The organism is Congregibacter sp. (assembly GCF_965662665.1).
Taxonomy (GTDB): domain Bacteria; phylum Pseudomonadota; class Gammaproteobacteria; order Pseudomonadales; family Halieaceae; genus Congregibacter.
Window position 1 is genome coordinate 1 of sequence record NZ_CBFIIF010000010.1, and the last position, 92,621, is coordinate 92,621.

Below are 92,621 nucleotides of genomic sequence, written 5' to 3' on the forward strand. Positions count from 1 at the left end.
CTGTAGGTGCTGGAGTTGTCGCTAAGATCATCGAGTAAGGCGAGGGTAGATACTTCGGCTTGCACCGCTGCACCTGTTTCTTCGCGTCGCGCTTTGCGCTCCTGATTGCTGCGAAACAGGCACACCGGCACAAGCCTTAGGCACGACCCGAGCGGGTCTCGGCGGTGTTGCGAAGCGAGCGTCAGAGCGCAAGCAGCGAGCGTAGTAATACCGGCGAGATTCGCGGAGCGTAGTAACGAAGAACCCAGCTAGTTAGCTGGGTTTTTTGTGCCTGCCGTTTAGCAGCGAGCGCAGTAGTGGTTCAGAGACTCGCGATTGATGCTAGCGTTCTGAGACTCACTCGTTGATCTCATCGATCTGCTCATTGAGCGTCCAGTAGTCGTAAAGGATCCCGAGGCCAAAGAGGCCGACGGTGAATAGATACAGAAGGCCGGTAAAGACCTTACCCATATAGAAGCGGTGGATACCAAAGGCGCCCAGGAATGTCAGCAGAATCCACGCGATGTTGTAATCGACGTCGCCTTCAAAGTAGCGTCTATCCGCATCATCATTCATGCCGGGTATCAGCAGTAGATCGATTATCCAGCCGATAAAGAAGAGGCCAAAGGTGAAAAACCAGATGGTCCCCGTGATAGGGCGCCCGTAATAGAAGCGATGGGCGCCCATGAATCCAAAGATCCAAAGCAGGTAACCCATTACCACTGAGTGAGAGCGTTCCATATAGCTAGCCTCCTTAAGAATCGGCAGCCTGATGCTGACAATCCACAATTAATCCTGCCCTGATCATGACACAGGTCATGGTGTGGGACTAAAGGTGCACGGTAAGCTGAACCCACACTGCGACGAATCCACTAGCTGATGGGGCCTGTTGTATCTTGCCGGTCCCTAATAAGGAGTTTGAAATGCCCGTAATACATCACGACTTGATTCATGAATTTCCAGAGCTCAAGGATCGTATCCATGAACTCAAGACCAGCAATACGCACTTTAGGAAGCTCTTCGATCGTTATCACGAGCTGACTCGAGAGATCGAGAACATGGAGGCCGAGGTAACGCCCGTCACGACGCGGACTGAAGAAGACGCAAAACTGAAGCGACTGCATCTGAAGGACGAGCTCTATCATATGCTGACCCAAAAGGCGCATTGATGTCAGCCGAAACATCCGCTCAAAAGGAGGATCTCGAGTCTCGGCTGCGAGAGCTGGAGGGGCGTCTGGAAAGTCTCAAGCGTGATGCCGCACAGGAGCATTCTTCTGATTCCGCGGAGCAGGCCCAAGAGCGGGAGAACGATGAGGTGGTGGACGCCATCGGCGTCGAGACGCGAGAGGCGATTGCCGCCATGAAGTCCGCTCTTCAAAGACTGGAGGAGGGGAACTACGGGATTTGCATCCAGTGCGGACAGGCTATCGCGGCCGATCGGCTCAAGGCTAGGCCAGAGGCTACACATTGCATTGATTGCGCGGTTTAGCGCCCAGTGACTCTATTCCCTTAATGGTTCCCTGGGCGTCCGGTATCTGCCTCGGCGCGCTGTTCACCATCGCTCAGTCGACTGTAAGCCCAGGGTACGCGTGGCTGTCGATATTTCACAGAATATTCCTTGACAGTTGGGGTACTCATACCTAGAATTCGCCCTCCATTTGTCGGGGTCCCCACCGCGGGGCTCTGGTTTTTTGAAAAGATTGGAGACTGATCGCGTGCAGAATCAACGCATACGTATTCGCCTGAAAGCTTTTGACCACCGCCTGATCGATACATCGACTCAGGAAATCGTTGAAACAGCTCGGCGAACCGGCGCACAGGTACGAGGACCTATTCCTCTGCCAACGCGCAAAGAACGATACACCGTGCTGGTATCACCGCACGTAAATAAGGATGCCCGTGATCAGTACGAGATTCGTACCCACAAGCGTCTACTAGACATCATTGAGCCAACAGAGAAGACCGTTGACGCATTGATGAAGCTCGACCTAGCGGCGGGCGTGGAAGTACAAATCAGTCTTGGTTAACGACAATTCGTAGCAAGACCTGCTCCGGCCACTGATTAGCGGCGCGGAGTGTGTAACGCCCAAGCCTTCATGGTGAAGGAACGGGCGGCCATAGAGGGTGAGAGCCCCGTACACTGTGAGGTTGGTAAAATGACTATTGGCTTAGTCGGCCGGAAGTCCGGCATGACGCGCGTCTTTACTGAAGATGGCGCATCTATTCCAGTAACCGTAGTGGAGGTTTCTCCAAACCGCGTTACTCAAATCAAAGAAAACGACAGCCACGGCTATCGTTCGATTCAAGTAACTGCGGGTAGCCGAAAGGCCGCCAAAGTAAGCAAGTCCGAGGCGGGTCTCTTCGCCAAGGCCGGTGTTGAAGCTGGTCGTGGTCTGTGGGAATTCCGTTTGTCTGCCGAAGAAGAAGGGTTTGAGGTTGGCTCTGAGCTGACCGTCGAGCGCTTCGAAGAAGGCCAGAAAGTGGACGTTGCTGGTAAATCCAAGGGTAAAGGCTTCCAGGGCGTTATTAAGCGTTGGAACTTCAGCATGCAGGATGCTACCCACGGTAACTCATTGTCGCACCGTGCGCCTGGCTCCATCGGCCAGTGTCAGACTCCTGGCCGCGTCTTCAAAGGAAAGAAGATGTCGGGTCAGATGGGCAACGCAAATGTAACGGTGCAGGGTCTTGAGATCGTGCGTGTAGATGCAGAGCGCAATCTGCTCCTGATTAAAGGTGCTGTACCTGGTGCACCCGGTGGGGACGTTGTTGTACGTCCGGCCGTTAAAGGCTGAGCGCGGGAGGAATTTAGGTGGAACTGAGTATATTAAAGCCCGGGAATGAGTCAGCAGGCACGGTTTCTGTGTCAGATGCTAACTTCGCGCGCGAGTACAACGAAGACCTGGTACACCAGGTTGTGACGTCTTTTCTTGCCGGTGCCCGTCAGGGTACACGGGCGCAGAAGACGCGTTCTGATGTCAGCGGCGGTGGTAAGAAGCCCTGGCGCCAGAAGGGTACGGGCCGTGCTCGTGCGGGTACGATCCGATCGCCGATCTGGCGCAGCGGTGGCGTAACCTTCGCAGCTCGTCCCCAGGATCACAGCGTAAAGGTAAATCGCAAGATGTACCGCGCTGCGCTCAAGACAATCATGTCTGAGCTGGCTCGTCAGGATCGTTTGGTGGTTGTAGAGACCCTCGATCTGGATGCGCCCAAGACTAAGCTGTTAGTCAATCAGTTAGATGGCTACGGCGTGAACAGTGCGCTTTTGATTGCCGATCAAGTGAACGAGAACTTGTATCTGGCGTCACGCAATCTGCAAAAGGTCGATGTCCGCGATGTGCAGGCTATCGATCCCGTAAGTCTGCTGGCCCACGACAAAGTCATGGTGACGGTAGACGCTGTTAAGAAGATTGAGGAGATGCTGGCATGAACCGTGAGCGCGTATTTCAGGTGCTGATGGGCCCGCATGTGTCGGAAAAGGCAGCAATTGTTGCCGATGCCAATAATCAGTACGTATTTAAAGTCGCACTTGACGCAACTAAGAGCGAGATCCGCAAGTCCGTGGAGCAGCTTTTTAAAGTGAGCGTCGAAGATGTCCAAACCCTCAAGGTCAAGGGCAAGATGAAGCGTAACCGTTACGGGTTTAGCACTAAGCCAACCTGGAAGAAAGCCTATGTTCGTATTGCCCAAGGGCAGGACATTGACTTCGCGGCAGCTGAGTAAGGGAGAGCGGACAAATGGCAATTGCAAAGAGTAAGCCGACGTCAGCGGGCCGCCGTCACCAGGTTCGCGTCGTTAATCAGGAGCTGCATAAAGGTGCACCCTATGCGCCGCTTCTTGAGAAGCAGTCGCGCAATGGCGGTCGAAACAACAACGGACGTATTACCACACGTCACGTAGGCGGTGGGCACAAGCAGCACTACCGGGTTATCGACTTTAAGCGCAATAAAGATGCGATCCCCGCGAAGGTTGAGCGTATTGAGTATGACCCGAATCGCACAGCGCACATCGCTCTGTTGTTGTTCGCCGATGGGGAGCGTCGTTACATCATCGCTCCAAAGGGCCTGAAGGCGGGTGATGCCGTGCAATCAGGTTCTGCTGCACCAATTAAGGCGGGTAACTGCCTGCCTTTGCGCAACATTCCCGTGGGCTCTGTTGTGCACGCGGTTGAGTTGAAGCCGGGCAAGGGTGCGCAGATTGCGCGATCTGCCGGTGCTTCCGTGCAGCTTGCAGCTCGCGAGGGTCGTTACGCGACGATCCGGCTGCGTTCAGGTGAGATGCGTAAGGTGTTGTCCGACTGCCGGGCAACACTGGGTGAAGTGTCTAACTCTGAGCACAGCCTGCGCAAGCTTGGTAAAGCGGGTGCTGCTCGCTGGCGTGGCGTTAGACCAACGGTACGTGGTGTTGCCATGAACCCAGTTGATCACCCACATGGTGGTGGTGAAGGTCGTACTTCTGGTGGCCGACATCCGGTTAGCCCCTGGGGCACACCGACCAAGGGTTACAAGACCCGCAAGAATAAGCGTACCGATGATCTCATCGTGCGTCGTCGGCGCAAGAAGTAACGCCGGCGCCCTTTGGGATTGGACGAACAGGATTAGAGGAACAAAACAGTGCCACGTTCATTAAAGAAAGGCCCGTTTATCGATCTGCACCTTCTGAAGAAGGTTGAGACCGCATTGGAGGCTAACGATCGTCGACCTATCAAGACCTGGTCGCGTCGCTCCATGGTATCTCCGGATATGGTCGGATTGACTATTGCCGTGCACAACGGGCGTCAACACGTGCCTGTGCTGGTTAACGAGGACATGGTAGGCCACAAGCTTGGTGAGTTCGCGGTGACGCGTACTTTCAAGGGCCACGTTGTGGACAAGAAGGCGAAGCGCTAAGCGCTGGCCGGGAATAGGAATCGGATTGATGGAAGTTTCAGCTAGATTAAAAGGTGCACGCATCTCCGCGCAGAAAGCGCGGCTGGTTGCAGACCAGGTGCGGGGAAAGCCCGTAGAAGAAGCCTTGTCTGTGCTGGAGTACAGCAATAAGAAGGCAGCACACATTGTTCGCAAGGTGCTGAACTCCGCTATTGCAAATGCTGAGAACAACGAAGGTGCTGACGTCGACGAGTTGAAGGTTTCAACCGTTTTCGTAGACGAAGGCATGACGATGAAGCGCTTGCGTCCGCGAGCAAAGGGCCGCGCAGATCGTATTTTTAAGCGCAGCTGTCATATCACTGTAAAAGTCGCCGACGGCGAAAGCTAAAGGATCAGGAGAGGACCACATGGGTCAGAAAGTACATCCCACGGGCATCCGCCTTGGCATCGTCAAGGACCACACTTCGGTTTGGTATGCGGATCGTAAAAACTATGCAAAGCAGCTGGTTACCGATCTGAGCGTTCGCGCCTTTATTGAGAAGAAGCTGGATAACGCGTCCGTAAGCCGGGTTGTCATTGAGCGCCCAGCTCAGACAGCACGCATTACGATTCACACTGCTCGTCCAGGCATTGTGATCGGTAAAAAAGGCGAAGACGTCGATAAGCTTCGCAAGATTTTGACTGAGAAGATGGGTGTGCCCGTGCACATCAATATTGAAGAGATTCGCAAGCCCGATCTGGATGCTCGCTTGGTAGCACAGAACGTGGCTCAGCAGCTCGAGCGACGAGTGATGTTTCGTCGAGCGATGAAGCGCGTGGTTCAAAATGCTATGCGCCAGGGTGCGGAAGGTATCAAGGTTCAGGTCGGCGGCCGTTTGGGTGGAGCAGAGATTGCACGCACCGAGTGGTACCGCGAGGGTCGTGTCCCTTTGCACACGCTGCGTGCTGATATTGATTACGCAACATATGAGGCAGCAACCACTTACGGAATTCTGGGCGTGAAGGTCTGGATCTTCAAGGGTGAGGTGCTAGGTGCTGATGAGGCTGATAACGGCCGTAAGGCAGCGGCCAGCTAAGCGGCCAAAAAAGCTAAGGGTTTAGAAGAATGCTGCAACCAAAACGTACAAAGTTTCGCAAGGCGATGAAGGGCCGTAACCGCGGTCTTGCGCATCGTGGTAGCAAAGTCAGCTTTGGCGAGTTCGGGCTGAAGGCTACCGGTCGTGGGCGTATTACAGCGCGTCAGATCGAAGCCGCTCGTCGCGCCATGACTCGTCACATCAAGCGTGGCGGAAAGATATGGATTCGTGTGTTCCCGGACAAGCCAATTACTGGCAAGCCGTTGGAAGTTCGACAGGGTAAAGGTAAGGGTAACGTAGAGTACTGGGTTGCTCAGGTTCAGCCTGGCAAGGTGCTTTATGAAGTACAGGGTGTGTCGGAAGAGTTGGCTCGCGAAGCTTTTGAGCTTGCCTCAGCCAAAATTCCGGTTGCTACCGCGTTTGTTAAAAGATCGGTGATGTGATGAAAGGCAGCGAATTGCGCGAGCAAAGCGCAGAACAATTAGTCGAGCAGCTGCTGGCGCTCCGCGAGGAGCAGTTCAAGCTGCGTATGCAAAAGGCGACTGGCCAACTGAGCCAGACTCACCTCCTGCAGGCCAACCAGCGCGACATCGCGCGGGTTAAAACCGTGTTGCACGAAAAGGCAGGTGAATAGCGATGTCAGCTGAGAAAAGAACCCGGACCGTAACCGGTCGAGTAGTAAGCAACAAGATGGATAAGACCATCACTGTGCTTATCGAGCGTCGCGTTCGTCACCCCATGTACGGTAAGTACATGACTCGGTCATCTAAAGTGCACGCGCATGATGCTGATAACCAGTGCGGCGTAGGCGATCTGGTGACTGTTGCTGAAACTCGTCCAATCTCTAAAAGCAAGACCTGGAACCTCGTTGAGGTTGTAGAGAAAGGGGAGAGCGTTGCGCAATGATCCAGACAGAATCTTATTTGGAAGTAGCAGATAACAGCGGTGCACGCCGCGTTATGTGCATTAAGGTACTCGGTGGCTCCAAGCGTCGTTATGCGCGCGTTGGTGACCTCATCAAGGTAACCGTAAAAGAGGCCATTCCTCGCGGAAAGGTCAAGAAGGGCCAGGTTATGACCGCTGTGGTCGTGCGCACCAAGAAAGGCGTGCGTCGTCCCGACGGGTCGTTGATCAAGTTTGACGATAACGCAGCCGTTCTTTTGAACAATCAGGAAGCTCCTATCGGTACACGTATTTTTGGACCGGTGACTCGTGAGCTTCGTGGTGAGAAATTTATGAAGATTATTTCCCTAGCACCGGAAGTAATCTAAAGGCGGGCAATCCATCGGATCGCCGTGCCGTAGATTTAAGAGTAGAGAGCAATGTTAAAGATTAAATGTGACGATGAAGTAATCGTGCTGGCTGGGAAAGACAAGGGCAAGCGCGGCAAAGTACGTAAGATCGTGGACGAAAGCCGCGTCATCGTGACTGGCGTCAACATGATTAAGAAGCACACCAAGCCTAACCCTCAGGCGGGCGTGCAGGGCGGTATCGTTGAGCGCGAAGCCGCTATTCAGGTGTCTAACATTGCAATCTTTAACCCCGAGACCAGCAAGGCAGATCGCGTGGGCTTTAGCGTGGTCGATGGTAAGAAGGTCAGAATTTACAAGTCTAGTGGCGCGGCCCTAGACGCCTAAGGGCAAGGAACAGGTACATACAGATGGCAACCTTGAAAGACAAGTACCGGGACGAACTCGCGGCAAAGCTCCAGGAAGAACTGGGCTTGGATAACGTGATGGAAGTGCCCCGAATTACCAAAATCACCCTCAATATGGGTGTGGGTGAAGCTGTAGGCGACAAAAAGGTAATGGAGAGCGCACTCTCTGACATGACCAAGATTGCAGGTCAGAAGCCGGTAGTCACTTTGGCTCGTCGTTCTATCGCCGGATTCAAGATCCGCGATGGTTGGCCCATCGGTTGCAAAGTGACCTTGCGCAGTGAGCGAATGTACGAGTTCCTCGAGCGTCTGGTGAGTATCGCCATTCCCCGTATTCGGGATTTCCGGGGCATCAGCCCGAAGTCCTTTGACGGTCGTGGCAACTTTGCCATGGGTGTCACTGAGCAGATTATCTTCCCGGAGATCAACTACGACGAAGTCGATAGTCTCCGCGGTATGGATATCACAATCACAACGACTGCACGTACGGACGACGAAGGTCGTGCCTTGCTTCGTGCATTCAATTTTCCGCTGAAAGGGTAATTCGGGTTATGGCAAAGAAGTCGATGATTGCGCGTGAAGACAAGCGTGCTCGTACTGTCGCCCGCTATGCAGCGAAGCGTGCAGAAATTAAGGCAGTCCTGGTTAGCACTACTGCCAGTGATGAAGAGAAGTGGGACGCGCAGGTAGCGCTACAAAAGTTACCTCGCGATGCGAGCCCGGTTCGTCAGCAGCGTCGCTGCCAGATCACGGGTCGGCCGCATGGCGTATACCGCAAGTTTGGCCTGTGTCGTAACAAGCTCCGTGAAGCCGCTATGCGCGGTGACGTCCCCGGTCTGGTTAAGGCCAGCTGGTAAGCGAAGCCGAGAAGGAATAGAAACATGAGTATGCAAGACCCACTAGCGGATATGTTGACCCGCATTCGCAACGCGCAGATGGCCGGCAAGACCAGCATCGATATGCCTGGTTCAAAGCTCAAGGCTGCCGTAGCTAAAGTTCTTGAAGAAGAAGGCTACATTGCCGGATTTGAAGCCCACGCGGACGGCGTTAAGCCGCGCCTGCGTCTGGAGCTTAAGTATTTTGATGGTAAGCCCGTGATTGCAGAGATTGATCGCGTAAGCCGTCCTAGCGTACGTCGCTACTCAAACAAGGACGATCTGCCGACCGTCCGTAGCGGTTTGGGTATAGCGATCGTTTCAACGTCGCGCGGAGTTATGACTGACCGTGCGGCTCGCGCTGCCGGTGTTGGTGGCGAGGTGCTCTGCACGGTCTTCTAAAGACCCGGGTGCGAGCTGAGTTAGTTAAAAGACTTGTCGGTACTTTTGGGTACGGACAGAAAACAAAGAGAAAGGGCGAAGTATGTCCAGAGTAGCAAACAATCCAGTCTCCTTACCGAAAGGTGTGGAATTGACCGTTGCTGACCGTGAAGTGCAGGTAAAGGGCGCGAAGGGCTCCCTGTCGCTGTCACTTTATGAAGGCGTAAACATTGCCCAGGAAGACGGCACCGTTACCTTTGCTTACGAGACTGATAAGTCCAAGGCGATGGCGGGTACGACGCGCGCACTTGTGAACAACATGGTCAAAGGTGTTTCCGAAGGTTGGCAGAAGAAGCTGGTGCTAAATGGCGTTGGTTATCGAGCAAAAGCCTCCGGTAAGTCAGTAAATCTGACGGTAGGACTTTCGCACCCTGTGGACTTCTTGCTTCCGGAAGGCCTCAGCGCAGAAACACCGACTCAGACTGAGATCGTGGTTAGCGGAATTGACAAGCAGGCAGTTGGCGAAGCAGCGGCGAAGATCCGCAGCGTCCGTCCACCAGAGCCATACAAGGGTAAAGGTATTCGTTACGCGGACGAGCATGTCCGACGTAAGGAAGCCAAGAAGAAGTAACAGGACATCGAGATGAGTGCAAAGAACGATTCGCGTCTCCGTCGCGCCCGCAAGGCGCGCCAGCGTATGCGCACCAAAGGTGCCCACCGTCTGAGCGTACACCGGACTCCACGTCACATTTATGCGCAAGTATTTGCGCCTATGGGTGATACGGTTCTGGCAAGTGCTTCTACGTTGGATAGCAGTCTGCGTAGCGGAGCAACAGGCAATATTGATGCAGCGTCGGCTGTTGGCAAGCTCCTAGCGGAGCGTGCGAAAGCAGCAGGTGTTGAAAAGGTCGCTTTTGATCGCGGTGGGTTTAAGTACCACGGGCGAGTAAAGGCGCTGGCTGAAGCCGCGCGCGAAGGCGGACTGGAATTCTAGGAAATATAGACGATGGCGTTTAACGATCAGAAGCAGCAAGACGGTGACCTCCAGGAAAAACTGGTTCAGGTAAACCGTGTGGCAAAAGTAGTCAAAGGTGGCCGAATCTTTGGATTCACGGCTCTCACCGTAGTGGGTGATGGCAAGGGTCGCGTCGGGTTTGGCCGAGGTAAGGCGCGTGAAGTGCCTGTCGCTATCCAGAAAGCGATGGAAGCGGCGCGTCGTAACATGATCCAGGTCGATCTTGATAACGGTACGATTCAGTACCCCATCAAGGCTCGCCACGGCGCATCCAAGGTTTACATGCAGCCTGCTTCAGAAGGTACCGGGGTTATTGCCGGTGGTGCGATGCGTGCGGTTTTGGAAATCGCTGGCGTGCACAACGTTCTGGCCAAGTGCTACGGATCCACAAATCCTGTGAACGTCGTAAGAGCAACATTTAACGGTCTGCGTGATATGGCCTCGCCCGAGTCAGTGGCGGCCAAGCGCGGTAAAAGTGTCGAAGAGATCTACGGCTAAAGCGCTGAGTATCTGCGACAGTATTTGCGAAAGCATTTTTTTGAAAAATACGGATTAGCGAGTCATGGCTAAGGCAACAATTAAGGTCACTCAGACCAAAAGCAGTAATGGTCGGTTAAAAAATCACCGTGCTTGCGTAGCGGGTCTGGGTCTCCGTCGTATCGGACACACTGTGGAAGTGGAAGACACTCCCTCGGTACGCGGCATGATTAACAAAGTCAGCTATATGCTGAGTGTGGAGGAACAGGCGTGAGCGATACTATGCGACTCAACACCCTGAGCCCGGCGCCTGGTTCGCGTAAAGCAGCGAAGCGAGTTGGCCGTGGTATCGGTAGCGGCGTAGGCAAGACTGCAGGCCGTGGACACAAAGGTCAGAAGTCTCGATCCGGCGGCAAAGTGGCGCCTGGTTTTGAGGGTGGCCAGATGCCCCTCCAGAAGCGTTTGCCCAAGTACGGCTTTACATCACGGATTGCGCGTACCACTGCGCAAGTTCGTCTGGGCGAGCTGAACAAGGTCGATGGTGACGTGATTGATCTCGCGGCACTGAAGAGTGCGGATGTAGTCCGTGACGATGTATTGCGCGCCCGTGTGTTTCTTTCGGGTGAACTCTCGAAGGCTGTAACACTCAAAGGTATTCCCGTCAGTAAGGGAGCCCGCGAGGCAATCGAGAAGGCGGGCGGCAAAATCGAAGACTAAGTCTTCGGTTTATTAGCCAAACGCAACGATTACTAGGAATTTGGGAGCGACAACGAGAACCTGATGGCCGAGTTACCCTCAGCAAACCGGGCCGGACTGGGCGAGCTTTTTGCTCGCCTTCGTTTTGTATTGGTCGCGATAATTGTGTATCGAATTGGTACGCACATTCCTGTGCCGGGCATTGATCCGAATCAGCTCGCCGCGTTGTTCAACCAGAACCAGGGCACGATTCTGGGTCTTGCGAACATGTTTTCCGGTGGCGCTCTGGAGCGAATGAGTATTCTCGCGCTGGGGATCATGCCCTACATCTCTGCGTCCATCATCATGCAGTTGATGTCTGCGGTGACTCCACAGTTGGAGCAGCTCAAGAAAGAAGGTGAGGCTGGACGACGCAAGATAAGCCAGTACACACGCTATCTGACGGTCGTATTGGCGATTGTTCAGGCGACAGGAATGACTGTCGGTATGGCTAATCAGGGCATGAGCTACAACTCAGGCCTGTTGTTTTTCGTCATTGCAATCACTTCTTTGGTGACTGGCGCCGTCTTTATGATGTGGCTGGGTGAGCAGATTACTGAGAAGGGCGTGGGTAACGGTATCTCGCTCCTGATTTTTGCGGGTATTGTGGCAGGTCTGCCCTCGGCTATCGGGCAGTCGCTGGAGCAGGCACGTCAAGGTGAGATTAATATCCTTGCGCTGTTGTTGATCCTGACCTTGGCTATAGCCGTCATTTACATGATCGTGTTTATTGAACGCGGGCAGCGCAGGATTACGGTGAATTACGCCAAGCGGCAGCAGGGGCGCAAGATGTATCAGGCGCAGAGCTCCCACTTGCCTCTTAAGGTCAACATGGCAGGTGTGATTCCGGCTATTTTCGCGAGCAGTATTTTGTTGTTCCCAGCCTCTATTGCGCAGTGGTTTGGACAGTCTGGTGGAGCCGATTGGTTGCAGGACCTGGCAGTAGCGATAGGCCCTGGTCAGCCCTTAAACATCTTGCTGTTTACGATTTTTATTGTGTTTTTCTGCTTCTTCTACACAGCGTTGATGTTCAACCCGCAGGAAGTTGCTGACAATTTGAAGAAGTCCGGGGCATTCGTGCCAGGTATTCGTCCCGGACAGCAAACGGCTAACTACATCGATGGTGTGCTGACTCGTCTCACGGTATTTGGCTCAGCGTACATTGCACTTGTATGTCTGTTGCCTCAGTTTTTGGTAGTGACGTGGAACGTGCCTTTTTACCTGGGCGGTACGTCGCTACTCATCGTGGTTGTTGTAGTCATGGATTTCATGGCCCAGGTTCAGAGTCACATGATGTCGCACCAGTACGACTCGGTGATGAAAAAGGCCAATCTCAAGAATTATGGAAGCGCAGGTCGCGTTCGTTAAGAACGGGTCTTGTTTGGGAGTAGGAAGATGAAAGTAAGAGCATCAGTAAAGAAGATCTGCAGAAACTGTAAGGTCGTTCGTCGCAAGGGTGTTGTCCGCGTGATCTGTAATACCGATCCGCGACACAAGCAGCGACAGGGTTAAGGGTTGCAGGCATTGCGTTCTGGCAACGAAATCGTTAAAATCGCGCGCCTTTTTTCAGGGTTTCGCAGTCTCGTGTCGCAGCAGCCAATGGCTGTCGCTCAAGACATGTGGACACAGTTTTTCGGAGATAAGTGAATGGCTCGTATAGCCGGGGTCAACATACCCGACAATAAGCACGCCGTAATCTCCCTCACCTATATTTTTGGTGTAGGGCGAACCAAAGCAAAGCAGATTTGCGATGCCAGCGGTGTAGAACAAAGCGCTCGTGTGGGTGATCTTTCTGAAGATCAGCTGGACGTGCTGCGTAATAAGGTCGGTGAGTTGACTGTCGAAGGTGATCTTCGTCGTGAAGTCTCTATGAACATTAAGCGACTGATGGATCTGGGTTGTAACCGTGGCCTTCGCCACCGTCGTAACCTTCCGCTTCGCGGACAGCGCACTAAGACCAATGCGCGCACCCGTAAGGGACCAAGAAAACCGATTCGCCGTTAATTCCGCGCCGGCTAAAGGCCGGAAAGGAACAGCGAATCCTTAATTAGTGTAGCTGCACCGCAGTGCAGTGTTGATATTAAGCAGGATTAGATACATGGCTAAGCCAGGTGCCAAGAGCACGCGCAAGAAAATCACGCGCACCATCGCCGATGGAATTGCGCACATTCATGCGTCATTCAATAACACCATCATTACTATCACTGACCGTCAGGGTAATACCCTGAGTTGGGCTACCTCTGGTGGTTCAGGTTTCCGTGGCTCACGTAAGAGCACGCCGTTCGCAGCACAGGTTGCGGCAGAACGCGCCGGTGAAGCTGCCAAAGAGTACGGTCTTCAGAATTTAGATGTACAGGTAAAAGGTCCCGGACCCGGTCGTGAATCGGCTGTCCGCGCACTCAATGCCTGTGGTTATAAGATCAGCAATATCACTGACGTGACGCCGATCCCACACAATGGTTGTCGTCCGCCTAAGAAGCGTCGCGTTTAAGAGGGAGCAAGATTATGGCTCGTTATATTGGTCCAAAGTGTAAGCTCGCTCGCCGCGAAGGCACTGACCTGTTTTTAAAGAGTGGCGTACGTTCACTCGAATCCAAGTGTAAGCCGGAGTCTGTTCCTGGACAGCACGGTGCGCGTCGCGGACGTCTGTCCGATTACGGTGTGCAGTTGCGTGAGAAGCAAAAGGTGCGTCGAATTTATGGCGTACTCGAGAAGCAGTTCCGCAATTACTACAAAGAAGCGGCTCGTCTTAAGGGCGCTACCGGCGAAAACCTTCTTCAGCTGCTCGAGAGCAGACTGGATAACGTTGTCTATCGCATCGGTTTTGGTTCCACACGCTCTGAGTCTCGTCAGTTGGTTGCCCACAAGGCGATTCTGGTGAACGGCAAGGTCGTGAACATCGCTTCTTACAAAGTGAAGGCCGGTGATGTTGTCTCTCTGCGCGAGAAAGCCAAAAAGCAACTGCGTGTGCAGTCTGCCATGGCGCTTGCTGCTCAGCGAGGCGAGCCCGAGTGGATAGATGTGAATGTCGAGAAGCTGGAAGCAGTCTATAAAGCTGCTCCTGATCGTCAGGAACTCTCCTCGGAAATCAACGAGAACCTGATCGTCGAACTGTACTCGAAGTAAACCTGGGCGCCTTGGGCGCTCCAAACCGAGTAATTCGAGCAGATCGATCCGAACAGCTATATACAGGTGCCACAGATGCAATCATCAGTTAAGGAACTACTGACTCCTCGCAAGATTAATGTTGCCGAGAAGAGCAAGACGCGCGCTCAGGTCACTCTTGAGCCACTGGAGCGTGGATTTGGCCATACGCTGGGCAATGCCCTGCGTCGTATCCTCTTGTCCTCCATGCCCGGCTGCGCAATCACCGAAGTTGAAATTGATGGCGTTCTTCACGAGTACTCAGCTATCGAGGGTGTTCAGGAAGACGTGATCGAAATTCTCCTTAACCTCAAGGGCGTTGCCCTGATCATGAATGGTAAGGACGAAGCTGAGCTTGTGCTGAGCAAAGAGGGCGAAGGCCCCGTAACTGCAGCTGACATTCAAACGGACCACGATATCGAGATCTGCAACCCAGATCACCTTATCTGTACTTTGAACAGCAAGTCAGCGGTTCACATGAAGCTTACGATTGCTCGCGGCCGCGGTTACTCTCCCGCTGATGCCCGTGAGAATCCAGAAGAAGAGACACGTTCTATTGGCCGCTTGCAGCTGGACGCTACCTTCTCTCCTGTACTGCGTGTTTCCTACGTTGTAGAGGCTGCTCGTGTAGAGCAGAGAACAGACCTCGACAAGCTGGTTCTGGATCTTGAGACGAACGGAACGATCGACCCGGAAGAGGCGATTCGCCGCGCGGCTACGATTCTCAATGACCAGCTACGCGTATTTGTCGATCTGCAGAGCGAGACTCAGGCGGTTACCGCCGATGCAGAAGACGAAGTTGATCCTGTCTTGCTGCGTCCTGTCGATGACCTTGAGTTGACGGTACGCTCTGCTAACTGCCTCAAGGCCGAGAACATCTACTACATCGGTGATCTGGTACAGCGCACCGAAGTAGAACTGCTGAAGACACCAAATTTGGGTAAGAAGTCACTCACCGAGATTAAGGATGTGCTGGCGTCACGCGGCCTGTCCCTGGGTATGCGACTTGAGAGCTGGCCGCCGGCTAGCCTGCGAAATGATGAGAAGGTACTCAGCGCTTAAAGGCATTATCGGGGCCACGCCGTGGCCTCCTTTGGTAATGCAAAAGCCTAGAGTACAAAAGACAACAGGGTGTTGAGAAACACCGAGTAAAGGATTGGAAAAATGCGTCATCGTCAAAGCGGACGTCAGTTAAACCGCAATAGCTCGCACCGGAAAGCCATGTTTCGCAACATGACGATCTCTTTGGTCGAGCACGAGCTGATTAGAACTACCTTGCCTAAGGCGAAGGAACTGCGTGGTTATGCAGAGCCGCTGATTACGCTGGCAAAGAACGACAGCGTCGCAAATCGACGTCTGGCGTTTGATCGCGTGCGTAACAAGGCTGCAGTAGGCAAGCTCTTCACCGAGCTGGGTCCACGCTACCAGGCGCGCCCTGGCGGTTACATTCGTATCCTTAAGTGCGGCTACCGTACTGGAGACAAGGCGCCCATGGCCTACGTCGAGCTTGTAGACCGTCCAGAGCCAGAGAGCTACGACGACGCTGGCGAGGAATAAGCCGCTAGCGTTTTAGAGTTCTACGAGAGGCCGGGTTTATACCCGGCTTTTTTGTGCCTGAGATCTACGGTGGCGTGGACTTAGGCTAAGCCGTATCGACACCGAGGCAGATCAAGCTGCTTTACTCTTGCCGGTCTTGCTCTCAAGCATTGGCTTCAGAAAGTGCCCTGTATGCGACTTCTTGTTTTTGGCGACCGTTTCAGGGGTACCGGTGGCGATGATCTGTCCGCCACCACTGCCGCCTTCGGGGCCCAAATCTACGACCCAGTCTGCGGTTTTGATGACATCCAGGTTGTGCTCGATGATGACAACGGTGTTGCCATGATCCCGGAGGCGGTGGAGAACTTGCAGAAGCTGGCGGATGTCTTCGAAGTGCAGACCCGTGGTCGGCTCGTCGAGGATGTATAGCGTTCGACCCGTGTCGCGTTTCGAGAGTTCTCGCGACAGTTTCACGCGCTGCGCCTCGCCTCCCGATAGGGTTGTGGCCGCCTGGCCCAGTCGCACGTAGCTCAATCCAACGTCCATAAGGGTTTGAAGCTTGCGTGCGATGGTGGGTACCGCCTCAAAGAACTCCAGTGCGTCTTCGATCGTCATATCGAGCACTTCGTGGATGTTCTTACCTTTATAGCGAATGTCCAGGGTTTCGCGGTTGTATCGACGCCCCTTACAAATGTCGCAAGGCACATAGATGTCAGGGAGAAAGTGCATTTCTACCTTGGTCACCCCATCGCCCTGGCAGGCTTCGCAGCGTCCACCCTTTACGTTGAAACTGAAACGTCCGGGTTTGTAACCGCGGGAGCGCGCTTCCTGTGTGCCAGAGAACAGCTCGCGTACCGGCGTGAAGATTCCAGTATAGGTAGCCGGGTTGGATCGCGGCGTGCGTCCAATAGGGCTTTGATCGATATCGATGCACTTGTCTATGTGCTCCAGTCCCTCTACGTCCTCGTGCGCCGCGGGTGTAAGCGTGGTCGCGCCATTGAGTGCTGTCGCCGCGAGAGGGTAGAGCGTGGCATTGATCAAGGTAGACTTACCTGACCCGGAAACCCCCGTCACGCAGGTGAGTAGCCCGACGGGAATCTCAAGATTCACGTTTTGCAAATTGTTGCCGGAGGCTTTGCTTAGACGCAGTACCTTGTCTTCGTCATAGGATGTGCGCTTGTCGGGGATGTCGATGCAGCGCTTACCGGACAGGTACGCTCCTGTAAGAGAGCTTTCTTCGTCCATGATTGCCTGAGCGTCACCCTGGGCGACGATGGTGCCTCCGTGAACTCCGGCACCTGGCCCGATATCGATGATGTAGTCAGCAGTGCGGATAGCGTCCTCGTCATGCTCTACCACCAACACCGTGTTGCCCAGGTCTCGAAGATGCGTGAGCGTTCGCAAAAGGCGCTCGTTGTCCCGTTGATGCAAACCGATGGACGGTTCATCCAGGATGTACATAACGCCCACTAGTCCAGCACCGATTTGAGAGGCGAGACGTATTCGCTGGGCTTCACCACCCGATAGCGTTTCGGCACTGCGATCCAGGCTGAGATAGTTGAGCCCTACATCCACCAGAAAGCGATAGCGTGCGCGAATCTCCTTAAGTATCTTTTCTGCGATCTCGGCATCTCGTCCCGCGAGATTCAGTTCGATGAAGTAATCTTCGGCCTGCCCGACGGGTAATGCGGTGATCTCCGGGAGATTCTTGCCGTCCACCAAAACATGGCGTGCGTCTTCGCAAAGACGGCTGCCCCCACATTCTGCACAGGGGGCTGTCGTGAGAAACTTGGAGAGATCTTCGCGCACAGAGTTTGATTCCGTATCGCGGTAGCGTCGCTCCATGTTCGGAATGATTCCCTCGAAGGCATGAGAGCGTTTAAAAACATCGCCGCGATCGTTCACATAGGAAAAACTGACTTCCTCCTTGCCGCTGCCTTCGAGAATAATTTTTTGGTGTTTTGCAGAGAGTTCTTCAAAGGGTGTATCGATGTCGAAACCAAAGTGGCTCGCCAAAGATGTGAGCATGTGAAAGTAGTACACATTGCGGCGATCCCAACCACGAATAGCACCTTCGGCGAGGCTTGCCTCAGGAAACAATACGACGCGACTCGGATCAAAGAATTGTCTGACGCCAAGACCGTCACAACTACCGCAGGCGCCCGCCGGATTATTAAAAGAGAATAGCCGTGGCTCCAGCTCGTTGATGCTATGGCCACATTCGGGACAGGCAAAGCGTGCGGAAAACACAAGGTCCGCAGACTCTTCGTCCATATCGACGACCAATGCCAGACCGTCGGTGAGTTCCAGCGCTGTTTCAAAGGATTCTGCGAGGCGTTGTTTAAGGTCCTCTCGGACCTTAAAGCGGTCTACGACCACTTCAATGCTGTGCTTCTTCTTTTTATCGAGATCGGGAAGGTCATCCAGGTCTCGCACACTGCCGTCCACTCTCGCGCGAACAAAGCCGGCGCTGCGCAGCTCTTCAAACACATGATGATGTTCGCCCTTTCGTTCCCTAACTACCGGCGCCAGCAGCATCAATCGAGCGCCCTCGGGCTGCGCCAATACCGTATCCACCATTTGGCTCACGGTCTGTGCTTGAAGGTGGCGCTTGTGCGTGGGGCAGTGAGGTTTTCCTACTCTGGCATAAAGCAGGCGCAGGTAGTCGTAAATCTCGGTAATGGTGCCCACGGTGGAGCGAGGGTTATGTGAGGTCGACTTTTGCTCGATAGAAATAGCAGGCGAAAGTCCCTCAACATGGTCGATGTCGGGCTTTTCCATCATGCTGAGGAACTGCCGGGCATAGGTGGAGAGGGACTCCACATAGCGTCGTTGGCCCTCGGCATAGAGCGTATCGAACGCCAAAGACGACTTACCAGACCCGGAAAGTCCCGTTATTACCACGAGCTTGTCTCGAGGAATATCAAGGTCGATATTCTTGAGATTGTGCGTGCGTGCTCCACGCAGTTGAATCGTATCCATGCTGGTTTCCGAGAATGACAGGCAAAAGCGCCACAGTATAAAGGCCGTCTGTGAGCGAACAAAAGTAAACAGAGAAACTGTGCAACTATACGCCGTTTGAGCCCTCATGGATGGTCGAGAGTAAGGCAAAAACTGTTACCATTTGCGCTCTCGCAAGGAACCCCTGAATTGTTAACCACCAATCCCATGACAGCGCTGGAGCGCAGAGTCGTAGCGGCCTTAGCGCTGCTTTATAGCTTTCGTATGCTTGGCTTGTTTATGGCCTTGCCGCTCCTGGCGCTCTACGCGGCGGACATGCTCGGCGCGTCTCCTCTAATGATCGGATTGGCGTTGGGGGCCTACGGTGCTACCCAGGCTCTGTTGCAGATACCTCTGGGTTGGCTGTCGGACAAAATCGGCCGTAAACCTGTGATTTTGGGAGGTTTGGGGCTGTTCGTTCTGGGCAGTGTTGTTGCGGCTCTCGCAGACAGCGTGCAATTGATCGCTGTGGGGCGTGCGCTGCAAGGCGCGGGTGCAATTTCTGGTTCGGTTATGGCCCTGGCTGCGGATCTCACCTCCGAAGAGCAACGCACCAAGGCGATGGCGGTGATTGGTATCAGCATTGGCCTGTCCTTTGCGTTGGCATTGATCTTTGGACCGCTACTGGCAGCCTGGGGCGGACTTTCGGCCGTGTTTTGGATGACGGCGGGATTGGCGGTCTTGGGGATGGCGATTGTTCTTTTTGGCATACCGACTGCGGCTACGCGCTCTCATGAGAGTGTCGGCGCCGATCGTAATATGTTCCGACCGGTACTCAGTAATCCGTTACTTCAGCGTCTCAATGGCTCCGTGTTTCTTCTGCACTTTATGCTCACGGCGTCGTTTTTGGTTGTGCCGGCCGTGATCGAAGGGAGTATGGGCGTTCCCCGGGAGTCCCACTGGGAGGTTTATCTGCCGGTTCTGGTCCTGTCGCTGCTGGGGATGTATCCGCTATTGCGCCTATCGGAGCGGGGAGGTCGTCCGGGTCTGGCGCTTAAGATCACTGTACTGATGATGCCAGCATCACTTGCCGTGCTGTTTTTGGGTGAGAATGTTTTACTGCTCTATGCAGCGCTTTGCGGGTTCTTTACGGCCGTCAACTATCTCGAAGCTGCGCTACCGTCGCTGGTGAGCAAAGCCGTATTTGCGCATGGCAAAGGAACAGCCTTGGGTGTGTACGCGACCTGCCAGTTTTTGGGAGCTTTTGTGGGCGGTACCGCGGGGGGGCTCGTGTATGGGGCTTCAGGGCTATCGGGCCTTCTATGGCTGGTCTTTGTCGCGGCTGCTCTATGGCTGCTGTTGATCTGGCAGATGGGCCCCAATGCCGATTCGGGTGCTGCTGCCCCAGCTGTTTGAGCGCATATGCTGTCGCAATTAGAGAGTTGGATTGCTATATTGATGGGCCTTCATTTACAGATTCGGAAATAGCAGTATGGCTTCGCGCGGCGTCAACAAAGTGATTCTCGTAGGTAATTTGGGCGCTGATCCAGAAACGCGCTTCATGCCTTCCGGCGGCTCAGTAACAAATGTTCGACTGGCTACTTCCGAGACCTGGAAAGACAAGCAAACAGGACAGCCCCAAGAGCGTACCGAATGGCACCGGGTGGTGTTTTTCAATCGACTGGCCGAGGTTGCCGCTGAATATCTTCGCAAGGGTTCCAAGCTGTATGTCGAAGGCGCTATCCGAACCCGCAAGTGGCAAGACCAGTCTGGCCAGGATCGCTACACCACAGAGATCGTGGGCAGCGAAATGCAGATGCTCGACAGCCGAGGCGCCGGGGGTGGAGCGGGCGGTAGCGGCGACGGGGGATATGATCAGAGTTATCCCGAAGCTGGTGGCGGGTCCGCGGGTGGACAAAGTTTTAGTCCCTCTCCCCAAGGTGGTTCCGCGCCGGCATCGCAGCCTGCGGCGATGGGCGATATCGACGACGATATACCGTTCTAGACAGCGAGTGTGCAATTCCATGCATCTGTGCATTCACCGCCAGGCACTGCACTAGCCTGTGGATGTTCTTATTATTGGTTCGGACAACCCCTTGGGCATGGCACTTCAAGCCATTTTTGCGCAATGGGGTCGCCACCACTCGCTGACCCTGAACACCGCCGCCGCCCGGTGGCGCAGCGAGCGTCAGGCAAAGAAGGCAGCGCGAAAAGATAAGCCCCAGGCTGTGGTGGATCTGCGGCTTGCATGGCTGGTGGCCATGGGGGAAGTCCCCCAAGCTCTGGACATCGAGCGCGCACACTGGCTCGCTAAAGCCTGCGAGCACAGTGCAATACCGTATCTTCTTCTTTCCAGCGACCTGGTTTTTGCTGGCCAGGGAGCGCGCAGTTTGCGTGAGTTTGATGCGCCCGATGCTTTCAATGAGCCAGGCTTCCAGATTATGGAGATCGAGAGCCGTGTGGCGCAGGCCGCGCCCTCGGCTATGGTGCTCCGCACCGGGCCCTTGTTTGATAGCTCCGGTAATAATTTTCTAACCAGAATGCTGGCCAGGATGACCACCGAACGTCATGCCAGCTTTGATGATCGAGACGTGTTCTGCCCTGTGGCCTGTGTGGATGTCGCGCGAGTGTTGGCCGCCATGCTTGATCAGTTGAGTGTGGGTGCACAGGCAAGTGGTTTTCTTCACTACAGTTCGGGCGACCGCACCACGGAATACGGTTTTGCCGAGGCGGCACTGGCGGCGATGAGTCAGTATCGCGACTCCGGAGACATTGTGATCAGTCCCCGGCAAGACAACTCCGACGAAAGCACCGAGACCCGCGTTTTTGATTGCAGCCGCTTGCGCGATAGTTTCGCGATCAAGCAGGTCCCTTGGCGGGGGTTTATGAATCCCATGGTTAAACAGTATTTTGAGAGTCTCGCGACGCAGGAGCAAAACGAATAATCATGTCCTCAGAGAGCGAATTTGTGGGTCTCGGAATTGCGGTCCTCACCGTGTCTGATACTCGCGGACCCGAGAACGACACCTCAGGAGATTTTCTTGCTGAGGCTGCAAGAGATGAGGGGCATGAGATCGCGCACCGGGCATTGGTGCCCGATGACATCTATCAGATTCGTGCAGTGCTCTCTCAATGGATAGCTGATTCTGGTGTGCACGCGATACTGGTCACCGGTGGTACGGGCTTTTCCGGCAGAGACTCAACCCCGGAGGCGGTACTGCCTCTTTTCGACAAGACGATCGAGGGTTTTGGCGAAGTGTTTCGAGCGCTGTCTCTTGCAGAAATCGGTTCTTCGACGGTGCAGTCTCGAGCGATTGGAGGCTTGGCAAATCGTACCGCGATATTTTGCATGCCCGGCTCAACGGGCGCCTGCCGTACCGCCTGGAACGGCATCCTCAAGGATCAGTTGAATAGTCGTCATCGGCCCTGCAACTTCGTTGCCGTGCTAACGAGCAAGTGAGCGATCCCGTTGAGGCCGCTGCTACCCTTAAAAGATGCCCTGCAACAATTGCTTTCGGGTGCTGCGCCCTGTCTTGATGTTGAACATGTGCCCCTAGGGGGTGCACTGGGGAGAGTGTTAGCCAGCGATCAACACGCAGTGGTTGATGTTCCTCCGGCCGATAACAGCGCCATGGATGGTTATGCCCTGCGATCCAGTGACCAGGGACGTCAGCTCCCCGTGAGCGCGCGCATAGCCGCAGGTGATGTCGTTCATGAATTGGCTCTCGATAGCGTGGCCAGAATTTTCACCGGCGCTGAAATCCCCCAAGGTGCTGATGCAGTAGTGATGCAGGAGGATGTACACCTAACTGGCGACAACGTGGAACTGCCAGAGAGCGTTAGCGCAGGCCAGCATATCCGCGGCAAAGGCCAGGACACACGTGCCGGTGACTTGCTTCTGCATCGGGGGAGGCGCATCAGGCCCCAGGATATGGGCTTACTCGCCTCACAGGGGATTGCGCAAGTTCCCGTATTTAACAGGCTCAAAGTCGCCCTTCTTTCAACCGGGAACGAATTGCGAGAACCGGGATCGGGGCCTCTGTCCCCCGGTGCTATTTACAACAGCAATCGACCTATGTTGTTGGGTCTGCTCACTGCCCTGGGTTGTGATGTTTTGGATCTGGGGATCGTGCGAGATACGCCGGACGCAACTCGTGAGGCGCTCCATCAGGCTTCACAGAATGCGGATCTCATTCTCAGCAGCGGCGGGGTGTCCGTGGGCGAGGCTGACCATGTAAGAGACGCGGTGAGCGCGCTGGGTGAGATTGCCTTATGGCGTATCGCGATCAAGCCAGGTAAGCCCTTCGCTTTTGGCCGGGTTGCCTCCACGCCTTTTCTGGGTGTGCCGGGAAACCCCTCCTCAGCATTCGTCACTTTTTTGTTGCTCGCCAGACCCTATATCTATTCGCTGCAGGGTCGAGACCATGTTCTGCCGGCAGCGCTCACTGCACGCGCCGATTTTTCGGTCTCCCGTCCAGGTAGTCGGCAGGAGTTTCTCCGCGTTACCACGAGTCAAAAGGACGGTGAAATTTGGGCGAGTCCTTATGCGAACCAAAGTTCCGGTGTGCTGAGCTCAGTATCTGCCAGCGATGCTCTGGCTATTGTTCCTATCGATGAATTGATCGAGCGCGGGCAAAGCATACAAGTGCTGCGGCTGGACGACCTTCTCTACTAGATTGCTCCACAGAATTGCGGTACCGCGTCGCGCTACTGATTCTCTTTACTGAAACTCTGGGTGCTTAGACGTTCCCAGTTTGAGAGCGAGCATTAGTCGCTTCGTATATCGTTCAGTCGTTAAACTTCTGAAACACCAAAGACGCATTGGTGCCGCCAAAGCCGAAGCTGTTCGACATGACTCGCTGAAGGTCGACGCCGTTGTGGCGTTCCAATGCGATGGGCATTCCTTCAGCTTCGGGGTCCAGAGTCTCGATGTTGGCGGAAGCGGCGATGAAGCTCTCCTGCTGCATAAGAAGACTGTAAATGGCTTCCTGCACTCCCGCCGCGCCCAAAGAGTGGCCTGAAAGCGACTTTGTCGAACCCACGATTGGCATGCTGCCTCTTTCTGCAAAGGCTTCCTTGACCGCCTTGAGCTCCTGAATATCGCCAGCGGGCGTGCTTGTCCCGTGGGCGTTAATGTAGTCGATGGGGCCCTCGACCGTGGACAGTGCCTGATGCATGCAACGGACGGCGCCCTCACCAGACGGCGCGACCATGTCGTAACCGTCCGAGGTCGCACCATAGCCCACGAGTTCAGCGTAGATTTTCGCTCCCCGTGCCTGCGCCACCTCCAGGGCCTCCAGCACGACCATGCCGCCACCACCGGCAATCACGAATCCGTCTCGGTCAGCATCATAGGCGCGGGACGCACGCTCTGGTGTGTCGTTGTACTTGGTGGACAACGCGCCCATGGCGTCGAAGAGGCTACTCATGGTCCAGTGAAGCTCTTCTCCACCGCCGGCAAACACGCGATCCTGCTTGCCCAGTTGAATTTGCTCCATAGCGTTGCCAATACAGTGTGCGCTGGTGGAGCAGGCAGAAGAAATAGAGTAGTTCACACCGCGGATACGAAATGGCGTGGCGAGGCAGGCGGAGACAGTACTGCCCATGGTTTGGGTAACGCGATAGGGGCCGACTCTGCGCAAGCCGCGCTCGCGGAGAATATCGGCTGCCTCGGTTTGGCTCGCAGAGGATGCACCGCCGGAGCCTGCGATAATGCCCGTACGATCGTTGGATACTTCTGTCTCATTCAGCCCTGCGTCGGCGATGCAGCGTTGCATAGCAATGTAGGCATAGGCCGCTGCGTCGCCCATAAAGCGCAGCTGCTTTCGGTCGATAAGCTCTTTAAAGTCAATCTCGGGTGACCCCGATACGTGGGAGCGCATGCCAGCGTCTATTTGTGACTGGCTCACGCTGATGCCCGATCGTCCATCGCGAAGTGCCTGGGTCACGGTATCGGCGTCGTTGCCGAGGCAGGACACGATACCCAAGCCCGTTACTACTACTCGTCGCTGCATGATTTAAAAACTCTCGGTGGATTGAAAAAGACCGACGCGCAAATCTGAAGCGTGGTAGATCTCTCTGCCATCAACACTGACCGTACCGTCTGCAATACCCATGACCAGCTTACGCTCTATGACACGTTTGATATCAATGGTGTAGCTGACCCTTGATGCCGAGGGCAGGATCTGTCCGGTGAACTTCACTTCTCCACAACCGAGCGCCCGTCCACGGCCGGGATTACCGCGCCAACCCAAAAAGAATCCGACAAGCTGCCACATAGCATCCAATCCCAGACAACCGGGCATCACCGGATCACCAGGGAAGTGACAATCAAAAAACCAGAGCTCAGGGTGGATGTCCAATTCGGCGACGATTTGCCCCTTATCGTTTGCGCCACCTTCAGAGCTGATATGCGTGATTCGGTCTAGCATCAACATATTGGCAACCGGCAGCTGGGCATTCCCGGGGCCAAACATCTCTCCCATACCGCAGGCAATCAGTTCGTCTTTCGCGTAGCTCGATTGAGGATTCATGGTCGTTTGTTTTGTCCGGATTGATTGACTGGGTTGAGTAAACATCCGCGCTGGTGCGGAATAAAATGTGTCGTTGGTACCGAGCTCTTCCAATGTTGTTTAACAGCAGCGACATACTTGCTTGGCGCAAACTTTGATAACACTTTGATAACAAAAGCCGTCTGAATCAACTGCCATCTGAAACCACGGTACTTTGAGGCCAAAAGTAGTCACTGCGTTGTGATGCGGTTGGCGTTTATTGCAGAGTAATCCGCGTTTTGAGGCCTCTGCACTTGCCTGTCAGTGTCGTTCGGATAGTCTGCGCAGTGTTAGCTGGCAGTCGCTATACGGTAGTTTAATGCATGCTCCCGACAAGTGCACCCGTCGCCGCAAAAACAATGCAGGATCAATGCGTTATGTCGTTGAGATCGCCGTGCTTTCCAGTTAATTATGACGTAGAGTTAACGGTGCTACATACACCAAAACGCAGGGAATTTTGATCGATGTTGATACCGGTTTTGTTATCCGGAGGCGTGGGGAGTCGCTTGTGGCCCGTTTCCCGGGAAGCGTACCCAAAGCAGTTTTTGGCGTTGGCCAGCGAGTTGTCCATGCTCCAGGACACTATGGCCCGCACTTCAGACCTACAGAGCGCGGCTCCGCTGGTCATCTGTAATGACGAGCATCGGTTTATGGTTGCTGAGCAGCTTCGTCAACTCTCTGTCGACCCGGCGGCGATTATTCTTGAACCCGAGGGTCGTAATACTGCACCCGCTGTGGCCCTGGCCGCTTTTCAGGCGATAGCGACATCTCCCGATGCACTGCTGTTGGTGCTTCCTGCGGACCACGTGATACGAAACCCTGATGCCTTCACAGAGGCCGTAAAGCTAGGTCTTGCCAAAGCGCAAGATGGTGCGCTCATGACCTTCGGTGTGGTTCCGGATGCCGCGGAGACAGGCTACGGATATTTGCGCCTCGGTGCAGAGCAGGGCGACGGGCTTTATGCTTTAGATAGTTTCGTTGAAAAGCCGGATGCCGAAACTGCTAAAGAATATTTTGAGAGTGGTCAGTATCACTGGAACAGCGGTATGTTTCTGTTGTCTGCTGCAGCCTACCTCGAAGAGCTGAAAGCGCATGCAGCGGAGATTTATGAGGCTTGCGAGCGAGCTATGGAGACTGCCAGCGCTGATCTGGATTTTCTGCGTCCGGGCAAAGAGGCTTTCCTCGCTTGCCCATCGGATAGTATCGATTACGCGGTTATGGAGCATACCCAGCGCGGTGGCGTCATACCGCTGGACTGTGGCTGGAGTGATGTGGGTGCCTGGTCAACTTTATGGCAGGTCTCAGAACGCGATAACGATGGCAACGTCCTGCTTGGCGACGTGATGATCGAAGGCTGCTCAGACAGCTACCTGCGCAGCGAGTCACGCCTGATCGCTGCCACGGGTATCAAAAACCTGATTGTTGTGGAAACCCCCGACGCGATTCTGGTCGCTGATCGGGATGAGGTCCAAAATGTTAAGCAGATTGTTAATCGTCTGAAAGCAGAAGGACGCACCGAGGCATCGTTGCACCAGCGGGTCTATCGTCCCTGGGGTAGCTATGAGTCCCTGATAGAGGGCGATAGATTTCAAGTGAAGCGTATTGTCGTAAATCCGGGTCAAACATTGTCCCTGCAAATGCATCACCACCGCGCCGAGCACTGGATCGTGGTTCACGGCACAGCCGAGGTGACTTGCGAAGACAAGGTCTTTACGCTGGTTGAAGACCAGTCGACTTATATCCCCTTGGGCCATAAGCATCGTCTTGCCAATCCGGGAAAGATTCCCGTAGAGCTCATAGAGGTTCAGTCGGGTAGTTATTTGGGTGAAGACGATATTGTGCGTTTCGAGGATGTGTATGGACGTAGTTCCTAGTCTGGAACTGAAGTAAATCCCTGTCGTCCGCTGTCTTGATAGTTAACACAAGTAAATGATGAATTGCTCTAGGAGTTTCTCGTGATCAAAAAATGCATGTTCCCCGTTGCGGGATACGGCACACGTTTTCTGCCGGCCACTAAAAGTATGCCCAAGGAAATGCTTCCCATCGTCAACAAGCCGCTCGTGCAATACGGCGTTGAGGAGGCTATCGAAGCGGGCATGACTACCTGCGCGATGGTAACCGGCCGTGGAAAACGTGCGATCACAGATCACTTTGATATCAGCTATGAGCTCGAGCATCAGATCAGTGGAACCTCTAAAGAGATGTATCTGGATAGCATTCGGAATGTTCTGGATCAGGGCATCTTTACCATGGTGCGCCAGCGGGAAATGAAGGGCCTGGGACATGCCATTCTCACCGGAGAGACGCTCATTGGCAGTGAGCCCTTTGGTGTCGTGCTGTCCGATGACCTGTGTATCAACGACGGGCCTGGAGTGCTCGCGCAGATGGCCGAGCTCTACAATCAGTTTCGCTGCTCTATTGTGGCGATTATGGAAGTGCCGACTGAAGAAGTGCACAAGTACGGGGTGATTGCTGGAGAGTCCCTCAAGGATGGGATTTATCGCGTTGATAAAATGGTCGAAAAGCCCAGTGCCGAAGATGCTCCCTCCAATCTCGCGATTATTGGTCGTTACATTTTGACCCCGGACATTTTCGACATTATCCGTGAGACGCCTCCCGGCGCTAACGGTGAGGTGCAGATCACGGACGCCTTGCAGATTCAGGCGGACCGAGGTTGTGTCATGGCTTATAAGTTTCAGGGAAGACGTTTTGATTGCGGTAGCGTTCCCGGTTTTGTTGAGGCCACCAATCACATGTATGAAAACCATTACCTCAAAGAGAGCTGAGTAGCGTTATGGACGAAATTACCTGTTTTAAGGCCTATGACGTTCGTGGTCAGGTCCCGAACCAGCTTAATGAAGACATAGCGCTGCGCATTGGCCGTGCCTACGCAGAAGTCATCAAGCCTAAAAAAGTTGTTGTGGGCCACGACATTCGTCTCAGTAGCCCGGCTATCAAGGCGGCACTCACCGAAGGCCTTCTGTCCCAGGGTGTGGATGTTTACGACATTGGTCTTTGTGGCACCGAAGAAATTTACTTCGCCACGCATCACGCGGATATGGACGGTGGCATTGCTGTGACCGCGAGCCACAATCCCAAAGACTACAACGGCATGAAGTTTGTCCGAGAGGGGTCAAAACCTATTTCGGGAGACACGGGGCTGTTTGATATCAAAGCACTGGCCGAACAGAACCAGTTCCAGCCCGCTGATGTTCGGGGAGAGCTCAGGCCCCTGAATACCGAGGAAGCCTATGTAGCTCATCTTTTGAGCTACGTGGACCTGCAAAACTTGAAGCCCTTAAAAATTGTCGTGGAAGCGGGTAACGGCGGAGCAGGTAAGGTAGTAGATCTCCTCGAGCCCCATCTGCCTTTTGAGTTCATTAAGCTGCACCACGCTCCGGACGGTAATTTTCCTAACGGCGTGCCGAATCCCATGCTCGAAGAGAATCGTGAGCCAGTCATTGCGGCTGTGCGTGAGCATGGCGCGGACCTGGGTATCGCCTGGGATGGTGACTTTGATCGTTGCTTCTTTTTTGATGCCAGTGGTCGCTTTGTCGAGGGCTACTATTTGGTGGGTCTCCTCGCGGAGGCGTTCCTCAAGCGTAATCCTGGCGAGCCTGTGGTACATGACCCCCGACTGACCTGGAACACCGAGGCCGTGGTAGAGGAGTTTGGCGGTAAGGCGATTCAAAGCAAGACCGGGCACGCGTTCATCAAGGAGCGAATGCGACTCGAAAACGCGATCTATGGTGGCGAGATGAGCGCCCATCACTATTTCCGTGATTTCGCTTACTGTGACAGTGGGATGATTCCCTGGCTGCTTGTTGCTGATCTCATCTGCGCCCGCAATCAATCGCTGGCGGATATGGTCGAAGAGCGCATGGCGGCATTTCCTTGTAGCGGTGAAATTAATCGCTCCATCGAGGATGCGGCCGAGGTGCTGTCTCGCGTAGAAGCTAAGTATGGGTCGTCTGCTCTGTCCTTCGAGACTGTCGACGGACTGAGCTTTGCTTTCGAGGACTGGCGCTTTAATCTCAGGCGCTCAAACACCGAGCCGCTTGTGCGACTGAATGTCGAGTCACGCGGTGATTTCGAACTCATGCAGTCAAAGACTACTGAGTTGCTTGCACTTATCGACGCTTAGCTAGCGTTGGAATCGCCGCGGCTGCTACTAGTGCGAGCGCTCTATTGATAGCTTAGCGAGCCGTGCCAGGGCAGCTTTCGCCGGCGAGTCTGGTAAACCGTCCAAGGCCGAGAGTGCTTTGTCTCTGCAGTCCAGTGCCGCCTGTCGGGTGTACTCCAGGCTTCCGCAATCGCGGACGGCTTGAATGATTGCCGGCAACTTCTCGCGATCCTTTGCGCTGATGGCATCTCGCACCAATTTCGCCTGAACATCGCTGCCTTCGCGCATAACGTGGATCAGGGGGAGGGTCGGTTTGCCTTCGGCGAGGTCGTCACCGACATTCTTGCCGGTTACTTCCGGGTCTCCCTCGTAATCCAGGAGATCATCGATTAATTGAAAGGCGATACCGATATTGCGACCGCAAATACGCAGCTGTTCTACGCGGGATGCGTCGGCACCTGCAAGGAGGGCGGCTCCCTCACATCCTGCAGCAAATAAGGCTGCTGTTTTGCGATCAATAACGTCGTAATACTGGGCTTCGCTGGTGGCGGCATCGCCGGCCCGGATCAGCTGCAACACCTCTCCAGCGGCGATGGTGTTCGTGGTATCCGCCATCATTTTGAGGACGTCGTGATTACCCAGAGCGACCATGAGCTGAAAGGCGCGGGTGTAGAGAAAGTCTCCCACCAGCACACTGGGCGCGTTGCCAAAAGCACTGTTGGCGGTGGGCCGACCACGACGTAATTCCGACACATCTACGACATCATCATGGAGCAGCGTTGCGGTATGGATAAACTCTACCACCGCTGCGAAGCGGATTTGCTCATCAGTGATGACGCCCAGAGCAGCTGAGGACAAAAGGACCAATACTGGCCGCAGACGTTTGCCGCCGGCGTCAACAATGTACTGACCAACATTTTCGACCATATCTACGTCGGAGCGCAGCTGTTCGATAATGACTGCATTGACCGCGTCCAGCTCTGCGCTGACAACGGCGCGGACTTGTTGCATGCTAGGTGAGACCTTGTCCCATAGAATAGGTCGCGGATGCTAGGTGTACCCTGCGGGAGTGTCAAGGATTCGGCTTCATCTGGGCTGGTCAAAACCGCACAAGCCGCCGGTTTTCGGGGTATATCTTCCTTGAGCTTGGCGGTGCTTTTCAGTACAATCGCGCGCCCGCCACCCGGTTACCGATTTTCGCTCGTGGTTGACCACTCGGTTGGGACAGGGTTTTTGCGCTTAGGCGATTGGAAACCCTTTTAAATACAGATACTTGTGCCCGTCCCTGCCCACTGTGAGAGCAGTGCAGCCGATTGTCCTTGTCGCTGGAAGTGCTAGCGATGTAAATGACGACGGCTTCTTATAGATTTGCGGGAGGGCGAACAATGGAGAAGAAAGATGTACGCAGTTATAGAGAGCGGTGGTAAGCAGCACCGTGTGACAGAGGGCGAATCCCTCAAGCTTGAGAAGATCGAAGCGGCAACCGGCGACACCATTGAGTTCGACCGTGTACTGATGGTGGGTGGCGATAACATGCAGGTGGGAACACCGCTCGTCGACGGCGCCAAGGTTACAGCCGAGGTTATTACTCAAGGCCGTCACGCGAAGGTCAAGATCGTCAAATTTAACCGACGTAAGCACTATCGCAGAGAAACCGGACATCGTCAGTGGTTCACTGAAGTACGTATCACCGGCATTAGCGCGTAAGGAGACTGACAAATGGCACACAAGAAAGCAGGCGGTAGTACTCGGAACGGTCGCGATTCAAACGCCAAGCGGCTGGGCGTAAAGCGTTTTGGCGGTGAGCAGGTCAAAGCCGGCAACATCATCGTTCGTCAGCGCGGAACACGTTTCCACGCCGGAGAGAATGTGCGTTTGGGTAAGGATCACACTTTGTTTGCGACGATCGAAGGCAAGGTAGAGTTTATTACTCGCGGCAACAAAAACCGTAAGTTTGTACGTATCGTTGGCGCCTAAGGCGACACCGATAGCGTAGTGAGAAGCCCTGGTTTCAACCGGGGCTTTTTTTTGCCCGTTGTTTTATCGGTCATTAGTTTTTAAACATTGGTATCCAAGCCTGCCGTTTTTGCTTGAATAGGGTGTTTTAGATATTTTTTGTTGCTGCCGACCCTGCAGCCTAACGCAAGATAGAATGTAGTCATGAAATTCGTAGATGAAGCCAGTATTCGCGTCTTCGCCGGTAACGGCGGTAACGGCTGCCTGAGTTTCAGGCGCGAAAAGTATGTCGAGCGTGGCGGTCCCGATGGCGGAGATGGTGGAGACGGTGGCAGTGTGTTTCTGGTCGCTGATCAGGCCCTCAACACCATGGTTGACTACCGGTTTCAGCGGGTCTACCGCGCTGAAAATGGTCAAAAGGGTCGCAGTCGAAACTGCACCGGCGCGGGTGGCGATGATCTGGAACTGCCTGTACCTGTAGGCACCACCGTCCTTGACGAAGATAGCGGCGAAACTTTGGGGGATCTGGTGGCAGCGGGTGACCGTTTGCTGGTTGCCCAGGGCGGGTTCCACGGTTTGGGGAACACACGCTTTAAGTCTTCAGTTAACCGGGCGCCACAGCAGACCAGTCCCGGCAGCGAAGGGGAGCAGCGGGCCCTGAAGCTTGAGCTCAATGTGCTCGCTGATGTGGGCTTGTTGGGCTTGCCTAATGCCGGTAAATCAACGTTCATTCGCTCCGTATCCGCGGCTCGCCCGAGAGTTGCTGACTATCCCTTCACTACGCTTGTGCCACAGCTTGGCGTCGTAAAGGTCGATGCATTACGCAGCTTTGTTGTCGCAGATATCCCTGGGCTTATAGAGGGTGCTTCAGACGGCGCGGGATTAGGGATCCGCTTTCTTAAACATCTAACGCGCAATCGAATATTGCTCCATCTGGTAGATGTGGCGCCTATGGATGGGACCGATCCTGCCGAGAGCGCGGCGGCTATAGTGCGAGAGCTTGAGCGATTCAGTCCCACATTGGCGGCTCGAGAGCGTTGGCTGGTACTTAACAAGACAGACCTTATTGATGAGCAGTCCCTCTCTGAGATTCGCTCCCGTGTGCTTGAGGAGCTGGATTGGTCGGCGCCGATCTATACCATCTCCGCACTAGCCCACTACGGAACCGATCGCCTTTGTCAGGACATGATGGATTATCTTGAGCGTTGCGCTGAGAACGAAGCCGCGGATCCAGACCTTGTTATTGCGGAGCGACATGCACAGCAGGCTATGCAGGAAGAGGCCCGAGAGCGGGTTGAGTTGCTGCGAGCCCGTCGTCGCAGCGAAGCAGAATCCGATGTCGATGAAGACGACGATGACGATGACCATGACGTGGAGATTGAGTACGCGCCGTGAGCCCTGCATCCCGAGACTGGACAAAGTCTGCGAAGCGCTGGGTGGTTAAAGTAGGCAGCGCGCTTATCACCGATGATGGCCGCAGTATTGATGAAAGTGTCATTGGTGCCCTGGTTTCAGAGCTGACTTTGCTGCGTGAGACCGGCTGTGAGGTTCTGCTGGTGAGTAGTGGTGCCGTGGCAGCGGGGCTGTTGCGCCTGGGGGCAACGGAGCGGCCCAGCGAACTTCACGAGTTGCAGGCTGCAGCCGCAGTCGGACAGTCAGCACTCCTTCGTCGCTATGAGGAGGCTTTTGCGGCAAATGGACTGATGGTCGCGCAGGTTCTCCTGGGACATGATGATGTCCTAGCCAGAGATCGTTATCTCAATGCCCGGGCAGCGCTCAAGACGCTGCTGTCTCACGGCGTAGTGCCCGTGATCAATGAAAACGACACCGTGGTGACGGATGAGATTCGCTTTGGTGACAATGACACTCTCGCTGCGCTGGTGGCGAACCTCGTCGATGCTGATGTATTGGTTTTGCTGACGGATCAGGCGGGTCTCTTCGATGCAGATCCTCGAACTAATGCCGACGCTAAATTGATCGAGCACGCTCAGGCGCAAGACGAATCACTGGATGCCGTTGCCGGCGCCGGCGGTGTTTTAGGTCGTGGGGGTATGGTCACAAAACTCCGTGCAGCTCGCCTTGCCGCGCGCTCAGGTACCGAGACGGTGATAGTCGCGGGGCGAGAGCCTCAGGTCCTCACACGTATTGCCAAGGGCGAAGGGCTGGGCAGCTGGCTCGAAAGTGGCAGTGCTCCCGAGAATGCCCGCAGGCAATGGCTGGCGAGTCTGGTGACTTTTCGTGGAGTAGTGGAGATTGATGACGGTGCTGTCGAAGTACTTAAGGGGTCCGGGCGCAGCCTGCTTCCAGTCGGTGTTAAATCTGTGAGCGGTGACTTTGCACGCGGCGATGTACTGCTTTGTCGTGATGCACAAGGTCGAGAAGTGGCCCGCGGACTGAGTAATTACAATGCGTGTGAAGTCGCTCAAATCATGGGCTTGAGCTCTCGTAGCATCGCTGAAATTCTTGGTTATGGTGGTGAGCCCGAGCTGATTCATCGCGACAATCTGGTGCTGCTCTGATGTCGCCCATGCTATTACTCGTAGGCTATAGCGCGGCCTTGATCCTGTCCTCGATTGCCGGTGGTGCTTTGACGCAGCGCGTGGCCATGACCCATACCCGGACTCAGCTCGCGATGAGTTTGGTGTCAGGTCTGATGCTCGGCATTGCATTTTTTCATTTGCTGCCCCATGCCGTTCTGACCTTGGGAGTGGAGCATGGCCTCAGCACGGTAATGTCCTGGCTGATGCTGGGGCTCATAGTCATGTTGCTTCTGTTACGCACGCTGCACTTTCATCAGCCGGACTTTCCTGCCGAGGGGGTAGGGGCCTGTGACCATGACCATGATCAGGGCGCGGCGGTCACGCAACATAGCCACCAGAAGGTGACGCCCTTAGTTTTGCCCGGTGTCAGCTGGAAGGGCGTTTTGATGGGCCTGACATTTCATACTTTCATCGATGGCGTGGCTCTGGGTGCGGCACTGCTGTCTGCGGCCCATGGTCATCAGCAGCAGCTTCTCGGTTTCGGCGTGTTTCTGGCGATTCTGTTGCACAAACCTCTGGACGCTATGTCCATCACCGCCTTGATGAAAGCCTCGGGGACTACCTCAGGGGCGCAGATGTGGGCCAATCTGGTCTTTGCGCTGGTCTGTCCGCTGGGGGCTGTGGTTTTCTACTTCTACGCGACTCAGCTGGGAATTAACGCGGAGGTATTTGTTGCGGCGGCCTTGGCGTTCTCTGCCGGGGCTTTTGTGTGTATTGCGTTAAGCGATCTACTTCCTGAAGTTCAGTTTCACAGCCACGATCGCGTCAAACTCACCGCAGTGTTTCTCTTGGGTATTGCGACTGCTTATCTCATGGCGCATTCGGACGTAGGCCACAGCCATGCCGTGGCGGTCGCAGCGGTTGTTTCAGGCGGCTGAGCGGGTCTTGAGTGCTTCGGCCATGCTGGCCGTAGCTTCAGAGTGATTGGATGAGGACTTGAGCCAGGGGCTTAGTCTTTCGTTAATCAAGCTTGTCAGGAAATCGATGTGTCCCTCGCTTGAGTTCAAGCAGGGTATGTACTCGTAGCGCTCACCTCCGGCCTCCATGAAGTATTCGCGATTTTCTTCGCCGATTTCCTCAATGGTTTCCAGACAGTCCGCAGAGAAACCGGGGCAGATCACTTGCACAGATCGCACCCCGCTGCCGGCCATCTCCTTGAGCGTGTGGTCTGTATAGGGCTTGAGCCATTCGTCGCGACCAAAGCGTGACTGAAAAGCGCAGAGGTATTCGTCCTCCGAGATGCCCAGTTCCTCGGCAATCAGTCGCGTGGTCTTGTGACACTGGCAGTGGTAGGGATCCCCTTCGTCAAGATAGCTGCGGGGTTCACCATGGTAGGAGAAGAGCAATTTATCAGCACGGCCATGCGTAGCCCAATGTTCTTTGATGCTCTCAGCGACAGCACTGATGTAGCCGGGCTGATCGTGATAGCTGGCTACAAACTGGAAGTCTGGTATCCAGCGTCGCTTTTTAAAATCTTCCGCGATGGCATCAAAGGTAGAGCCGCCGGTGGGCCCACTGTATTGCGGGTAGAGCGGCAGCACGAGTAATTGTCGGGCACCGCGGTCGATCAGGGACTGAAGAGCCTGACTCACAGACGGCTGACCATAACGCATAGCAAAGTCGACGATCACTTCACCCTCATGTTGAGCGTTAAGGCGGTCCTGAATCTCAGCTGCCTGATTTCGGGTGTGGATCAACAGAGGGGAACCCTCGTCGGTCCACACCGTGCGGTAAGCATCTGCCGACTTGGCTGGCCGCACATTCAAAATGATACCGTTGAGAATGAACCACCAAAGTAGCCTTGGGACCTCGACAACACGGGGGTCCGACAGAAACTGCTTTAGGTAGGGGCGCAGTGCGCGCTTATCCGCTGCTTCGGGTGTGCCCAGATTGGTGACGAGCACACCAATACGCCCCTGCTGGGCGTGATCAAAGTCTGGACTGCCTCGATACTTCATTGTGTTACTCGTATTCCTTGTTAATTGGCATACTCGTCAGCCTATCTGTGCCACCAATGGCTGTCAGAGCTTTTAGCGGTGTTTGTACAACCGATATTGTACCGCTAATGCACTGCGCATCTTACTGCTTTCACGAGTGATCTATCTCTCTCGAAACATACGCAGACGTTTGGCCGCTGGATTCCATCGGCTTATCGATGCTTCGCCACACTTTAACGAATCACTGTATCGAGTCCTTGTGAGTTCCCCTAACTTGAAGGCGTGGGGTGGTGATCAAGGGCACAGACCGCAAACGAATCCGGCCTTCGGCCACTTTTGAACTACACGGAGAATGAGCATGAAAGCAACTCGAAACCTAACAATCGCAACAGCAATGTCGGGCGTTCTGGCAGTCTTTGCACTCCAGGCTAATGCCGATAGCACAACTGAAGTCGTCGCTGACTCGGTGGCAAGTCCTAGTCAGGTAGCCGTTGATGTGTCCGATCTGGACATGAGCTCCGCTACAGGCCAGCAAGCACTGCATTACCGCCTGGCTAACGCCGCTGAGCAGGTTTGTGGTCACAGCGATCTACGAAGAGCAGGTAGTGTTGCCCAGGCAGCACGTAATGCTGAGTGCTACGAGCAATCGTTGTCTCGCGCGCTGTCGAAAGTGACGGCCTCGGCGGTCGCTTCAACAAACTAACCAACCGCGTTCCCGCTACCCCTGGCGGAACTCCCGGAGAGTCGCTCCCCGCGGCTTTCCGGAATTTTATGACTTCTTTAAAAGCTGCCTTGACGCTGACTAAGACGTTTAGAGTCGAGTAGTAGTTTCGCCGCAGAGATGCCTGGATGATCGCCGCATACTGCCGGCCAATGGTTACCGGCGCGAAGCTGAGTCACAAATAGTCGTTGGTGATTGAAACGATGGTGAGCGAGCCTGAGAGACTCCTCGCCGCGCTAGCGATGCGAATACGATAGCGAAGTGAAAATTCAGAAGTACAGAAGTGCAGAAGTAACTGCGGCGCTAGCTTGAAGACTAGCTGGAGAATTAACTAGAGCTGGAGTAAAGGCGATAGCCGCTGAGCGGCTACCGCCAGAGACTTACTTCTTTTTGGCTTTAGCTTTGGCCTTCTTAGCAGGCGCCTTCTTTTTAGGTGCCGCTTTGGCCTTCTTAGCAGGCGCCTTCTTTTTAGGTGCCGCTTTGGCCTTCTTCGCAGGCGCCTTCTTCTTAGGTGCCGCTTTGGCCTTCTTCGCAGGCGCCTTCTTCTTAGGTGCCGCTTTGGCTTTCTTAGCTGGAGCCTTTTTCTTCGCTGCAGCTTTCTTAGGTGCGGCCTTCGCTTTCTTAGCGGGGGCCTTTTTCTTTGGCGCGGCTTTGGCTTTCTTCGCAGCGGCCTTCTTCTTAGGCGCTGCTTTAGCCTTGGGAGCCTCTACAGTCAGGTCAACTGTATCCGCGCTGGGGGCATTCGCGCCCACGGCCTTGATGCCTTTTTCCATGCTTACAGCATTGGAATACATCTGGCTCTTGCCAATCACCTGACCGTTGGTCGCCTTCATTACAAAGTAAGGCTGTTTCTTGGTCGACATTTTACGCTCGTAGGGTGCATCTTTGTCCGCATTTTTCTTAACGGATGAAATGCCCGCAGTCGCTGATCGCTTGTTGTCGTAAGTCTGGCTGGTAAATACGACTTGTCCGTTTCCTGATTTAAGATTGAAGGAAAACTTTCCAGTTTTTCCTTTCTTAAGTTCAAACTTTCCTGCCATGATCACACCCCTTGTAATGATCCCTATGCCCAGTCACGTTATGTATGCGCGAAATACTAGCCCCGCCTTTGACAGCATAAGGCTTTCACAAGCTATCGCAAGGGCTAAATCCTCATTTACAGACACTAAAATCTGCGGTGATTCCGGGCTTTTGAGGGTAAAAAATTGCGAATTCTCTTATGAATAAGGACTTGGCTACCACGGTGGAGCAGAATTTTACGGTTCTCATTTTAGCGGCAGGTAAGGCGAGTCGTTTCGGTGGTGATAAACGGCGGGCGCTCTTTGAGTCACGAAAAACACTGCTAGAGAAGACTATTTCGCAATTTCAGCCCTTGGGGCTAAAGTTGGTAGTTTGCTTATCTGCGGACGATAAAGACGATTCCCTCGAGGCAATGCTGCACGGGAATGCCATCGAGTGTGTGCGCTGTGCGCGCGCAAAAGAGGGGATGGGCAGCACGCTAGCCGAGAGTGTGAATGCTGTAGGCGATGTTGCAGGGGTTGTCGTTGCACTCGCAGATATGCCGGGATTGCGTTCGCAAACAGTTTCTTTGCTCCTGACCCATGCTGACAGTGAGCATATTGTCTGTCCGGTTTTTGATGGTCAGCGGGGGCATCCCGTTGTATTTGGTAAGCGATACCTCCCTTTGTTGAAATTGCTGTCCGGAGACAGGGGGGCTAACCAGCTGCTTAGGGAGTACGCCCAGAATTGCATATCCGTACCGGTAAAAGATCCTGGTGTGTTGTTAGATGTTGACACTCCCGCTGATTTAGATCGTGTTCGGCGGATGATTCAGGAGCGTTCTTCCTGAGGCGTATCTGATTGTCTCGATGGATGTGCTTTTGCAAAAGCGGGCAGTGTTTGGCAACGCTTATCCATCGCCACGATGTTGGGAAAGAGTGATAGGTCGACGTTGAAACGATAGGCGTTGAACACCTGGGGAATTAGGAACGCCTCGATCATCCCCGGGTTTTGTCCAAGAGAGTATGCGTCGTCAAAGCCTCCGATCGTTTTTTCTATGGCGGTGAATCCGCGTTGAATCCAATGCGCGTACCAGGCGTCTACCTGCGTTTTCTCAAGCTTCAGTGTGTCACCGAGATATCGCAGCACGCGCAGGTTGTTCAGTGGATGTATATCGCAGGCAATGTGCTGGCAAAGGGCTCGATGCTTCGCCTTCTCGAGAAGTTCCTGAGGATAAAGTGATGGATAGGGATGAGCCTCTTCAAGCCACTCCAGAATAGCGGTCGATTGCCCAAGAGTTTCTCCACTATCCAGAGCAAGTGCTGGCACCAGACCCTGAGGATTGCGGCTCAGGTAATCCTCCGAGCGCTGCTCCCCGCTGACAAGATTTACGGGCACGATGTCATGCTCGAGATCTTTCAGACCCAGTGCGATTCTTACTCGATAAGCCGCCGTCGATCGAAAGTAGCTGAAGAGTTCCATGCGCTATACCGCGCTGGGCTCGTAGCGCACGATGATCTGATCAATCGCACCGAATATGGAGGAGTCCTGAGCGTCGAGCATTTCAATGCGAATGCGGTCCCCAAAACTCATGAACGGTGTGCTGGGTTTGCCATCTTTGATAGTTTCCAGGCAACGTATCTCGGCCAGGCAACAGGATCCGTCCTTTGAGCCCACGTTAGATACTGTTCCCGATCCAATCACCGCGCCGCTCATGAGAGAGCGCGACTTGGCGCAGTGGGCGATGAGTGTGGGGAAATCAAAGGTCATATCCTGCCCCGCATTTGGCGCGCCCACCAGATCGCCGTTGTAGGTAGTGCGTAACGGTAGATGCAAACGCGCGCCGTCCCAGGCGTCACCGAGCTCGTCGGGAGTGACCAGCACCGGCGTGAAAGCGGTCCAGGGCTTGGACTGATAAAAACCAAATTGTTTTGCCAGTTCTGCGGGGATCAGGTTGCGTAGGGATACGTCATTTACGAGGCCTAGCAGTTTGATGTGTCCCGCAGCCTGGGCTGGAGTCACACCCGCAGGTACGTCATCGGTAACCACGACAACTTCTGCTTCGAAGTCGATGCCCCACTCTTCGCTTTCTACTTCTACAGGATCTTCAGGGCCGATAAATGCATCTGATGCACCCATATATACAAGGGGGTCTTCCCAGAACGATGCGGGGAGCTCAGCCCCGCGTGCTTTGCGTACCAACTCTACATGCGTGACGTAGGCACTGCCGTCCGCCCAGTGATAGCTGCGTGGAAGAGGCGCCGCGCATTGGCTGGTGTCAAAGGGGGCTGCATCGCTGTGACTTCCCTCGCACAGCAGTTGGTACTGCTCCTCTAAGCTAGGCGCGATGTTTTTCCAGTCATCCAGCGCAGCTTGTAACGTCGGGGCAATGCCAGTTGCATCGCAGCAGGTTTTTAGATCCTTAGCCACGATCATAAGGCGACCGTCGCGACCGGATTTGTAAGAGGCGAGTTTCATCAGCGTGATCCTTTCGTCCGTAGTCGGTATTTGTGCTTAGGCGCCCTTGCTGCGCCAGGAGTTCACATAGTCAGGGTTTTCGACGCTTTGCACTGCGGGCTGAATCTTTAGCGCTCGGCGCGTGTCGATCATTACCGCCACTTCATCCGTCTCTTTTGCCGGATCGGTTTGCGATTTTTGTAGCGCCTTGGGATGCGGGCCGTGGGCGAAGCCACAGGGATGATAGGTGATCATTCCGGCGTCGATATTGTCGCGACTAAAAAAGTTGCCGCGGTGGTAGAAGAGCACTTCATCGTAGTCATCGTTGTTGTGATAGAACGGAACTTTCAATGCTCCGAGATCAGTCTCAATAGGTCTTGGGCAGAACGTACACACAACGAAGCCACCACCCATAAAGGTAGTGTGAGCTGAAGGGGGCAGGTGGTATCGATGACTCATCACCGGTCTGATATCCCGCCAGTTAAGACGCAACACCGTGTTGGTGCCGTGCCAACCCACTGCGTCCAAGGGGTTGAAGGGAAACGTCACAACGCTGACCTCATCGTGACGTTTGATGTGGACGTCCCAGGGGTCTTCGTTCTGTTGTGCGATGAAGTCTTCGTTGATGTGCGGATGATCCAGGACCGCGGGGTCAAAGACCGCGTGGGGTCCCAACATGCCTCGATCCGGTAGCTGGTAGGCTCCGTCGCGATCTTCGATGATCAGACACTCCACCGGCGCGTCGGGCTCAATGCGCCAGGCGGTGCCCCGGGGTATTAACAAGTAATCGCCGTCGCGAAAGCTCAGTTGTCCGTAGTCACAATAGAGTGATCCGCTTCCGTTATGCACAAATAACAGGTCGTCGCCGTCGCTGTTGCGCACCAGGTGGCGCATAGCGCTGCTGCAGCGCCAAAATCGCATGGCCACATCGCCATTAGCTAGCAATGGCTGCTGGGAAAAGGGAGATTCACTGAGCGATTCAAGCTGCATGAGATCAAAAGCGTAGGGTCTCAAGGGCCCTTGCCAGTCAATCCAGCCTGTCGGGGGGTGGCGGTGGTGAATGTGGCTCGCCGGACCAAAAAAGCCCTCGCGACCCATTTCCCGCTCATAGGTCCCTTCCGGGAGATCGCAATGCGCCTGCCGCGAATGCTGTCCTTCGCGGATCACGTGGGGGATCCATTGTCGACTCATGATCTTTTGCCTTTTTCCTTGACAGGAATGAAGCATACTAGTTTCATATGAAACTATCTAGCGAATGGATAGCAACGTGACACAGCCTTTAAACCTTGAGGGTTTCCTGCCCTATCGATTTGACCGCCTCGCCAAGCACATCAGTGCATCGCTTGCGGGGGTCTACCGCCGTCGTTTCAGCATAAGCGTGCCCCAGTGGCGTATTCTTGCCTTATTGCACGAAACGCCTCATCTGAGTGGTAAGGACATCGCGAAGCAGGGCAATCTCGATAAGGTCATGGTGTCCCGGGCTGTTGCGGATCTGGAGCAACGGGGACTTCTCGCACGCTACCTTAGCCCCGAGGACGGTCGGGTTAATGAACTATGTCTTACCAGACAGGGAGAGCAGCTTTTTGAGTCTATCGCGCCCCTTGCACTTCGTTGGGAGACGGACTTTCTCAAAGTGCTCAGCAAAGGTGAGCGCAGAGATCTTGCGCGTATTCTGTCGAAGCTCGAGCAGCATGCAATGTCCACAGCTCATCATCCAGTCAAAGTCGGGGAGGGCATGTTGTGAGTTCCACTGCGCCTAGCCAGCAAGAAATAGTTGCCAGTCTGCCGGTACACCTGCGGCCCTTTGTAACTGTGCAGGACCCAGACAACCAGTACACGGCCAGGGATCATGCGGTGTGGCGGTTTCTCATGACAGCCTTAACTCACGGTCTCGAAGAGACCGCGCATCCCGTGTATCTCGAAGGTCTGGCAAGGACCGGTATTGCTCTGGATCACATACCTTCCATCGATGAGATGAATGCCTGTCTCGCAAAGTTAGGTTGGCGCGCTGTCGTTGTGGATGGCTTTATTCCCCCAGCAATTTTTATGGAGTTTCAGGCGCTCAAGGTTTTGGTTATTGCGCTGGATATGCGCAGTGTCGAGCATCTCTTATACACCCCGGCTCCGGACATTCTTCACGAGTCTGCGGGACATGCTCCGTTTCTTATCGATGTTGACTACGCTGAGTTTCTCCAACGTTTTGGTGAAGTGGGTATGCAGGCGATTGCAAATCAGCATGACCATGAGCTGTATGAAGCAATCCGGGCGCTGTCGATCATCAAGGAAGATCCTGGCTCCGCTGCGGAGGATGTTGCCGAGGCTGAGGCGCGGCTTAGCAGACTGGCGAACGTCGATACAAAGCCCTCAGAAGCGGCACTTCTGACGCGCTTGCACTGGTGGACGGTGGAGTACGGTTTGGTCGGCGAGCTGGAGGATTACCGTCTCTTTGGCGCTGGCTTATTGTCGTCGCTCGGTGAATCCCAAAGCTGCAGGGACGATGCGCAAGTAAAGAAAATCCCTCTTACGGTTAACGCGGTAGAGACGCCCTACGACATCACATCGACCCAGCCGCAGTTGTTTGTAACCCGTAGTTGTAAACATATGAGCCAGATACTCGAGGAGTTTGCGGCCACCATGGCCGCCCGGCGCGGAGGAGCGGAGTCTTTACAAAAGGCGATTGATGCCGGGGTTGTTTGCAGCGCCGAGTATGACTCGGGAGTACAGGTAAGCGGCGTTTTCTCGGACATGATCTGCGATGCTGTGGGTAACGTGAATTATCTGCAGACCCGCGGGCCTACGCAGCTGGCCTGGCGTGGAAAAGAGCTTTATGGACACTCTATTGAGAGTCACCAAGAGGGTTTCGGGTCGCCCGTGGGACTCTTGAAAGATTTTAGCCGTTGTTTATCGCAGTACACGGTAGATGAGCTAAAAGCCCATCGCATCGTTGTGGGAGAACCCGTGCAGCTCGAGTTTTTGTCGGGGATCACTGTGCGTGGCCGACTCGAGGATGTTGTTCGCCAGGAGCATCGCAACCTGATTTTGAGCTTTAGTGACTGCACGGTTACTACGCTGGATGGGCGGGTATTGTTTCAACCCGCCTGGGGACGCTATGACATGACGGTGGGCGGGCGTATTGCCAGTGTTTTTGGCGGGGTTGCAGACCGGGAACAGTATCAGTTGTATCGGCCCTTGCCACGGACCACAACGCCCTCAGAGGAGCCGGACGCCAAGCTGATGGTGGCCTATGCAGTGCTTGGTCCGGGCAAAGATGCCGCCTGTGTTGTGAATGGTGCCGAGGCGCAGTTAATCCTCGCGTGCCTCGATGAGTTTCCGAGGGAGTGGTTGCTCCGCGCGGAGATACTCCTTGCGGGGCCTGATCGAATTTCCAATGAGATGGTGAATCGAGCTCGTGCCGAGCTTGATGCCCTTGTGGAGGACCCTCAACACCGGCGCGCCCTGGCTTTGGTGCTTCCCGAGACCTTCAGTATTTGATCCTCGCCTGCGGCCTGGTCGAGGATGCCTGGACTTAGAAGCTGCGCTCCTCTTGTTGGATTGAGCATCACTCAGTATTATTAAGTGGCACTCAATAAACGTAGCTGGCCAAGGATAGATTTATGTCCCTCGACTTTGATAGCGCTCGCCTGCCCAATCCTCATATTCGGACTGAGCATGAAGAATGGCGAACGCATCTGCGTCGTTTCATCGACGCCGAAATCGCACCTTTCGCTGAAGAGTGGGACGAGGCGGGGGAGATTCCCATGGATCTTTGGCCAAAGGCTGCTGCCGTCGGGCTGCTGGGATTGGGATACCCCGAAGCCTACGGTGGTACTTTAGAAGGCATCGATTCCTGGCACAGCTGGATCTGCAGTGAAGAGATGAATCGCTTTGGTGTAGGGGGCGTGCAAGCGTCCCTGCTGGTGCACGGCATTGGTTTGCCGCCGGTGATTAACTGGGGCTCTGAGGCCATGAAACAGGCGATTGCGCCACCGGTTCTTGCAGGCGAAAAACACATATCGCTGGGTATCACGGAGCCCGGAGGCGGCTCTGACGTAGCGCGCTTACAAACCACCGCGGTTCGCGATGGTGACCACTACATTGTCAATGGTTCCAAGACCTATATCACCGGTGGTATGCGAGCCAACTGGGTTTCTACAGCAGTGCGCACCGGGGGCGAAGGAGCTGGAGGGGTCTCCATGCTGCTGATCCCGACGGATGCCGAGGGCTTCTCCCGCACCGCTTTGGATCGTAAGCAGGGCTGGTGGGCCTCAGATACCGCGACTCTGTATTTTGATAACGTCCGAGTCCCCGTTGAGAATCTTATTGGCGAAGAAAATCGCGGATTCCTCGTAATCATGACGAACTTCAACAGCGAGCGAATGGGTATGGCCAGCTCTATGGAGGCTCAGGGTCGTGTATGTCTGGAGGAAGCCGCGAACTGGGCGCGGGAGCGCAATACCTTTGGTAAGCGACTTGCTGATCATCAGGTGATACGCCATAAGTTTGCCCAGATGAAGCAAAAATTGAACGCTACTCAAGCGTACATACGCAGCTGCTACGAGAGCATCGAGAATGGCAATGCGAATCCCGGTGATATTGCCTTGCTGAAGGTGCAAGCCAGCGAGACCCTCGAGTTTTGTGCGCGCGAGGCGATGCAGATTCTGGGTGGCACGGGGTATATGCGCGGTAATCGCGTAGAGCGAATTTATCGGGAGGTGCGCGTGAACGCGATCGGCGGTGGCTCAGAAGAAATCATGCGGGATCTGGCAGCACGGCAGTACGGACTATGACCATGAAGCTATGGCATTGCGAGGGCGCGCGCTCCTTGCGCGCGGTGTGGGCTCTTGAGGAGTTGGGGCTGGACTATGAGTTGATCATGCTCCCATTCCCCCCCCGGGTGTTTCAGAGGGAGTATCTTGAGATTAACCCGCTGGGCACGATTCCCTACTTTGTAGACGGCGATGTAGAAATGACCGAATCCTGTGCGATTCCTCATTACCTGGCCACGCGACCCGGCAATGAACATCTCGCATTACCGCCAGAGCATCCTGCCTACGGCGACATGCTCAACTGGACCTATCATGCGGACGCGACCCTAACGTTCCCTCAGACCATCGTGTTGCGATACACGGTGCTCGAACCCACGCCAGAGAAAAAGCCCGTAGCAGACGACTACGCCAAATGGTTTATCGCAAGACTGCGACGCCTGGATGCACATCTGGAGAACAACGACTATCTTGTGGATGGACGTTTCACCATCGCGGATATTTGCGTTGGCTACGCACTGTATTTCGGTAAGTCTCTGAAGCTTGATGAACGTTTTAAGCCTCAAACGCTGGCCTACCTGGAGCGCCTCATGGCCAGAGATGCGTTTAAACGCGCCGACGCTGCGGGGCGAAAGGCGCCCGAGTGAGTGCCTGAAGCTTCGCCAATCACGTCATCACACTGTTTGACCCACTAATAATGGAACACACGACATGAACGCTGCTGTAAAAGAACTCGAAGATTTTCGTCGCGAGGTGGCTAGCTGGCTCAAGACGAATAAGCCCGGTGATCCTGGTTTTTTACTCCCCCAAACGTTTATGGAAGTCGGTTCAGAGCAGCAGCTGGACTTTCTAAGGGAGTGGCAACACAAGGTTTGGTCAGCAGGCTACCTCGGCATGGCCTGGGCGAAGGAGCATGGCGGGCAGGGCGTAGATGCGATTTATCAATCTGTCGTGGATCAGGAGATGCGTCGTCAGGCGGTGCCCATCTGCTTTAACGTTATCGGCCTTGGTTGGGCGGGCCCGCTGATTAATGACATTGGCACCGAAGAAGAAAAGCAGCGCTACCTCAAGGGCATTTTGAGCGCCGAGGATATCTGGTGCCAGGGCTTTTCAGAACCGGATCACGGCTCTGACCTTGGCAACGCGCGCACTCGCGCCGAGCGCGATGGAGACGACTATGTCATCAACGGCAGCAAGATCTGGACCACCATGGGCAACTATGCCAAGTACATGATTTTGCTTGCGAGGAGTAACCCCGAAGCCGAACGAAAGTACGACGGCTTATCGTTCTTTCTGGCACCTATGACCGTTGCAGGCGTGGAAACGCGGCCTATCCGCAAGCTCACGGGAGAGTACGGGTTTACAGAAACGTTCTTTACTGACGCGCGAATTCCTGCGGACTGCCTCATGGGCGCCGAGGGCGAAGGCTGGAAAATAGCGATGAAGACGCTGCAGTACGAGCGTGGCGCTGAAGCCGGTGCGGCGGGTGGTTTAGCGTTTGTACGTATCGTTATCGATGATCTCATCGAGCAGTTGCGGGATGTTACCCGCGACGGAAGGCCGGTACTCGAAGATCCCCTGATTCGGGATCAACTGGTCAGCCTCATTATGGAGGAGAAGGCCATCAATCTGGGTGATCGCAGATCTGGCATCCCGGCGCTCACCAGCGACTACCCTATGTCACTTCCTCTATCCAATAAACTGCGCTGGACGGAATATGCGCGACGTATGCGGCAGTTTGCGATTAATGCTCAGGGGGCCGATGGCGCCTTGTTTATGGGAGATGATCGCGCACGCGAAGGGGGATTTTGGCAGCGGGCATATCTCAATAGCTTTTCAGCCACGATTGGCGGAGGCACAAGCCAGGTTCAAGCCAACATCGTCGCCGAGCACGTGCTCGGCCTGCCAAAGTAAAGGGGCGCCTTATGTCAGTAATGGGAAACACGGCCATGCGTTTTGATGAGGAGCAAAGCATGCTCCTGGACTATGCGCGCAGTTTTTGTGCCGACCGCGGTGGACTGAATGCAGCGCGAGAGCATCTCGAAACACCTCTCGAGTACAGCCCTGCGGTGTGGGAGGAGATGGCGGCCATGGGTTGGACGGGCATAGGTTTGCCGGAAGAGCTTGGCGGAGCAGGACTGGGCATCGGCGCCGCGGTCCCGGTAGCAGAAAGTCTGGGTAAGTTCCTCATGGGAACACCGTTGATATCCACCATGCTCGCAGCGCAATTACTGTTGCGAGCGGATGGATCAGCAGCCGCCGACGTGCTCCGAAGTATTGCCGGGGGAGACGCTGCCTGTGTCGCCGAACTTGAATCAGAAGATTGGGCTGCACTACCCGGCAAGACGGTGATTGATGAAGCCGGGCTTCTTCAAGGGCAAAAACGGTTGGTAATGGATGCGCAGAGCGCGCGTTGGATGGCGGTGCTGGCCCTGGTCGGCGGCGACGTCGCTTTGGCAGTGGTTGATGCTGCGACTTTGAGTGCGGATGCGCTTAGTCCGCGTGTCCTTATCGACAACACCCATCGCGCCGCAGATGTCAGCTTCGTGGATGTGGAGCCGGCTTTGGTAGTGACCGGCGAAAAGGTTCTCGCAGCGCTGCGTGATTATCGCCTTCTCGGAGCCTTGCTCGTGGCGGCAGAGAGCACGGGTGCGGCGGCTGCCTGTCTGGATGTCACCGTAGATTACCTAAAGACACGCAAGCAGTTCGGTAAGCTCATCGGCTCTTATCAGGCGCTTAAGCATCCCAGCGTTGATATCCTGAACATGATGGATTCTGCGCGTTCCTTTGTGTATCACGCGAGCTCGCTCATGGGGCCAGAGGCCCTGGGTCGAGACCAGGAAATTGCCTGTCGAATGGCCAAGGCGCAGGCAACGGATACGCTCAAGTTTGCCGGCGATCGTGCGGTGCAGTTTCATGGCGGTATGGGTTTCACCTGGGACTGCGATGCGCAGCTGTTTATCCGTCGCGCTCAGGGTGCGCAGCAGCAGTTTGGCGATGCACAGCATCACCGTCAGCGTCTGGCTGCCCTCTTGCTCGACGAGTAGTTCAGATTCTGGACAACACGCTGCCCTCTAAATCCTTAGGGGGCGATTGTGCGTAGTAACTACTATGTCTAAACGTTCATCCATCCGTCGCGGAAGTTTTGGTCGCGGCCTCGCTGTGTCTCTGGCCGGTATTCGCGCAGGGGGTGCCTTTGCTCTGGGTTCCGCCGTAGGACGATTGCGCGGCGAAGAGGCAGGCAACAGCGAGCTCATGCGCCGAGAGGCGCGTCGGTTTACCGCTGAGCTTGGTCGGCTCAAAGGCACCTACGTCAAAATCGGTCAGATGATGGCCTTGCTCGGAGAGCACTTTCTTCCCGAGCCCCTTACCGACGCGCTCCATGATCTCGACTCGCAGACACACCCTTTGCCCTGGTCTGAGCTCGAGGGGTCTGTGCGCGAGAGTCTGGGGGACAAGTACCAGGAACTTCAAATTGATAGTAGGCCCCTGGCAGCGGCTTCGCTTGCGCAGGTGCATCGCGCGACCCGCCGCAGTGACGGCTACGAGCTTGTGTTGAAAACCCAGTATCCAGGCCTTGCAGAAGTCATTGATGACGACTTTGACGCCGTCGTGCGGATGCTGTTGTTAACCCGGTGGATTAAAGCCGGGCGCGAGATGGACGCATGGTTTGAGGACATGCGCGAGCAGCTGCACCACGAGATCGATTACCGGCGAGAAAGCGACATGACGCAGAGCGCTCGCGATCGCTTTAGAGCCGATGACCGGTATCACGTACCGGAGGTTATCGAGAGCTACTGCAGTGACACGGTTCTGGCTCTGGAATATGTAAGAGGTCATCGCGTGACGCAGCCCGAAGTCGCTGCACTGTCGCAATCCCGCCGTAATGCCCTGGGTCAAGCAATGCTCGAACTGTTTTTCATAGAGCTGTATGACTGGGGTGTACTGCAAACCGATCCCAACTTTGGCAACTATCTGATTCGCAGCGACGACAACACTGATCAGCTGGTATTACTGGACTTTGGCTCAACGCTGGCTTGCGATGATAACTTTCGGCGCCATTTTGGTGATGCCATCGCAGCAGGACAGATTGGTAATCACGCACTGCTCGCTGACAGTCTTGTGGGTCTTGGTTGTCTCAGGGAGGACGCCACAGAGTTTGCGAAAAAGAGCTTTTGCGAGTTTTGCGAGATGCTCCTGGAGCCTTTGGCGAATCCAGAGAACCTGCCGGCTGAGTTTCTCAATGACAAGGGTCAATACTGCTGGGGGCGCTCACGTTTGATGCAGCGCGTAGGCAAGCACGCGGCCAGCTCTGCGGCGACCCGCCACTTTGCGACACCGTCTCGGGACTTTGCACTGATCGTGCGCAAGCTCACAGGTGTGTTCACGTTCATTACCGTGCTCGATGCGGAGTTTAACGGCCACGAAATAGCCCATCGCTATATTGATGGCTGGATTGGGAAGGTGGCTTAGGGATGGCTGATTTCGACGATAAGCCCCGTTCAAAAGGCAAGGCTGTACCGGCAAGTCGCGCGGGACGTTTTGCCAAGGTGGCTCGCCTGGCCGGTGGCGTCGCCGGTGGAATGTTAGCCGAGGGCGCGCGCCAGTTGCGCGCAGGCAATCGGCCCAGTAAGCGTGACCTCTTGCTAACGCCGGGCAATGCCCGGCGCGTCACCAAGCAGCTCTCGGAAATGCGCGGAGCTGCCATGAAGCTGGGACAAATCTTGTCCATGGATTCGGGTGAGCTCTTGCCTAAGGAGCTCACAGATATTCTGGCCAGTTTGCGTTCCGACGGGACGAGCATGCCGGATTCGCAGCTCGAAGAGGCAATGTGTGAGGCTTACGGCAGTAACTGGGAAAGCGAGTTCCATCTCTTTGACCGCTATCCCATCGCCGCCGCATCCATCGGCCAGGTGCATCGCGCTGTAGATCATGAAGGCAGAGAGCTGGCACTGAAGATTCAGTATCCGGGAGTGAGCAAAAGTATTGCCAGTGATGTCGATAACATCGCTACGGTTCTTCGGATCTCGGGGCTTTTGCCCGAAGAAGCGGATCTTCAACCACTGCTGGATGATGCCAAGCGTCAACTCAAGGACGAAGCTAATTACCTTAAAGAGGCAGAGTTCTTACGCAGATTTAACGAAGTTTTAGGTGATGACGAGCGCTTTATTCTTCCCGAGCTTGTCTCTGAGCTGACGCGCAAGAACGTGCTCGCTATGACTTATGTCGCAGGCGGGCCCATCGACGCAATTGCAAGACGCCCGCAGGAAGAGCGAGATCGGGTGGTGTCAGCCTTGGTGGAGCTACTGCTCACCGAGCTCTTTGAATTGCGCATGGTGCAAACCGACCCTAACTTCGCTAACTATCAGTACCGCTGGTCCAGCGGAGAAATCGTACTTCTGGATTTTGGAGCTACCCGGGATTTTAAAGCGCGATTCGTCAGTAACTACCGAAAGCTTGCCGCCGCCGCGGTGCATGGCGATAGAGATGCGATGGCCCTGGCAGCAGAAAAAGTCGGCTATTCCATGGGCGATGAAGACTCCCGCTATCGCGAGCTGGTTCTGGAGTTGTTACTGCTAGCTCTGGAGCCCCTAAGAGAAGACGTGCTTTACGACTTTGGAAGGTCGACCATGCCTGAACGTCTAGGCGCTCTCGGAAAAAAAGCCACGGAGTATGCCGACTTTTGGCACGCCCCACCCACGGACGTGGTGTATTTCCATCGCAAACTCGGCGGTATTTTTATGCTGGCAGCACGCATGAATGCACGGGTAAACGTCAACGCGCTGATGCAGCGCTGGCTCTGATCACCCTGTGAGTACAACAACGTTGCGGCTGGTTCTCGGCGACCAGCTTTCCTTCGAGAATCCGGTGCTTGTTAATGCGGAGCCTCAGCGTGACTGGGTTTTGCTCGCCGAGGTCGCAGAAGAGGCGACGTATGTGCCGCACAACCGGCACAAGATAGCGTTGATTTTCAGCGCCATGCGCCACTTTGCCGACGCACTTCGCGAGCGGGGTTTTAAGGTCATCTATCGGTCTTTTGATGAGGGCGTATCCTCGCTGCGCCATGCAGCTGAAGATGCACTAAAAACGTCAAAGGCCAGTGCTTTGTTGGTTACAGCGCCTGGAGAATATCGGTTGCGCACGCAGATTCAGGCCTGGGAGTCAGAGTTGGGCGTGCCGGTTTACCTCCAGGAGGATGCACGTTTTCTTGCCTCTCTTGATTACTTTGAGTCCTGGGCGAGCGGTCGAAAGCAGTTGCGCATGGAGTACTTTTATCGGGAGATGCGCCGTCATTACAAACTGCTTTTGGATGAAGACGGTGAGCCAGAGGGTGGCAAATGGAACTATGACGCAGACAACCGTAAAGGTTGGCGAGCGCAGACAGAGGTTCCCGAGCGGCCGGCGGTGGCGGCGGACACCATTACCCGGGAGGTTATCGAGCTGGTCGAGAGGGAGTTTCCCGGCAACCCGGGCGACCTGAATGAGTTTCGTTTGGCGGTCACGTCCTCAGACGCGCAGTCGCAGTTCGATTGGTTCTGCAAGCATGCGCTCACAGATTTTGGGAGTTATCAGGATGCACTGGCCGAGGAATCTCCGTGGATGTTTCACGGCCTCATCTCCATGTATCTGAATATAGGATTGCTGGAACCCCTGCCGGTTTGCAGGCAAGTGGAGATCGCCTGGCGTGAGGGTCACTGCTCGCTGGCCGCTGCCGAAGGGTTTATTCGTCAGGTTTTGGGCTGGCGGGAGTACGTGAGAGGTATTTACTGGCACGCTATGCCGGACTACGCGCTGCGCAACACCTTTGAAGCCCGGCGCGCGCTACCCGCCTGGTTCTGGACCGGTGATACCGATATGCGATGCCTATCGCGGGCACTGCGTCAGAGTCTGGATCTTGGCTACGCCCACCATATTCAGCGCCTTATGGTGATAGGTAACTTCGCCTTACTGGCGGGGCTGGATGTGGAACAAGTTTGCGAGTGGTATCTGGCGGTTTATGTGGATGCTTTTGAGTGGGTTGAGTTGCCCAACACTTTGGGTATGGCCCTGCACGGTGACAATGGTCTGATGGCCAGCAAACCCTACGCCGCATCGGGAAAGTACATTCAGCGCCAGGGTAATCACTGCAGCGCCTGCCGCTATGATCCAAAGCAGACGACAGGAGAAAACGCCTGTCCCTACAACAGCCTCTACTGGCACTTTATTGATCGTCACCAGGACTATCTCACCAAGAATGCGCGTATGGGACTCATCATTGGTGGCTGGAAGAAACGCGACGCGGCAGATCGCGAGGCTATCGTGGCCTGGGGCGATCGAATTCTAGCGACGGTGCTGGACTAACTCTTTCGATCTGGCGTTTTTGCTTTAGCGCTGCGCAGTACTCTTGCGGCGTTGGCTCGAGCAGCGCCGGGAGCAATAGACTATTTCTTCCCAGTTGTTTTTCCAGCGCGCTCGCCACTGAAAGGGTCGGTCACAGACTGGGCAGACCTTTTCTGGTCTTGGATGCTTACCTTGAGCGCGTCCACTGGATGCGAGTTTTGTTGTACTGCGTTTCTTCACGGTGTAGTCGGCGTGATGGGCCAGTCCGCGGCATCAGTTACGTACATGGGTTGCTTTGGACGATTGCCGTCCCACTTTGCGGTGAACACACCGTCAGGATCGTACTGCGCAGTCTGCTTTTCTATATTGAATGCCCGTCCTCCCCGGGGATCGGCACCAACGCCCGCGATGTACTGCCAGTTACCGTAGTTGCTCCCTACGTCGTAGTCGATCAAGTGCTTTTCGAAGAAAGCTGCGCCGTAGCGCCAGTCGATACCCAAGTCATGAACGAGACAGCTTGCGGCTATTTGGCGGCCGCGATTACTCATCCAGCCCGTGGAAACCAATTGGTGCATAAGGGCATTAATCAGTGGGAAGTTGGTGTCTCCTGCACACCAGCGAGCGAAGTTTCGGGGTTCAAAGGTGCACCGTGATACCGCTCCCGCTCGTCCTCCATGGCGGAACAAGGCGACGCCATCACGCAGAGCGCGATAAAAAAAGTACTCGCGCCACAAGAGCTCAAATACCAGCCAGTAAGTAGATTCATTGGCGCCTTGCTTCGCCTCATGCTCGCGCACTGCTGCTGCAACCTCGCGAGCAGAAATACTTCCCAAGGAGAGCCAGGGAGACAAGGTCGAGCTGCCCTCCAGGGGGTCGAGGCAATTGCGGGTGTCTTTGTATTGGCGTACGGCGCCGCTCTCAAGAAACTGGCCCAAGCGCCGTTGCCCCGCGCTGCTACCTCCGCGCAGGGGCAGGCCCAGAGGAGGTTTGATGGGTGTCCTGGGGATCTGATGAAAGCTAACTGCGGGCGGTGGGGGCAGCTGCGGGAGATCTCGCGATGGCGAAGCGGGGTGAAGGTGTTTTTCCACCTTGCGGCGAAAGGGTGAGAAGCTTTCGGGCAGTTCGGGGCAGAGCGCCGCGACATCCGCGGCGTCGAAAAGTGTGTTTCCTGCATGCTCCAGTACCGGAACATCCAGACGCTCGCGCAGCACGCGCAATGCCCGTGTTTCGTAACTTCCCGCGCACTGGCTGGCATGCACGGCATCTATGGAGTAATCGCGCACAAGATCAGGGATCACGAGCTCCGGAGAACCCTGTAATACCAAGAGCTTCTGTCCCAGAGGTTGCAGATCTTCGTGCAACGCCAGCAGGCTTTCGGTGATAAACCGCTCTCTTTGCTCGCCCAGACCCTGGGTGTTGCACCAGGGCCGTTGTCTCGGCCACAGAAAAATCAAAAGAAGCTCGTCCGCTTCTGCTGCGGCGACGAGTCCGGGGTGGTCATGTAGTCGCAGGTCACTGCGAAACCAGAAGATAGCGCGCATGGAGGGCTCGGTCCTGAAAGTACTTATAAGTACGCAAGCGATACACACTTAGATGGAAATTTTTAGGAGCCTAAGCTACGCTCTGGCGCCCGAAAAATGACTGCGAAGACCCTACATGACGAGTCCGCAGTGGGAATTCAGTTTCACACTAATTCAGAACTCAATGACGGAGATTTCATGACCGATAACAGTGCCCTTTTTAAGCCGTTCACCCTGGGCAAGCTTGAACTTTCCAATCGCATCGTCATGGCGCCCATGACCCGCAACATGTCACCGGGAAACGTGCCAAACGAGCAGGTCATTGAGTATTACCGACGCCATGCGGCGGGAGGTACGGGACTGATTTTTACCGAGGGTACTTGCGTCAATCATGCTGCGGCTAGCGGTCATCCCGATGTTCCCTACTTCTGGGGCGAAGAGCGTCTGGCGGGCTGGAAGAAGGTCGCGGAGGCCGTGCATGCCGAAGGCGGCAAGATAGCACCGCAGCTTTGGCATGTAGGTGGTATTCGCAAAGCGGGTACACCTCCTGAGGGAGACGTGCCGGGGTATGCGCCTTCGGGAATGGCAGTGCCCGGCAAAGTACGTTGTCATGTGATGACGCAAGAAGACATCGATGACGTCATCAAAGCCTTTGCTGAAGGCGCCCGGGACGCAAAAGCCTGCGGTTTTGACGCTCTTGAGTTGCACGGCGCCCACGGCTACTTACTCGATCAGTTTTTTTGGGAGGGTACGAATCAGCGTGATGACCATTACGGTGGCTCTCTCGACAATCGAGGGCGTTTTGCTCGCGAGATTGTCGCCGCCTGTCGCGATGCGGTCGGGCCTGAGTTCCCCATTGCACTGCGCTGGTCTCAGTGGAAGCAGCAGGATTACAGCGCGCGCCTCGTCGAGACGCCCGAGGCGCTGGAGCAGTTTCTAACGCCTTTGTCAGAGGCGGGGGTGGATATTTTTCATTGTTCCCAGCGACGTTTTTGGGAGCCGGAGTTTGAGGGTTCAGACCTGAATCTGGCGGGCTGGACAAAAAAGATCACTGGCAAGCCGACGATCACCGTGGGCAGTGTAGGTTTAAACGCGGATTTTATTCCTGTGCCTGGCGAAACAAGCTTCCGAGAGGCGGAGACGGCATCGCTGGATGACCTTGTCTCGCGACTTAGCGCCGAGGAGTTTGATCTGGTGGCTGTGGGGCGGGCGATGCTTGCCAATGCAGATTGGGCGAACAAAGTGCGCGCCGGCGATAACGAGGGGCTGGTGCCATTTCGAAAGGAAATGCTCGGTTCCCTGAATTGATAAACACCGCCGGTGTTCTGCGGCTAATCGCTTAGGGCTCTTTAACGGCTGAAGGCTCTTTATTCGCTGAGGGCTCTCTACTGGCTGAGGGCTCTCTATTTGCTGAGGGCTTTATCGGTGCCCCGATCAGCTTCGAGTTCGGCGATCCGCTGCTGCAAGTGACGATTTTTCACGCGCAGTTCGTGCACCCGCATTTGGGTTCTGGTCACATCTTCTGGGGGAGTGGTCAGGGATCCATCTTTGGAGGATTCCATTAGGGGGCTTGTCAGCGTTGGTGCTGCGCTTGGTCGGAATTCGGATTGGCTCCAGGCCAGGTAGCTGAACGCCGCACTACCCACGAGCAGTAGCGCCGTGGCGAGGTGTTGCCACATTCGGTGATGGCTTTGGGTGGTCGATCGCAGGGTAACGCGGCTCGGCGCGTCGCAGCTGATGATGTCTACTGTCGAGGGATTAGCCGATGCTGAATCTGAGGCTACCGCAGCAATCAGCTGATCACTTAGCCATAGATTATTTACACGTTGCTGCATACAGCTCCGCGCCCCTGGGCCTTGGCGTGATACAGATGCGTGTCGGCGCGCTGGAGCAGGCTCTCATCCGTGTCACCCGCCTGATAGTCAGCGATTCCAATGCTGATGTCGGGCAGCACATTCTGAGCGCTATCGCCCATGCAGTATTCTTCAATGCCGATACGCGCAAGGTTATTGCGGATTTGTCTCGCTGCGTCACGAGCGCCTTGAAGATCGGTGTGAGGCAGCAAAATGGTGAACTCATCGCCGCCGAACCGAAACAGCAGGTCAGATCCGCGCGTGCTGCGTTTGAAGACACTGGCTATGGTCTTCAGCACGTGATCGCCCCCAAGATGTCCCAGACGCTCGTTTAGCTCTTTGAAATGATCCACGTCAATCATCATCAGGGCCAGAGGGCTGCCGTGACGTTGAGTGCGCGATAGTTCTCGCTCCGTCCACTGTTGCAGAGACAGGCGGTTGCCGAGGCCAGTCAGGGGGTCCTGAGTTACCATTTCCTCCAGAATTTCGAACTCAATTGCAATGCGCAGGCACCGCGATAGCGTGCCCAGTCCCTGCTCGATACTGAGCAAATCGTCTTCGTTGAAGCGTTCGCGCCGGCAAAGGGTCATGCGGCCCAGTTCTACCCGGTCGAGCGTCAGATTGTAGTTGGCACTGTGATGTCGTCGGTTGGCAAGATTCAAGTCAGCGTTGCCGTTCTTCGGCGCATAAGTAACACCGTCCGCCAGTCCGAGCTCGGTACACCAGAGGTAAAAGAGGTTCACGAGCCTGTCTACTTCATTGCAGCCCAGAAGCCGCTGCATAAGCAGTAATTGCTGCTCTGCATTGGTATTCCAGCTACTGGGTTGATCGGGTTTGGACTCTCTTTGCGGAAACGCGCCGCCACTCGGTGCTGGTGGGGCCGGTTCGATGTTGGAGCTGCTCTGAAAGGGGATCACTTTCTTCACCGTTGCTGCCTCGTCGCCGCCGGATTTGGCGATCGTTATCTGCATAGGACTTGTGCAGCAATCGGCGTGCCAGCGCCAGCAATATTGTCTGTCGCTATGGTGGAGATGAATTCGTTATTTTATTGCCCGATACCCATGTGCAAGGCGCTGAAGTGTTTGCGCGGAGTGCTTGTGATGAAGTGCTCAATGCGGGATTTAATGACAATGGTAAGCCCCTCGATGTGTCTATTTCCTGTGGTGTTACAGAGCTAGTCACAGGCGATACGCTCGAAAGCGCCATCGGTCGCGCAGATGAGGCGATGTATCAGGCCAAAAAAATGGACGGCATGAAGGTCAGCGTCGTCAGCTAGCGCGGCTTCCTGCCGCGCCCCCCCCTAGAGATCACCTGCCAGCAGTTTGTGTTGGGAGAGACCCGTGCAGGCTGTTCGCATTTTCAGTATTTATATATTATAATTATCTAATCTACGGCGCTGCGACCACAAGACCGCTACGCTGTAACCCGTCTTCGGTCCGTGAGCATTAGCTTGCGGTTGGCCCCTGAGCCTTTGGCTGAGGGGCTTTTTTTTGACCGCTAATCTTGCCTGGCTCGAAAGCATTAAGTCTGCGGAAGTCGGCAGGCAGTCCGACGTCGATGCGAAAGCCCAGGAACTTTGTCGTTTGGCACACAGGCGCGACTTACAGCGCTCGCTGAGATGGATAAGCCCCGCTCTGCAAATCACGCCGGCTTGCCTTGAGCCGTCGCACTGGACGGCTGTCGGGACGGTTAAGCGGCGAGCGCTCTCAGCATCCAGGCTGTTTTTTCGTGGACGCGCATGCGATCAGACACCAGTGCTGCGGATGATTCATCATCAGCGCCTTGCGCCTTCACGAGGACCTCTCTGCAGGTTTTCACGATTTGCTCATGACCCTGGGTCAGAATACGAATCATTTCTGAGGCGGGAGGAACGCCGTCGACCTCGTCGATGTTCGATAACTCTGCAAAGGCCTTGTAAGTACCCGGAGCGACTACATCCAGTGTGCGAATACGTTCGGCGATCTCATCAACGGCCAGAGCCAGCTCGTTGTAGTGCTCTTCGAACATCAGGTGTAATTCTCTGAACTGTGGTCCGGTGACATTCCAATGAAAATTGTGAGTTTGCAGGTACAGGGTGTACGAGTCGGCGAGTAAAACCTTCAATCCACCCGCAATGCTCAATCGATCCGCTTCGTTTATGCCAATGTCGATACCGCTCATAGCTGCTCCTTTGCTTATTCCAAGTTTCCCGTCTTCTGTAACATTGATATGGTGGTGCTTTGCCTAAATTCAAGTACTGGGAGTCTCCTTAGTGACAAGCTTATCTCAACCATTGACGCTGCCCTGCGGTGCTGTTGTAACCAATCGCACGGTTAAAGCGGCGATGACCGAGGGACTGGCCAGTGTAGACGGTATGCCAACTGCTGCCCTGGAGCGACTCTACGGTATCTGGTCTGAAGGGGGTTCCGGGGTTCTGATTACCGGCAATGTTGTCGTCGATGCCTACCACTTGGAGCGTCCGGGTAATGTGGTTGTAGATAGAGAGCCTGATGCTGTCATGAAGGACGCGCTGGCGAGCTGGGCCTCGGCAGCGACCGCGGCGGGTAATCACGCCTGGGTTCAGATCAGTCACGCGGGCCGACAGACGCTCAAAACAGTAAACCCCCATCCCAAGGCTCCGTCCGCGGTAAAGCTTGGATTGCCCGGTGGGCAGTTTGGGGAGCCCGAAGCACTGACCGGCGATGAGATCGCCGACTTGGTACAGCGCTTTGCCACCGCGGCAAAAGCGATGCAAGAGGCCGGTTTTACAGGGGTTCAGATTCACGGCGCCCATGGCTATCTGATTTCACAGTTTCTCAGCCCGCGCAGTAATCAGCGGGACGATGCCTATGGTGGTGAGTTAGCCAATCGCGCACGCTTTCTTCTCGAGATTGTTGATGCAAGCCGGGAGGCGGTAGGACCCGAGTTTCCGGTGGCGGTAAAACTTAACAGCGCAGATTTTCAGAAAGGAGGCTTTGCCTTTGAAGAAAGCCTTCAGGTTGCCAAGTGGCTCGAGGAACACGGTGTTGATGTGATCGAGATCTCCGGTGGTACCTACGAGCAGCCCAAGCTCTTGGGGCTGGAGGGGATCGAGCCTACGGAGAAGCAGCACGTTGCCGAGTCTACGCTGCGGCGGGAAGCTTACTTTGTCGACTTTGCCCTGGCGATGCAAAAGCAGGTCTCTATACCGCTGATGGTTACCGGGGGGTTTCGCTCCCGGGCGGCAATGGAGCAGGCGCTCAACGAAGGCGGTGCATCGCTCATTGGTCTGGGTCGCCCCTTGTGTGTGCAAACCGATGGGCCGGCGCGCTTACTTGCGGGTGCCGAGTCACTCCCACGTTATGAAGACGAGCTGGCTTTGCTTCCTTCCTGGCTGGGCTTCTTGAAGAGCATCAGCCTGATTAAGACGCTGAGCACATTTGCTACGACTTACTGGTTTTATGCGCAGCTGGACGCTCTGGGTCGAACAGGCGAAGTGGTGCCAAAGCTATCTGTTTTTAAAGCGGCCATGCAGGTCAGCAAGCAGCAGTCTACATTTTTGAAAGCGCGGCGCAGTCAGACTTAGACAGCTTGAGTTAGTCGACAAGTTCCAGATCCATCCAGACCAGACGGTGGTCGGACGATGCTTTGCGGTTTTTTACAAGACGCCGCAAAGGGTCGTTTGGTGCGGGCCAGAAGACTCCAGCGTCAATCACCCGCCACCCCGCTTTACTGGGTACGACATAATCGGCGCGAATTCCCCAGCTTGCGGTGTGCGTTGGGCTGAATCGACTGTCTGCGTTGTTGGCACGCCCGCCATCACTGGTAGGAAGAAGTCCCCGGCGAACTTTTTCGTGCCCCAGAAGAGCAGCGATGCCTTCGCGGCGGGCATCGCCCTCTTCCATGGAGGCGTTCAGGTCTCCGAGGATCACAAAGCGATCACTTTTTAGGCCGCCGGCCTCACCCTGATCATCATAAATATAGTTTCCCTGCTCATCGCCTTCGATGTAGTCCGCCCAAAAACGAATTTCGTCGTGATTGCGCCGACCATTGCGGTCCTCCGGGCCATCAAATACCGGGGGTGTGGGGTGGCTGGCCAGAATGTGCAGTGAGGCGCCGTTGATGCGCACGGGTACGTCCCAGTGTGATTTGGACGATAGGCGTAACTTTTTCTGAACAGCTTCGGGATACCACAGCTCATTGTCTTTGGTCCGCATGTCCGCCATGAGGTTGTCGGGCATGTCTTTCCACTTAAACAACTGAAAACTGCGAATCGCCGTGAAATCGATAGGGTATCGACTTAATAGCAGCATGCCGTATTGACCCGGGTAGAGACCAAAACCAAAAGCATCGTTGCCTGTTCCCGAGGCCTTTCCGTCGCGGTCCAAGTCCATGCCGGAATCAACACCGGTATTTACGGGGCCCTGATAGAAGTAGGGATAGTCGATGGCTTTAACGTCGGCTCTTGATTGCCGGAGATAGCGCTCGAGGAAGGGCTTTACACCGCGGGCGGGGTCTTCGTGATAGTCAAATTCGTTGAGCAGCAAAATGTCCGGACGCACGCGCTGGATGATTTCGGCGATGTTGCCAATTTGGGGGTGGTCGCTGTTGCTCAGTGCCGCGGGGAGTTCATGCCCGCTGGGTGTTTTGCCGCGGTCAACATAATTGCCGCCCTCCATGCTGACGTTAAAGGTGGCAATGCGAATCACGCGCCCCTCGCTGTGCGCTCCTGCAGGCATCAGCAGGACAGCGAGCAGAAGACTAATGCGCAAACTGAGCATATTAGCTCCATGGTGTGTGATCAGAAACTCCAAACAAAAGATGAGGGCACGTTAGCATGCCCATCCCTTTTCACCCATGGTTTTCGCAGCGGTTATTGTTTTCTTCGCGTAAACTACGCGCCATGAATCACCTGTGTACCTACTGTAATTATCCGGAGCCCGCGCCCCATGAGTATTGATACTGCAGCTGCCAGAAAATTTCTGTCCAGCGATTTTATGGATTTTTGTATTCGTCTTGGGCTCACCTTTGTCATCGTGATCGCCTGTGTTCAGGTGTTCGCGCCATTTATCCCTATCATGCTCTGGGGCGTGATTCTGTCAATTTCGCTCTATCCCATGTTCTTGTCCCTCCGTCGCAGGACGGGTTGGGGAAGCGGCAGTATGGCGACGCTGATCGTGGTCCTTGGGATACTCCTGCTCGGGGTGCCCACGGTGCTGCTGGGAAGTTCCTTTGCCACCCATATCTTTGATGTTATCGGTAACTTCGATGCCCAGACGGTGACTGTGGCAGCCCCCGATCCATCGGTTAAAGAATGGCCGATCGCGGGTGAAAAAGCCTATGCAGCCTGGTCGGCGGCACATACAGATCTGCCGGCATTTATAGAAAGTATGCAGCCGCAGCTGGGAAATTTCAGTAAGAGCGCGCTGCAGGCGGCGGCGAGTACCGCGGGCACGCTGTTCTTTTTCTTTGGCGCCCTAATCATCGCTGGGATCATGATGGCCTACGGCGAGTCCGGAACTGCTGCTATGGCGCGGATATTTACGCGCATGGTGGGTGAGGAACGCGGCCCGGGCCTACACACGATTACAACGCTCACAGTGCGTTCTGTGGCAACGGGTGTGGTGGGCGTCGCTTTTATCCAGGCCCTGCTCCTGGGAGTAGGTTTCATGTTTGCCGGGATTCCCGCTGCTGGATTGCTTGCGTTGATTGTTCTGGTGATCGGTATTCTTCAGCTTCCGGCGCTTCTGGTTTCGCTCCCCGCAATCGCCTACGTATGGGGATTGGGTGATGGAGGCACGCTGGTTAATATCGCATTGACTGCCTATTTTCTTATTGCCGGCGCTGCCGACAATGTGCTCAAACCCATGCTTTTAGGGCGGGGTGTCAGTGTTCCCATGCCCGTGGTGCTTATCGGCGCCCTGGGCGGAATGATGGGTGCCGGCATTGTCGGCTTGTTCGTAGGCGCCGTGATACTGAGTGTCGGCTACGAATTGTTCATGGACTGGGTGGACGAGGTGCCATCTTCGGATGATGCGGCATCGGCGAGTGGAGACATTGCGTCTGACTGGCTTGTTGATTGAGCGATAAGCGCAGTGATGTTGCGCCGTAGTCTTATTGCATTGGCGGGCGCATTGCTCGTTGGTTGTACTACGCTGGGTCCCGATTATCAGGAGCCAGAGCTTGCGTGGCTCGCCGAGTGGCAGCCGGACCTGTACGGTCAGCTCGATAGCGATCCCGCCGCCGTGAGCACTGAGCTTTCGTACTGGTGGCAGCGTTTTGATGACCCCGCGCTAGATGCACTTATTCAAAAAGTGCTCACTAAAAACCCCAGCCTGCAAAATGCGGGACTCAGCGTTCTCGAGGCGCGGGCGCGACTTGGTGGTGCAGAGGCTTTGCGTTTTCCTCAGTCTCAGCAGTTGGGCGCGTCTGCAGCCTACATACGTCAGCGTCGCAGCGATGGTCTCTTACCCGCCAGCGAAGACAGCTTTGGCAGTTATGACGCGGGGCTGTCCGTAGGATGGGAGTTGGATTTTTGGGGACGCTTCGCGCGGGGTATTGAGTCTGCGGATGCCGCCTTTATGACCTCCGTGGCGAACCAGCGAGACCTCCAGGTAATCCTCATTGCTCAAACCGCAGACATTTACTACGCCTATCGTACGGTACAGCTGCGTATTGCCATCGCGAACGAAAACGCCGCGATACAAAAGCGCAGTTTTGAGATTACTCAACAGCTGTTTGATAGCGGTCAGGAATCCGAACTCGATTTGCAGCAGGCGCGGACCCAGTATCTGGCTACTCTCGCCACAATTCCTGATCTGGAGCGCAGTCGTATCCAGCTGCGAAACGCACTCGCGGTGCTGCTGGCGCGCCCACCTGGAGTCATTACTGAGCTGGAGGGCGAACTACAGCCGCTGCCCGGCGTCGAGCCTGTGGCCTTGCGAGGAATACCCACGCAGCTGGTGCTGCGCAGACCTGATGTGCGTGCCAGCGCCTGGCAGGCAGGCGCGCAGTCCGCACAGATCGGCGTGGCTAAAGCAGAGCTGTACCCGGCGCTTTCATTGTTCGGCAGCTTTGGTTGGAGTGGCGACAGTCTCGGCGCCACCAGGGATGGACTGACCTTTGCAGCAGGCCCCTCCATCAGCTGGAACATCTTTGATTACGGACGAATTCGTTCAAATATCCGTGTGCAGGATGCCCGATTGCAACAGACACTCGTCGCTTTTGATGCGACGGTTTACCAGGCCGCGCGAGAGATTGATGACGCAGCTGTTGCTGTTGTTAAAACCGCAGAGGCCGGCAGCGTCCTCACCGAGTCCCGCTCGGCAGCAGAGAGAGCACTGGAACTCGCAAACCGTCGTTACAAAGAGGGTTATGCGGATTTTCAGAGAGTGCTCGATGCACAACGGTCTTTGTTTGCTCAAGCCGAGAAAGAGCTGGTCAATGAGGGCGCACACATTTCTGCGGTGATTACGCTCTACAAAGCCTTGGGTGGAGGATGGCAATCCCAGTCTCTTGAGGAAATGATTTCCGAGGATGTGCGCGAGATCATGCGCGAGCGGGTCAATTGGGGTGAGCAGTTAGAGGCATCGGTACCCGAGGTACTGGATGACGCCCAAACAGGAGGAGATTCACAATGAGTGATAACGAAGCAGCGACTGACGCTGAGTCCGCTCCTGCGGTCAAACGTGCAACCTGGATCGTGCTGACGCTCATAGTCGGTAGTTTGGGCTGGTACCTCCTGTCCGATCGCTACGCGCCCTACACGAGCCAGGCTCGAATAGAAGGTTATGTGATTGGTGTGTCACCGGAAGTCGCGGGTACGGTCACCAAAGTGCTGGTGAGCAATAACCAAACCGTGGAAGAGGGTGATGCGCTCTTTGAGATAGATCCCTCCCAGTACCAGATAGCCCTGTCCCGAGCGGAGTCTGATTTGGTCAATGCCAGGAGCCAGGTGGAGGCGGGTAACGCGACGGTCGCTAGCGCCCGTGCAAATCTCACTGCCGCGAAGGCTAATGAGCTCCGTGCCAGTCAGGATTACGCCCGTCTTAAGCGACTCCGAGAGACAGACCCTGGAACACTGTCTTTGCGACGTCTCGAATCTTCAAAAGCATCTTTGGATCAGGCCCGGGCAAAGGTCATCGCTGCGGAGTCTGATATTCAGCGAGCGATTGAGCAAAAAGGCGGCGATGATGAAGGCAGCAATGCCATATTACTGTCTGCACAGGCTGCCGTAGAGAAAGCGCGCCTGGATTTGGCAAATACCGTAGTGAAAGCCTCCTCACGAGGACTCATTACAGATTTGCGCGCGGATGTGGGTCAGTATGCGGGTACGGGCAAGCCGGTCATGACGCTCATTGCTATTCATGACCTTTGGATCAACGCAGCATTCACAGAGAACAACCTTGGGCATATGCAGCCCGGGAGCAGCGCCGAGATTGTGTTTGACTCTTTGCCGGGAGAGGTTTTCGAAGGCACCGTGCGCAATGTGGGCTTGGGTGTGAGCGCCGGGCAGGCTCCGGCTCCGGGTACGCTGCCTACGGTAAGTAACAGCCGCGACTGGCTGCGTCAGGCGCAGCGCTTCCCGGTAGAAGTGGGTTTTGACGTGCCCAAAAACCAGATACTGAATCAGTTCCGCATTGGTGGCCAGGCCTCGGTCATTGTGTATAGCGATGACGCGACAGTCTTGCGCTTTCTGGGCCGAGTTTACATCCGACTCATGAGCTGGCTGTCCTACGCCTACTAGGTGATTTCTAATGCCACTAGCTAGCCACAGTTCCTTGGCAGTTGCGTCTTTAAAATGAAGCTCGCGGAGCGTCGTGCCCTGAGGTTCGCCATAGCTACAGCGCTGGCCTTGGCACTGGCGTATGCCCTGGGTTTTCCGCTGCCCTTTATTGCACCTTTGTTTGTTGTGTTTTTGAGCGCAATGCCCGGGCCACCCATGGGGGCGAAGGGGCTTGTGGGTCTACTGCTCATCATGGTCGTGTCACTGACCGTGGGCGTACTGTTGATACCGCTCATCCGCTACTACCCCGTAAGCGCTGTTTTGATCGTCGCGGTGGGGCTCTACTTCTCGATGTATCTGACGCTGATACACGGAAAGCGCCTCTTGGGCACGTTTCTAACCATAGGCTTCACGCTGATTTCTGTCGCGGGGAGCGTGGATTACTTGCTTGCCACAACGGTGATTAAATCGCTGGTCCTTGGTATTTCCGCTGCAGTGTTTTGCCAGTGGATTGTTTATCCGTTTTTTTCCGAAGACCCCACCGTCCATGCGCCGGCGGAAGCGGGCAGTGGCGAGGAGCTGTCTAACTGGCTTGCGATCAGAGCGATGCTGATCGTGATGCCAGCGTATTTACTCGCGTTAACTAATCCCTCGCAGTACTTGATGACGATCATGAAGTCTGTATCTCTGGGGCAACAAACATCTACCGTCAATGCGCGCCACGCTGGCCGCGAGCTCATCGGGTCAACGTTCGTTGGTGGCATCATGGCGGTGATGTTTTGGCTGCTGCTATCTATTTTGCCGTCGCTGTGGATGTTCTCCCTGTGGATGTTGGCGTTTGCTTTGTACACCGCGGCTAAACTCTATGGCTTTTTGAGGACTAAAGTGGCGCCCTCGTTTTGGATTAATGCACTGGTCACAATGCTGATTCTTTTGGGCCCTGCTGTTGAAGATAGCGCCAACGGCAAGGATGCGTTGACGGCGTTTTTTCAGCGCTTCGCAACGTTTGTGGCAGTGACGCTTTATGCCTGGGGTGCTCTGGCGATTTTAGAGAACTGGCGCAATCGTCGCATTGCCAGAATCAAGTCCACGAAAGTCCTGAGCACTTAAGTACGAACATCCGCTGGTGGCGGTGAGAGGCCTATTGTCTATGATCAGCGCTCTGTATACGCTCGCTCTGGACGCAAGAGTGCTATGAACTATCTCGCCCATGCACTGCTGGCGGAGCCCTATCCCCATAGTTTGATCGGCAACATTGCCGGGGATCTTGTGAAAGGGCCGCTCACTAAGCATCGACTACATCCCCGTGTTGCTGATGGAGTGCGTCGTCACCGGCAGGTAGATGTGCTTACTGACAGTCACAGTGCTTATCGGGACTTGAAACTGCTGTTCTCCGATGGAAAACGACGCTACGCGGGCCTGGTGTTGGATGTGCTCTTTGATCACTATCTTGTTCGCCACTGGCAGCAATTCAGCGCGTGGGAGAGAGACGCTTTTCTGGAGGGCACCTATCGCGTGCTGCGGGAACACCCCCTTTTGCTTCCCGAAGCTCTCGCACAAGTGGCCAAGCGTTGGACAGATGCCGATTGGTTGCGGGTGTATGAAACCCGCGAGGGCGTCGCAGCGGTAATGGAGCGGCTTTCTCGCCGGCTCTCTCGCCCCGTCGACCTGGTTGCTCTACTCGAAGTCGCAGATAGCCATGACGCAGAGCTCACTGCGGGGTTTCTCGAAGTCTTTACCGATGTGCAACGCACAATGAGCTACCAATAGACAGTTTCTCTCACGCAGCACTTTGTAAGCAGTTAATCCCAAGGATGCATGTATGACACTTACCGCCGAGCTCAGTCTTTATCCCCTAGATGCGGACTATATTCCGGTTATTCAGTCACTTATTGATGATCTCAATACGCGAAAGGATCTTCACATAGTGACCAACGCTATGAGCACCCAGATTCAAGGCGATCATCAGGCGGTTATGAGTGCAGTGAGCGATACGCTGTTGGCTAGCGCGGAGCGTTTCGGCTCATCACAGGTACTGGTATGTAAGTTCATACCCATGGCACTGGATATCGCCGCCGATGCTTAGGTCATTCTTTAAGCAGTGGCGGTCGCTGTAGCTATGCGTTGGTGGACGCCAAAACTGCTTGCGTAAATTTCCTCGCGTAGAATGGCGCGCATGAGCGAGCGAAACCTTCATGTGCGGCGGGGCGTTTTTGAAACTATCCCCCTGTTTATTCCTGCTATTCCCTTTGCGCTGGTTTTCGGTGTGGTGGTGGGTGAGTCGGGAATCGCCCCCTGGCTTGGCTGGAGTTCTTCGCCGCTGATGTTTGGTGGTGCGGCGCAGATCACGATCATTACCTTGCTGGGAGAGGGGGCATCAGTGGCAGCAGCCGTGACGGCTGCGCTCATCGTCGGCGCGCGACACCTATTGTATTCCGTGAGCGTCGCACCACGCTTTAGAGATCAGCCACGCTGGTTTCGTTGGTTGGGCCCCTATGTGTTGATTGATCAGGTCTTTGCGCTGGCCATGCTGCGTCAGGATGAAGATTCCGCGGCCTTTCGTGCCTACTACTTGGCTGCGGGCTTTACTTTTTGGGCGCTGTGGATGTTGTCTACAGCGCTCGGATTGTTTGTAGGTCCCTTAGTGCCTGACAACTGGAACATCGCGTTTGCCGCGCCAGTGCTGTTTACGGCGTTGTTGGTGACAGCTATTGATCGCTGGGAGAAGCTCGTCGTGGCGCTTTTGTCGGGCGGATTTACCATGCTGCTCACAGACCTGCCAAACAGGTCGGGGCTTTTGTTCGGGGCAATGCTTGGAATTTTCCTGGGCTTGGTACTCGAAAGCCGGCGACGGCAGCGATGACGCATTTTTTTGCCATCGTACTCGCTGGGATTGGTACGTACCTGAGCCGTGCCATATTTATTGTAGCCTTAGCGGATCGACGCTTTCCACCGCTCGCGCTACGGGCGTTGGAGTACGTTGCACCGGCGGTGATGGGCGCGCTCATTGTGTCTATGCTGACCAGCACTGATGGTGAGGTATTGATCGGCGCGCCAGAAATAGCGGGCCTGGCCTGTGCCGCCGTCGTAGCCTGGAAGACTCGCAACCATACTTATACCCTGCTTACGGGCATGGTGGTCTTCTGGAGCGTTGCTGCGCTGATTGCCTAGTTTCTGCGAACGCGCGTTTATCGTGTCAGCACGGTGAGGGCTTCTATGTGCGGCGTCTGGGGGAATAAGTCCAAGGGCTGCACTTCTCGCAACTGAAACCTGTGCTTTATTGCCACATTTAAGTCTCTCGCCAGCGTGGCTAAGTCGCAGGATATGTAGATGATGGTTTGCAATCGAGGCGCTAGTTTCAGGTAGTCGTCTATGTTTTTAAGACCCTCGCGTGGGGGATCCAGCAGTAACAACGTCGCCGCGGAGAGCGCTGTCTCGAGATCCGCGGCGCTGCCGGGTCTACCCAAGTCGCTGCAAAGCCCGGTAACGCCTGGCAGAGATCGACTCTGAAGTCTTTCGATGGCGGGCCTAAAACTGTCTACGGCGCAGATGTTTTTACAGCCACTGGCAACCAGTATGTCTGTGAAGTTCCCGGATCCCGCAAACAACTCCACGACAGATGCAGGTGTCTCTAAGTCCGCGACCTTAGAAGCCAACCAGTCACGCATGCGCTGGTTTTGGGCGCTATTTCCCTGACGAAAAGGCCGCCGTTGGTTAGCAGTAACGTCGGCGGCGATGATGTCGTCATCCAGATCCAGCGTTGACCAGTGTTTTGCCCGACTCGGCTTCCACTCGGGGTTGGGAAGCCGCGCTTTAAGGTCTTTGAGGGTCTGTTGATTCTTTGTGTTGAGAACTAGGCAGTCACTGATTTCGGCAATTTCCCGGGAGTTGCTGGCCACATAGCCCAAGCGTCTGCCGTCAGTTTTGAGCTGGGCCCGATTGCGATAGGCAAACTCCTCCGGAGAGGCCCAGATGGTCCCTGGTGTCAGCTCAGGATTGAGCGCTTGAAGCATCTTTTGTAGCTGCAACTCTTTGCTCCGCAGCTGCTCCGCATACTCCATAAACATCCAGGGGCAGCCTCCGCAGTTGTCCGTGGCGAAGCCATTATGAGGGCAGGGAGGTGATCGACGCCGGGGTGATTCCTCAGTCAGGGATACAAGGCGCGCAAAACCCATACGGCCTTTCAGCTGGGTGACTTCAAACAGCCCTTTTTCACCCCGCCAGGCACCGGGTACAAAAAAAACGCGGCCGTCAGGGTGCGCAACGACCGCCTGACCATCGCTATTGAGGTCGCGTACTTCGCCCTCAAAGCGATGGCCAGGCCTTATTACATCGCGTTTTGCTGACTTGCGTATGGGCCGCTTAAACACTGTTGCTTCCTCTGCTTTACGCCAACTTAACACGAGCCAGCCATGGGAGAGCCGACGCTACAGTGCGGAATTGGTTTTGCTTGCGGGCGTGCCGCTAAGCGACAGCTCGGGGCTCTCCCGTCGAATGCGCAATCCTAACCCCATGATCACCGCCAGTAGTATGGGCGCGAAGATAACTACCAGCCCCAACAGTGTCACGTGCATGCCCTGAGTGTCCAAAGACCAGCCCAGGAGCGGTCCCGTTACAATAAACAAGCTACGTATCGCCAAACTCACCAGGGAGTTTACCGTGGCTCGAAAATCTCCTGGGATTCGCCGATTCAGCGCATCGTAGAACAGTGTCAGGCTCATACCGCGACTCAGCTGTATGCTGAACCCAAACATCACGCCTACCCAGCCTCCGGCGTAGGTCATACCCAGCAAGCCAATAAGCGGCAGAATCGCCGTGAGTATAAGCAGGCGACGCCAACCGAGTTTGCTCTCGATGTAGCTCGCATAGCGCGCACCCAAACTCACGGTCAGCGCAAACAGCGCCCAGATGTAACCGAAGTGCTCCACGGGAATGCCCTGGATCTCCCAGTACTTCTGGTAGATCCAGAATGCATACATGGCCAACAACCCGAAGGCCGCGATGGCGAACGCTGTCCACAGCACCACGGGCTTGCCGCGGAGCAGCAGATCCATGATCGCGAGCGTGTTTGCGCTGTGGCTTTGCGTGAGCGTTGGCCGCGGTGACTCTATGAGCATGAAACCCAGTACCAGCGGTATAAAACCGCACAACGCCTGAGCGGCAATTAACACGCTCATATCGCCCAGAAGCAACAACAGCGCTGCACCGATACCTGCAAGCCCCGAGGAGGCAGCTTCGATAGAGATTAGTCGGCTAAGCGCTTTGCTGGCACCGGCTTCGGGCGTATCGGACTGGTCTAACTGCTTTTGCGAGTCGTAAAGTAACGCCAGATCCGCACCCGAGATCAGACTTACGCCTACCCCGAGTAACACCTCGTAAACCAGAAAGTCCCCGAATCCGTCGGCGAAGACCAGCCACAGGAAACCGAAACCATTGATTTCGGAACCAATGATGATAGCCCGCCGTCTGCCCCAGATGTCAGCAATGTAGCCCGAGGGCACTTCGAGGCAGGCAATCGTTAGTGCGTAAAGTGCCTGGGTCTGCAGTATCTGCGTCATGGATAGCCCGTGTGCCTGAACCAGTGGCACAAAGACAGGCACGATCAGCACGAAGCTATGAAAGAAGCCCATGAGATAGATAATGTTTGCGTTGACTCTTAATGACCGTTGCACGGTGTTCACCCTTGTTACTTCCGGGAACCGGGGCGGGGAGAGTCTGATTTCGAGAGTGGAACGAAAAAGGCCTCCGAGCCCTGAGTTCTCGGAGGCCTTCTTTAAAAACTGCGACTAACTATCTATTTAGTTGCGCGTTTAGCTTCCTCAAACCACTTACTGCATGCCGCATGCGAATACCCACGGTCTTCTGTGTCTGGCACAGAACCACAGATACCGCCCCCACAAGCAGGGTCTGCGTACAGCAACTGTATGATTTGAAGGTGTTCATGGGTCCAAAAATCCGGACGTCTTTAACGAGGCGGCATCATCCTCCACCTCGCAGCCAAAGCGCAATGGAGAAAGCTGGGCTTGTGACTTTTTTACGCAGGTTACGGCGTAACGCCTACTGAATGGCCTTTTTTAGAAGCAGGCCTGAAGCAAGGGGAGATTAGGAGGGAATCAATCAGGCCCTGGCTGACTAGAAGCCAGGGGCCTGACCGGACTAGCAAAAACCTGGAACGAGTACGACCCCGTCACTCCGTAAGTACGCGGCAGCATAGAGCCCACGCGCAGAGAGTTGTGATGTACGATGAGACAGTACGCGTCGCGATTTTGCGTGCGCAGGGTAAGCACTCCCCCGCTTTACGGGTGAATAGCAACATCCCAATAATTTTGAACGAGTAATGGAGAAGAAGCCTTGGATATTAAAAACCTGTTTTCCCTGGAAGGTCGCGTAGCCCTGGTCACGGGAGGTTCCCGAAATCTCGGTAAAACCATTGCCGCGGCATACATCGCCCAAGGTGCGACGGTCTACATCAGTTCTCGTAAGGCCGCCGACTGCGATGCGACCGCCGAAGAGTTGGGTCCAAACTGTCACTCGCTACCTCAGGATGTCTCTACCGTTGAAGGCTGTCGCACCGTCGCGAAGGCCTTGAGTGAGCGGGAGCCGAAGTTGGATATTCTGGTGAACAATGCCGGCGCCGCCTGGGGACAACCTTTTGAAGAGTTCCCGGAGAAAGGCTGGGATAAGGTGATGGACCTCAACCTCAAGTCCCCCTTCTTTTTGACTCAGGCGCTCCATGAGCTCCTCAAAGCTGGGGCGGCGAGTGGCTCGCCTGCCAAGGTGATCAATATCACGTCGATTGATGGGCAGCGCCTGAATCCCTGGGAAACCTACAGCTATCACGCGTCCAAATCCGGTTTGATCTACTTGACTAAGCGTATGGCTGCCAGACTCGTCAAAGACAACATTATTGTGACATCCATTGCTCCCGGTGCCTTTGCATCGGATATGAACAAAGCGGCGCGCGATCATGGTGACGAGATTGGTAAAAGCATTCCGCTGGGCCGGATCGGCACGGATGAGGATCTTGCGGGCACCGCTATTTATCTGGCCAGTCGGGCTGGCGACTACGTGGTGGGAGACACCATTACTATCGATGGCGGAATCGTGCACGCAGCGCTAGGGCAGAGCATTGATGCCTGAGGCCATGTCGGCAGAGTCGGTCGCCGAGGTTAGTGAGGAGGAGCGTGGCCGCGTCTTTGCGTCGCTGGCCAGCGCTTTTTCTGCGGATCCGCTAATGCGCTGGTTTTTTCCAGAGGCTGAAGAGTTTTTTAAAGCCGCTACCGGTGAGTTCTACGATGCTTTTGGGGGTGGTGCCATTCAGCTTGGAACGGCGTTTCGTACCGCAAAATTTGAGGGCGCCGCACTCTGGTATCCGCCAGGGGAAGGTCCCGATGAAGAGCGTCTCGTGACGGCGATGGCAACTACGGTCAGACCCGAGATACACGAAGATGCCATGGGGGTTATGGAGGGCATGGAGAAGTACCACCCGAAGGAGCCCTGTTGGTATTTAGCGGTGCTCGGCGTGGATAACGGGTATCAAAGTCGGGGTCATGGTGCCCAGCTGATGAAACATGCCCTCGCCCGGATTGATGATTTGGGCGCCACCGCCTCTCTCGAGTCTTCCAATCCACTGAACATTTCCTTGTACAAGCGACACGGGTTTGAGGAGATGGGAAGTATTCAAAGCGGGTCTTCGCCGACTATTGTCCCCATGCTCCGAGAGGCGAGGGTGTGAGTGAGAGAGGTTTCTCTGGCTTTTCCCGCAGAGGATTCATTCAGAGTCTCGCGCTAAGTCCTCTTGCTGCGGGTGCTTCAATGGCCGTGTCGGGCACTTCCGCGGCGCGTGATGCTGCTACCCCTAAGATTCTGGGCGAGCGCTTTATCGTCGAGGCCGGCTGGGTGCTCACGGAGTCCAAAGGTGAGTTGAAGCTGATTCGTGACGGACAAGTACTTGTCAGTGATGGGGTAATTGAGGATGTGCGAAGCGGATCCTTCTCCGATAAGCTGCCGCGACTCAAATTGTCTGATCAGCTATTGCTGCCCGGATTCATCTCCGGTCATACCCATTGCTGCAGCGCTACTCCTACGCGAGGGATTATCGAAGGACCGCGATCCTATGCACGGCCGCTGGAGCTCGTGGAGATGTTGTCCGATGATGAGATGGATGCACTCACCGCGCTCAATCTTGCGGAGTTACTGCGTTCCGGTTGCACGACACATCTGGAAATGAGCCTGAGTCTTAGACAGGCCGAGAGCTATGTAAGATCCGCCGAGCCCTGGGGCGTGCGCGCCTATCCCGGTGCCATGATTCCTGGCATAGAGCGTCTGTTTGCCATTTGGTTTCGAGCGAACGATCAAGTATTGATGGATGCCGAGCAAGGCACCCTTGAGGAGATCGCGGCTAATCTTGCGTTCTGCAAAAAACACATGGGCAAAGGCGATGGCCGAATTCTGCCAATGATGTCTCCCCACGCCTGTGACACACAGACGCCCGCGACCATGCGTGCGCTGGCGAGCGCTGCCAAAGAGCTGGGCACTGGTCTGCACATTCATCTGTCTCAGGGCCAGCGGGAAACCGATACGGTTAAACGACTCTGGGGTAAAACGCCGACCCAGTGGTTGGAGAGCTTTGGCATGCTGAGTGATGGGCCTGTGTTTGGGGCGCACATGAGTGGCCTTGATTGGGATGTCGATCCACCGATTCTGAACAAACACGGCGTCGTTTACGCCCATTGCCCCTCGGGGGGTGGCGCCGGCAACGGTACGCAGCCCTATCCCGAGGCGCTTGCAGCCGGTATGGCGGTAAACATTGGGATCGATACTCATTCCAACGACTATGTCGAGAATCTTAAGCTGGCGGTGTTGTACGGACAGGCCCGGCACGAGCTTCTTGGAGAGCTGGATGCAGCTCGGGCAAGGGAGCGTCCTACGGTCTGGAATGCCATCGAAGGTGCCACACGGATTCCGGCAAAAGGTTTAGGGCGCGACGATCTGGGCGTGATTAAAGCGGGAGCCCGTGCAGACCTTATCTCTGTTGAGGTTTCCGGCATGCTTAATGGCACGGGAGCCTTGCCCCCGGAACCGCTGAACAACTTGTTGTATGCCAATGGGCGCATGGTCAGAACGGTCATGACCGATGGACGCCTGCAAGTGCGCGATGGTCAGTTTATCGCTGATGAGCCTCAGCGAGTTCTTCGAGTCGGTGGTGAGGTTGCAAAGAAAATCTGGCGGCAGCTGGAGCAGGAGAACTGGTTTACGGAAACTGCCCGTTGAATCCGAGCGCTCCGGGAAGAGTTTTATTGCGCGGACAATTCAGCTGGGCTAGCTTAGCGGCCTGGTTCAAACTTTAGGGGATACAACATGCAGGTATTCGGCGCAGGCGTAGGGCGATCGGGCACGATGTCGCTTCGAACGGCACTGCAGCAATTGGGACTGGGCCCCTGTTATCACATGGAGGCGGTGCTCGACGATCCTCCTACTCACATACCCCTCTGGAACGCTGCGCTTGCGGGAAAGCCTGACTGGGCAGCCATCTACGCGGGCCAGCAGTCAGCGGTGGATTGGCCCACGGCGTCTTTTTATGCCGAGCTCCATGCTGCATTTCCTGATGCCAAATTTGTTCTCACCCATCGTGATCCCGACTCCTGGGTGGAGAGTATTAGCGACACCATATTTGCCGCTATCTTAGGTCGTGATGCTGCGCCGGATGCGGTGCAGCCCTGGTTTGATATGTGCACAGAGGTTATTGCGCGGGCGGGCTTTGATCCTGCTATGAGTAAAGATGAGCTGGCGGAGAGATTTGTCGCCCATAACGAGGCCGTGAAAGCTGCGATCCCCGCCAGTCAGCTGTTGGTGTTTCAGGTGAAGGAAGGCTGGGGGCCGTTATGCGAGTTTCTCAACATGGAGTCGCCCGACTCGGAGTTTCCCCGCACTAATGATCGAGCAGGATTCTGGAAACTACTGGAAGACGGTGGCGCTACGGCCTAACACTCCGGACTGAACCTAAGATCCCAACGTAGTCCAACCCACGCAAATGCGGGTTTGCCTAGCGTTAGCTACTGATTAAGCAGATGACAGGCGCTCTCGTGTCCTTCGCCCACGAGTCTAGTCTCGGGATAGCGCTCACTACAGCTGGCCTCTGCTACGGGGCAGCGGGGATGAAAGTGGCAGCCTGACGGTGGTGCGATGGGCGAGGGTACGTCGCCGGTGAGAATCTGTCGCTCATGACTGCGATGAGGATCCGGAATCGGGATCGCCGAGATTAAGCTCTTCGTATAAGGGTGGCTGGCGTTTTGATACAAAGTCTCGGATGCTGCGGTTTCTACAATTCGCCCAAGATACATAATCGCGACACGGTCGGAGACGTGCTTTACCACCGCGAGATCGTGGGCAATGAACAAGTAGGCAAGATTGAATTCCCGCTGTAACTCGATAAGAAGATTCAGGATCTGGCTCTGGATAGATACATCCAGAGCAGACACGGGCTCGTCACAAATAATCAGCTGCGGATTGAGCGCAATGGCGCGGGCAATGCCAATACGCTGGCGCTGACCTCCGGAAAACTCAAAGGGGTATCGGCTTACGGAGCGAGCAGGCAGCCCCACAATGTTGAGGAGCTCTCTTACGCGCTGTTTACGCTCGACACTATTTCCGCCCACACCCTGAATGAGCATGGGCTCCTCTAGGATTTCTCCCACAGTGTGCCGCGCATTGAGCGACTCCATGGGATCCTGAAATATCATTTGAATGTTTTGTCGAAGGGGTCGTAGAGCTCGGGGCTTGAGCTGCGTGATGTCCAGCCCGGCAAACCGGATGGTCCCGGCTGTGGGATCGTAAAGGCGCACGAGACAACGTCCTAAGGTGGATTTTCCGCAGCCGGATTCTCCAACGAGTCCCAGCGTTTCTCCCGGGTTGATATGCAGGGATACACCATCGACCGCTCGGTTGGCTCGATGAGAGCGCATGAGCAAGCCTTCCTTTACGGGGAAATGCATGCGCAGATCGTCGACTTCTAACAGGGGCGTCATGCTGTTTGCCACTGGTAGCAGCTCACCCGGTGCATGCCTTCGACGCGCTCTTCTGTCGGTGGCATTTCACGGCATCGATCACTCGCTTTGGGGCAGCGGTTCTCGAAACGACAGCCGGGGGGTAAATCCCGCAAACCGGGCACCATGCCTTCAATCACATTAAGCGTCGATTTAGGGGTGGTCTCCAGAGTGGGGATGGAGCGCAGGAGTCCCTGGGTATAGGGATGTGAGGGTCGATCAAAAACATCGAATACTGTACCCCGTTCGGCGACCTTACCCGCATACATCACCACGACTTCGTCACAGGTTTCGGCGATGACGCCAAGGTCGTGGGTAATCAATATGACGGACATACCCAAGTCCGCCTGAAGCTCTTTGATCAGTTCCAGTATCTGCGCCTGAATCGTGACGTCCAAGGCTGTGGTGGGCTCGTCCGCGATGAGCAACGCGGGCCCACAGGCCAGTGCGATGGCGATTACGACGCGCTGGCGCATGCCGCCAGAGAGTTGATGGGGATATTCGCCCAAACGGATCTCGGGGGAGGGGATGCCGACTTTGTCGAGAATTTTGATGGCTTCGGCTATAGCGTCTTGATCACTGAGATCCTTATGGATCTTAAGGCCCTCGGTGAGTTGGCGCCCAATGGTGTGCACGGGATTGAGCGCGGTCATGGGCTCCTGAAACACCATGCCGATTCTGTTACCGCGAACGGACTCCATCTCTTCGAAGCTCAGGCTCGCAAGGTCCTGCCCCTCCAGACGAATGGCGCCACCGGCGATACGGCCCATGGGTTGTGGGAGCAGTCGCATGATCGAGAGCGCCGTTACGCTTTTACCGCAGCCCGACTCTCCCACAATGCCGACGGTCTTTCCGGCATCGACGGTGAAGCTCACACCATCGACAGCGCGGACAAGGCCCTCGTCGGTATCGAACTCTGTGACGAGTCCGTCGACCTCCAGTATGGGGGTATCAGCCAAGGCTTAGGGCTTCCATTGATCGTAGACTTCGATCATTGGCGGGAAGGTTTTGCCGGACTTGCGCGCATCCATCACTTCCTTTTTGAGTTCTGTATCGATCCAGTGCACCCAAAGCTCGCCCGTGCCGCTGATGTACTTGTGATTGAAATAATCCGGGTAGCGCATCCAACGCCAGTGCCCCAGCCGCAAGGTCGGTTGATACCATCCTGGAGAGTAGGACGCATGGTCATTGTGCAGATTCAAAATCCTATGCGAGAGCTCGATCATCTCCTGCTTGTTATTAGACTTTCGGTACTGATCAATGAGGCCATCCATCTCAAAGTCGGCAAATGCTTCGAGATTGTTGGTTTGCGTCTTTAGCTCACGGTCCGGGTTGATGCTGCCATCATCGAGAAACGCGTCATCGTAGGCATTATCGGAGTGGTAGTGCTCCCAGTATCTGGGGTACATCTCGAGAAAGCGACCAAAAGCGACCAGGTGAATCTCGTGTTTCTTCTCCTGTACTTTTTTCCAACCCGTCGTGCCGTCGAGTACCTCGATGCGAAGTTCGAGACCCGCTTTTTCGGCCTCCTGTTTCAGGATCGTCATGACGTCGGCCAGGTTTTCGTAGCCGGTGGACAGCGTAAAGGCCAGCTTTTGTCCTTCTGCATTGACGAGAATTCCGTCAGGCCCGCGTTCGCTAAAGCCCGCCGCAGCGAAATAGGACTGGGCCTTTTCGATGTCAAACTCTCGAGGTTCGATCGTAGGGTCATTAAACTCTGCGAAGCCCTCGTTGGCCGTCCTCAAGCGCTCGGCATCTCCACGGAAGTACTGGTCAATCACCAGCTGCCAGTTACTGGCATGCTGAATCCCGAGGCGGATATTCAGATCATCCAGCAGTGGCTCAGAGGTATTCATCCACAGGCCATAGGGCGGGCGAGGGTACTCGTTATAGAACGCGGATTTGGCGATGTAACCTGCCTGAACGTCCGGGTCAGAGTTTGGCAGTTTCTCGTACCAGTACTCAGAGAGCGCCAGACCAAACTGATCAATGTCCCCACGCTTGAATGCTTCAAACCGCTTTGGCGTGTCGCGAATAATATTGAATTGAACGCGGTCCGGGTTGAAGCGATATCTAAAGTGTTTCTTATCCTTTGCCCACCAGTTCTCGTCGCGGCTCAGAACAATAGATCGGCCCTTTTTTAAATCGCCGTCGCGCAATACATAAGCCCCAGTGGTGGGCGTGAATCGCCACTGGTAGCGCTCAATATAGTCTTCGCCCAGCTCCTTGAAATGATGCCTGGGTCGGGGGTGAAGCTCCAAAACTCTCGCAGAGTAGTCTGGCTTCAAAGACGCAGTGGTAATCGAAAACGTACGATCGTCGTAGCGCGTGATGTTGGTGTACTGCGTGCCATACCAGTTGTTGTACCAGGGTGCTCTGATGTATTCGGATTTGTAGAACCAGAACATAAAGAAGAAGTCATCAGTCGTGACGGGTACGCCATCAGACCACTGAGCGGCGGGGTCAAGCTTCACGTACACCGTCGAGGTGCTGGGGTCGAGTGCCCAAGACTCTGCTAGCGCCGGATAGTATTTACGCTCGTCAGGGTGTAGATGCGCGATGAGGGTAACAACATCGTCCAGAATATAGGGTCTGAAGGATCCATTGGAGTCAGGGCCTGCGGTACGCAGGGTGCGCGGAAAATCCGGGAGAGCAATGTACTGGGTGCCACCTTTTTGTGCATCGGGCGAGCCTATTTCGGCTAAGTCCGAGCCGTTTTCCCAAACCAGATCATCGGGGAGGTCATCCAGGCTCCGAAAGCGGTAAAACTCGGGCTCTGCCGCGTAGTCCGCTTCTACTTCAGCGGTATTATCCATTGCGGGAAGCGCCGACTCCGATTCTCCTTCTCCGCTTTCCCCGCCGCAGCCGACCATTAGGGTCGCAGCGAGAATGAGTAGCCATTTGGACGAGGGATAATGTCGTTTCATAGGGATCACTCTTAAAAGTCCTTAGCGGTAAATCGAATAAGTTTTTGGGTCAAAAGACTCGCGCACCGCTTCGCCCACAAAGGTAACCAGTGTGAGTAGCGCTACCAAAGTGCCAAATGCAGATGTAACGATCCAGGGCGCGGTACGCAGATTAGCAGTGCCCTGCTTTAACAGCTCTCCAAGGCTGGGCGTGGGTGGCGGTAGCCCAAATCCGAGAAAATCCAGTGCGGTGATTGCTGCGATTGCCCCAACGATAGTAAAGGGCATAAAGGTGACGAGCGTAGAGAGCACGTTGGGAAGTATGTGCCGAAAGATAATACGAGAGTTAGATGCGCCAATGACGCGCGCTGCGGCAACGTAGTCCCGGGCCTTTTCCTTATAGGTCTCTGTACGCATGTAGTACGTCATGCCCGTCCAGGAGAACAGCACCATCACCATGAGCAGAATCGCTATTCGCGTGGAGACAGAAAACGCGGCGGGTATTACGGAAAAAATAATGATGACCATGTACAGAAAGGGCACATTCGACCAGATTTCGATGAGCCGCTGAAACAACAGATCAAACACGCCGCCGAAGTAGCCCATAGAGCAGCCAATGGCGATACCGATGAGATATACGGACAACATAAACCCCAGAGAAAAAATGAGTGCGATTCGTGTGCCGTAAAAAAGTCGCGCCAAAATGTCGCGACTTGTTGTATCGGTTCCAAGGTAGTGCTGCTGGGTCGCGTTAGGCGCCAGCGGCTTAAAGATGCCCCCCGGGGCATGATTTTCGAAAGCGTTGTAGGGCACCAAAGGGAGTAACAGCCAATTGTCCCCGCCCTCTGACGCAAACTTGTCCTTGAGCTCGCGGTAGTTCACCTCGTAGTCGTAGTCGAGACCAAAGTCTGTCCCGGGGTGAAATGCGGTATAGGTCGGAAAGAACAGTTCCCCCTCGTAACTGACGATCAGAGCGCGACTGTTGATGAGTAGTTCCCCAAAGGCAAGGAGAACCATTAACCCGGCAAGTATGAGGAAACTGTAATAGCCACGCTTGATATGCCGAAATCGGCGCAGCTTTTTGAGCGTCTGGGGGTTGAGCTGCATCATCAATTAGCTGAACCGTATCCGAGGGTCGACCATAGCCACCAGAATGTCAGAGATGATGTTGCCGATGAGAAGCAGCAGGCTGGCCAATAACACCACGCCCATAACCACCGGGTAGTCTCGGTCTAAGATGGCGCTGAGTCCCAAAAGACCAAAGCCATCAATATCAAAGATGGTCTCTATCAAAAATGAACCGCCCACCAGTAGCGTGATGTTTTGTCCGAATGTGGTGGCGATAGGAATCAGAGAATTGCGCATGGCATGCCCTGTTACCGACTTTCGAAACGATACGCCCTTGGCGATAGCCGTTCGGATGTAGTCCGCTGCCAAATTATCCATGAGATGGTTCTTGAGAAGCAGCGTGACCAGGGCAAAGCTGCCCACGAGATAACAGATGAGGGGTAATAGTGAATGGTTGATGAGATCCAGGGTCTTTTCGGTGGCGCTGAGATCGTCAAAGTTAAAGCTCACAAAGCCGCCCATGGGAAACCACTCAAGGCGGACAGCAAAGAACAGAATCAACAGTGAGCCGAGCGCGTAGCCGGGTATGGCGTAACCAACAAAAATCAGAACAGACGAAATGTTGTCTACAAAGGTGCGATGACGAATCGCCTTAAGAATTCCCAGAGGAATGCACACCGCGTAGGTGAGAATCAGCGTTACGACGCCGTAGTACAGGGACACGGGAAATCTATCTTTGATGACGTCCCATACGGGTTCGTTGTAGCGGTAGGATGAGCCCAGATCGCCCGTGACCACTTTGCCAAGCCACTCTGCATAACTCTGTAGTATGGGCTTATCAAACCCGTAGTATTCTTTGAGAGCTTCTAGTTGCTCGTCGGAGATAGCCATGCCCTGGCCGGCCACTTGCCCGCCGCCGGTCTGGCTCATTTGCTGGGTTTCCATGATCGCGCGCTCAAGAGGTCCTCCCGGGACGAGCCGGGTGATCGCAAAGACAATGATGGTCACCCCTAAAAGGGTGGGCGGTATCAGGAGTAGACGCCGCAAAAAATAGTCGCGCATCAGGTGAGGCGAATTTCGATATTTATTGAGTGATGGCCGAAGTTACAGGGCTGCCAGCCTGGGCGCAAGGCGAGGAACGCATCGACGGGGGCGAAATTTTGATCCGCAGCCCATCGTAGTCCTCGACCCGATATGGCAGAGTGCCGGTGTTTAACTATTCATCCCAATCAGGACACAAAACGATCCGCAGCAATGAAGACACCTAAGCGCTTACAACCTCTGGTTGAAGAGGGAATCATCGATGAAGTGATCAGTCCGCTCATGAGTGGCAAAGAGGCGGATGTCTTTATTGTGCGCTCAGCGGGTGAGTTGCGCTGCGCAAAGATTTACAAAGACGCCGTAAAGCGTAGCTTTAAGAAAGCGGTTCAGTACACCGAAGGTCGCAAGGTGCGGAACAGTCGCCGGGCGCGAGCCATGGAGAAGGGCTCCAAATTCGGGCGTAAGCAGCAGGAAGAGACCTGGCAGAACGCCGAGGTGGATGCGCTGTATCGACTGGCGCGTGCCGAGGTGAGGGTTCCTCAACCCTATGGCTGTTTTGATGGCGTGCTGCTTATGGAGCTGGTGACCGACGAAGACGGCGATGTCGCGCCGCGACTGAACGATGTCTCAATGTCTGCGGAGCAGGCCCGCGAAGATCATGCACTCATGATGCAGTACGTGCTGCGCATGCTGGCAGCGGGTTTGATACACGGGGATTTGTCCGAGTTCAACGTTTTGGTCGATGAGGACGGCCCCGTCATTATTGACTTACCCCAGGCGGTAGATGCGGCGGGGAACAACAACGCCCAATCCATGTTGACTCGTGACATTCGCAACATCACCGAATACTACGCGCAGTTTGCGCCGGAGTTGCTCGATACACATTACGCCGAAGAGCTCTGGGGCTTGTTTGAGGAAGGAGACCTGAACCCCGAGTACCCACTCACTGGTTGGGCCGAACTCGATACCCATGAAGCAGATACAGACTCGGTAATGGCGGAGATTCGCGCGGTGCTCGCCGAAGAAGAAGCGCGCCAGCGGCGACTCAAAGCCGCCGAAAGTGGTGAAGAGCCCGAAAAAGAGCCGGGCGCGGACTATCAGGAAGGGCTGAATTAGTCACAACTCACCGGGTAGCCCAGCCTGTATAATCACGGTTTGCCCGATTCGGGGCGATCTCTTGCGATTTCGGTAATTCCAATGACGAGCCCAACGACCACCGGCAGCTTTGATGAGCTGCAACTTCCCGTGTTTCTCATGAAAGCATTGAGCGACGTGGGCTATGAAACGCCTTCGGCTATTCAGACCATGACCATCCCGCCGCTTTTGGAGGGGAAGGATCTGGTAGGGCAGGCTCAGACCGGTACGGGAAAGACTGCAGCATTTGCACTGCCGATTCTGGCCCGCCTCGATCCCAAAGTGAATAAGCCCCAGGCGCTGATACTGGCGCCCACACGGGAGCTGGCCATTCAGGTCGCCGAGGCTTTTCAGAAGTACGCAAGGCACAGCAAGGGTTTTAAGGTGCTGCCCATCTATGGGGGGTCGGACTACCGCACGCAGCTTCGCCAGTTGCAGCGTGGTGTGCACGTGATCGTGGGTACCCCGGGGCGGGTGATGGATCATATGCGACGCGGTTCCCTGAACCTCTCGGCACTTAAAACACTGGTGCTGGACGAAGCCGACGAAATGCTGCGTATGGGGTTCATCGATGATGTCGAGTGGATTCTTGAGCAGACGCCCCCCGAGCGTCAGATCGCACTGTTTTCTGCAACTATGCCCGATGCCATTCGACGTATTGCCAAGAAGCATCTCAACGAGCCCGAAGAAATCACGATCAAGCTGAAGACCGTCACGAATGCGGCTATTCGTCAGCGCGTTTGGATGATGGGCGGTATGCACAAGCTGGATGCACTGACGCGTATTCTCGAAACCGAGGATTCCGACGGCATCATTATCTTTGTCCGCACACGAATTGCCACCCAGGAGCTTGCCGACAAACTGGCGGCACGAGGCTATGCCACAGCCGCGCTCAATGGCGACATCGCGCAAAACCAGCGCGAGAAAACCGTTGAGAACCTAAAGAAGGGCGCCTTGGATATATTGGTAGCCACGGATGTTGCTGCACGGGGGCTGGATGTGGAGCGCATCAGTCATGTGATCAATTACGACATTCCCAACGACCCCGAGGCCTATGTGCATCGCATCGGACGCACGGGCCGTGCGGGTCGAACCGGCGAGGCAATTCTTTTTGCCGCCAACCGTGAGCGCCGTTTACTGCGCACCATTGAGCGGGTCACGGGACAAAAGATTGAAGCCATGCAGCTGCCCACATCGGAGCAGGTGAGTGACAAGCGAGCCTCACGTTTTAAGGCGCGTATTACCGAGACACTGGATACTCAGGACCGGGCCGCAGCGCGAGAGCTTGTAGAGTCTTATCAGCAAGAGTTTGGCGTTCCCATTATCGACATTGCGGCGGCTTTGGTCGTGATGAATCAGGGTGCAAAGGCTGTGATGCCGGCGCCGGAGCCTGCAGGTACCTCAGCTAAGCCACCCAGGGAAGGGCGTTCGCTGACCCGGGATCGCGGTCGGGACACTCAGCGTGAGCGTAAGCCGCGCAAGGCTAAAGACGCAGATACGCGCGGCGCCGATGCCGGTATGGAGCGCTATCGCGTCGAGGTAGGGCATCAACACGGCGTCAAACCCGGAAACATCGTTGGCGCCATTGCCAACGAAGCTGAGGTGGATGCGGAGTACATCGGACGCATTCAAATCGAGGAAGATCATAGCTTTGTCGATTTACCCGAAGGCATGCCCAAAGAGATTTTCAAGCACTTACAGTCAGTGTGGGTGAGCGGTCAAAAATTGCGAATTTCCCGCCCGGGATCTGGCGCCAAAAAAACCGGTAAGCGCGCAGCACCTGCTGCAGATACGCCTGGTGACGCTGCGAAGAAGAAGGGCCCCAGAAAGCGCAAAGTGCCGCCAGCGAGCTAGGTGCCGGTCTCAGGTTCCAGCAGCGCCCACTGAAGCGGAGTGAGAGCGTCCTAAGCAGCTGTCTGTAGTGTCACCCAAGAGAGACGTTCCTGCGATCGTTGCTGTCGAGGTGGCTGAAAAACAGCAAAGAGATTATTCTATGATTCTGAGTAGGTGGCGCAGCATTAAGGCCAGAGGGGCTATACCCTTGCTAAGAGTCTAGAGGGGCTGTCTCGGCCGTCGGCTACTCCTAATGTTTTGTCTTCCATGTAAGGACTACGTTTGAACCCTGTCAGGTATTTGGACCTCATAAAATCGACGCTCCTCGACACTATTTACGGATCCCAGGTGTCTACAGAGCAGAGTTGGGGTTGGGGGGATGGCAACAGGGCCGGTAAGACGCCGACTCCCCACGAAGTTCAGAACGGTGGGTATTGGCCCGAGCGGGCGCATACCATGATTGGCCGCAAGCGTCTGGACAATATACATAACTGTCTTGACCAGATTCTTGCCGACGACGTGCCTGGAGACTTTATCGAGACCGGGGTTTGGCGCGGCGGTGCGACTATTTTTATGCGCGCATTTCTTGCGGCGCATGAAGTTGCAGATCGCAGAGTGTTTGTTGCTGACTCCTTCTGTGGGCTTCCTCCACCGGACCCGCGGTACCCCGAGGACGAAAACGACGAGCACCATAAAGTGACGTTTCTGAGCGTCAGCCTCGAGGAAGTGAAATCAAACTTCAAGAAGTACGATCTGCTCGATTCACAGACCATATTTTTACCGGGATTTTTTGAAGACACATTGCCAACAGCGCCCATTGAACAGTTATCGATGCTGCGACTCGACGGCGACATGTTCAGTTCTACAATTCAGGTTCTGGACACCCTCTACCAAAAGGTTTCCCCGGGCGGCTTTATCGTCGTCGACGACTATGGACTCGAAGGCTGTAAAGCCGCGGTGGATCAGTTTAGAGAAAGGGAAGGGATAACGGCCGTAATGGAACGCGTAGACTGGAGCGGCGTTTACTGGAGAAAAACGTAAATCGCTCTATCTATTGTTTTCGGTTAAAGAGCAGCTTCTAGCCACCAGCGCAGCACTTCTTCTTCGATGCGATACAAGGGGCTGCTACCGGGTGGTGCACTGGCGGGGCTTTCTGCGCTGCCGGTAATGATCGTCGCGATGCCATCGCCGGTCTCCGGGTTGATCAAAGCATGGCTGAGCACGCCATAGGCCTCGCCCAAATGTCCTACGAGTAATTTAGGCCCCCGCTCAAATCCCCAGGCCCGCATATCGATGCGATGCACCGAGAGACCATAACTGGTCATGAGCCCGTCTGTGGGACCGCCGGGCTCCGCTTCGCCCGATGAGAGTCCGTTGCTGCGTTGTGCATTCAGCGTCCAACTGGGTGCAAGCATCGCGTCTACAGACTCCGCAGACACAATGCGCTTGCCGTTTAGCGCTCCGCGATTGACCAGCATTTTGAGCACGATCACCAGATCATCGGCGCTTGCCCGCAAGCCGCCCTGAGGTGAATAGAGGGTGGCGTTACTGCCGAGGCGGTATTCGGCTAAAAAATCCTCGGCGAACGCCGGGTCTTGCATACCATAGAAGCAGCTTGGTTGATCGCCATCGACCTGTGTTAACCACTCTGCGCCCGCCGTCCAGCTTCCTGCTACTTCGCCTTTGCGGAAAGCCGCCGCTCGTTGCTCAGCTGGAACTTCGCAGGGGTCAAATCGTGCGTTCAATCCCATAGGATCGATCACATGCTTTGCCATGAACTGATCAAAGCGCTCCCCTGAGAGTCGTTCTATCACGGTGCCCAAAAGGCCGAAATTGAGATTGGAGTAGTAAAAGTACTCTCCTGGTGCTTGCCCAGGGGCCCCGGCAAAATGTCCACCGTCTTCCCAGTAGGGTGAACCCGGAGTAAAAAAGTCGCGCAGCTCTCCCGTGCCCGCGGCAATAAAGTAAGCCGAGCCATCGCGAACGGAGGAGGTGTGTGACAGCAGCTGGCGAGGGGTAACAGGAATATCTGGTGCAGCGGGATTGCGCAGTGTCCATCCAAGATACTTCGAAACATCCGCATCTAAGTCTAACTGGCCTGCATCAACCAGCTGCATGGCGCCAATAGCGACCACCAGCTTGGAGATGGAGGCGATACGCACCTTGTGATCCCGACGAAGAGGTACTTCGCCAAGATCACCCCGTTGGGCAAAGCCCAAAGCGAAGCTTTCGGCGCTCTCCCCGCCGCGCAGCAAACTCACCTGCAGGCCACTTAAAGGGGAGGTTTGCGCCGTGCCCACCAAAAGTTCCTTGAGTCGGGTCCCATCTACCGCCCATGCGGTAGCAGCAGTACTGACAATGACGGCGGCTGCGAGCAGCCGCGCAAAGCTGCAATAGGTCATAGGCATGTAAGCACCTAGGAGCCTTTAACCACCTTGCCACTTTTCATCACAAAGCCAACGTCTTGCAGGGCACTGATATCTTCCAGCGGCGAGATTTGCGTGGCAATAATGTCGGCGTGCTTGCCCGATTCTATGGTGCCCAGGCTGTCGCTCATGCCAATTAGATCGGCGGCGTTAATCGTGGCAGACACCAGGATGTCCATCTCGCTCATCCCCGCATCGTGCATGAGCACAGCCTCCCGCGCATTGAGTCCATGCTTGGACACCGCGGTGTCCGTGCCATAAGCAACTTTGACGCCCGCTTTGTGGGCCTTCGCGAAGTTGCCCTGCATGGCGGTACTGACCTCTATAGCTTTGGCCGCTTGGGCCTCGGTAAGGATGCCGCCTGCTTTTGCCATATCGCCCACGGTGGCTCCGGCGAGTAGCGTGGGAACCAGGTAAGCACCCGTGCGTTTAAACTCCTTAATTGCAGCGGGTCCTGCGTAGGTGCCGTGCTCGATACTGTCTACACCCGCCTTGAGGGCTGCGATGATGCCGTCTTCCTGATGCGCATGGCTGGCGACTTTACGGCCCATACTGTGAGCGGCGCGGACGACTTCCATGAGTTCGTCGTCTTCCATTTGCTTGCCCGTGCCTGTCGCGCGGTCCGTGAGGACTCCACCTGTTGACGTGATCTTTATAAAGTCCGCGCCATACTTAATACCGTTGCGAGTAGCGCGGCGACAGTCGTAGGGGCCATCGCAAATAGACTCATCGGTCATGAGCTTCATGAACTCGTGTTTGGAGCCGCTGACATCCGCATGGCCGCCAGTAATGCCCACTCCGCCTGCCGCGATGATTCGGGGGCCGTCTATCCAGCCCTTATTGATGGCATCGCGCACGGCGTAGGTTTGCTGATTTTTAGAACCCGCATCACGCACCGTTGTGAAACCTGCCATGAGCGTAGTCATAGCATTGTGATAGCCGTACATCTGCACGAGCTCATCGGACCAGCGAAGGCTGCGGCTATCGTTGTCCGGACTGAGTTCGCCCTGGAGATGCACATGCATGTCCATGAGTCCGGGCATAACAAAGCTGTCTTTGAGATCCACTACGGCGTCGGCCGAATAGTCGGCTGCATCTGCATAGCCATCGACCACGGCGCTCACGCGTCCATCGGTGATGACTACGGTTTGCTCCATTAGCGGTTTTTCGCCGGGTATCGCCAGCAGCTGTCCCGCGTGAATTAGCTGGGTGTCTGCATGGGCTGCGCTAACAGAAAACGTGGCTGCGATGGTTGTTGTGAGTGCTGCAAATAATTGGGTTCGTCGCTTGAGCATGCTGTCTCCGCCTATGTGTTTTATATGAAGTTTTGAACGGTCGAAACCATAAAAGGAAGCATAACAGGCGGGGCTAATGCCAAGTCAAAAGGCTTCTCCCACAGAGAAATGCACCGCCTGATCGTTTTCGGATTTGGCAAAGTCGAGTCGCATGTTGATACGCTTTGCGGGCGAGACCATAAAGCGAACCCCGACCCCATAGCTGGGAACCAAAGAGTGGTTGTCGCTGCCAGAATAGGACCGTCCTACCTGGCCGGCACCGGCAAAGCCGACCAGTCCCCAGCGCTCGGTGAAGCGCCAGCGGGCCTCGGCCTGCCCGGAAGCAGACACTTTGCCCAGATAATCGGTGGCCGCAAATCCACGGAGTTTGATGGTGCAGGCGTCCCACAGTGGCGCTCTACCCACCCGTTGGCAGCCTTGCAGCTCCCAGCCCACACCGAGGGAGTCCGTAAGGGGATGATAGGACTTTAGGGTGGCATTGTAGGGCTGATAGGTTTCGCTACTGCCCACGGTTTCGTCGTTAAACAGCGCCTCAGCTTTAAAGTACCTGCCCGTGTAGGCGTTGAGCGGCATGTCTCTGTTGTCGTACTCGATGGTTCCACCGAGACCCGCAGAGCGCACCTTTGGACTGGTATCAAAGTCATTGGTCTGAGCAACCCCAAGCTCGATATTCTGTGCCACGTCCACAAAGCGCGTCATGGCTCCGCCATACCAGTTGCCACTGATCTTGCGGGAGAGTCGCGCAAACAGAAATTCCCCGCGAATTCGCCAGTCAACACTATCGGTGCTGCTGTCTTCGTCAGGAGCGATGAGGGAGAGGCGAAGATCGGCGGTGCCGGCCGCACCGGTAAAGCGCCATTTGTTTTGATTCCAATAGTTCTGTTGCACCAGAACCAGAGCGCGGCTGTCGTTATCCGTATAAAGACCGGCGGCCCCCGTTAAAGAAGCGGGCTGCGTTTTACGCTGCTCTTCTGATTGCGGGTAGAAGTAGGCCCCGCCGAGTACCAGGCCACTTCCCAGCGTCGGATTGGAAATCGGGATGGGAACCACGACCAAATCGCCCCGTTGCAGCTTAAGGCGCGTTTCGTCCTCGCGAATGTCCGGGGCTATGCTTGGCCGTGTGTCTGTTGCGGGATCCTGAGCACCCACGCAGACGGAGGCCGCCAGTAACGTGACAGAGGCAATAGTGTTGAGTGCGCGCATTACCGCTATCTTACTACAGCCTCCCTTCGCGGAAGCTGCCCCGCGACGCTGTGATTTCAATGTTGCTTTGAATCAAAAAGAGAGGGGAAAAGGCGCCGCAGATGGCCCGGCCGGGGCCTCAGCAGAAAGCTAGGCTCAGCGTTGGAATTACACCATAATGATCATTATCAGGGAGCACTAGATCACACTAGCGGCGCCGGCTGATGGTACTTGGTGGATTCGTCAGAAATACTCAGGTTTATCAGCAGTGTGCGTGGGGGTCTAGTCGCACACCCAAAGGGAGTAGCTTGCTGAAATGCTGAAAATCGTCAAATGCGGTATCGGCGACCTTGAAGTTGGCATGTTCGTATCGGAACTTGACCGACCATGGCTGGGCACCCCGTTTTTGCTCCAGGGCTTTCGCATAGAAGACGATAGCCAGATAGAACAGCTCAGAGAGTACTGCAGGTATGTCTTTGTTGATCAGCTAAAGAGTGGCGTTGCTCTCCCCAAAAAGAAAAAAATCGCTCCCGTGAAGCGAAAGCCGGGTTTGCGAGAAACGGCTCTGGCTGGTCGAAACCTCAGGCCGTATTACGATAAATCGACCTGGAAAGAGGAGATCCCAAAAGCAGCGGCGGCCTTTGCCAGTCTCTCCGAGACTATGTCCTCTATTTTCAAATCCGGCAGCACCGAAGCGTCTTTGGACATACCGCTGATAACGCGCTCCGTGAGGCCAATGATCCAAAGTATTTCGAGAAACCCGGATGCCTGCATATGGCTCGCGCAGCTCAAGCAGCGGGATGACTACACCTATCAGCACTCTCTGGCGACTTCCGTATGGGCGGTCGCTCTGGGGAGGCAGTTAGGTTTGCCCGCGGATGACCTGAACTCACTGGCGGTGGGGGGCTTGTTGGTCGATATCGGCAAGCTGCAGGTAGACCCGGAACTGCTGCATGCCCATCGACGTCTCGAGGGTCGTGAATTAGAGATTGTCCGGGATCACGTAAGACTGGGCGCCGAAATGATCGAGAATTCAGACGTCAATGAGGATGTGCGGGCCATGGTGATTCATCATCATGAACGTCACGATGGGTCCGGTTATCCCAATGGGCTCTACGGTGACGGCATCCCGGTGTTCGCCCGCATTGCGGCGATCGTTGACGCCTTCGATGCTATGACCAGTCACCGCAATCATGCAAAGGCGATTTCACCCGCTGCAGCGATCAAGATTCTCCATGACGGGCGGGATAAGCTGTTTCAGGCCGAGTTGGTCGAAGAGTTTATTCAGGCGATCGGGATATATCCCGCAGGTACGCTAGTGGAATTGTCCTCGGGTGAGGTGGCTGTGGTGGCCGCCGAATGTCGCGCTCGTCGTCTGCGACCTCGCGTTTTGCTACTACTGGATGCGGATAAAAAGCGTCTTGATCAAATACGGGGTCTGGATCTAATGAGTGTTACCGAAGATTCTCGTGGGCAACCTCTGGATATTGTGAACAGTCTGGAACCCGGAGCCTACGGTATCAGCATGTCTGGACTGCGGTTGTAAAACGGGTGACTCCTCCTGCGATAGATCGCGAAGCGTTTGTGACACGCCTCAGCGAGATTTTGTCACAGTCGCAGGCCTCGGAAACCGAAGTCGCGTTACTCCTGGTCGACCTCTCAAATCTCAGTTTGATTAACCATCGGCATTCTTACAACTTGGGTGATGCCCTTATTGGAGAAACTGCGGCTCAGCTGGATGCTCTTACCGATACAGATGATTCAGGCAAAACGGTCTTTAGAGTGGGGTCGCATACTTTTGCGGTGATCCTGCCAGAAATGACCCACGCAGCATTTGTTCTCATTGCGGTAAGTCGCATACAGCGCGAGTTAGATACGGCCCTTTTTGTGGATAACGATCTAACGAGCGTGCATCTCTGTATCGGCGCCGCGATGTCTAGTCCAATGAATAGAGACGCGCTGGGTATGCTCACCAGAGCTGAGTTGCACCTTGGGGGAGTGCGCAGAGGTGAGGACTTCGATCTGGAAAGCATCCTGATCAGTGAGTCCGTGGTGGATTCGGAGGACGAGCTGCAGCAATCCTTTGAAGACACTCTCTACGACAATGGATTCACCCTTTGTTATCAGCCACAGATCAATATTGCGAGCGGTGATTTGTTTGGTGTGGAGGCACTTTTGCGGTGGGAGCACCAGGACCGGGGATTCATCTCCCCCGAACGGGTGGTGAGTCTGGCAGAAGGATCCGGCTTAACCTTTGAGCTCGCAAAGTCCATTACCCATAACGCTGCCCGCCAGATCGCAAGCTGGATGTCCCAAGGGCAGAGGGTGCCGATCTCCGTTAATGTATCAGCGGACTTGATATCTCGCCCGGAGCTCACGGCCATGTTCGAGGGTGCTCTGGGCATCTGGGGAGTGCCGTCGGAATTGCTGACGGTAGAAATCACTGAACAAGGCGTCGTACAGGATCTGGAGGCGGGTACAAAAGCCCTCGCCACCTTTAGCGACATGGGCGTGCATATTTCTATTGATGACTTTGGTACCGGCTATTCATCGCTCTCCTATTTTCGTGACATCCCCGCTAGCGAGCTGAAGATCGACCGGTCGTTCGTGGAGCGTGTCTTGACGTCCGAGCAGGACCGAACCCTGGTTCGTATCATTGTCGAAATCGCGCATCTATATAAAATGCGGGTGGTCGCAGAGGGCGTAGAAGACGCTAGCACGCTGAACTGTCTGAAGGAGTTGGGCTGCGACATCGTTCAGGGCCACTTTGTCGCTAAGCCAATGCCGGCCGAAGAGTTTGAAGAGTGGCTATCAAATTGGGATGGGGTTTTACCATCCGAATAACAAGGGAATCCTCCCTCACGATATGGCGATCAGATTGGTGCACGGTTTCGGCCTCGCCTCTGCCATATTGTAATTCTGTGTTTTTTAATAAGGCGTATTAGGCATGATCAAGTTGTACGGTTTTTCTTACAGCAACTACTACAACATCGTTAAGCATGTGCTGCTACACAAAGGTTTGCCCTTTGAGGAAGTGCAGCAGTTTGGTGCTGACGACGCGTATTTAGAGATAAGTCCTCTCGGAAAAGTCCCGGCGATGACAACGGAGCACGGGGAGTGTATGAGCGAGTCGACGGTATGTTGCGACTACCTCGAGGATGCTTACCCTTTTAACTCACCGTTGTACCCGGCTGACGATTATGACCGCGCGCGCGTACGCCAGGTTATCAAGGTGTCAGAACTCTATCTGGAGCTGGCAGGACGAAGACTCATTCCGTTTTCTATCAGTAAAAGTCCTGTGCCCGATGCCTTGGCTCAAGAAGTGAGTGATGCACTTACAAAAGGTATCGCGGCGCTTAACAGTCTTGCAGAGTTTGATCCCTATGTGATGGGCAATAAGCTTACGATGGCTGACATTTACTTGCGCTATGTGTTGGGTGTCGTGGCTTTGGCGGGCGCCTTACTCGAGAGAGATTTTGTAGCAGAGATCGAAGGGATAGAGGCGTGGCAAGAGATGATGGCGGACACCGACATCGCGCGAAAGGTCGATGCTGATAGAGATGCTAATGGCCCTGCGTTTTTTGCCTACGTCAAAGAGCGCTATGGGATGTGATGACAGACGGGTGTTTATTAAAAAAGGGCCACTCTTGCGAGTGACCCTTTTTTAGTTTTGGTGGAGGCGGCGGGAGTTGAACCGGATATCGATTGCGTTGCTATGCAAGCATATACGTCAGTTCAGTTACTGGTTGCAGGTACATCGTCGGGTACAATGGGTATTCAACTCCTAGACTCGTAGTCGAATCCATGGGAGAGCGTAGAGCTAGACCCCCCAAGAGTGCGCGAGAACGTATGCGCCGTGAAGCCGAGATGGCCGCGGCTAAGTCTGCTTGAGGGTTCAGTTATGTTTACAGGACAAAGGCACCGAGTAGGCAACACCCACCCTGCGGCGGTTCGATATCGCAACCTTCGTATTGTTGACTTAGCCCATGCGGTTCTCAGCGTCATTGGTACCGACCCGATACCGGAGAGAGAGGCGCGGGCATTGCTGGGTCGCCGCTGATGTTACCGGACTCCAATGCCAACTAGACCGCGACCAGGACGGGCTCCAGCCCTTCGGACACCACCGCCGCCAATATCTGGGCCATGACCCGGTCAGCAACCTCGTGGCGCAGCAGGTGTCGCTCGAGCGTCTTGAGGCGCTCGGGGATCTCGCTAAAGGGCGCGCCGTTGCGCAGGGCTCCCGGTTTGCGCTGCAGCACCCCGACATAGTGCTGCCAGTCATACAGCCTGATCAATAGGAGAGGCTTTTGTTCACACAGGTAGGCTTCGCGGAAAATTTCGTCCGATTATGTTCGGAGAGCCATTGTTCGCGGTGCGAAAAATTTAGGATTGATTAAAACTTTCCGCCAAAAACTCCACACATACTCGCAGCTTTGCGGAATGACTTAGGCGGGTTGGATACACAGCCCAAATATTGGCAGTCTGTGTATATTCAGGCAGAACTTGTACTAGTTCTCCGGTACTAATTAGAGGTTCTACGTCCCACATTGATCGCAGCGCTATACCGTGCCCGCTTTTGGCCCATTGC

The 92,621-nt window shown here is 55.1% G+C and carries 103 protein-coding genes and 1 pseudogene; 76 read left to right on the forward strand and 28 right to left on the reverse strand.

Translation table 11 applies throughout. The features are described 5' to 3' along the window. Positions 1-336 precede the first annotated feature (336 nt). On the reverse strand, positions 337-720 hold the full coding sequence (locus ACTG39_RS05990) for an NINE protein (RefSeq protein ID WP_439106634.1): 384 nt from the start codon (positions 718-720) through the stop codon (positions 337-339). Positions 721-902: 182 nt separating this feature from the next. Here ACTG39_RS05990 and ACTG39_RS05995 point away from each other — a divergent pair, with 182 nt between their 5' ends. The 30 genes from ACTG39_RS05995 (at position 903) to rplQ (ending at position 15,761) form a co-directional block, all read left to right on the forward strand. Then, a complete protein-coding gene (locus tag ACTG39_RS05995; protein ID WP_439106635.1) occupies positions 903-1,148 on the forward strand; it encodes a YdcH family protein in 246 nt (81 codons plus the stop codon). Further along, complete coding sequence (locus tag ACTG39_RS06000) at positions 1,148-1,468, forward strand: TraR/DksA family transcriptional regulator (protein ID WP_439106636.1); 321 nt, start codon at positions 1,148-1,150, stop codon at positions 1,466-1,468. The genes ACTG39_RS05995 and ACTG39_RS06000 overlap by 1 nt, the downstream gene beginning before the upstream one ends. Positions 1,469-1,694: 226 nt before the next feature. Next, entirely contained in the window at positions 1,695-2,006 is a 312-nt protein-coding gene (gene rpsJ / locus ACTG39_RS06005; RefSeq protein ID WP_008292615.1) for a 30S ribosomal protein S10, read from the forward strand. 129 nt (positions 2,007-2,135) lie between these two features. Next, positions 2,136-2,771 carry a 50S ribosomal protein L3 gene (gene rplC / locus ACTG39_RS06010; protein WP_439106637.1) on the forward strand — a complete coding sequence of 212 codons (636 nt, stop codon included), beginning with the start codon at positions 2,136-2,138 and terminating at the stop codon, positions 2,769-2,771. A 17-nt stretch (positions 2,772-2,788) separates the two neighbouring features. Continuing rightward, entirely contained in the window at positions 2,789-3,406 is a 618-nt protein-coding gene (gene rplD / locus ACTG39_RS06015) for a 50S ribosomal protein L4 (protein ID WP_439106638.1), read from the forward strand. Next, positions 3,403-3,699 (forward strand): 50S ribosomal protein L23, encoded by a 297-nt coding sequence (rplW, locus tag ACTG39_RS06020; RefSeq protein WP_405273172.1) that lies wholly within the window; start codon positions 3,403-3,405, stop codon positions 3,697-3,699. Before rplD ends, rplW begins: the two co-directional genes overlap by 4 nt. A gap of 14 nt (positions 3,700-3,713) precedes the next feature. Next, complete coding sequence (gene rplB / locus ACTG39_RS06025; RefSeq protein ID WP_405273173.1) at positions 3,714-4,541, forward strand: 50S ribosomal protein L2; 828 nt, start codon at positions 3,714-3,716, stop codon at positions 4,539-4,541. A gap of 48 nt (positions 4,542-4,589) precedes the next feature. Further along, the gene (rpsS, locus tag ACTG39_RS06030; RefSeq protein ID WP_407327388.1) at positions 4,590-4,865 is read left to right on the forward strand and encodes a 30S ribosomal protein S19; all 276 of its coding nucleotides are present in this window, start codon (positions 4,590-4,592) and stop codon (positions 4,863-4,865) included. 28 nt (positions 4,866-4,893) lie between these two features. After that, positions 4,894-5,232 carry a 50S ribosomal protein L22 gene (gene rplV, locus ACTG39_RS06035; RefSeq protein ID WP_008292606.1) on the forward strand — a complete coding sequence of 113 codons (339 nt, stop codon included), beginning with the start codon at positions 4,894-4,896 and terminating at the stop codon, positions 5,230-5,232. Between the two features lie 19 nt (positions 5,233-5,251). Continuing rightward, the gene (gene rpsC / locus ACTG39_RS06040; RefSeq protein ID WP_439106639.1) at positions 5,252-5,920 is read left to right on the forward strand and encodes a 30S ribosomal protein S3; all 669 of its coding nucleotides are present in this window, start codon (positions 5,252-5,254) and stop codon (positions 5,918-5,920) included. Positions 5,921-5,949: 29 nt separating this feature from the next. Beyond that, positions 5,950-6,363, forward strand: a complete 414-nt coding sequence (gene rplP, locus ACTG39_RS06045; protein ID WP_407327386.1) for a 50S ribosomal protein L16 — start codon at positions 5,950-5,952, stop codon at positions 6,361-6,363. Beyond that, positions 6,363-6,554, forward strand: coding sequence for a 50S ribosomal protein L29 (gene rpmC, locus ACTG39_RS06050; RefSeq protein ID WP_439106640.1), 192 nt, complete (start codon positions 6,363-6,365; stop codon positions 6,552-6,554). The genes rplP and rpmC overlap by 1 nt, the downstream gene beginning before the upstream one ends. 2 nt (positions 6,555-6,556) lie before the next feature. Next, the gene (rpsQ, locus tag ACTG39_RS06055; RefSeq protein ID WP_439106641.1) at positions 6,557-6,826 is read left to right on the forward strand and encodes a 30S ribosomal protein S17; all 270 of its coding nucleotides are present in this window, start codon (positions 6,557-6,559) and stop codon (positions 6,824-6,826) included. Further along, entirely contained in the window at positions 6,823-7,191 is a 369-nt protein-coding gene (rplN, locus tag ACTG39_RS06060; RefSeq protein WP_008292599.1) for a 50S ribosomal protein L14, read from the forward strand. Before rpsQ ends, rplN begins: the two co-directional genes overlap by 4 nt. A gap of 51 nt (positions 7,192-7,242) precedes the next feature. Then, positions 7,243-7,557, forward strand: coding sequence for a 50S ribosomal protein L24 (gene rplX / locus ACTG39_RS06065; protein ID WP_439106642.1), 315 nt, complete (start codon positions 7,243-7,245; stop codon positions 7,555-7,557). A 23-nt stretch (positions 7,558-7,580) separates the two neighbouring features. Next, positions 7,581-8,120: a 50S ribosomal protein L5 gene (rplE, locus tag ACTG39_RS06070; RefSeq protein WP_439106643.1), complete on the forward strand. Its 540-nt coding sequence runs from the start codon at positions 7,581-7,583 to the stop codon at positions 8,118-8,120. Between the two features lie 8 nt (positions 8,121-8,128). Further along, on the forward strand, positions 8,129-8,434 hold the full coding sequence (gene rpsN / locus ACTG39_RS06075) for a 30S ribosomal protein S14 (RefSeq protein WP_439106644.1): 306 nt from the start codon (positions 8,129-8,131) through the stop codon (positions 8,432-8,434). 24 nt (positions 8,435-8,458) lie between these two features. Continuing rightward, complete coding sequence (gene rpsH / locus ACTG39_RS06080) at positions 8,459-8,854, forward strand: 30S ribosomal protein S8 (RefSeq protein ID WP_439106645.1); 396 nt, start codon at positions 8,459-8,461, stop codon at positions 8,852-8,854. 82 nt (positions 8,855-8,936) lie between these two features. Beyond that, positions 8,937-9,464, forward strand: a complete 528-nt coding sequence (rplF, locus tag ACTG39_RS06085; RefSeq protein WP_439106646.1) for a 50S ribosomal protein L6 — start codon at positions 8,937-8,939, stop codon at positions 9,462-9,464. A 12-nt stretch (positions 9,465-9,476) separates the two neighbouring features. Then, positions 9,477-9,827, forward strand: a complete 351-nt coding sequence (gene rplR / locus ACTG39_RS06090) for a 50S ribosomal protein L18 (RefSeq protein ID WP_439106647.1) — start codon at positions 9,477-9,479, stop codon at positions 9,825-9,827. Positions 9,828-9,839: 12 nt separating this feature from the next. Continuing rightward, complete coding sequence (rpsE, locus tag ACTG39_RS06095) at positions 9,840-10,346, forward strand: 30S ribosomal protein S5 (protein WP_008292592.1); 507 nt, start codon at positions 9,840-9,842, stop codon at positions 10,344-10,346. Between the two features lie 64 nt (positions 10,347-10,410). Further along, positions 10,411-10,599 carry a 50S ribosomal protein L30 gene (rpmD, locus tag ACTG39_RS06100; protein WP_439106648.1) on the forward strand — a complete coding sequence of 63 codons (189 nt, stop codon included), beginning with the start codon at positions 10,411-10,413 and terminating at the stop codon, positions 10,597-10,599. An 8-nt stretch (positions 10,600-10,607) separates the two neighbouring features. After that, positions 10,608-11,042 (forward strand): 50S ribosomal protein L15, encoded by a 435-nt coding sequence (gene rplO, locus ACTG39_RS06105; protein ID WP_439106724.1) that lies wholly within the window; start codon positions 10,608-10,610, stop codon positions 11,040-11,042. 63 nt (positions 11,043-11,105) lie between these two features. Then, positions 11,106-12,428 carry a preprotein translocase subunit SecY gene (secY, locus tag ACTG39_RS06110; protein WP_439106649.1) on the forward strand — a complete coding sequence of 441 codons (1,323 nt, stop codon included), beginning with the start codon at positions 11,106-11,108 and terminating at the stop codon, positions 12,426-12,428. A 27-nt stretch (positions 12,429-12,455) separates the two neighbouring features. Further along, positions 12,456-12,572 carry a 50S ribosomal protein L36 gene (gene rpmJ, locus ACTG39_RS06115; RefSeq protein ID WP_075998814.1) on the forward strand — a complete coding sequence of 39 codons (117 nt, stop codon included), beginning with the start codon at positions 12,456-12,458 and terminating at the stop codon, positions 12,570-12,572. 135 nt (positions 12,573-12,707) lie between these two features. Then, complete coding sequence (gene rpsM / locus ACTG39_RS06120) at positions 12,708-13,064, forward strand: 30S ribosomal protein S13 (RefSeq protein WP_439106650.1); 357 nt, start codon at positions 12,708-12,710, stop codon at positions 13,062-13,064. 94 nt (positions 13,065-13,158) lie between these two features. Next, complete coding sequence (rpsK, locus tag ACTG39_RS06125) at positions 13,159-13,551, forward strand: 30S ribosomal protein S11 (RefSeq protein ID WP_008292587.1); 393 nt, start codon at positions 13,159-13,161, stop codon at positions 13,549-13,551. Positions 13,552-13,565: 14 nt separating this feature from the next. After that, the gene (gene rpsD, locus ACTG39_RS06130) at positions 13,566-14,186 is read left to right on the forward strand and encodes a 30S ribosomal protein S4 (protein ID WP_405273201.1); all 621 of its coding nucleotides are present in this window, start codon (positions 13,566-13,568) and stop codon (positions 14,184-14,186) included. Positions 14,187-14,261: 75 nt separating this feature from the next. Further along, on the forward strand, positions 14,262-15,266 hold the full coding sequence (locus ACTG39_RS06135; RefSeq protein ID WP_439106652.1) for a DNA-directed RNA polymerase subunit alpha: 1,005 nt from the start codon (positions 14,262-14,264) through the stop codon (positions 15,264-15,266). A 102-nt stretch (positions 15,267-15,368) separates the two neighbouring features. Continuing rightward, a complete protein-coding gene (gene rplQ, locus ACTG39_RS06140; RefSeq protein WP_023659968.1) occupies positions 15,369-15,761 on the forward strand; it encodes a 50S ribosomal protein L17 in 393 nt (130 codons plus the stop codon). 111 nt (positions 15,762-15,872) lie between these two features. Here rplQ and uvrA read toward each other — a convergent pair whose 3' ends face one another. Then, on the reverse strand, positions 15,873-18,722 hold the full coding sequence (gene uvrA / locus ACTG39_RS06145; RefSeq protein WP_439106653.1) for an excinuclease ABC subunit UvrA: 2,850 nt from the start codon (positions 18,720-18,722) through the stop codon (positions 15,873-15,875). A 168-nt stretch (positions 18,723-18,890) separates the two neighbouring features. Here uvrA and ACTG39_RS06150 point away from each other — a divergent pair, with 168 nt between their 5' ends. The 5 genes from ACTG39_RS06150 to ACTG39_RS06170 all read left to right on the forward strand — a co-directional run bounded on the left by ACTG39_RS06150 (position 18,891) and on the right by ACTG39_RS06170 (position 23,355). Further along, positions 18,891-20,096 (forward strand): MFS transporter, encoded by a 1,206-nt coding sequence (locus tag ACTG39_RS06150; protein ID WP_439106654.1) that lies wholly within the window; start codon positions 18,891-18,893, stop codon positions 20,094-20,096. Positions 20,097-20,172: 76 nt separating this feature from the next. After that, positions 20,173-20,685, forward strand: a complete 513-nt coding sequence (ssb, locus tag ACTG39_RS06155) for a single-stranded DNA-binding protein (RefSeq protein WP_439106655.1) — start codon at positions 20,173-20,175, stop codon at positions 20,683-20,685. A gap of 58 nt (positions 20,686-20,743) precedes the next feature. Further along, on the forward strand, positions 20,744-21,625 hold the full coding sequence (locus tag ACTG39_RS06160; protein ID WP_439106656.1) for a sugar nucleotide-binding protein: 882 nt from the start codon (positions 20,744-20,746) through the stop codon (positions 21,623-21,625). Between the two features lie 2 nt (positions 21,626-21,627). Next, positions 21,628-22,140, forward strand: a complete 513-nt coding sequence (gene moaB / locus ACTG39_RS06165; protein ID WP_439106657.1) for a molybdenum cofactor biosynthesis protein B — start codon at positions 21,628-21,630, stop codon at positions 22,138-22,140. A gap of 9 nt (positions 22,141-22,149) precedes the next feature. Then, positions 22,150-23,355, forward strand: a complete 1,206-nt coding sequence (locus ACTG39_RS06170) for a molybdopterin molybdotransferase MoeA (protein ID WP_439106658.1) — start codon at positions 22,150-22,152, stop codon at positions 23,353-23,355. A 112-nt stretch (positions 23,356-23,467) separates the two neighbouring features. Here the strand turns inward: ACTG39_RS06170 and fabB are convergent, their stop codons facing one another. Together fabB and fabA are read right to left on the reverse strand one after the other, a co-directional pair. Beyond that, the gene (fabB, locus tag ACTG39_RS06175; protein ID WP_439106659.1) at positions 23,468-24,694 is read right to left on the reverse strand and encodes a beta-ketoacyl-ACP synthase I; all 1,227 of its coding nucleotides are present in this window, start codon (positions 24,692-24,694) and stop codon (positions 23,468-23,470) included. A gap of 3 nt (positions 24,695-24,697) precedes the next feature. Next, complete coding sequence (gene fabA / locus ACTG39_RS06180; RefSeq protein WP_439106660.1) at positions 24,698-25,213, reverse strand: 3-hydroxyacyl-[acyl-carrier-protein] dehydratase FabA; 516 nt, start codon at positions 25,211-25,213, stop codon at positions 24,698-24,700. 482 nt (positions 25,214-25,695) lie between these two features. On the opposite strand from fabA, the gene ACTG39_RS06185 reads away from it, so the two are divergent. From ACTG39_RS06185 to ACTG39_RS06195, 3 genes are all read left to right on the forward strand, one after another. After that, the gene (locus ACTG39_RS06185) at positions 25,696-27,105 is read left to right on the forward strand and encodes a mannose-1-phosphate guanylyltransferase/mannose-6-phosphate isomerase (protein ID WP_439106661.1); all 1,410 of its coding nucleotides are present in this window, start codon (positions 25,696-25,698) and stop codon (positions 27,103-27,105) included. Between the two features lie 81 nt (positions 27,106-27,186). After that, a complete protein-coding gene (gene galU / locus ACTG39_RS06190) occupies positions 27,187-28,017 on the forward strand; it encodes a UTP--glucose-1-phosphate uridylyltransferase GalU (RefSeq protein ID WP_439106662.1) in 831 nt (276 codons plus the stop codon). An 8-nt stretch (positions 28,018-28,025) separates the two neighbouring features. Next, on the forward strand, positions 28,026-29,375 hold the full coding sequence (locus tag ACTG39_RS06195; protein WP_439106663.1) for a phosphomannomutase: 1,350 nt from the start codon (positions 28,026-28,028) through the stop codon (positions 29,373-29,375). A gap of 27 nt (positions 29,376-29,402) precedes the next feature. Here the strand turns inward: ACTG39_RS06195 and ACTG39_RS06200 are convergent, their stop codons facing one another. Continuing rightward, positions 29,403-30,365 carry a polyprenyl synthetase family protein gene (locus ACTG39_RS06200; RefSeq protein ID WP_439106664.1) on the reverse strand — a complete coding sequence of 321 codons (963 nt, stop codon included), beginning with the start codon at positions 30,363-30,365 and terminating at the stop codon, positions 29,403-29,405. 387 nt (positions 30,366-30,752) lie between these two features. Between ACTG39_RS06200 and rplU the strand changes: the two genes are divergently transcribed. The 5 genes from rplU to ACTG39_RS06225 all read left to right on the forward strand — a co-directional run bounded on the left by rplU (position 30,753) and on the right by ACTG39_RS06225 (position 34,728). After that, entirely contained in the window at positions 30,753-31,061 is a 309-nt protein-coding gene (rplU, locus tag ACTG39_RS06205) for a 50S ribosomal protein L21 (protein ID WP_439106665.1), read from the forward strand. A 12-nt stretch (positions 31,062-31,073) separates the two neighbouring features. Further along, a complete protein-coding gene (rpmA, locus tag ACTG39_RS06210; protein ID WP_405273229.1) occupies positions 31,074-31,331 on the forward strand; it encodes a 50S ribosomal protein L27 in 258 nt (85 codons plus the stop codon). A 183-nt stretch (positions 31,332-31,514) separates the two neighbouring features. Next, positions 31,515-32,705, forward strand: coding sequence for an Obg family GTPase CgtA (gene cgtA / locus ACTG39_RS06215; RefSeq protein WP_439106666.1), 1,191 nt, complete (start codon positions 31,515-31,517; stop codon positions 32,703-32,705). After that, entirely contained in the window at positions 32,702-33,829 is a 1,128-nt protein-coding gene (gene proB, locus ACTG39_RS06220; protein ID WP_439106667.1) for a glutamate 5-kinase, read from the forward strand. Before cgtA ends, proB begins: the two co-directional genes overlap by 4 nt. Then, the gene (locus ACTG39_RS06225; protein WP_439106668.1) at positions 33,829-34,728 is read left to right on the forward strand and encodes a ZIP family metal transporter; all 900 of its coding nucleotides are present in this window, start codon (positions 33,829-33,831) and stop codon (positions 34,726-34,728) included. The genes proB and ACTG39_RS06225 overlap by 1 nt, the downstream gene beginning before the upstream one ends. Here ACTG39_RS06225 and hemH read toward each other — a convergent pair. Further along, positions 34,717-35,808, reverse strand: a complete 1,092-nt coding sequence (hemH, locus tag ACTG39_RS06230) for a ferrochelatase (RefSeq protein WP_439106669.1) — start codon at positions 35,806-35,808, stop codon at positions 34,717-34,719. The genes ACTG39_RS06225 and hemH overlap by 12 nt on opposite strands. A 337-nt stretch (positions 35,809-36,145) precedes the next feature. Between hemH and ACTG39_RS06235 the strand changes: the two genes are divergently transcribed. Next, on the forward strand, positions 36,146-36,490 hold the full coding sequence (locus ACTG39_RS06235) for a UrcA family protein (protein WP_439106670.1): 345 nt from the start codon (positions 36,146-36,148) through the stop codon (positions 36,488-36,490). A 398-nt stretch (positions 36,491-36,888) separates the two neighbouring features. On the opposite strand, the gene ACTG39_RS06240 is transcribed toward ACTG39_RS06235, so the two are convergent. Next, positions 36,889-37,548 carry a YegP family protein gene (locus ACTG39_RS06240; protein ID WP_439106671.1) on the reverse strand — a complete coding sequence of 220 codons (660 nt, stop codon included), beginning with the start codon at positions 37,546-37,548 and terminating at the stop codon, positions 36,889-36,891. A 179-nt stretch (positions 37,549-37,727) separates the two neighbouring features. Here ACTG39_RS06240 and ACTG39_RS06245 point away from each other — a divergent pair, with 179 nt between their 5' ends. Next, positions 37,728-38,357 (forward strand): nucleotidyltransferase family protein, encoded by a 630-nt coding sequence (locus ACTG39_RS06245; RefSeq protein WP_439106672.1) that lies wholly within the window; start codon positions 37,728-37,730, stop codon positions 38,355-38,357. On the opposite strand, the gene maiA is transcribed toward ACTG39_RS06245, so the two are convergent. From maiA to ACTG39_RS06260, 3 genes are read right to left on the reverse strand one after another with little or no spacing between them, the layout of a single operon-like run. Next, the gene (gene maiA, locus ACTG39_RS06250) at positions 38,339-38,989 is read right to left on the reverse strand and encodes a maleylacetoacetate isomerase (RefSeq protein ID WP_439106673.1); all 651 of its coding nucleotides are present in this window, start codon (positions 38,987-38,989) and stop codon (positions 38,339-38,341) included. The two genes, ACTG39_RS06245 and maiA, sit on opposite strands and share 19 nt — an antisense overlap. A 3-nt stretch (positions 38,990-38,992) precedes the next feature. After that, positions 38,993-39,985 (reverse strand): fumarylacetoacetate hydrolase family protein, encoded by a 993-nt coding sequence (locus tag ACTG39_RS06255; protein ID WP_439106674.1) that lies wholly within the window; start codon positions 39,983-39,985, stop codon positions 38,993-38,995. 36 nt (positions 39,986-40,021) lie between these two features. Then, positions 40,022-41,155: a homogentisate 1,2-dioxygenase gene (locus ACTG39_RS06260; protein ID WP_439106675.1), complete on the reverse strand. Its 1,134-nt coding sequence runs from the start codon at positions 41,153-41,155 to the stop codon at positions 40,022-40,024. Positions 41,156-41,231: 76 nt separating this feature from the next. Between ACTG39_RS06260 and ACTG39_RS06265 the strand changes: the two genes are divergently transcribed. The 9 genes from ACTG39_RS06265 (at position 41,232) to ACTG39_RS06305 (ending at position 52,068) form a co-directional block, all read left to right on the forward strand. Then, positions 41,232-41,708 carry a MarR family winged helix-turn-helix transcriptional regulator gene (locus ACTG39_RS06265; RefSeq protein ID WP_439106676.1) on the forward strand — a complete coding sequence of 159 codons (477 nt, stop codon included), beginning with the start codon at positions 41,232-41,234 and terminating at the stop codon, positions 41,706-41,708. Continuing rightward, positions 41,705-43,456: an aromatic amino acid hydroxylase gene (locus ACTG39_RS06270; protein ID WP_439106677.1), complete on the forward strand. Its 1,752-nt coding sequence runs from the start codon at positions 41,705-41,707 to the stop codon at positions 43,454-43,456. Before ACTG39_RS06265 ends, ACTG39_RS06270 begins: the two co-directional genes overlap by 4 nt. Positions 43,457-43,578: 122 nt before the next feature. Next, positions 43,579-44,751, forward strand: coding sequence for an acyl-CoA dehydrogenase family protein (locus ACTG39_RS06275; RefSeq protein ID WP_439106678.1), 1,173 nt, complete (start codon positions 43,579-43,581; stop codon positions 44,749-44,751). Positions 44,752-44,753: 2 nt separating this feature from the next. Continuing rightward, the gene (locus ACTG39_RS06280; RefSeq protein ID WP_439106679.1) at positions 44,754-45,374 is read left to right on the forward strand and encodes a glutathione S-transferase family protein; all 621 of its coding nucleotides are present in this window, start codon (positions 44,754-44,756) and stop codon (positions 45,372-45,374) included. 64 nt (positions 45,375-45,438) lie between these two features. Continuing rightward, a complete protein-coding gene (locus ACTG39_RS06285; protein WP_439106680.1) occupies positions 45,439-46,641 on the forward strand; it encodes an acyl-CoA dehydrogenase family protein in 1,203 nt (400 codons plus the stop codon). 11 nt (positions 46,642-46,652) lie between these two features. Next, a complete protein-coding gene (locus tag ACTG39_RS06290; RefSeq protein WP_439106681.1) occupies positions 46,653-47,774 on the forward strand; it encodes an acyl-CoA dehydrogenase family protein in 1,122 nt (373 codons plus the stop codon). A gap of 64 nt (positions 47,775-47,838) precedes the next feature. After that, positions 47,839-49,200 (forward strand): ABC1 kinase family protein, encoded by a 1,362-nt coding sequence (locus tag ACTG39_RS06295; RefSeq protein WP_439106682.1) that lies wholly within the window; start codon positions 47,839-47,841, stop codon positions 49,198-49,200. Between the two features lie 2 nt (positions 49,201-49,202). Continuing rightward, positions 49,203-50,531, forward strand: a complete 1,329-nt coding sequence (locus ACTG39_RS06300; protein WP_439106683.1) for an ABC1 kinase family protein — start codon at positions 49,203-49,205, stop codon at positions 50,529-50,531. Positions 50,532-50,538: 7 nt separating this feature from the next. Further along, positions 50,539-52,068, forward strand: a complete 1,530-nt coding sequence (locus ACTG39_RS06305; RefSeq protein ID WP_439106684.1) for a cryptochrome/photolyase family protein — start codon at positions 50,539-50,541, stop codon at positions 52,066-52,068. A 24-nt stretch (positions 52,069-52,092) separates the two neighbouring features. Here ACTG39_RS06305 and ACTG39_RS06310 read toward each other — a convergent pair whose 3' ends face one another. Then, positions 52,093-52,287: a DUF2256 domain-containing protein gene (locus tag ACTG39_RS06310; RefSeq protein ID WP_439106685.1), complete on the reverse strand. Its 195-nt coding sequence runs from the start codon at positions 52,285-52,287 to the stop codon at positions 52,093-52,095. Then, entirely contained in the window at positions 52,284-53,588 is a 1,305-nt protein-coding gene (locus tag ACTG39_RS06315) for a DASH family cryptochrome (RefSeq protein WP_439106686.1), read from the reverse strand. The genes ACTG39_RS06310 and ACTG39_RS06315 overlap by 4 nt, the downstream gene beginning before the upstream one ends. 177 nt (positions 53,589-53,765) lie before the next feature. Between ACTG39_RS06315 and ACTG39_RS06320 the strand changes: the two genes are divergently transcribed. Continuing rightward, positions 53,766-54,875, forward strand: a complete 1,110-nt coding sequence (locus tag ACTG39_RS06320; RefSeq protein WP_439106687.1) for an NADH:flavin oxidoreductase — start codon at positions 53,766-53,768, stop codon at positions 54,873-54,875. A 95-nt stretch (positions 54,876-54,970) separates the two neighbouring features. Here ACTG39_RS06320 and ACTG39_RS06325 read toward each other — a convergent pair whose 3' ends face one another. Together ACTG39_RS06325 and ACTG39_RS06330 are read right to left on the reverse strand one after the other, a co-directional pair. Next, a complete protein-coding gene (locus ACTG39_RS06325; protein ID WP_439106688.1) occupies positions 54,971-55,402 on the reverse strand; it encodes a hypothetical protein in 432 nt (143 codons plus the stop codon). Beyond that, entirely contained in the window at positions 55,387-56,391 is a 1,005-nt protein-coding gene (locus tag ACTG39_RS06330) for a GGDEF domain-containing protein (protein WP_439106689.1), read from the reverse strand. The genes ACTG39_RS06325 and ACTG39_RS06330 overlap by 16 nt, the downstream gene beginning before the upstream one ends. A 5-nt stretch (positions 56,392-56,396) precedes the next feature. Here ACTG39_RS06330 and ACTG39_RS06335 point away from each other — a divergent pair, with 5 nt between their 5' ends. Continuing rightward, positions 56,397-56,696: a GGDEF domain-containing protein gene (locus ACTG39_RS06335; RefSeq protein WP_439106690.1), complete on the forward strand. Its 300-nt coding sequence runs from the start codon at positions 56,397-56,399 to the stop codon at positions 56,694-56,696. Between the two features lie 413 nt (positions 56,697-57,109). On the opposite strand, the gene ACTG39_RS06340 is transcribed toward ACTG39_RS06335, so the two are convergent. Beyond that, positions 57,110-57,580: a Dps family protein gene (locus ACTG39_RS06340; RefSeq protein WP_439106691.1), complete on the reverse strand. Its 471-nt coding sequence runs from the start codon at positions 57,578-57,580 to the stop codon at positions 57,110-57,112. Positions 57,581-57,671: 91 nt separating this feature from the next. Here ACTG39_RS06340 and ACTG39_RS06345 point away from each other — a divergent pair, with 91 nt between their 5' ends. Further along, complete coding sequence (locus ACTG39_RS06345; RefSeq protein ID WP_439106692.1) at positions 57,672-58,964, forward strand: NADH:flavin oxidoreductase/NADH oxidase family protein; 1,293 nt, start codon at positions 57,672-57,674, stop codon at positions 58,962-58,964. Between the two features lie 10 nt (positions 58,965-58,974). On the opposite strand, the gene ACTG39_RS06350 is transcribed toward ACTG39_RS06345, so the two are convergent. Further along, complete coding sequence (locus tag ACTG39_RS06350; RefSeq protein ID WP_439106693.1) at positions 58,975-60,159, reverse strand: endonuclease/exonuclease/phosphatase family protein; 1,185 nt, start codon at positions 60,157-60,159, stop codon at positions 58,975-58,977. A 168-nt stretch (positions 60,160-60,327) separates the two neighbouring features. Here ACTG39_RS06350 and ACTG39_RS06355 point away from each other — a divergent pair, with 168 nt between their 5' ends. The 8 genes from ACTG39_RS06355 to ACTG39_RS06390 all read left to right on the forward strand — a co-directional run bounded on the left by ACTG39_RS06355 (position 60,328) and on the right by ACTG39_RS06390 (position 67,274). After that, positions 60,328-61,461 carry an AI-2E family transporter gene (locus tag ACTG39_RS06355; RefSeq protein ID WP_439106694.1) on the forward strand — a complete coding sequence of 378 codons (1,134 nt, stop codon included), beginning with the start codon at positions 60,328-60,330 and terminating at the stop codon, positions 61,459-61,461. A gap of 15 nt (positions 61,462-61,476) precedes the next feature. Then, a complete protein-coding gene (locus ACTG39_RS06360; protein WP_439106695.1) occupies positions 61,477-63,018 on the forward strand; it encodes an efflux transporter outer membrane subunit in 1,542 nt (513 codons plus the stop codon). Further along, complete coding sequence (locus ACTG39_RS06365; protein ID WP_439106696.1) at positions 63,015-64,124, forward strand: HlyD family secretion protein; 1,110 nt, start codon at positions 63,015-63,017, stop codon at positions 64,122-64,124. The genes ACTG39_RS06360 and ACTG39_RS06365 overlap by 4 nt, the downstream gene beginning before the upstream one ends. Before the next feature lie 54 nt (positions 64,125-64,178). After that, positions 64,179-65,213: a DUF2955 domain-containing protein gene (locus tag ACTG39_RS06370; RefSeq protein WP_439106697.1), complete on the forward strand. Its 1,035-nt coding sequence runs from the start codon at positions 64,179-64,181 to the stop codon at positions 65,211-65,213. Positions 65,214-65,297: 84 nt separating this feature from the next. Next, positions 65,298-65,873, forward strand: a complete 576-nt coding sequence (locus ACTG39_RS06375; protein WP_439106698.1) for an ACP phosphodiesterase — start codon at positions 65,298-65,300, stop codon at positions 65,871-65,873. Between the two features lie 52 nt (positions 65,874-65,925). Continuing rightward, positions 65,926-66,189, forward strand: a complete 264-nt coding sequence (locus tag ACTG39_RS06380) for a YkoF family thiamine/hydroxymethylpyrimidine-binding protein (RefSeq protein WP_439106699.1) — start codon at positions 65,926-65,928, stop codon at positions 66,187-66,189. Between the two features lie 90 nt (positions 66,190-66,279). Beyond that, positions 66,280-66,966, forward strand: a complete 687-nt coding sequence (locus ACTG39_RS06385; RefSeq protein ID WP_439106700.1) for an AzlC family ABC transporter permease — start codon at positions 66,280-66,282, stop codon at positions 66,964-66,966. After that, a complete protein-coding gene (locus ACTG39_RS06390; protein ID WP_439106701.1) occupies positions 66,963-67,274 on the forward strand; it encodes an AzlD domain-containing protein in 312 nt (103 codons plus the stop codon). Before ACTG39_RS06385 ends, ACTG39_RS06390 begins: the two co-directional genes overlap by 4 nt. A gap of 17 nt (positions 67,275-67,291) precedes the next feature. On the opposite strand, the gene ACTG39_RS06395 is transcribed toward ACTG39_RS06390, so the two are convergent. Beyond that, positions 67,292-68,473: a class I SAM-dependent RNA methyltransferase gene (locus tag ACTG39_RS06395; protein WP_439106702.1), complete on the reverse strand. Its 1,182-nt coding sequence runs from the start codon at positions 68,471-68,473 to the stop codon at positions 67,292-67,294. Positions 68,474-68,530: 57 nt separating this feature from the next. Continuing rightward, positions 68,531-69,784: an MFS transporter gene (locus ACTG39_RS06400; protein WP_439106703.1), complete on the reverse strand. Its 1,254-nt coding sequence runs from the start codon at positions 69,782-69,784 to the stop codon at positions 68,531-68,533. A 670-nt stretch (positions 69,785-70,454) separates the two neighbouring features. Between ACTG39_RS06400 and ACTG39_RS06405 the strand changes: the two genes are divergently transcribed. The 4 genes from ACTG39_RS06405 to ACTG39_RS06420 all read left to right on the forward strand — a co-directional run bounded on the left by ACTG39_RS06405 (position 70,455) and on the right by ACTG39_RS06420 (position 74,090). Further along, positions 70,455-71,243, forward strand: a complete 789-nt coding sequence (locus tag ACTG39_RS06405) for an SDR family oxidoreductase (protein ID WP_439106704.1) — start codon at positions 70,455-70,457, stop codon at positions 71,241-71,243. Beyond that, the gene (locus ACTG39_RS06410; RefSeq protein WP_439106705.1) at positions 71,236-71,838 is read left to right on the forward strand and encodes a GNAT family N-acetyltransferase; all 603 of its coding nucleotides are present in this window, start codon (positions 71,236-71,238) and stop codon (positions 71,836-71,838) included. The genes ACTG39_RS06405 and ACTG39_RS06410 overlap by 8 nt, the downstream gene beginning before the upstream one ends. Then, positions 71,835-73,376, forward strand: a complete 1,542-nt coding sequence (locus ACTG39_RS06415; protein WP_439106706.1) for an amidohydrolase family protein — start codon at positions 71,835-71,837, stop codon at positions 73,374-73,376. The genes ACTG39_RS06410 and ACTG39_RS06415 overlap by 4 nt, the downstream gene beginning before the upstream one ends. 87 nt (positions 73,377-73,463) lie before the next feature. Next, positions 73,464-74,090 carry a sulfotransferase family protein gene (locus ACTG39_RS06420; protein ID WP_439106707.1) on the forward strand — a complete coding sequence of 209 codons (627 nt, stop codon included), beginning with the start codon at positions 73,464-73,466 and terminating at the stop codon, positions 74,088-74,090. A 68-nt stretch (positions 74,091-74,158) separates the two neighbouring features. Here the strand turns inward: ACTG39_RS06420 and ACTG39_RS06425 are convergent, their stop codons facing one another. The 5 genes from ACTG39_RS06425 to ACTG39_RS06445 are packed head-to-tail and all read right to left on the reverse strand — an operon-like array spanning position 74,159 to position 80,184. Further along, the gene (locus ACTG39_RS06425) at positions 74,159-75,130 is read right to left on the reverse strand and encodes an ABC transporter ATP-binding protein (protein ID WP_439106708.1); all 972 of its coding nucleotides are present in this window, start codon (positions 75,128-75,130) and stop codon (positions 74,159-74,161) included. Continuing rightward, positions 75,127-76,107, reverse strand: coding sequence for an ABC transporter ATP-binding protein (locus tag ACTG39_RS06430; RefSeq protein ID WP_439106709.1), 981 nt, complete (start codon positions 76,105-76,107; stop codon positions 75,127-75,129). The genes ACTG39_RS06425 and ACTG39_RS06430 overlap by 4 nt, the downstream gene beginning before the upstream one ends. A gap of 3 nt (positions 76,108-76,110) precedes the next feature. Continuing rightward, positions 76,111-78,075 (reverse strand): extracellular solute-binding protein, encoded by a 1,965-nt coding sequence (locus tag ACTG39_RS06435; protein WP_439106710.1) that lies wholly within the window; start codon positions 78,073-78,075, stop codon positions 76,111-76,113. 21 nt (positions 78,076-78,096) lie between these two features. Continuing rightward, complete coding sequence (locus ACTG39_RS06440) at positions 78,097-79,164, reverse strand: ABC transporter permease (protein WP_439106711.1); 1,068 nt, start codon at positions 79,162-79,164, stop codon at positions 78,097-78,099. A 3-nt stretch (positions 79,165-79,167) separates the two neighbouring features. After that, a complete protein-coding gene (locus tag ACTG39_RS06445) occupies positions 79,168-80,184 on the reverse strand; it encodes an ABC transporter permease (RefSeq protein WP_439106712.1) in 1,017 nt (338 codons plus the stop codon). Between the two features lie 192 nt (positions 80,185-80,376). Here ACTG39_RS06445 and ACTG39_RS06450 point away from each other — a divergent pair, with 192 nt between their 5' ends. From ACTG39_RS06450 to ACTG39_RS06460, 3 genes are all read left to right on the forward strand, one after another. Further along, a complete protein-coding gene (locus ACTG39_RS06450) occupies positions 80,377-81,279 on the forward strand; it encodes a PA4780 family RIO1-like protein kinase (protein WP_439106713.1) in 903 nt (300 codons plus the stop codon). 81 nt (positions 81,280-81,360) lie between these two features. Next, positions 81,361-83,151 carry a DEAD/DEAH box helicase gene (locus ACTG39_RS06455; RefSeq protein WP_439106714.1) on the forward strand — a complete coding sequence of 597 codons (1,791 nt, stop codon included), beginning with the start codon at positions 81,361-81,363 and terminating at the stop codon, positions 83,149-83,151. Between the two features lie 261 nt (positions 83,152-83,412). Then, on the forward strand, positions 83,413-84,171 hold the full coding sequence (locus ACTG39_RS06460) for a TylF/MycF/NovP-related O-methyltransferase (RefSeq protein WP_439106715.1): 759 nt from the start codon (positions 83,413-83,415) through the stop codon (positions 84,169-84,171). Between the two features lie 23 nt (positions 84,172-84,194). Here the strand turns inward: ACTG39_RS06460 and ACTG39_RS06465 are convergent, their stop codons facing one another. The 3 genes from ACTG39_RS06465 to ACTG39_RS06475 all read right to left on the reverse strand — a co-directional run bounded on the left by ACTG39_RS06465 (position 84,195) and on the right by ACTG39_RS06475 (position 88,054). Then, complete coding sequence (locus ACTG39_RS06465) at positions 84,195-85,538, reverse strand: serine hydrolase domain-containing protein (protein ID WP_439106716.1); 1,344 nt, start codon at positions 85,536-85,538, stop codon at positions 84,195-84,197. Between the two features lie 8 nt (positions 85,539-85,546). After that, positions 85,547-86,851, reverse strand: coding sequence for an amidohydrolase family protein (locus tag ACTG39_RS06470; RefSeq protein WP_439106717.1), 1,305 nt, complete (start codon positions 86,849-86,851; stop codon positions 85,547-85,549). Positions 86,852-86,935: 84 nt separating this feature from the next. Continuing rightward, on the reverse strand, positions 86,936-88,054 hold the full coding sequence (locus ACTG39_RS06475; RefSeq protein ID WP_439106718.1) for a BamA/TamA family outer membrane protein: 1,119 nt from the start codon (positions 88,052-88,054) through the stop codon (positions 86,936-86,938). A gap of 295 nt (positions 88,055-88,349) precedes the next feature. On the opposite strand from ACTG39_RS06475, the gene ACTG39_RS06480 reads away from it, so the two are divergent. The 4 genes from ACTG39_RS06480 to ACTG39_RS06495 all read left to right on the forward strand — a co-directional run bounded on the left by ACTG39_RS06480 (position 88,350) and on the right by ACTG39_RS06495 (position 92,093). Further along, positions 88,350-89,579, forward strand: a complete 1,230-nt coding sequence (locus tag ACTG39_RS06480; RefSeq protein ID WP_439106719.1) for an HD-GYP domain-containing protein — start codon at positions 88,350-88,352, stop codon at positions 89,577-89,579. A 5-nt stretch (positions 89,580-89,584) separates the two neighbouring features. Next, positions 89,585-90,877, forward strand: coding sequence for a putative bifunctional diguanylate cyclase/phosphodiesterase (locus ACTG39_RS06485; protein WP_439106720.1), 1,293 nt, complete (start codon positions 89,585-89,587; stop codon positions 90,875-90,877). 103 nt (positions 90,878-90,980) lie between these two features. Then, the gene (locus tag ACTG39_RS06490) at positions 90,981-91,646 is read left to right on the forward strand and encodes a glutathione S-transferase family protein (RefSeq protein ID WP_439106721.1); all 666 of its coding nucleotides are present in this window, start codon (positions 90,981-90,983) and stop codon (positions 91,644-91,646) included. A gap of 288 nt (positions 91,647-91,934) precedes the next feature. Then, positions 91,935-92,093: a hypothetical protein gene (locus tag ACTG39_RS06495; protein ID WP_439106722.1), complete on the forward strand. Its 159-nt coding sequence runs from the start codon at positions 91,935-91,937 to the stop codon at positions 92,091-92,093. 25 nt (positions 92,094-92,118) lie between these two features. On the opposite strand, the pseudogene ACTG39_RS06500 reads toward ACTG39_RS06495, so the two are convergent. Together ACTG39_RS06500 and ACTG39_RS06505 are read right to left on the reverse strand one after the other, a co-directional pair. Next, positions 92,119-92,316, reverse strand: a pseudogene (locus tag ACTG39_RS06500) (IS21 family transposase); the annotation flags it as partial. A 100-nt stretch (positions 92,317-92,416) separates the two neighbouring features. Next, a partial coding sequence (locus tag ACTG39_RS06505; RefSeq protein ID WP_439106723.1) for a LysR substrate-binding domain-containing protein occupies positions 92,417-92,621 on the reverse strand: 205 nt, incomplete at its 5' end.

What these genes read in the sequence shown, in the direction of transcription:
- ACTG39_RS05990 (WP_439106634.1), bottom strand. Translation starts at nt 720, where the DNA reads ATGGAACGCTCTCACTCAGTGGTAATGGGTTACCTGCTTTGGATCTTT.
- ACTG39_RS05995 (WP_439106635.1), top strand. Translation starts at nt 903, where the DNA reads ATGCCCGTAATACATCACGACTTGATTCATGAATTTCCAGAGCTCAAG.
- ACTG39_RS06000 (WP_439106636.1), top strand. Translation starts at nt 1,148, where the DNA reads ATGTCAGCCGAAACATCCGCTCAAAAGGAGGATCTCGAGTCTCGGCTG.
- rplC (WP_439106637.1), top strand. Translation starts at nt 2,136, where the DNA reads ATGACTATTGGCTTAGTCGGCCGGAAGTCCGGCATGACGCGCGTCTTT.
- rplW (WP_405273172.1), top strand. Translation starts at nt 3,403, where the DNA reads ATGAACCGTGAGCGCGTATTTCAGGTGCTGATGGGCCCGCATGTGTCG.
- rplB (WP_405273173.1), top strand. Translation starts at nt 3,714, where the DNA reads ATGGCAATTGCAAAGAGTAAGCCGACGTCAGCGGGCCGCCGTCACCAG.
- rplV (WP_008292606.1), top strand. Translation starts at nt 4,894, where the DNA reads ATGGAAGTTTCAGCTAGATTAAAAGGTGCACGCATCTCCGCGCAGAAA.
- rpsC (WP_439106639.1), top strand. Translation starts at nt 5,252, where the DNA reads ATGGGTCAGAAAGTACATCCCACGGGCATCCGCCTTGGCATCGTCAAG.
- rplP (WP_407327386.1), top strand. Translation starts at nt 5,950, where the DNA reads ATGCTGCAACCAAAACGTACAAAGTTTCGCAAGGCGATGAAGGGCCGT.
- rpmC (WP_439106640.1), top strand. Translation starts at nt 6,363, where the DNA reads ATGAAAGGCAGCGAATTGCGCGAGCAAAGCGCAGAACAATTAGTCGAG.
- rpsQ (WP_439106641.1), top strand. Translation starts at nt 6,557, where the DNA reads ATGTCAGCTGAGAAAAGAACCCGGACCGTAACCGGTCGAGTAGTAAGC.
- rplN (WP_008292599.1), top strand. Translation starts at nt 6,823, where the DNA reads ATGATCCAGACAGAATCTTATTTGGAAGTAGCAGATAACAGCGGTGCA.
- rplX (WP_439106642.1), top strand. Translation starts at nt 7,243, where the DNA reads ATGTTAAAGATTAAATGTGACGATGAAGTAATCGTGCTGGCTGGGAAA.
- rplE (WP_439106643.1), top strand. Translation starts at nt 7,581, where the DNA reads ATGGCAACCTTGAAAGACAAGTACCGGGACGAACTCGCGGCAAAGCTC.
- rpsN (WP_439106644.1), top strand. Translation starts at nt 8,129, where the DNA reads ATGGCAAAGAAGTCGATGATTGCGCGTGAAGACAAGCGTGCTCGTACT.
- rpsH (WP_439106645.1), top strand. Translation starts at nt 8,459, where the DNA reads ATGAGTATGCAAGACCCACTAGCGGATATGTTGACCCGCATTCGCAAC.
- rplF (WP_439106646.1), top strand. Translation starts at nt 8,937, where the DNA reads ATGTCCAGAGTAGCAAACAATCCAGTCTCCTTACCGAAAGGTGTGGAA.
- rplR (WP_439106647.1), top strand. Translation starts at nt 9,477, where the DNA reads ATGAGTGCAAAGAACGATTCGCGTCTCCGTCGCGCCCGCAAGGCGCGC.
- rpsE (WP_008292592.1), top strand. Translation starts at nt 9,840, where the DNA reads ATGGCGTTTAACGATCAGAAGCAGCAAGACGGTGACCTCCAGGAAAAA.
- rpmD (WP_439106648.1), top strand. Translation starts at nt 10,411, where the DNA reads ATGGCTAAGGCAACAATTAAGGTCACTCAGACCAAAAGCAGTAATGGT.
- rplO (WP_439106724.1), top strand. Translation starts at nt 10,608, where the DNA reads ATGCGACTCAACACCCTGAGCCCGGCGCCTGGTTCGCGTAAAGCAGCG.
- secY (WP_439106649.1), top strand. Translation starts at nt 11,106, where the DNA reads ATGGCCGAGTTACCCTCAGCAAACCGGGCCGGACTGGGCGAGCTTTTT.
- rpmJ (WP_075998814.1), top strand. Translation starts at nt 12,456, where the DNA reads ATGAAAGTAAGAGCATCAGTAAAGAAGATCTGCAGAAACTGTAAGGTC.
- rpsM (WP_439106650.1), top strand. Translation starts at nt 12,708, where the DNA reads ATGGCTCGTATAGCCGGGGTCAACATACCCGACAATAAGCACGCCGTA.
- rpsK (WP_008292587.1), top strand. Translation starts at nt 13,159, where the DNA reads ATGGCTAAGCCAGGTGCCAAGAGCACGCGCAAGAAAATCACGCGCACC.
- rpsD (WP_405273201.1), top strand. Translation starts at nt 13,566, where the DNA reads ATGGCTCGTTATATTGGTCCAAAGTGTAAGCTCGCTCGCCGCGAAGGC.
- ACTG39_RS06135 (WP_439106652.1), top strand. Translation starts at nt 14,262, where the DNA reads ATGCAATCATCAGTTAAGGAACTACTGACTCCTCGCAAGATTAATGTT.
- rplQ (WP_023659968.1), top strand. Translation starts at nt 15,369, where the DNA reads ATGCGTCATCGTCAAAGCGGACGTCAGTTAAACCGCAATAGCTCGCAC.
- uvrA (WP_439106653.1), bottom strand. Translation starts at nt 18,722, where the DNA reads ATGGATACGATTCAACTGCGTGGAGCACGCACGCACAATCTCAAGAAT.
- ssb (WP_439106655.1), top strand. Translation starts at nt 20,173, where the DNA reads ATGGCTTCGCGCGGCGTCAACAAAGTGATTCTCGTAGGTAATTTGGGC.
- moaB (WP_439106657.1), top strand. Translation starts at nt 21,628, where the DNA reads ATGTCCTCAGAGAGCGAATTTGTGGGTCTCGGAATTGCGGTCCTCACC.
- fabB (WP_439106659.1), bottom strand. Translation starts at nt 24,694, where the DNA reads ATGCAGCGACGAGTAGTAGTAACGGGCTTGGGTATCGTGTCCTGCCTC.
- fabA (WP_439106660.1), bottom strand. Translation starts at nt 25,213, where the DNA reads ATGAATCCTCAATCGAGCTACGCGAAAGACGAACTGATTGCCTGCGGT.
- ACTG39_RS06185 (WP_439106661.1), top strand. Translation starts at nt 25,696, where the DNA reads ATGTTGATACCGGTTTTGTTATCCGGAGGCGTGGGGAGTCGCTTGTGG.
- ACTG39_RS06195 (WP_439106663.1), top strand. Translation starts at nt 28,026, where the DNA reads ATGGACGAAATTACCTGTTTTAAGGCCTATGACGTTCGTGGTCAGGTC.
- ACTG39_RS06200 (WP_439106664.1), bottom strand. Translation starts at nt 30,365, where the DNA reads ATGCAACAAGTCCGCGCCGTTGTCAGCGCAGAGCTGGACGCGGTCAAT.
- rplU (WP_439106665.1), top strand. Translation starts at nt 30,753, where the DNA reads ATGTACGCAGTTATAGAGAGCGGTGGTAAGCAGCACCGTGTGACAGAG.
- rpmA (WP_405273229.1), top strand. Translation starts at nt 31,074, where the DNA reads ATGGCACACAAGAAAGCAGGCGGTAGTACTCGGAACGGTCGCGATTCA.
- cgtA (WP_439106666.1), top strand. Translation starts at nt 31,515, where the DNA reads ATGAAATTCGTAGATGAAGCCAGTATTCGCGTCTTCGCCGGTAACGGC.
- ACTG39_RS06225 (WP_439106668.1), top strand. Translation starts at nt 33,829, where the DNA reads ATGTCGCCCATGCTATTACTCGTAGGCTATAGCGCGGCCTTGATCCTG.
- hemH (WP_439106669.1), bottom strand. Translation starts at nt 35,808, where the DNA reads ATGAAGTATCGAGGCAGTCCAGACTTTGATCACGCCCAGCAGGGGCGT.
- ACTG39_RS06235 (WP_439106670.1), top strand. Translation starts at nt 36,146, where the DNA reads ATGAAAGCAACTCGAAACCTAACAATCGCAACAGCAATGTCGGGCGTT.
- ACTG39_RS06240 (WP_439106671.1), bottom strand. Translation starts at nt 37,548, where the DNA reads ATGGCAGGAAAGTTTGAACTTAAGAAAGGAAAAACTGGAAAGTTTTCC.
- ACTG39_RS06245 (WP_439106672.1), top strand. Translation starts at nt 37,728, where the DNA reads ATGAATAAGGACTTGGCTACCACGGTGGAGCAGAATTTTACGGTTCTC.
- maiA (WP_439106673.1), bottom strand. Translation starts at nt 38,989, where the DNA reads ATGGAACTCTTCAGCTACTTTCGATCGACGGCGGCTTATCGAGTAAGA.
- ACTG39_RS06255 (WP_439106674.1), bottom strand. Translation starts at nt 39,985, where the DNA reads ATGAAACTCGCCTCTTACAAATCCGGTCGCGACGGTCGCCTTATGATC.
- ACTG39_RS06260 (WP_439106675.1), bottom strand. Translation starts at nt 41,155, where the DNA reads ATGAGTCGACAATGGATCCCCCACGTGATCCGCGAAGGACAGCATTCG.
- ACTG39_RS06275 (WP_439106678.1), top strand. Translation starts at nt 43,579, where the DNA reads ATGTCCCTCGACTTTGATAGCGCTCGCCTGCCCAATCCTCATATTCGG.
- ACTG39_RS06280 (WP_439106679.1), top strand. Translation starts at nt 44,754, where the DNA reads ATGAAGCTATGGCATTGCGAGGGCGCGCGCTCCTTGCGCGCGGTGTGG.
- ACTG39_RS06285 (WP_439106680.1), top strand. Translation starts at nt 45,439, where the DNA reads ATGAACGCTGCTGTAAAAGAACTCGAAGATTTTCGTCGCGAGGTGGCT.
- ACTG39_RS06290 (WP_439106681.1), top strand. Translation starts at nt 46,653, where the DNA reads ATGTCAGTAATGGGAAACACGGCCATGCGTTTTGATGAGGAGCAAAGC.
- ACTG39_RS06295 (WP_439106682.1), top strand. Translation starts at nt 47,839, where the DNA reads ATGTCTAAACGTTCATCCATCCGTCGCGGAAGTTTTGGTCGCGGCCTC.
- ACTG39_RS06300 (WP_439106683.1), top strand. Translation starts at nt 49,203, where the DNA reads ATGGCTGATTTCGACGATAAGCCCCGTTCAAAAGGCAAGGCTGTACCG.
- ACTG39_RS06315 (WP_439106686.1), bottom strand. Translation starts at nt 53,588, where the DNA reads ATGCGCGCTATCTTCTGGTTTCGCAGTGACCTGCGACTACATGACCAC.
- ACTG39_RS06320 (WP_439106687.1), top strand. Translation starts at nt 53,766, where the DNA reads ATGACCGATAACAGTGCCCTTTTTAAGCCGTTCACCCTGGGCAAGCTT.
- ACTG39_RS06325 (WP_439106688.1), bottom strand. Translation starts at nt 55,402, where the DNA reads ATGCAGCAACGTGTAAATAATCTATGGCTAAGTGATCAGCTGATTGCT.
- ACTG39_RS06330 (WP_439106689.1), bottom strand. Translation starts at nt 56,391, where the DNA reads ATGCAGATAACGATCGCCAAATCCGGCGGCGACGAGGCAGCAACGGTG.
- ACTG39_RS06340 (WP_439106691.1), bottom strand. Translation starts at nt 57,580, where the DNA reads ATGAGCGGTATCGACATTGGCATAAACGAAGCGGATCGATTGAGCATT.
- ACTG39_RS06350 (WP_439106693.1), bottom strand. Translation starts at nt 60,159, where the DNA reads ATGCTCAGTTTGCGCATTAGTCTTCTGCTCGCTGTCCTGCTGATGCCT.
- ACTG39_RS06355 (WP_439106694.1), top strand. Translation starts at nt 60,328, where the DNA reads ATGAGTATTGATACTGCAGCTGCCAGAAAATTTCTGTCCAGCGATTTT.
- ACTG39_RS06360 (WP_439106695.1), top strand. Translation starts at nt 61,477, where the DNA reads ATGTTGCGCCGTAGTCTTATTGCATTGGCGGGCGCATTGCTCGTTGGT.
- ACTG39_RS06365 (WP_439106696.1), top strand. Translation starts at nt 63,015, where the DNA reads ATGAGTGATAACGAAGCAGCGACTGACGCTGAGTCCGCTCCTGCGGTC.
- ACTG39_RS06370 (WP_439106697.1), top strand. Translation starts at nt 64,179, where the DNA reads ATGAAGCTCGCGGAGCGTCGTGCCCTGAGGTTCGCCATAGCTACAGCG.
- ACTG39_RS06375 (WP_439106698.1), top strand. Translation starts at nt 65,298, where the DNA reads ATGAACTATCTCGCCCATGCACTGCTGGCGGAGCCCTATCCCCATAGT.
- ACTG39_RS06380 (WP_439106699.1), top strand. Translation starts at nt 65,926, where the DNA reads ATGACACTTACCGCCGAGCTCAGTCTTTATCCCCTAGATGCGGACTAT.
- ACTG39_RS06385 (WP_439106700.1), top strand. Translation starts at nt 66,280, where the DNA reads ATGAGCGAGCGAAACCTTCATGTGCGGCGGGGCGTTTTTGAAACTATC.
- ACTG39_RS06390 (WP_439106701.1), top strand. Translation starts at nt 66,963, where the DNA reads ATGACGCATTTTTTTGCCATCGTACTCGCTGGGATTGGTACGTACCTG.
- ACTG39_RS06410 (WP_439106705.1), top strand. Translation starts at nt 71,236, where the DNA reads ATGCCTGAGGCCATGTCGGCAGAGTCGGTCGCCGAGGTTAGTGAGGAG.
- ACTG39_RS06420 (WP_439106707.1), top strand. Translation starts at nt 73,464, where the DNA reads ATGCAGGTATTCGGCGCAGGCGTAGGGCGATCGGGCACGATGTCGCTT.
- ACTG39_RS06425 (WP_439106708.1), bottom strand. Translation starts at nt 75,130, where the DNA reads ATGACGCCCCTGTTAGAAGTCGACGATCTGCGCATGCATTTCCCCGTA.
- ACTG39_RS06435 (WP_439106710.1), bottom strand. Translation starts at nt 78,075, where the DNA reads ATGAAACGACATTATCCCTCGTCCAAATGGCTACTCATTCTCGCTGCG.
- ACTG39_RS06440 (WP_439106711.1), bottom strand. Translation starts at nt 79,164, where the DNA reads ATGATGCAGCTCAACCCCCAGACGCTCAAAAAGCTGCGCCGATTTCGG.
- ACTG39_RS06445 (WP_439106712.1), bottom strand. Translation starts at nt 80,184, where the DNA reads ATGCGCGACTATTTTTTGCGGCGTCTACTCCTGATACCGCCCACCCTT.
- ACTG39_RS06450 (WP_439106713.1), top strand. Translation starts at nt 80,377, where the DNA reads ATGAAGACACCTAAGCGCTTACAACCTCTGGTTGAAGAGGGAATCATC.
- ACTG39_RS06455 (WP_439106714.1), top strand. Translation starts at nt 81,361, where the DNA reads ATGACGAGCCCAACGACCACCGGCAGCTTTGATGAGCTGCAACTTCCC.
- ACTG39_RS06465 (WP_439106716.1), bottom strand. Translation starts at nt 85,538, where the DNA reads ATGCCTATGACCTATTGCAGCTTTGCGCGGCTGCTCGCAGCCGCCGTC.
- ACTG39_RS06470 (WP_439106717.1), bottom strand. Translation starts at nt 86,851, where the DNA reads ATGCTCAAGCGACGAACCCAATTATTTGCAGCACTCACAACAACCATC.
- ACTG39_RS06475 (WP_439106718.1), bottom strand. Translation starts at nt 88,054, where the DNA reads ATGCGCGCACTCAACACTATTGCCTCTGTCACGTTACTGGCGGCCTCC.
- ACTG39_RS06480 (WP_439106719.1), top strand. Translation starts at nt 88,350, where the DNA reads ATGCTGAAAATCGTCAAATGCGGTATCGGCGACCTTGAAGTTGGCATG.
- ACTG39_RS06490 (WP_439106721.1), top strand. Translation starts at nt 90,981, where the DNA reads ATGATCAAGTTGTACGGTTTTTCTTACAGCAACTACTACAACATCGTT.
- ACTG39_RS06495 (WP_439106722.1), top strand. Translation starts at nt 91,935, where the DNA reads ATGTTTACAGGACAAAGGCACCGAGTAGGCAACACCCACCCTGCGGCG.